At 59.2% G+C, this 110,600-nt stretch carries 105 protein-coding genes and 1 riboswitch; of the genes, 46 read left to right on the forward strand and 59 right to left on the reverse strand.

The window, feature by feature from the left end:
* Positions 1-194: 194 nt before the first annotated feature.
* Positions 195-740 carry an oligoribonuclease gene (gene orn, locus LG31_RS0112845; RefSeq protein WP_033114869.1) on the reverse strand — a complete coding sequence of 182 codons (546 nt, stop codon included), beginning with the start codon at positions 738-740 and terminating at the stop codon, positions 195-197.
* 91 nt (positions 741-831) lie between these two features.
* Between orn and rsgA the strand changes: the two genes are divergently transcribed.
* From rsgA to LG31_RS0112870, 5 genes are read left to right on the forward strand one after another with little or no spacing between them, the layout of a single operon-like run.
* Positions 832-1,866: a small ribosomal subunit biogenesis GTPase RsgA gene (gene rsgA / locus LG31_RS0112850; RefSeq protein ID WP_033114954.1), complete on the forward strand. Its 1,035-nt coding sequence runs from the start codon at positions 832-834 to the stop codon at positions 1,864-1,866.
* Positions 1,867-1,894: 28 nt separating this feature from the next.
* The gene (gene asd / locus LG31_RS0112855; protein ID WP_026034874.1) at positions 1,895-2,767 is read left to right on the forward strand and encodes an archaetidylserine decarboxylase; all 873 of its coding nucleotides are present in this window, start codon (positions 1,895-1,897) and stop codon (positions 2,765-2,767) included.
* Positions 2,764-3,015, forward strand: a complete 252-nt coding sequence (locus LG31_RS0112860; protein WP_005341005.1) for a VF530 family protein — start codon at positions 2,764-2,766, stop codon at positions 3,013-3,015. Before asd ends, LG31_RS0112860 begins: the two co-directional genes overlap by 4 nt.
* A 4-nt stretch (positions 3,016-3,019) precedes the next feature.
* On the forward strand, positions 3,020-3,283 hold the full coding sequence (locus LG31_RS0112865; RefSeq protein ID WP_033114870.1) for a DUF2960 domain-containing protein: 264 nt from the start codon (positions 3,020-3,022) through the stop codon (positions 3,281-3,283).
* A gap of 2 nt (positions 3,284-3,285) precedes the next feature.
* Entirely contained in the window at positions 3,286-3,675 is a 390-nt protein-coding gene (locus LG31_RS0112870; protein WP_033114871.1) for a hypothetical protein, read from the forward strand.
* Between the two features lie 85 nt (positions 3,676-3,760).
* Here LG31_RS0112870 and LG31_RS0112875 read toward each other — a convergent pair whose 3' ends face one another.
* From LG31_RS0112875 to gpt, 5 genes are all read right to left on the reverse strand, one after another.
* Positions 3,761-5,014: a glutamate-5-semialdehyde dehydrogenase gene (locus tag LG31_RS0112875; protein ID WP_033114872.1), complete on the reverse strand. Its 1,254-nt coding sequence runs from the start codon at positions 5,012-5,014 to the stop codon at positions 3,761-3,763.
* Between the two features lie 34 nt (positions 5,015-5,048).
* A complete protein-coding gene (gene proB / locus LG31_RS0112880) occupies positions 5,049-6,152 on the reverse strand; it encodes a glutamate 5-kinase (RefSeq protein ID WP_033114873.1) in 1,104 nt (367 codons plus the stop codon).
* 169 nt (positions 6,153-6,321) lie between these two features.
* Positions 6,322-6,714, reverse strand: coding sequence for a sigma factor-binding protein Crl (gene crl / locus LG31_RS0112885; RefSeq protein WP_033114874.1), 393 nt, complete (start codon positions 6,712-6,714; stop codon positions 6,322-6,324).
* 62 nt (positions 6,715-6,776) lie between these two features.
* On the reverse strand, positions 6,777-8,045 hold the full coding sequence (gene frsA, locus LG31_RS0112890; protein ID WP_033114955.1) for an esterase FrsA: 1,269 nt from the start codon (positions 8,043-8,045) through the stop codon (positions 6,777-6,779).
* Positions 8,046-8,165: 120 nt separating this feature from the next.
* Positions 8,166-8,633, reverse strand: coding sequence for a xanthine phosphoribosyltransferase (gpt, locus tag LG31_RS0112895; RefSeq protein ID WP_033114875.1), 468 nt, complete (start codon positions 8,631-8,633; stop codon positions 8,166-8,168).
* A gap of 966 nt (positions 8,634-9,599) precedes the next feature.
* On the opposite strand from gpt, the gene LG31_RS0112900 reads away from it, so the two are divergent.
* Positions 9,600-11,051: an aminoacyl-histidine dipeptidase gene (locus LG31_RS0112900; RefSeq protein WP_033114876.1), complete on the forward strand. Its 1,452-nt coding sequence runs from the start codon at positions 9,600-9,602 to the stop codon at positions 11,049-11,051.
* 81 nt (positions 11,052-11,132) lie between these two features.
* Here LG31_RS0112900 and djlA read toward each other — a convergent pair whose 3' ends face one another.
* From djlA to LG31_RS0112915, 3 genes are read right to left on the reverse strand one after another with little or no spacing between them, the layout of a single operon-like run.
* Positions 11,133-11,966: a co-chaperone DjlA gene (djlA, locus tag LG31_RS0112905; protein ID WP_033114877.1), complete on the reverse strand. Its 834-nt coding sequence runs from the start codon at positions 11,964-11,966 to the stop codon at positions 11,133-11,135.
* Positions 11,967-11,985: 19 nt separating this feature from the next.
* Complete coding sequence (murU, locus tag LG31_RS0112910) at positions 11,986-12,654, reverse strand: N-acetylmuramate alpha-1-phosphate uridylyltransferase MurU (RefSeq protein ID WP_033114878.1); 669 nt, start codon at positions 12,652-12,654, stop codon at positions 11,986-11,988.
* Positions 12,651-13,661 carry an aminoglycoside phosphotransferase family protein gene (locus LG31_RS0112915; protein WP_033114879.1) on the reverse strand — a complete coding sequence of 337 codons (1,011 nt, stop codon included), beginning with the start codon at positions 13,659-13,661 and terminating at the stop codon, positions 12,651-12,653. Before LG31_RS0112915 ends, murU begins: the two co-directional genes overlap by 4 nt.
* A gap of 174 nt (positions 13,662-13,835) precedes the next feature.
* On the opposite strand from LG31_RS0112915, the gene lptD reads away from it, so the two are divergent.
* From lptD to LG31_RS0112945, 6 genes are read left to right on the forward strand one after another with little or no spacing between them, the layout of a single operon-like run.
* Positions 13,836-16,292: an LPS assembly protein LptD gene (lptD, locus tag LG31_RS0112920; protein WP_033114880.1), complete on the forward strand. Its 2,457-nt coding sequence runs from the start codon at positions 13,836-13,838 to the stop codon at positions 16,290-16,292.
* Between the two features lie 26 nt (positions 16,293-16,318).
* Positions 16,319-17,617 (forward strand): peptidylprolyl isomerase SurA, encoded by a 1,299-nt coding sequence (gene surA, locus LG31_RS0112925; RefSeq protein WP_033114956.1) that lies wholly within the window; start codon positions 16,319-16,321, stop codon positions 17,615-17,617.
* Positions 17,617-18,612, forward strand: coding sequence for a 4-hydroxythreonine-4-phosphate dehydrogenase PdxA (gene pdxA, locus LG31_RS0112930; protein WP_033114881.1), 996 nt, complete (start codon positions 17,617-17,619; stop codon positions 18,610-18,612). The genes surA and pdxA overlap by 1 nt, the downstream gene beginning before the upstream one ends.
* A complete protein-coding gene (gene rsmA / locus LG31_RS0112935) occupies positions 18,602-19,414 on the forward strand; it encodes a 16S rRNA (adenine(1518)-N(6)/adenine(1519)-N(6))-dimethyltransferase RsmA (protein WP_033114882.1) in 813 nt (270 codons plus the stop codon). Before pdxA ends, rsmA begins: the two co-directional genes overlap by 11 nt.
* Before the next feature lie 4 nt (positions 19,415-19,418).
* Complete coding sequence (gene apaG, locus LG31_RS0112940) at positions 19,419-19,781, forward strand: Co2+/Mg2+ efflux protein ApaG (RefSeq protein WP_033114883.1); 363 nt, start codon at positions 19,419-19,421, stop codon at positions 19,779-19,781.
* Positions 19,782-19,787: 6 nt separating this feature from the next.
* Positions 19,788-20,609 (forward strand): symmetrical bis(5'-nucleosyl)-tetraphosphatase, encoded by an 822-nt coding sequence (locus LG31_RS0112945; RefSeq protein WP_033114884.1) that lies wholly within the window; start codon positions 19,788-19,790, stop codon positions 20,607-20,609.
* Positions 20,610-20,686: 77 nt separating this feature from the next.
* Here LG31_RS0112945 and LG31_RS0112950 read toward each other — a convergent pair whose 3' ends face one another.
* The 6 genes from LG31_RS0112950 to rplU form a co-directional block, all read right to left on the reverse strand.
* A complete protein-coding gene (locus LG31_RS0112950; protein WP_033114885.1) occupies positions 20,687-21,187 on the reverse strand; it encodes a 2TM domain-containing protein in 501 nt (166 codons plus the stop codon).
* Positions 21,188-21,414: 227 nt separating this feature from the next.
* Positions 21,415-22,404: a luciferase-like monooxygenase gene (locus LG31_RS0112955; RefSeq protein WP_033114886.1), complete on the reverse strand. Its 990-nt coding sequence runs from the start codon at positions 22,402-22,404 to the stop codon at positions 21,415-21,417.
* Positions 22,405-22,548: 144 nt separating this feature from the next.
* Positions 22,549-23,919, reverse strand: a complete 1,371-nt coding sequence (locus LG31_RS0112960) for a YjiH family protein (RefSeq protein ID WP_033114887.1) — start codon at positions 23,917-23,919, stop codon at positions 22,549-22,551.
* 299 nt (positions 23,920-24,218) lie between these two features.
* Positions 24,219-25,421, reverse strand: a complete 1,203-nt coding sequence (gene cgtA / locus LG31_RS0112965; protein WP_033114888.1) for an Obg family GTPase CgtA — start codon at positions 25,419-25,421, stop codon at positions 24,219-24,221.
* A 190-nt stretch (positions 25,422-25,611) separates the two neighbouring features.
* Positions 25,612-25,869, reverse strand: a complete 258-nt coding sequence (rpmA, locus tag LG31_RS0112970) for a 50S ribosomal protein L27 (protein WP_005304202.1) — start codon at positions 25,867-25,869, stop codon at positions 25,612-25,614.
* 17 nt (positions 25,870-25,886) lie between these two features.
* Positions 25,887-26,198, reverse strand: coding sequence for a 50S ribosomal protein L21 (gene rplU / locus LG31_RS0112975; protein WP_005304210.1), 312 nt, complete (start codon positions 26,196-26,198; stop codon positions 25,887-25,889).
* Between the two features lie 242 nt (positions 26,199-26,440).
* Here rplU and ispB point away from each other — a divergent pair, with 242 nt between their 5' ends.
* Positions 26,441-27,412 (forward strand): octaprenyl diphosphate synthase, encoded by a 972-nt coding sequence (gene ispB / locus LG31_RS0112980; RefSeq protein ID WP_033114889.1) that lies wholly within the window; start codon positions 26,441-26,443, stop codon positions 27,410-27,412.
* Between the two features lie 62 nt (positions 27,413-27,474).
* Here the strand turns inward: ispB and LG31_RS0112985 are convergent, their stop codons facing one another.
* From LG31_RS0112985 to LG31_RS0113035, 11 genes are all read right to left on the reverse strand, one after another.
* Entirely contained in the window at positions 27,475-27,666 is a 192-nt protein-coding gene (locus LG31_RS0112985) for a DUF2065 domain-containing protein (protein WP_033114890.1), read from the reverse strand.
* A gap of 97 nt (positions 27,667-27,763) precedes the next feature.
* Complete coding sequence (hflC, locus tag LG31_RS0112990) at positions 27,764-28,648, reverse strand: protease modulator HflC (RefSeq protein WP_033114891.1); 885 nt, start codon at positions 28,646-28,648, stop codon at positions 27,764-27,766.
* A 3-nt stretch (positions 28,649-28,651) separates the two neighbouring features.
* Positions 28,652-29,800 carry an FtsH protease activity modulator HflK gene (gene hflK, locus LG31_RS0112995; protein WP_033114892.1) on the reverse strand — a complete coding sequence of 383 codons (1,149 nt, stop codon included), beginning with the start codon at positions 29,798-29,800 and terminating at the stop codon, positions 28,652-28,654.
* A gap of 92 nt (positions 29,801-29,892) precedes the next feature.
* A complete protein-coding gene (hflX, locus tag LG31_RS0113000; RefSeq protein WP_033114893.1) occupies positions 29,893-31,179 on the reverse strand; it encodes a ribosome rescue GTPase HflX in 1,287 nt (428 codons plus the stop codon).
* A gap of 63 nt (positions 31,180-31,242) precedes the next feature.
* Complete coding sequence (gene hfq, locus LG31_RS0113005) at positions 31,243-31,506, reverse strand: RNA chaperone Hfq (RefSeq protein ID WP_033114894.1); 264 nt, start codon at positions 31,504-31,506, stop codon at positions 31,243-31,245.
* Positions 31,507-31,579: 73 nt separating this feature from the next.
* Positions 31,580-32,509: a tRNA (adenosine(37)-N6)-dimethylallyltransferase MiaA gene (gene miaA / locus LG31_RS0113010; RefSeq protein ID WP_033114895.1), complete on the reverse strand. Its 930-nt coding sequence runs from the start codon at positions 32,507-32,509 to the stop codon at positions 31,580-31,582.
* Complete coding sequence (gene mutL / locus LG31_RS0113015; protein WP_033114957.1) at positions 32,499-34,370, reverse strand: DNA mismatch repair endonuclease MutL; 1,872 nt, start codon at positions 34,368-34,370, stop codon at positions 32,499-32,501. Before mutL ends, miaA begins: the two co-directional genes overlap by 11 nt.
* Positions 34,371-34,373: 3 nt before the next feature.
* Entirely contained in the window at positions 34,374-34,553 is a 180-nt protein-coding gene (locus LG31_RS0113020) for a hypothetical protein (RefSeq protein ID WP_033114896.1), read from the reverse strand.
* Positions 34,554-34,569: 16 nt separating this feature from the next.
* Positions 34,570-36,294 (reverse strand): N-acetylmuramoyl-L-alanine amidase, encoded by a 1,725-nt coding sequence (locus tag LG31_RS0113025; RefSeq protein WP_084059626.1) that lies wholly within the window; start codon positions 36,292-36,294, stop codon positions 34,570-34,572.
* Positions 36,285-36,758 carry a tRNA (adenosine(37)-N6)-threonylcarbamoyltransferase complex ATPase subunit type 1 TsaE gene (gene tsaE, locus LG31_RS0113030; protein ID WP_005339056.1) on the reverse strand — a complete coding sequence of 158 codons (474 nt, stop codon included), beginning with the start codon at positions 36,756-36,758 and terminating at the stop codon, positions 36,285-36,287. The genes LG31_RS0113025 and tsaE overlap by 10 nt, the downstream gene beginning before the upstream one ends.
* Before the next feature lie 10 nt (positions 36,759-36,768).
* Positions 36,769-38,280 carry a bifunctional ADP-dependent NAD(P)H-hydrate dehydratase/NAD(P)H-hydrate epimerase gene (locus tag LG31_RS0113035; protein ID WP_033114898.1) on the reverse strand — a complete coding sequence of 504 codons (1,512 nt, stop codon included), beginning with the start codon at positions 38,278-38,280 and terminating at the stop codon, positions 36,769-36,771.
* A gap of 60 nt (positions 38,281-38,340) precedes the next feature.
* On the opposite strand from LG31_RS0113035, the gene queG reads away from it, so the two are divergent.
* Both queG and ppgK read left to right on the forward strand, forming a co-directional pair.
* Entirely contained in the window at positions 38,341-39,495 is a 1,155-nt protein-coding gene (gene queG / locus LG31_RS0113040; RefSeq protein WP_033114899.1) for a tRNA epoxyqueuosine(34) reductase QueG, read from the forward strand.
* A 111-nt stretch (positions 39,496-39,606) separates the two neighbouring features.
* The gene (ppgK, locus tag LG31_RS0113045; RefSeq protein WP_033114900.1) at positions 39,607-40,347 is read left to right on the forward strand and encodes a polyphosphate--glucose phosphotransferase; all 741 of its coding nucleotides are present in this window, start codon (positions 39,607-39,609) and stop codon (positions 40,345-40,347) included.
* A 104-nt stretch (positions 40,348-40,451) separates the two neighbouring features.
* Here ppgK and LG31_RS0113050 read toward each other — a convergent pair whose 3' ends face one another.
* Positions 40,452-40,907: a hypothetical protein gene (locus LG31_RS0113050; RefSeq protein WP_033114958.1), complete on the reverse strand. Its 456-nt coding sequence runs from the start codon at positions 40,905-40,907 to the stop codon at positions 40,452-40,454.
* A 504-nt stretch (positions 40,908-41,411) separates the two neighbouring features.
* Between LG31_RS0113050 and metN the strand changes: the two genes are divergently transcribed.
* The 4 genes from metN to rfaH all read left to right on the forward strand — a co-directional run bounded on the left by metN (position 41,412) and on the right by rfaH (position 44,511).
* A complete protein-coding gene (gene metN / locus LG31_RS0113055) occupies positions 41,412-42,455 on the forward strand; it encodes a methionine ABC transporter ATP-binding protein MetN (protein ID WP_033114901.1) in 1,044 nt (347 codons plus the stop codon).
* The gene (locus LG31_RS0113060) at positions 42,436-43,089 is read left to right on the forward strand and encodes a methionine ABC transporter permease (protein WP_005339070.1); all 654 of its coding nucleotides are present in this window, start codon (positions 42,436-42,438) and stop codon (positions 43,087-43,089) included. Before metN ends, LG31_RS0113060 begins: the two co-directional genes overlap by 20 nt.
* 25 nt (positions 43,090-43,114) lie before the next feature.
* Entirely contained in the window at positions 43,115-43,915 is an 801-nt protein-coding gene (metQ, locus tag LG31_RS0113065) for a methionine ABC transporter substrate-binding lipoprotein MetQ (RefSeq protein WP_033114902.1), read from the forward strand.
* Between the two features lie 95 nt (positions 43,916-44,010).
* Positions 44,011-44,511: a transcription/translation regulatory transformer protein RfaH gene (gene rfaH, locus LG31_RS0113070; RefSeq protein WP_033114903.1), complete on the forward strand. Its 501-nt coding sequence runs from the start codon at positions 44,011-44,013 to the stop codon at positions 44,509-44,511.
* A 28-nt stretch (positions 44,512-44,539) separates the two neighbouring features.
* Here rfaH and LG31_RS0113075 read toward each other — a convergent pair whose 3' ends face one another.
* From LG31_RS0113075 to arcB, 6 genes are all read right to left on the reverse strand, one after another.
* Positions 44,540-46,513 (reverse strand): methyl-accepting chemotaxis protein, encoded by a 1,974-nt coding sequence (locus LG31_RS0113075; RefSeq protein WP_033114904.1) that lies wholly within the window; start codon positions 46,511-46,513, stop codon positions 44,540-44,542.
* A 39-nt stretch (positions 46,514-46,552) separates the two neighbouring features.
* Entirely contained in the window at positions 46,553-47,734 is a 1,182-nt protein-coding gene (locus LG31_RS0113080) for an EAL domain-containing response regulator (RefSeq protein ID WP_420796194.1), read from the reverse strand.
* A 31-nt stretch (positions 47,735-47,765) separates the two neighbouring features.
* The gene (locus LG31_RS0113085; protein ID WP_033114906.1) at positions 47,766-52,004 is read right to left on the reverse strand and encodes an ATP-binding protein; all 4,239 of its coding nucleotides are present in this window, start codon (positions 52,002-52,004) and stop codon (positions 47,766-47,768) included.
* 236 nt (positions 52,005-52,240) lie between these two features.
* On the reverse strand, positions 52,241-52,444 hold the full coding sequence (locus LG31_RS0113090) for a hypothetical protein (RefSeq protein WP_033114907.1): 204 nt from the start codon (positions 52,442-52,444) through the stop codon (positions 52,241-52,243).
* Positions 52,445-52,758: 314 nt separating this feature from the next.
* Entirely contained in the window at positions 52,759-54,123 is a 1,365-nt protein-coding gene (dgt, locus tag LG31_RS0113095; protein ID WP_033114908.1) for a dGTPase, read from the reverse strand.
* 33 nt (positions 54,124-54,156) lie between these two features.
* The gene (gene arcB / locus LG31_RS0113100; protein WP_033114909.1) at positions 54,157-56,469 is read right to left on the reverse strand and encodes an aerobic respiration two-component sensor histidine kinase ArcB; all 2,313 of its coding nucleotides are present in this window, start codon (positions 56,467-56,469) and stop codon (positions 54,157-54,159) included.
* 197 nt (positions 56,470-56,666) lie between these two features.
* Between arcB and LG31_RS0113105 the strand changes: the two genes are divergently transcribed.
* On the forward strand, positions 56,667-57,665 hold the full coding sequence (locus LG31_RS0113105; RefSeq protein WP_033114910.1) for a DUF2860 family protein: 999 nt from the start codon (positions 56,667-56,669) through the stop codon (positions 57,663-57,665).
* 68 nt (positions 57,666-57,733) lie between these two features.
* On the opposite strand, the gene LG31_RS0113110 is transcribed toward LG31_RS0113105, so the two are convergent.
* From LG31_RS0113110 to LG31_RS0113125, 4 genes are all read right to left on the reverse strand, one after another.
* Positions 57,734-58,435 carry a DUF3334 family protein gene (locus tag LG31_RS0113110; protein WP_033114911.1) on the reverse strand — a complete coding sequence of 234 codons (702 nt, stop codon included), beginning with the start codon at positions 58,433-58,435 and terminating at the stop codon, positions 57,734-57,736.
* Between the two features lie 89 nt (positions 58,436-58,524).
* Positions 58,525-58,971 carry an HIT domain-containing protein gene (locus tag LG31_RS0113115; RefSeq protein ID WP_033114912.1) on the reverse strand — a complete coding sequence of 149 codons (447 nt, stop codon included), beginning with the start codon at positions 58,969-58,971 and terminating at the stop codon, positions 58,525-58,527.
* A gap of 71 nt (positions 58,972-59,042) precedes the next feature.
* Complete coding sequence (locus tag LG31_RS0113120; RefSeq protein WP_033114913.1) at positions 59,043-59,675, reverse strand: DUF2057 domain-containing protein; 633 nt, start codon at positions 59,673-59,675, stop codon at positions 59,043-59,045.
* A gap of 106 nt (positions 59,676-59,781) precedes the next feature.
* Positions 59,782-60,681, reverse strand: coding sequence for a LysR family transcriptional regulator (locus LG31_RS0113125; protein WP_033114914.1), 900 nt, complete (start codon positions 60,679-60,681; stop codon positions 59,782-59,784).
* Between the two features lie 97 nt (positions 60,682-60,778).
* On the opposite strand from LG31_RS0113125, the gene LG31_RS0113130 reads away from it, so the two are divergent.
* Positions 60,779-61,381, forward strand: coding sequence for a short chain dehydrogenase (locus tag LG31_RS0113130; RefSeq protein WP_033114915.1), 603 nt, complete (start codon positions 60,779-60,781; stop codon positions 61,379-61,381).
* A 119-nt stretch (positions 61,382-61,500) separates the two neighbouring features.
* On the opposite strand, the gene LG31_RS0113135 is transcribed toward LG31_RS0113130, so the two are convergent.
* From LG31_RS0113135 to dapA, 3 genes are all read right to left on the reverse strand, one after another.
* Positions 61,501-62,604: a phosphoribosylaminoimidazolesuccinocarboxamide synthase gene (locus LG31_RS0113135; RefSeq protein WP_033114916.1), complete on the reverse strand. Its 1,104-nt coding sequence runs from the start codon at positions 62,602-62,604 to the stop codon at positions 61,501-61,503.
* 159 nt (positions 62,605-62,763) lie between these two features.
* Positions 62,764-63,888, reverse strand: coding sequence for an outer membrane protein assembly factor BamC (gene bamC / locus LG31_RS0113140; protein WP_033114917.1), 1,125 nt, complete (start codon positions 63,886-63,888; stop codon positions 62,764-62,766).
* Positions 63,881-64,768 carry a 4-hydroxy-tetrahydrodipicolinate synthase gene (dapA, locus tag LG31_RS0113145; protein ID WP_033114918.1) on the reverse strand — a complete coding sequence of 296 codons (888 nt, stop codon included), beginning with the start codon at positions 64,766-64,768 and terminating at the stop codon, positions 63,881-63,883. Before dapA ends, bamC begins: the two co-directional genes overlap by 8 nt.
* Positions 64,769-64,972: 204 nt before the next feature.
* Here dapA and LG31_RS0113150 point away from each other — a divergent pair, with 204 nt between their 5' ends.
* From LG31_RS0113150 to LG31_RS0113160, 3 genes are all read left to right on the forward strand, one after another.
* Positions 64,973-65,506, forward strand: a complete 534-nt coding sequence (locus tag LG31_RS0113150; RefSeq protein ID WP_033114919.1) for a glycine cleavage system transcriptional repressor — start codon at positions 64,973-64,975, stop codon at positions 65,504-65,506.
* Positions 65,507-65,527: 21 nt separating this feature from the next.
* Positions 65,528-65,992 carry a thioredoxin-dependent thiol peroxidase gene (gene bcp, locus LG31_RS0113155; protein ID WP_033114920.1) on the forward strand — a complete coding sequence of 155 codons (465 nt, stop codon included), beginning with the start codon at positions 65,528-65,530 and terminating at the stop codon, positions 65,990-65,992.
* 163 nt (positions 65,993-66,155) lie between these two features.
* On the forward strand, positions 66,156-66,656 hold the full coding sequence (locus LG31_RS0113160) for a YfbU family protein (protein ID WP_033114921.1): 501 nt from the start codon (positions 66,156-66,158) through the stop codon (positions 66,654-66,656).
* 60 nt (positions 66,657-66,716) lie between these two features.
* On the opposite strand, the gene yfbV is transcribed toward LG31_RS0113160, so the two are convergent.
* A complete protein-coding gene (gene yfbV / locus LG31_RS0113165) occupies positions 66,717-67,157 on the reverse strand; it encodes a terminus macrodomain insulation protein YfbV (RefSeq protein WP_005339116.1) in 441 nt (146 codons plus the stop codon).
* Positions 67,158-67,461: 304 nt separating this feature from the next.
* On the opposite strand from yfbV, the gene LG31_RS0113170 reads away from it, so the two are divergent.
* From LG31_RS0113170 to LG31_RS0113190, 5 genes are all read left to right on the forward strand, one after another.
* Positions 67,462-68,664, forward strand: coding sequence for an acetate kinase (locus LG31_RS0113170; RefSeq protein WP_033114922.1), 1,203 nt, complete (start codon positions 67,462-67,464; stop codon positions 68,662-68,664).
* Between the two features lie 55 nt (positions 68,665-68,719).
* A complete protein-coding gene (pta, locus tag LG31_RS0113175) occupies positions 68,720-70,900 on the forward strand; it encodes a phosphate acetyltransferase (RefSeq protein WP_005339119.1) in 2,181 nt (726 codons plus the stop codon).
* 336 nt (positions 70,901-71,236) lie between these two features.
* A complete protein-coding gene (locus LG31_RS0113180; protein WP_033114923.1) occupies positions 71,237-71,557 on the forward strand; it encodes a ComEA family DNA-binding protein in 321 nt (106 codons plus the stop codon).
* A 95-nt stretch (positions 71,558-71,652) separates the two neighbouring features.
* A complete protein-coding gene (gene galU / locus LG31_RS0113185) occupies positions 71,653-72,564 on the forward strand; it encodes a UTP--glucose-1-phosphate uridylyltransferase GalU (protein WP_033114924.1) in 912 nt (303 codons plus the stop codon).
* A 213-nt stretch (positions 72,565-72,777) separates the two neighbouring features.
* Positions 72,778-74,175: a peptide MFS transporter gene (locus LG31_RS0113190; protein WP_033114925.1), complete on the forward strand. Its 1,398-nt coding sequence runs from the start codon at positions 72,778-72,780 to the stop codon at positions 74,173-74,175.
* Between the two features lie 88 nt (positions 74,176-74,263).
* On the opposite strand, the gene LG31_RS0113195 is transcribed toward LG31_RS0113190, so the two are convergent.
* Positions 74,264-75,235, reverse strand: a complete 972-nt coding sequence (locus LG31_RS0113195) for a response regulator (protein WP_033114926.1) — start codon at positions 75,233-75,235, stop codon at positions 74,264-74,266.
* 239 nt (positions 75,236-75,474) lie between these two features.
* Between LG31_RS0113195 and LG31_RS0113200 the strand changes: the two genes are divergently transcribed.
* The 3 genes from LG31_RS0113200 (at position 75,475) to LG31_RS0113210 (ending at position 77,858) form a co-directional block, all read left to right on the forward strand.
* The gene (locus LG31_RS0113200) at positions 75,475-76,164 is read left to right on the forward strand and encodes a DnaT-like ssDNA-binding domain-containing protein (RefSeq protein ID WP_033114927.1); all 690 of its coding nucleotides are present in this window, start codon (positions 75,475-75,477) and stop codon (positions 76,162-76,164) included.
* Positions 76,165-76,232: 68 nt separating this feature from the next.
* Positions 76,233-77,087: a DnaA ATPase domain-containing protein gene (locus LG31_RS0113205; protein ID WP_033114928.1), complete on the forward strand. Its 855-nt coding sequence runs from the start codon at positions 76,233-76,235 to the stop codon at positions 77,085-77,087.
* Positions 77,088-77,222: 135 nt separating this feature from the next.
* Entirely contained in the window at positions 77,223-77,858 is a 636-nt protein-coding gene (locus LG31_RS0113210; RefSeq protein WP_033114929.1) for an SDR family oxidoreductase, read from the forward strand.
* A gap of 67 nt (positions 77,859-77,925) precedes the next feature.
* On the opposite strand, the gene LG31_RS0113215 is transcribed toward LG31_RS0113210, so the two are convergent.
* The 4 genes from LG31_RS0113215 to LG31_RS0113230 all read right to left on the reverse strand — a co-directional run bounded on the left by LG31_RS0113215 (position 77,926) and on the right by LG31_RS0113230 (position 82,879).
* Positions 77,926-79,110: an ABC transporter permease gene (locus tag LG31_RS0113215; protein ID WP_033114930.1), complete on the reverse strand. Its 1,185-nt coding sequence runs from the start codon at positions 79,108-79,110 to the stop codon at positions 77,926-77,928.
* A 115-nt stretch (positions 79,111-79,225) separates the two neighbouring features.
* Entirely contained in the window at positions 79,226-80,380 is a 1,155-nt protein-coding gene (locus LG31_RS0113220) for an ABC transporter permease (RefSeq protein WP_033114931.1), read from the reverse strand.
* The gene (locus LG31_RS0113225; RefSeq protein WP_084059628.1) at positions 80,380-81,384 is read right to left on the reverse strand and encodes an HlyD family secretion protein; all 1,005 of its coding nucleotides are present in this window, start codon (positions 81,382-81,384) and stop codon (positions 80,380-80,382) included. The genes LG31_RS0113220 and LG31_RS0113225 overlap by 1 nt, the downstream gene beginning before the upstream one ends.
* Positions 81,385-81,457: 73 nt before the next feature.
* A complete protein-coding gene (locus LG31_RS0113230) occupies positions 81,458-82,879 on the reverse strand; it encodes a TolC family protein (protein WP_033114932.1) in 1,422 nt (473 codons plus the stop codon).
* Positions 82,880-83,169: 290 nt separating this feature from the next.
* Between LG31_RS0113230 and dusB the strand changes: the two genes are divergently transcribed.
* From dusB to LG31_RS0113260, 6 genes are all read left to right on the forward strand, one after another.
* Positions 83,170-84,135, forward strand: a complete 966-nt coding sequence (dusB, locus tag LG31_RS0113235; RefSeq protein ID WP_033114933.1) for a tRNA dihydrouridine synthase DusB — start codon at positions 83,170-83,172, stop codon at positions 84,133-84,135.
* A gap of 25 nt (positions 84,136-84,160) precedes the next feature.
* On the forward strand, positions 84,161-84,457 hold the full coding sequence (fis, locus tag LG31_RS0113240; protein WP_005309538.1) for a DNA-binding transcriptional regulator Fis: 297 nt from the start codon (positions 84,161-84,163) through the stop codon (positions 84,455-84,457).
* A 111-nt stretch (positions 84,458-84,568) separates the two neighbouring features.
* Positions 84,569-85,450: a DMT family transporter gene (locus tag LG31_RS0113245; RefSeq protein WP_033114934.1), complete on the forward strand. Its 882-nt coding sequence runs from the start codon at positions 84,569-84,571 to the stop codon at positions 85,448-85,450.
* 258 nt (positions 85,451-85,708) lie between these two features.
* Positions 85,709-86,527, forward strand: a complete 819-nt coding sequence (locus LG31_RS0113250) for a DUF3100 domain-containing protein (protein ID WP_005339140.1) — start codon at positions 85,709-85,711, stop codon at positions 86,525-86,527.
* Positions 86,524-86,973, forward strand: a complete 450-nt coding sequence (locus LG31_RS0113255; protein WP_033114935.1) for a hypothetical protein — start codon at positions 86,524-86,526, stop codon at positions 86,971-86,973. Before LG31_RS0113250 ends, LG31_RS0113255 begins: the two co-directional genes overlap by 4 nt.
* Positions 86,973-88,154, forward strand: a complete 1,182-nt coding sequence (locus LG31_RS0113260; protein ID WP_033114936.1) for a M20 metallopeptidase family protein — start codon at positions 86,973-86,975, stop codon at positions 88,152-88,154. Before LG31_RS0113255 ends, LG31_RS0113260 begins: the two co-directional genes overlap by 1 nt.
* 115 nt (positions 88,155-88,269) lie before the next feature.
* Here the strand turns inward: LG31_RS0113260 and LG31_RS0113265 are convergent, their stop codons facing one another.
* From LG31_RS0113265 to LG31_RS0113295, 8 genes are all read right to left on the reverse strand, one after another.
* A complete protein-coding gene (locus LG31_RS0113265; protein ID WP_033114960.1) occupies positions 88,270-89,229 on the reverse strand; it encodes a LysR substrate-binding domain-containing protein in 960 nt (319 codons plus the stop codon).
* A gap of 135 nt (positions 89,230-89,364) precedes the next feature.
* The gene (locus LG31_RS0113270; protein ID WP_033114937.1) at positions 89,365-89,991 is read right to left on the reverse strand and encodes a LysE family translocator; all 627 of its coding nucleotides are present in this window, start codon (positions 89,989-89,991) and stop codon (positions 89,365-89,367) included.
* Between the two features lie 104 nt (positions 89,992-90,095).
* Complete coding sequence (ilvN, locus tag LG31_RS0113275; RefSeq protein WP_005311605.1) at positions 90,096-90,590, reverse strand: acetolactate synthase small subunit; 495 nt, start codon at positions 90,588-90,590, stop codon at positions 90,096-90,098.
* On the reverse strand, positions 90,590-92,308 hold the full coding sequence (locus tag LG31_RS0113280; protein WP_033114938.1) for an acetolactate synthase 3 large subunit: 1,719 nt from the start codon (positions 92,306-92,308) through the stop codon (positions 90,590-90,592). The genes ilvN and LG31_RS0113280 overlap by 1 nt, the downstream gene beginning before the upstream one ends.
* A gap of 379 nt (positions 92,309-92,687) precedes the next feature.
* Entirely contained in the window at positions 92,688-92,840 is a 153-nt protein-coding gene (locus LG31_RS21445) for a hypothetical protein (protein WP_104015791.1), read from the reverse strand.
* Between the two features lie 37 nt (positions 92,841-92,877).
* The gene (locus tag LG31_RS0113285; RefSeq protein WP_033114939.1) at positions 92,878-93,987 is read right to left on the reverse strand and encodes an MJ1255/VC2487 family glycosyltransferase; all 1,110 of its coding nucleotides are present in this window, start codon (positions 93,985-93,987) and stop codon (positions 92,878-92,880) included.
* Positions 93,984-94,487, reverse strand: a complete 504-nt coding sequence (locus tag LG31_RS0113290; RefSeq protein WP_033114940.1) for a phosphatase PAP2 family protein — start codon at positions 94,485-94,487, stop codon at positions 93,984-93,986. Before LG31_RS0113290 ends, LG31_RS0113285 begins: the two co-directional genes overlap by 4 nt.
* 126 nt (positions 94,488-94,613) lie before the next feature.
* Positions 94,614-95,234 carry a TetR/AcrR family transcriptional regulator gene (locus LG31_RS0113295; RefSeq protein WP_033114941.1) on the reverse strand — a complete coding sequence of 207 codons (621 nt, stop codon included), beginning with the start codon at positions 95,232-95,234 and terminating at the stop codon, positions 94,614-94,616.
* Between the two features lie 408 nt (positions 95,235-95,642).
* On the opposite strand from LG31_RS0113295, the gene leuA reads away from it, so the two are divergent.
* The 5 genes from leuA (at position 95,643) to LG31_RS0113320 (ending at position 101,375) form a co-directional block, all read left to right on the forward strand.
* On the forward strand, positions 95,643-97,205 hold the full coding sequence (gene leuA, locus LG31_RS0113300; protein WP_033114942.1) for a 2-isopropylmalate synthase: 1,563 nt from the start codon (positions 95,643-95,645) through the stop codon (positions 97,203-97,205).
* Positions 97,202-98,287, forward strand: a complete 1,086-nt coding sequence (gene leuB / locus LG31_RS0113305) for a 3-isopropylmalate dehydrogenase (RefSeq protein WP_033114943.1) — start codon at positions 97,202-97,204, stop codon at positions 98,285-98,287. The genes leuA and leuB overlap by 4 nt, the downstream gene beginning before the upstream one ends.
* Positions 98,288-98,320: 33 nt before the next feature.
* Entirely contained in the window at positions 98,321-99,718 is a 1,398-nt protein-coding gene (leuC, locus tag LG31_RS0113310; protein WP_033114944.1) for a 3-isopropylmalate dehydratase large subunit, read from the forward strand.
* Positions 99,719-99,730: 12 nt separating this feature from the next.
* Positions 99,731-100,330 carry a 3-isopropylmalate dehydratase small subunit gene (gene leuD / locus LG31_RS0113315; protein WP_033114945.1) on the forward strand — a complete coding sequence of 200 codons (600 nt, stop codon included), beginning with the start codon at positions 99,731-99,733 and terminating at the stop codon, positions 100,328-100,330.
* A gap of 118 nt (positions 100,331-100,448) precedes the next feature.
* A complete protein-coding gene (locus LG31_RS0113320) occupies positions 100,449-101,375 on the forward strand; it encodes a hypothetical protein (protein ID WP_033114946.1) in 927 nt (308 codons plus the stop codon).
* On the opposite strand, the gene LG31_RS0113325 is transcribed toward LG31_RS0113320, so the two are convergent.
* Positions 101,360-101,650, reverse strand: coding sequence for a PilZ domain-containing protein (locus LG31_RS0113325; protein ID WP_033114947.1), 291 nt, complete (start codon positions 101,648-101,650; stop codon positions 101,360-101,362). The genes LG31_RS0113320 and LG31_RS0113325 overlap by 16 nt on opposite strands.
* An 89-nt stretch (positions 101,651-101,739) precedes the next feature.
* Positions 101,740-101,830, forward strand: a riboswitch (TPP riboswitch).
* 47 nt (positions 101,831-101,877) lie between these two features.
* Between LG31_RS0113325 and thiB the strand changes: the two genes are divergently transcribed.
* Genes thiB through thiQ form a run of 3 tightly spaced genes read left to right on the forward strand, consistent with a single transcriptional unit; the run spans position 101,878 to position 105,159 of the window.
* Positions 101,878-102,858, forward strand: a complete 981-nt coding sequence (gene thiB / locus LG31_RS0113330) for a thiamine ABC transporter substrate binding subunit (protein ID WP_033114948.1) — start codon at positions 101,878-101,880, stop codon at positions 102,856-102,858.
* Positions 102,834-104,477 (forward strand): thiamine/thiamine pyrophosphate ABC transporter permease, encoded by a 1,644-nt coding sequence (thiP, locus tag LG31_RS0113335; RefSeq protein ID WP_050513462.1) that lies wholly within the window; start codon positions 102,834-102,836, stop codon positions 104,475-104,477. Before thiB ends, thiP begins: the two co-directional genes overlap by 25 nt.
* Positions 104,464-105,159, forward strand: a complete 696-nt coding sequence (thiQ, locus tag LG31_RS0113340) for a thiamine ABC transporter ATP-binding protein (protein WP_033114949.1) — start codon at positions 104,464-104,466, stop codon at positions 105,157-105,159. The genes thiP and thiQ overlap by 14 nt, the downstream gene beginning before the upstream one ends.
* A gap of 80 nt (positions 105,160-105,239) precedes the next feature.
* Here thiQ and LG31_RS0113345 read toward each other — a convergent pair whose 3' ends face one another.
* The 4 genes from LG31_RS0113345 to LG31_RS0113360 all read right to left on the reverse strand — a co-directional run bounded on the left by LG31_RS0113345 (position 105,240) and on the right by LG31_RS0113360 (position 110,318).
* Entirely contained in the window at positions 105,240-106,610 is a 1,371-nt protein-coding gene (locus LG31_RS0113345) for a PhoH family protein (RefSeq protein WP_033114950.1), read from the reverse strand.
* 205 nt (positions 106,611-106,815) lie between these two features.
* On the reverse strand, positions 106,816-107,499 hold the full coding sequence (locus tag LG31_RS0113350) for a TSCPD domain-containing protein (protein ID WP_033114951.1): 684 nt from the start codon (positions 107,497-107,499) through the stop codon (positions 106,816-106,818).
* A gap of 10 nt (positions 107,500-107,509) precedes the next feature.
* On the reverse strand, positions 107,510-109,657 hold the full coding sequence (locus LG31_RS0113355; protein ID WP_033114952.1) for an adenosylcobalamin-dependent ribonucleoside-diphosphate reductase: 2,148 nt from the start codon (positions 109,655-109,657) through the stop codon (positions 107,510-107,512).
* Between the two features lie 211 nt (positions 109,658-109,868).
* Positions 109,869-110,318, reverse strand: a complete 450-nt coding sequence (locus tag LG31_RS0113360) for an early set domain-containing protein (RefSeq protein ID WP_033114953.1) — start codon at positions 110,316-110,318, stop codon at positions 109,869-109,871.
* Positions 110,319-110,600: the final 282 nt, after the last annotated feature.

The following is a 110,600-nucleotide window of genomic DNA, read 5'->3' on the forward strand; positions in this document are numbered from 1 at the left end:
ACTGAGCTATTCCCGCAACTACCTTAAAACAGGCCGTACAGCATTTGGTTGCTTGCGCTACTGTACGGGAGCCGAATTATAAGAGCAGTCATTCCAATTGCAAGGGCTTTTTTGTCTGGTTGCGCGCGTTCGCTCAAAAGCTGGCCGAACTGTCGATTTTAGCAGCCAGAGCATGACAAACCCTTGCCGGGGAATCAGATCTTGAAGACGTGGCCGCGATAGAACTGCAGCTCGGCGATGGATTCGCGGATGTCGTCCAGCGCTTGGTGGGTGCCACTCTTCTTGAACTGATCCAGCAGTTCCGGCTGCCAGCGACGTACCAGCTCCTTGATGGTGCTGACGTCGACGTTGCGATAGTGGAAGAAGGCTTCCAGCTCGGCCATGTGCTTGACCATGAAGCGGCGATCCTGACCGATGCTGTTGCCGCACAGCGGGCTGGTGCGCTCCGGCACCCACTGGCGAATGAACGCGAGGGTCTCGGCAACGGCTTTCGCCTCGTCATGCTGGCTCGCCTTGACCCGGGCCACCAGACCGCTCTTGGTGTGGGTGTTGACGTTCCACTCGTCCATCTTGGCCAGCTCTTCCTCGCTCTGGTGGATGGCGATCACCGGCCCTTCGGCCAGCACGTTCAGGTCCTTGTCGGTGACGATGGTGGCAATCTCCAGTACCACGTTCTCTTCAGGGTCGAGACCCGTCATCTCCATGTCGATCCATACCAGGTTCTGCGCGCTGACTGTCATGATTACTCTCTCTGTTGGGAGGAATGGCGGAATTTTGCCAATTTGCATGTATCATACTGGCTTTGGATCTGTTCATAAACTGGCGAATCGAGTGGCAAAGAAAGCAAAACTCAATCTGGGTCAACAAAGACGCGTCCAGGCCAACCGCGAGCGTCGGCTGCAAAAAGAGCACACCACAGAGGTGGATGACACCCTGTTTGGCCCGGCCATCGAAGGGGTGGTGATCAGCCGTTTCGGTCAGCACGCGGACGTGGAAGCGAGCGATGGCACCATCCACCGCAGCAACCTGCGGCGCAGCAGCATCAGCAGTCTGGTGTGCGGCGACAAGGTGGTGTGGCGTCCCGGTCTCAATGCCGCCATCGCCGGCGTCATCGAGGCGGTGCATCCGCGCCACTCGGTACTGACCCGGCCGGACTTCTACGACGGGGTCAAACCCATCGCTGCCAACATCGACCAGATCATCATCGTCTCGGCGGTGATGCCCGAGTTCTCCACCAACATCGTCGATCGCTATCTGGTGGCTGCCGAGGATGTGGAGATCCGCCCCCTCATCGTGCTGAACAAGGTCGATATGCTCGATGATGCCGCCAGAGCGCGCATCGAGAGCCAGCTCGAAACCTACCGCAAGCTCAATTACGAGGTGCTGCTGGTGAGTTGCGAGAGCGGTGAAGGGCTCGATGAGCTGAAAGCCAAGCTCACCGACAAGATCAGCATCTTCGTCGGCCAGTCCGGGGTGGGCAAATCCTCGCTCACCAACGCCCTGATGCCGGGGCTGGATGTGCTCACTGGCGAGATCTCCGAAAACTCGGGGCTCGGCCAGCACACCACCACCACGGCGCGGCTCTACCACTTCCCGAGCGGTGGCGATCTCATCGACTCCCCCGGGATCCGCGAGTTCGCCCTCTGGCATCTGGAAGCTGACCGCATCACCTGGTGCTTCGTCGAATTTCGCGACTATCTGGGTGGCTGCAAGTTCCGCGACTGTACCCACAAGGACGATCCCGGCTGTGCCCTGCGCGCCGCTGTCGAAGCGGGCGCCATCAGCGCCGATCGCTTCCACAACTATCACCGCATCCTGGAAACCATGCAGGAAGCCCGTCACGGTCGCCAACAGGCGCGCCTGTGACCCTGTTTAACCTACGTTGATGATGAACATGAGCATTACTGACAACCTGAAAATTGCCGGTCAATACTGTCTGCCCAAGCACGCCCTCTCCCGTCTGATCGGCAAGTTTGCCGCCGCCGAAGCGGGCAACATCACCACCAAAGTGATCGAGGCCTTTATCAAGCAGTACCAGGTCGACATGAGCGAGGCGCTGCACGAGAGTCCAGCCCACTACAAGAGCTTCAACGAGTTCTTCACCCGCGAGCTCAAGCCCGGTATCCGCCCCGTGGTAGAAGATGCCATGACTCTGGCCCTGCCGGTGGATGGCACCGTCAGCCAGCTCGGCCCCATCCAGCAGGGTCGCATCATTCAGGCCAAGGGCCACGACTACAGCGCCCGCGAGCTGCTGGGCGGCTATGAGGATCTGGTGGCGCCATTCAAGGATGGCGACTTTGCCACCATCTATCTGGCACCCAAGGATTACCACCGCATTCACATGCCGCTGGACGGCGTGCTGGAGAGCATGGTGTTCGTGCCGGGGGATCTCTTCTCCGTCAACCCGCTCACCGCCGAGAACGTGCCGAACCTGTTTGCCCGCAACGAGCGGGTGGTCGCCACCTTCCGCACTCCGCACGGCCCCATGGCGCTGGTGCTGGTCGGTGCGACCATCGTGGCCAGCATCGAGACCATCTGGGCCGGCAACATTGCGCCGACCAAAGAGAAGAAGGTGGTGCGCTGGGATTACACCGGCGACGAGGCCATTACCCTGCAAAAAGGTGCCGAGATGGGGCTGTTCAAACTGGGCAGTACTGTCGTCTGCCTGTTTGGCCCGGGCATGCTGGCCGGTTTCGAACCTCACTTGGCCAACGGGGTCACCACCCGCATGGGTCAGCCCTTTGCCAAGCTGGCGGAGCAGGCATGAGCGAGCAACCGAACGCCTCGCAGAAGAACAACCCGCTGCACGGGCTGACGCTGGAAGCCATCGTCACCGCGCTGGTCGAACACTACGGCTGGGAAGAGCTGGGGCAGCAGATCAATATCCGCTGCTTCACCCATGAGCCCAGCGTCAAATCCAGCCTGAAGTTCTTGCGCAAGACCCCATGGGCCCGGGAGAAGGTAGAGAGCCTCTACCTCTACGTTCAGCGCAAGCAAGCCAAATCAAAGGAATAACGCCATGGCGTTCAAGATTACCTACACCTACAAGAAGCAGGCCAAAACGATCGGCTATGCCAACGACAAGTTCAACAGCATCTATGATGCGGTTGCCGCTGCCGAAGGGATCGATCTCGCCAGCTTCCACGCCATGGAGGCTCAGCTGGCTCAGGTGTGCCGGCGCGACAAGAAGAGCGTGAAGGATTACCGGGAGAACTACTTCAAGGAGCTGGGGTTCTCCAACATCGTCATCGAACGGGACAACCTCGAAGAGGATCAGAAGTAACCATGCGAACCTTGACTCTGATGGCCGCCTCTCTGCTGCTGGCGGCATGCAGTACACCGGAACAACATCTGGTTGGCAGCGATCGCGACAGCCACGGCTGCATCGGCAGTGCGGGCTATCAGTGGTCAGCGCTGACCAGCAAATGCGTGCGTCTGTTCGAGCAGGGCATCCGGCTCAATCCGACCGATGCCAGCCAGACCAGCAGCGCGTTCGTGCTGTTCAACACCGATCAGAGCAAGGCCGAGCTGACCCTGCCCACCGGCGAGCAGCATCAGCTTGCCCGTCAGGGCATGGAAGGCAACTGGTCGTGGCAGGGCAGCGGTTACACCCTCTTCCCCTGGAAGGGCTATGTGCTCAAATCCGGTGACAAGGTGCTCTATCAGGGGGAGTAACCCGAGCGCCTGATATCTTCCCGATATCCGCCAAATAAAATGCCGACCCAAGGGTCGGCATTTTTGTATGTGAAACAGACTGTTATCAGGCGCGACTGAGGTAATCGGCCTGCCCCACCCACTTGTAGCTGGTAAGCTCGGTCAGCCCCATGGGGCCACGAGCATGCAGCATCTGGGTCGACACCGCCACCTCGGCCCCCAGCCCAAACTGGCCGCCATCGGTGAAGCGGGTCGAGGCGTTGACATAGACAGCCGCCGAACCGGCCCCGTTGACGAAACGCTCGGCGTTGGCCAGATCGTTGGTCAGGATGGCATCGGAGTGACCGGCGTTGTGCTCGCGCATATGGGCCAGTGCCTCGTTCACATCCGCTACCAGCTTGACCCCCAGAGTCAGCCCCAGCCACTCGGTATCGAAATCCTCCGGCCCCGCCTCGCACAGGTTGTCGGCGCCCGCCAGCAGCGTCATGGCGTTGGCCGCGGCCACCAGCGTCACCTTGCGCTCGTTCATCAGAGCGACCAGCTGCGGCAGGAAAGTCGAAGCGACTTTCTCGTGCACCAGCAGGGTATCGAGGGCGTTGCAGGCGGAGGGGCGCTGCACCTTGGCGTTGTCGATAACCGCCAGAGAGCGCACCAGATCAGCGCTCTCGTCGACGAAGATGTGGCTGATGCCGAAACCGCCGATGATGACCGGAATGGAGCTGTTCTCCTTGCACATCTTGTGCAGGCCGGCACCGCCACGGGGGATGATCATGTCCACATAGCGGTCGAGGCGCAGCAGCTCGGCCACCAGCGCCCGATCCGGGTTGTCAATGTACTGCACCGCTGCCTCGGGCAGGCCGGAGGCCGCCAAGGCATGCTGGATCACCCGCACCAGCTCCAGATTGGAGTGGAAGGTCTCGCGCCCGCCGCGCAGTATGCTGGCGTTGCCGGTCTTGAGGCAGAGGCTGGCGATATCGATGGTGACGTTGGGGCGCGCCTCGTAGATGACGCCGATAACCCCGATGGGCACCCGACGACGGGAGAGGCGCAGGCCATTCTCCAGCACCCGGCTATCCATTTCGGCGCCGACCGGATCATCCAGCGTGATTACCTTGCGCACATCCGCCACGATACCGGCCAGCCGGGCCGGATTTAGCAGCAAGCGATCCAGCATCGCCTCTGACAGGCCCGCCTCACGGCCGGCGGCGATATCTTTCGCATTGGCGGCGAGGATCTGCTCACTGCGCGCCTCCAGCTCGTCGGCGATGGCGGCCAGCGCCCGGTTCTTCTGCGCCGTGCTGACGGTAGCCAGCTGATAGGCGGCGTCACGGGCCGCCTGCCCCATTTTCTCCAGACTCATCTCATTTCCCTTTGTTCATGCCGTGCCGCCCTGATTAGAGCAGCACCATGTCGTCTCGATGGATAGCCACAGAGCCGTAGCCATAGCCCAATACCTGTTCAATCTGGTCCGAGTGGACGCCGCGCAGCTTATCCAGCTCCAGATGGTCGTAACGGCAGATGCCGCGAGCCAGCTCGGCGCCTTTGGGATCAAGAATGCGCACCACATCGCCCCGAATAAAGTCGCCCTTGACCGCGACGATCCCCTTGGGCAACAGGCTGGAGCCTTTCTCCTTCATGGCGGCGACAGCCCCCTGATCAACATGGACTTCGCCGTGAGGGGGTGGGCCTGCCAGGATCCAGCTCTTGCGCCCTTCCAGCGGGGAGGCCAGCGCCGGGAACAGGGTACCGATACGCTCACCCTTGGCGAGACGGCCGATCACCTCCGGCATCTGGCCGGTCGCAATCACCACGTTGACGCCGGCGCGACGTGCCACATCGGCCGCCTGCAGCTTGGTGGCCATGCCGCCGGTACCGAGGCCACTGACGCTGTCACCCGCCAGCGAGCGCAGGGTATCGTCGATGGTCTGCACCTCTTCGATGAGCTGGGCATCCGGATTGGTGCGCGGATCGGCAGTAAACAGCCCCTTCTGGTCGGTGAGCAGGATCAGCAGGTCGGCATCAGCCAGGATGGCGGCGCGGGCGGAGAGGTTGTCGTTGTCACCTACCTTGATCTCGGCGGTCGCCACCGCGTCGTTTTCGTTGATGACCGGAATGATGCGGTGATCAAGCAGGGTGCGCATGGTATCGCGGGCATTGAGATAGCGTTCGCGATCTTCCAGATCGGCGCGAGTCAGCAGCATCTGGCCGATATGCAAGCCATAGAGGTTGAACAGATCCTGCCACACCCGAATGAGTTGGGTCTGACCGACCGCCGCCAGCATCTGCTTGTTGGGCAAGGTTGGCGCCAGTGGCGGGTGGCCCAGATGCTCACGGCCGGCGGCGATAGCCCCCGAGGTGACGACCACGACCCGATGGCCGTGGCGGTGCAAGGCCGCACACTGTCTGACCAGCTCGACCATATGGGCACGATTGAGCTGGGAAGACCCCCCTGTGAGCACGCTGGTGCCCAACTTGACGACTATGGTTCTGTTTTCCATGGGAGCATAAAGGCTAAAAAAGTAAGGAATATCTTTATACCCACGGCCATGGAGCCCTGCAAGGCAATTCATGGTGCGGTGGAAGAGGAGAAAAAACGGGAGGAGAGAGAGGAGGAGAGAGAACTGAAGCCCTGCGAGTGACAGATGCAACTCGCAGGGCTTCAGGGGATCAGGCTGCCGTTACGGTCAGCTCGTTGGTGACCTGCTCGGCAGGAGACAAGTGACACTCAAGCGCGGCCAACTTGTCACTGATGAGCTTGTAGAAGCGGTTGAGGGTGCGTTCCACCTCCGCCTGATGCTTTTTGGGGATCGGCTTGTCGAGCCATTCGCCATCGGCATTGTAAAAACCGAACTGATAGTGATAGCGGAACTGGTGATCATCCTGCTCCAGCACCAGCCACCAACCCCAGAACTCCCGCTTGTCCGGCGCCGGTTTGGCGCTGACGCAGACAGACAAACAGTCGAAGCGGTAACGCCCCTCTTCACAGAGATCTTCGCGCAGATAGGGGCCAATGGCAGCAAACTGCCTCAGCAGCCGCTTGTAGGTCACTCTTTCAGACATGTTAACCTCCCTGTTAAACAAGCCGCGCCACCTGGTGATGGCGTCAGATTTTTAGCGCAATATCAGGCACACAGGTGCCGTTTCAACCACTCGACAATCTCATCCAGCGCCTGGTCATAGACCTCTAGCAAGGGCTGTTTGTCAAACACGATGGCCTTGCCATTGCGGCTGGCCGACGCCAACGCCCGGACATCCTGCTCGGGACAGATGAAATCTCTCTTGTGTCCGATACTTAATATCGGCACCGATGTGCGAGTCCCGAGCAATCCTTGCGTTTTCAGTGAAAATACCTGGCACTTGGTGCGCATGGTATCCCACTGGGCCGCATCGGCCCCCAACCGGTTGGCCAGACTGTCCCGCATCATGCGCGGGCATCGGGCAAACAGCTCCTGATTGGTAAACACCTGATTGACCCCGGCCCCGACACAGACCACGGTTTTGAGCTTGAACGGTTCGATAAAGGCCAGTCGCGCCGCCACATTGCCCGCCAGTCGAAAACCGACCATGGCGATACGCTGGTGATCGACCCAGGCCACCTCGGAGAGGTAGTGCAGCACCGCCTGATGGAGACGGCTGGTATCCTGCACCAGCGGCCAGTGCTCGGAATAGCCGATACCCGGCATATCCAGCGACAACATGCCGATGCCGTTGGGTTCGAGCCGTTTGAGGTAGAAGTTGAGAAAATCGAGCTGCAGGGAGTCGATCCCCCCGCTGATGATCGCCAGCGGCACCGGCTTGTCGGTAGCCGGCAGGTGGAGATAGCCCTGAATATTCTTGCCGCGAAATGGCACCTGGATCTCTTTGAGCGGCACCTTGAACAGCCGGCCCGCTTCGCGATAGGCCATGTTGCCGAGCAGTTGGGCCTGATCCGCCAGTTCGTCATCTTTCAGATGGGGATAGCTGGCGATGGAGTAGTAGCGCACCGCCTTGAGCAGTTGCTTGAGAGCCCCCTCCTTATCGCCCTGCTCGCAAAGTTCGCGGCCCTGCTTGAAATAGGTGCCAGCCACCTGGCTCCACTCGTAGATCCAGTTGCCGGGCACATAGCCCTTGATGGTATCGAGATAGCAGTCGTGGGTGCGCTCGCCGGTCGCCATGGCGATGCGGGCCAAGGTCTGCTCCACCTCGACCGGATCAGCCCCCTGCCAGGCCCAGGATGGGCGGCGCAGCAGGCGATACCAGCTCTTTGACATGGAGCCGTCAATAAACATCTCGTCTGACTCGGCCTCGGCCAGTTCGGCCGGGCTGGAGTTGGAGATCTCGGAAGTTTCCAATACCTTCTTGACCCGGGTGAACAGTTTTTCGGTCAGATTAAGGTCGTCGTTCAAGTCCAAGATAATGTCTCTTTCAATCAGGCAATGGTTCATCTTAACCACTTTTACTGCCCGTCAGCCACCCCGCAACAGATTGATACACAAAAAAACAGGGCTCCTTCAAGGAGCCCTGTGAAACCATTACTCTTCGTCGCAGATTGGCGTGACAAACTCCAGCGCCATATCCCACGGTTGCTCGATCCAGGTGTCCTGCGGGATAGCAACTTCGAAATCATCCAGCAGCGGCTCACCCATCGGTTTGGCAAAGATGGCGATGAACTTGGCTTTCGGGTAGAGATCGCGGATGGCCTTGGCGGTTGTGCCGGTGTCCACCAGATCTTCCACTACCAGCCAGCCTTCGCCGTCACCGGCAGTGGTCGCGCCCTTCACAACCACCAGCTCACGCTGGTTGTCATGGTCATAGCTGGAGATGCAGAGGGTCTCTACGTTGCGGATGCCGAGTTCACGGGCCATCAGGGCTGCGGGTACCAGACCACCGCGGCTGACCGCGATGATCCCTTTCCACTGGTTGGCAGGCAGTTGACGACGAGCCAGACGGCGAGCTTCACGTTGCAGGTTGTCCCACGACACATAAAACTTTTTCGGCATATTATCGATCTCGAATAGTTGTACAAAAACAATCACTTAAAATAATGGCATCCGAAAGTATCCTCTCGAATGCCAATAAATGGCGGCTCTTGTCCGGCTGAATTCAGATTGCACTTGTTCCGCCTGAGGGATGACCTCGGCAGCAAATCTGATAGCAGTGGAAGCAAGGTGGACATATCCGGCGCTTGGGTCGATAAGAGTGCCAAAACCGCGGACAGGCTGTTGGGCCGATATGATAGCACCCTTTGCAGAGAAAATGCCTGGCAAACGTATGCCAAATTCAGGAAAAATTGGCCTCTTCATCTCCAAATGACCCAACCAGAGAGCCGAACGGCAAATGTTGCCCCCCTCTCATCAGCAACGATTGGCACTCATTGGCAAACGACAGATAAAAAAATAGCAGGGGGAGGATTTACCTCGCGCACCTGCTGCTTTGTCGTCTGCACCCAATCGGGTGACTTGCCCCTCAGGACAAGCTCGCCTTAGCGACGGCTGACGAAGGGATTAGGGTAGCTGAAACCCTGGGTATAGAGAGATGGGGCGAACCAATAGGTAGAGTTGCTGCCTGGCATCTTGAATCTCCTGATTGCTTAACAAGTTACGTACCTTTATGCGGGCTCAAATCCTTGAACGAACACTCGGTTCCATGGAGGCGCACTTGCTTTGCTTCGGTTCCCTGGAGGCTTTCATCGTCATCCTGACGGGTGGCGAACCACGGGAGCTAATTTACCAGCTGGCACCGTAAACTCAATCTTTTTGTGAAGCTCGTCACATAAATTTCGTTTCTGCCAAACAGTGTCACCCGAGCCTGACAATTGCACTGCCCCGGTAGCCACCGGCAGCACAACCGCCCTGCGATTTGCGCTAACCGCTCACATTTTTCTGCGATTGACTGTATTATCGTTATCCACTTTCCAGGCCCACTGACGGGGCCTCTCTCATTCCGTGCTGGTAAGGAGTCCTGACGTGGCACAACTAAGTTCCTTGTCCCCCCAACTGATTTGGCATTTCTTCGAACAGATCTGCTCCATCCCCCACCCTTCCAAGCATGAAGCCAAGCTGAGTGCCTGGATCGTCCAATGGGCGCAAGGGGAAGGTCTGGCGGTCAAACAGGATAACGTCGGCAACATCATCATCAAAAAACCGGCAACCCCGGGGATGGAAAACCGCAAGGCCGTGGTGCTGCAGGCCCACATCGACATGGTGCCGCAGGCCAACGCCGACACCAAACACGACTTCGCCAACGACCCCATCGATGCCTACGTCGATGGCGAATGGGTCACTGCCCGTGGCACCACCCTGGGTGCCGACAACGGTATTGGCATGGCCGGTTGCCTGGCAGTGCTGGCTGACAAGACCATCAAGCACGGCCCGCTGGAAGTGCTGCTGACCACTGACGAAGAGACCGGCATGACCGGCGCCTTCGGTCTGGAAGCAGGCTGGCTGGAGGGCGAAATTCTGCTCAACACCGACTCCGAAGAGGATGGCGAGGTCTATATGGGCTGCGCCGGTGGTGTCGATGCCAATATCCGCTTCCCGCTCGAGCTGGTTGATGCTGCGGAAGGTGAAGCATTCGAACTGGCCGTCAAAGGGCTGCGTGGCGGTCACTCCGGTTGCGACATCCACCGCGGCCGTGGCAACGCCAACAAGCTGCTGGTGCGCCTGCTCAAAGCAGCCGAGCCGCTCGGTATCCGTCTGGCCGAGATCCACGGCGGCACCCTGCGCAACGCCATCCCGCGCGAAGCACGTGCCACCCTGCTGGTACCCGCTGCCAGCGTAAACGAGTTCAAGGCGCTGGTTGACCGCTATACCGGTATCTACCAGACCGAGCTGGCCGCCACCGAGCCGAACCTGACTCTGCTGGTCAACAGCGCCGCCAAACCGGCCAAGCTGATGAGCATCTCCCTGCAGCAGCGCCTGCTGGATGCCCTGATGGCCTGCCCGAACGGCGTGATGCGCATGAGCGATGCCATGCCCGGCGTGACCGAAACCTCAACCAACCTGGGGGTCATCAAGACTCAGGATGGCGAAGTGTACGTCCAGTGCCTGATCCGCTCCCTGATCGACTCCGGTCGCGAGAGCATTGAGCAGATGACCCGCTCCCTGTTCACGCTGGCGGGTGCCAGCTGCGAATTCACTGGTGCCTACCCAGGTTGGGCGCCGAATGTGGACTCCCCCGTCATGGCGCTGGTGCGCAACAGCTACCAGACTCTGTTCGGCACCATGCCCAACGTCATGGTGATCCACGCAGGTCTCGAGTGCGGTCTGTTCAAGAGCGCCTATCCGGAGTGGGACATGGTCTCCTTCGGCCCGACCATCCGTGGGGCCCACTCCCCTGACGAGAAAGTACACATCCCGGCAGTCGAGCGTTTCTGGCAACTGCTGGTTCACGTACTGGAAGCCATTCCGGCCAAGTAAGCCAGCCCGGATCAAACGGCAAAACAAAGCCCCGCACTGCTGCGGGGCTTTTTATTGTCTGTTCCAGCCTGACTTTGGCGCTTAACGGATACCGCGGGCCTCGCGGATCCACTCCCAGGCTTGCTGGATTTCCTGGGTTTTCTCCTTGGCCATCTCCATCATCTCCGGCGGCAATCCCTTGGCGGCCAGCTTGTCCGGGTGATGCTTGCTCATCTCCTTGCGATAGGCGCGCTTGATATCCTGATCGCTGTCGCTCTCGCTCACCCCCAGCAGCTGGTAGGCATTCTTGAGGCGATCCGCCGAGGGAGGAGCCTGCCGATACTGCTGGCCATCCGCACCGCTCCCCTGATACTGGCCATGGGCCTGATTGAAGAAGTTCATCTGCGCCTCGGCCATAGCCAGAATGCGGGCCAGCTCGATGCGGCTGAAGCCCAGTTCATCGGCAATGGTGTGCAGGATGGCGCGTTCACCATCCTCTACCCGACCATCGGCAAAGGCGGCCTGCAGCTGTACTTCCAGAAAGAAGCGCAGGATATCGCGCTGGCCCTGGCTGGCACGACGAAACTCGGCCAGGGTCTCGCGCAGCGGGAAACCGGCCTCCTTGCCATGCCGGAACGAATCCTGCGCGCGGCTGCGCAGCTCGCCGGAAAGACGCATCCGATCCATCAGATTGGAGGCGACCCGGATCTCCTGTTCGGTCACCTGGCCGCTCGACTTGGCGATATGGCCCATCACCGAGAAGGTGGCATGGAAGAAGACAGCCTGTTGCTCCTGAGTCGGAGTGCGGCGAAACGCCCCCTGCAGCCCCATGCCGCGATCGAAACGGTGGCCAATCCAGAGGCCAATCAGGGCACCGATGATGTTGCCGAGCAGAAAACCGAAGAAGGCGCCCAGCACCTTACCCCAAATACGCATGGTTCAAGACCTCTTGATGTTATTGAGCGCGGTGCTGAAGCTGTTCGTCCAGCTCGCGCAGACGGTCGACAGTGCCGATATCGCGCCACTCGCCAGCCAGCAGACTGCCACCTACCAGACCTTGTGCCATCCACTCCCGCAACAGGGGAGCCAGCTTGCGGGCACCCGCAGGCAGACCGGCAAAAGCTGTGGGCTGATAGAGGCCGACGCCGCTGAAAGTAAAGGCGGGGGTGTCTACGACCTTGCCAGCCTGCAGGGCAAAGTCCCCGGCCGGATGCTGGGGCGGATTGGGTGCCAACCAGAGGTGGGCCTGATTCTCACCCAAGGACTGGCCAACCAGAGAGCGATAGTCGAGATCGAGCCAGGTATCGCCGTTGATCACCAGAAATGGCTCATCCCCCAACAGTGGCAGCGCCTGGATGATACCGCCGGCCGTCTCCAGCGCGCTCTCCTCGGCTGACCAGTGAATGGTCACGCCAAGCGCACTGCCATCACCCAGGGTCTCGACCAGCTTGTGGCCAAGCCAGGCGTGGTTAATCACCAGCTCGGTGACTCCGGCTGCTTTGAGCTTTTCGATATGGTGGACGATGAGTGGCTTGCCCCCGACAGCCAACAACGGCTTGGGCAGCAGGTCAGTCAGCGGGCGCATCCGCTCGCCACGGCCAGCGGCCAGGATCATCGCCTTCATGGTTTTACCCCGGCGTTGGCAATCCCCGGCAACACCACCTGCTCGAGCCACTGGCCAAAACGGGCCAATACCGGATAAGCGCTACCGTGGTTGCGACAGACATCCACCACGTAGCCGAGGGTACGGGGAATATCCTTGAGATAGCCGGATTTGCCGTCGCGATGATAGAGGCGGGTGAAAAGCCCCGCCGCTTTCAGATGACGCTGCATACCGGTCAGGTCGGCATCGCGGCGGAAACTGGCGTAATCGCGCTCGCCAAGCAGTCCAGCCTGCTGCAGGGTAGCAAAGCCGTGCTGCATCCCCTGCTCGATCACCGCGTCCGGCCAGCGTACATAGCAATCTTTCAGCAGGGAAACGAGGTCATAGGTGAGCGGCCCGATGACCATATCCTGAAAATCGATGATGGCGAGTTCGCTGCTATCAGGAGTGTCTCCGCCGCACACCATCAGGTTGCGACTGTGGAAGTCACGGTGCATCACCCCTTGTGGCTGAGCCAGATTGCAGGCGGTGAGACAGGCAAAGGTCTCGTCCAGCAACACCTGCTCTTCATCGCTCAGGGTCAGCTTTAGATGGTGACCCAGCAACCATTCGGGGAAAATGCTGTTCTCCCTCGCCATAAAGGCGGTATCGAAGGGTTCAAGCGCCAGATCCACCGACCCCAGTGTCGGCAACAGATCGATCGCCTTGCCATACCAGGCCAGCACGTTGTGCTCGTTCAGGCAGCTGATCAGCTGGGTATCGCCCAGGTCACTGACCGCCAGCAAACCCTGTTCATAATCAACGGCCTTGACCTCTGGCGCCAGCAACTGACGCGCATGCAAGGCGGCGGCATTGCGAACAAATTCATGATTTTTTTCGGTTTTCGGATTGGCATCTACCCATATCAGCCCGGCGCCACGGTAGTAGCGGCGGAAACTGGCATCACCGGAAATAAGGGTCAACTGAAGGGTGGCATCGCCTGAAATCTGGCGTGCCCACTGCAATAGCAGGGAATCGCGATCGTGCATAAGTAGGGGACCAAGGTGGAAAGCAGCACTTGGCTGTTAGCCCTGGCCGCAATAATGCTTTATCATTGCCGGCTAACATAAAGCAATGACATGCAATGTCAACTCGATGAAACCTGTCGTAAAATGCATGCCTTGGATCAACCGTATCTATCACGGATTGCACGAGTCTTTCACATGACAAAATGGACACTGGGATACCGTTATCCCATCGCCCTGACTATCAGCCTGGCACCGGCCCTGACATCCATGATGGTTCAGGCTGCCCCTTTTGAGACGCCGCCAGCCACAGGGATCCTCGACAGCCTCTGTTACGACTATGTCCCCAAGGTCGAAAAGCCAGCCTCTGCCGAGGAGGCCAATGCACTACCGGTCGAGGTGGATGCTGACCGCCTCGAAGCCAAGCAAGGCGGCACCGCCGTCTATGAAGGGGATGTCAAGGTTCGTCAGGGGGTTCGCAAGTTCGACTCCGACTATGCCCAGCTCGACCAGAAGAGCCGGGATGTCATCGCCATCGGCAACATCTATTACAACGACGGTCAGGTGACCGTCACCAGCGACAAGACCCTCAAATCCAACCTGGATACCAAGAACTCGGAGCTGGAAGAGGGCAAGTATCAGGTTCATGGTTCACCGGTGCGCGGCTTTGCCAAGCGGGTCACCATGACCAACAACAACCAGAACATCACCATGGAGGGGGCCCAGTACACCACCTGCCCCCCGGGTCAGGAGGTGTGGACCCTCAAAGCGGGCAGCATCGATATCGACCAGAAAGAGGTGTTCGGCGAGGCGTGGAACGCCAGCCTCTGGCTCTACGACTACCCGGTGTTCTACTTCCCCTATATCAACTTCCCCATCAAGGATGAGCGGAAGACGGGCTTGCTCTACCCCGGTTATACGCAAAGTTCCAGCAACGGCATGGATATTACCCAGCCCTTTTACTGGAACATTGCCCCCAACTACGATGCCACCATCACCTCCCGCTTTATGGACAAACGCGGCCTGATGGAACAGGTGGAGTTCCGCTATATGCCGGATCCCGCCCACGCAGGCATCCTCTACTTTGAAAACCTGGCTGACGACAAGCAATACGATGCAGGCAACCCCAGCTTCATCAACACGTCGACCGGCACACCTTACCTGTCCGATGGCCACCGCTATCTGATGAACGTGCGTCACGGCAGCAGCCTGATGGATGGCTCCCTGCGCTTTGGTGTCGATTACACCCAGGTGCGCGACAAGGATTACAACTACTTCAACGACTTCAGCCCGCCGGTGGGCACCCAGGTCGACAGCCAGTTGCAGCAATCCTTTACTGCCGGTTATTACCAGCAGAACTGGAACCTCACCTCAGAAGTGCGCCGCTATCAGATCCTGAGCCCCTACGCGCTGCTGCCCCACGAGATGCTGCCGCGTATCGACTACAACTACTACCAGCAGGGCAAGTGGTTCGATCTGGCCTGGAACAGCGAACTGACCAAATTTGGTTATGACAGCGGCAGCGCCAGTGCCCAGCAGGCCGGTGAGCGTTACACCACCACCCGTCTGCACCTGGCTCCGACCCTGACCGTGCCTCTCATCGATGCCCCTGGCTACTACCTCACCAGCCAGTACAAGCTGATGTTTACCTCCTACAACCAGGAGGTACCCAAGGATCTGGTCTACACGGATCGCTCGCGTTTTACCGACTCCAGCACTGGCCAGCTCACCCTTAAGGATGGCACTGTCAACCGTACCCTCCCCTCCTTCCGCCTCAAGGGTGGGCTCAACTTCGATCGCCCGGTTGACTGGTATGATGGCAAGGGTACCCAGACGCTGGAGCCGGAGTTCCAGTATCTCTATGTCCCCTATCGGGATCAGGACGATATCGGGATCTACGACTCCACCACCACCCGTCAGGATTACTACAGCCTGTTCAGCGATCGTCGTTATGCCGGTCTCGACCGCATCAGCGACGCCAACCGCGTCACTGCCGGTCTCACCAGCCGGATCTATGACAACGTAGGTGACGAGCGGCTGCGTTTGGCTGTAGCCCAGGCGTTCGAGATGACGCCACCCAAGGTTCGCCTCTATCCTTCGGATCCCGAGAGTACCAACTCTCGCTCCCTGCTCTCTTTTGAGGGGGATGCCCGGGTCACGGAGCAGTGGTTTGCTCACGCAGGCACTCAATACGACACAGAAAAAAGTCAGTTCAGTGCGGCAAACGGAGCTGTTGAGTATCGTAACGAGAAGTTCATCAGCCAGGTCAACTACCGCTTTATCAAGGATGGCAATAAAAGTTACTACAACAGTGCTGTGGCAGAAGACTTGAGCCAGGCAGGTTTGGTGATGATGGCGCCGATCGCCGATCAGTGGCAGATGTATGGTGGCTACTACCGTGACATCCGGCAAAACGTCAATATTGATCGCAAAATAGGAGTCAAATATGACTCCTGCTGCTGGAGCATCAACTTGAGTCTGGAGTGGCACAACCAGCCAGACAACATCACTCTGAAGCCCATTTCCGAGAAATCGATCGGTCTTCAATTCGAGATGAAGGGACTTGGCAGTGTGGGTACCGGTGGCCGCAGCGTCACACTGGATACCGAGCTGTTGCCCTATGTTCGCCCGTTTAATCTGAAAGACCAGCAATGATGCTGGTCCAGCCTTGAGAGATGGATATGAAAAAGACCCTGATTGCCCTGCTGACCGCGGGTATGTTTGGCGCCATGAGCCAGGCCGCACTGGCGGCCCCCGAGCTGATGGACAAGGTGCTGGCCGTGGTCAACAAGGACGTGGTACTTGCCAGTCAACAGGACGCACTGGTCAACAAGGTAAAACTCTCCGCCCAGGAGAGCGGTCAGTCCCTGCCGGACGATGCCACCCTGCGCAAACAGGCACTGGATCGCCTGATCCAGGAGAGCTTGCAGCTGCAACTGGCCGATCGCCAGGGCCTCAAGATCAGCGATACCCAGCTGGAGCAAGCTATCCAGGGGATCGCCGCCGACAACAAGATGACCCTGGATCAGCTGCGTGCCCAGCTGGCCCGTGAAGGGATGAGCTATTCCCAGTATCGGGAAGAGGTGCGCCGCGAGATCCTGATGAACGAGGTGCGTCGCAACCAGGTACGCCGTCGCATCAACATCTCCGATCAGGAGGTGAAGCAGGTGGTCGAGATCCTGAAAAAGCAGGGTCAGCAGCAGAACGAATACCACGTCGGCCATATCCAGATCTCTCTGCCGGATAACCCCACCGCGGCCCAGCTGGATGCCGCAAAGAGCAAGATCGAGCGTATCCTGACTGCCCTCAAGCAGGGTGCCGACTTCCGCAAACTGGCCATTGCCGAAAGTAACGGCCCCAAGGCGCTGGAAGGTGGTGACTGGGGCTGGATGAGCCCGCAAGAGATGCCGACCCTGATGGCGGAAGCGGTACAGGGTGCCAAGAAAGGCGACATCGTCGGCCCGCTGCGCTCCGGCGCCGGTCTGCACATCATCAAGGTGTTCGATACCAAGGGCCAGCAGCAGGTGATGCTGACCGAGGTGAAGGCTCGCCATATCCTGATCAAGCCCTCCATCATCCTGAGTGAAGAGAAGGCCAAGGGGATGCTGGACGGCATCCTGCACGACATCAAGAGCGGCAAGGCCAGCTTCGCCAGCATGGCAGAGAAGTACTCCGAAGATCCGGGCTCTGCAGTACAGGGCGGCGAACTGGGCTGGTCTGATCCCAACGTCTATGTGCCCGAGTTCCGCGACATGGTCAACCGCCTGCAGCCGGGCCAAATCAGTGCCCCGTTCCGTACCAGCCATGGCTGGCACATCGTGCAGGTGGAAGATCGCCGTAGCCAGGACGCCACAGACAAGGCGCAGGAGCAGCGTGCCTACCAGCTCATTTACAACCGTCGCTTCGTGGAAGAGTCCCAGGCGTGGCTGGACGAGCTGCGTGACGAGGCCTACATCCGTATCGAAGGCGCCGGTAGCTGATGAACTGCCGTCGTCTTGCCGTCACCCCGGGCGAACCGGCCGGGATTGGGCCTGATCTAGTGCTGCAGATTGCCCAGCAGGATTGGCCGCACCAGTTGGTGGTGATCGCCGATCCGGTGCTGCTGCGCGAGCGGGCGGCCCTGTTGGGGCTGCCCATCAAGCTTGAGCCCTATGATGCCAGTCAACCTGCTCAACCGCAGCGAGCCGGCACCCTGACGGTATGCCCTGTCTCTCTCGGTACCTCTGTGGTACCGGGCGAGCTGAACGAAGGCAACGGCGCCTATGTGCTGGCGACCCTGCAGCGCGCCTGCGATGGCAACATGAGCGGCGAATTTGCCGCCGTGGTGACCGGGCCGGTACACAAGGGGATCATCAATCAGGCCGGTGTCTCGTTTAGCGGTCATACCGAGTTCTTCGCCCAGCAGTCGGGCACCGCCGATGTGGTGATGATGCTGGCAACCGAGGGACTGCGGGTTGCGCTGGCGACCACCCATATCCCCCTTGCCTATGTGGCGATGGCTATCACGGAAGATCGCCTCGGCAAGGTGATCCGGATCCTTAACGAGGATCTCGCCACCAAGTTTGGCATCGCCAAACCCCGCATTTACGTCTGCGGCCTCAATCCCCATGCCGGGGAAGGCGGCCATCTGGGACGTGAAGAGATTGACGTGATCGAACCCGCTCTGGCCACGCTGCGCCAGGAGGGGATCGATCTGGTCGGCCCGTTGCCGGCCGACACCCTGTTCCAGGAGAAATACCTCAAGGATGCGGATGCGGTACTCGCCATGTACCACGACCAGGGACTGCCCGTGCTCAAATACAAGGGCTTTGGCAGTTCGGTCAATATCACTCTGGGGCTTCCCTTCATCCGCACTTCGGTGGATCACGGCACCGCTCTGGATCTGGCAGGCAAGGGCCTGGCCGATTCGGGCAGCCTTGTCACCGCGATTAACCACGCCATCAAGATGGTAGAGAAAAAAAGATATGAGCAGTAAGGTGCACATGGGCCACACGGCCCGTAAGCGTTTCGGTCAGAACTTCTTGCACGATCGCTACGTGATCGACCAGATCGTGGCCGCCATCAATCCGCAACCGGGCCAAAACCTGGTGGAGATCGGCCCGGGCCTGGCCGCGCTGACCGAGCCGGTTGCCGCCCAGATGGACAAGATGACCGTGGTCGAGCTGGACCGGGATCTGGCGGCTCGCCTGCGCGAGCACCCGACCCTGAAGGACAAGCTCACCGTCATCGAAGCCGATGCCATGCGCTTCGACTTCAGCACCCTGATGGGTGAAGGCAAGGGGCCGCTGCGCATCTTCGGCAACCTGCCCTACAACATCTCCACCCCGCTCATCTTCCACCTGTGCGAGTTCGCCGATCGGGTCGAAGACATGCACTTCATGTTGCAAAAGGAAGTGGTTCTGCGTCTGGCCGCAGGCCCCGGCAGCAAAGCTTATGGCCGTCTGAGCGTGATGACCCAGTACTACTGCCAGGTGATCCCGGTACTGGAAGTGGGCCCGGGCGCCTTCAAGCCGGCGCCGAAGGTGGACTCTGCCGTAGTTCGTCTGGTTCCGCACAAGAACCCGACCATAGTCGCCAAGGATATCCGTTGCCTGAATCGCGTCTGCACCGAGGGCTTCGGCCAGCGTCGCAAGACCATTCGCAACAGCTTCTCCAACTTCATCACCGACGCCCAGCTGACCGAGCTTGGTATCGATGGCAATCTGCGCCCGGAGAACCTATCCCTCGAGCAGTTTGTCATGATCGCCAACTGGCTGGCGGATCAGCCAAAGGCCTGATCCGGTGGCACTCCCGCACATCGTTGTCCGCCCATACCCCTCGTATGTGGCGGATAGCAAAGACCCCTACCAGTTTCACTATCTGATCGAGATTGAGAATCTGGGGCCCGGCCCTGCGCAACTGTTGCACCGGCGCTGGCTCATCACCGATGCCAATGGCAAGATGCAGGAAGTCTCGGGCCCCGGCGTAGTCGGGGAGCAACCCCTTATTGCCGAGGGGGAGACCTACCGCTACCAGAGCGGCGTGCCGCTGGCGACACCGCTCGGAGTGATGGAGGGGAGTTACACCCTGCAAGATGGCTCTGGCCAGCAGTTTGAGGCGCCCATCGCCCCCTTCACGCTGGCCATCCCCAACATTATCAACTGAGGTTTCATGGCGAACTGTTTTGTCGGTGACATCCAGGGCTGTTACGACGACTTGCGCCGTCTGCTGGATCTTGCCAAGTTCGATCCCGAAAATGACGTGCTCTGGCTCTGCGGCGATCTGGTCGCCCGCGGCCCGGACTCGCTCAACACATTGCGCTTCGTCAAGGATCTGGGCAACCGAGCCGTCGCCGTGCTCGGCAACCACGACCTGCACCTGCTGGCGGTGGCCAATGGCGTCGCACCGCTCAAGAAGAAAGACAAGCTGCAGAGCCTGATGGATGCGCCGGATCGGGACGAACTGCTGGAGTGGCTGCGCCACCGCCCGCTGCTGGCCGAACACCCCGACCTGCCCATCATGATGGTGCATGCCGGTATCTCCCCGGCGTGGGATGCCCGCACCGCCCGCAACTGCGCCCGCGAGGTGGAGAGCCTGCTGCGCGGCGATCAGTACCTGTGGCTGCTGCACAACATGTATGGCGATCAGCCGGATGGCTGGAAAGATGATCTGGTCGGGATCGACCGCTACCGCTATATCATCAACACCTTCACCCGCATGCGCTTCTGCTACTTCGATGGCCGGCTCGACTTCAAATGCAAGAAGGGCCCCAAGGAGTCGACCCCTGGGCTGCGCCCCTGGTTCGAGCAGCGCGAGCATCACGTGGATGACCCCATTCTGGTGTTCGGCCACTGGGCGGCCCTGATGGGCAACACCGGCAAGAGCGACATCAAGGCGCTCGATACCGGCTGTGTCTGGGGCAACAGCCTCACCCTGTGGCGCTATGAGGATGATGCCCTCTTTGCAACCCCCTGCCCCACTCACGCCAGCTAGGACAGTGCTTGCGAAGACCCGTACCAATAAGAGAGCCCGGCAACTTGCCGGGCTCTCTTTTTTCAAAACAGCTCTGGTTACAACTTGCGCCCCAACCGTTTCTCGATCTGGCGTCGCTCCCACTCCGGGCCAAACAGTTTGAAAGGCTCGAATATCCGAATGGCATGGGACGCCAACCCCAATCCCCACCCCAGAGCCGGCCACCAGGCCCAGATATAACCCGGGTTGCTCAGGTAGTTGATGACAAACAACCCGCCGATCACCAGCAAATAGCTGGCGACATGGTGATAGAAGCCCTTGAGCCCCTCCACATACTTCATGGCGGCCCGCTCTTCGGCCGATACCTGCAATGCATCCTGTTCCATCGTGTCACTCCCTCTCATCTCATGCTCCTGTTGCCTTGTGCCGTCCAGTTGCGCCACATCGAGCTCAAAGACGGCGGCCAGGGCCTTGAGGGATTCCAGTCCGGGTTGCTGACCCTGCTCGATCCGCTGGATGGTGCGAACGCTCAGGCCGGTAAAGGCGGCCAACTGCTCCTGTGACCAGCCCCGCTGCAATCTCAACTTCCTGACGATCATCTCGAACTCCTTGTGGTTGCTTGACGGAGCCAGCATAGGGGCCGGAGGGTGGCAAGCGACACGACAGCAGCCTGACACCAACCTGACTTTCCTTTTAATTCAGTTCATTAGATAAAGGATCGGTATCTGAGAGCCAGTTCCCCGACAGCCCCTTTGCGAGAACCTGACTGCAGGGCGACACCAGACTCTCTCTGCAAGATAGCGCCTTTGTATATGGAGAGGCGAGCTTATAGATCCCGCATCAACCCGGCTGCGATCTCGAAAGAGCGCAAGCGAGCCTGATGATCGACGATGGGGCCGTTGAACATCAGCTCATCAGCCCGGGTTTCCGCCAGCAACGCCTTGAGACCATGACGGATCTGCTCCGGATCGCCAACCAGAGAGCGGGCAAGGGTCTGCTCCATCGCCATCAGCTCGCGTGGCGACCATTGCTCGCCCAACTCAGCAACCGGTGCTGGCAGCTTGCCCGCATCACCACGATGGAGACGCAGGAACTGCTGCTGCAATGTAGTGAACTGGAAGCGCGCCTCCCGCTCGCTGTCGGCGGCGATCATGTTGATGCAGACCACCGCATGGGGCTTGGGCCAGCGAGCAGAAGGGCGATACTGGCTGCGATAGATCTCAAGCGCTTGCAGCAACATGGCTGGCGCAAAATGGGAAGCAAAGCCAAACGGCAAGCCCATCGCCGCAGCCAGTTGGGCACTGTAGAGGCTGGAGCCCAGCAGCCAGACTGGCAGATGCAGTCCCTGCCCGGGTAATGCCTGCACCGCGCCAATCTCGTCGCCAAAATAGCTCATCAGCTCGCGGACATCGGCCGGGAAGTCATCCACCTCACCGCTGCGTTGGCGTCTGAGTGCCCGCATGGTGCGCTGATCGGTACCGGGGGCGCGACCAAGGCCTAGATCTATGCGGTCGGGATAGAGAGAAGCCAGGGTGCCAAACTGTTCGGCAATGACCAGTGGCGAGTGGTTCGGCAGCATGATGCCACCCGCCCCGATCCGCAGGGTGCTGGTTGCCCCGGCAAGATGGCCGATCAGCACCGATGTCGCTGCACTGGCAATACCCGGCATGTTGTGGTGTTCAGCCAGCCAGTAGCGGTGGTAACCCCAACGCTCGGCATGTTGCGCCAGATCGCGAGACTGACGGAACGATTCGGCAGGATGAGAACCCTCGGCAACCGGCACCAGATCGAGAAGGGAATAGGGGATGGCAGACATAAATACACTCCGTTGCATCACAATTTGCTAACAGAGGGGCACTCTACCATGAGATGTTCGAACGGAACACTTTCTGCCGTGGCAAACGTCAGATAGCAAAAGGCCACCCCATAGGGAGTGGCCTTAAGGCTATGGCGGTCTCTATCAGAACAGCAGATGGGCCATACCGGCAATCACCGGCAGCGTCACCAGGGTGCGCATCAGGAAGATAATAAAGAGCTCCCACAACTTGACCGGGATCTTGCTGCCCAGCAGCAGCGCGCCCACTTCAGACATATAGATAAGCTGGGTCACCGACATGGCCGCGATGACGAAGCGGGTCATCTCGCTCTCGATGCTGGACGCCAGCACCGCCGGGATAAACATGTCGGCAAACCCGACCATGATGGTCTTGGCGGCCGCTTCGGCCTCCGGCAGTTGCAGCAGTTCCAGCAAGGGAACGAATGGTGCACCCAGCCAGTTGAAGACGGGGGTATGCTCGGCCAGCATCAGGGCACAAGTACCGATCGCCATCACCACTGGCAGCACACCAAACACCATGTCCAGCGCGTTCTTCACCCCTTCCCGCACCACAGCGCCGAGATCGGTCATCTTCTCCACCTTGGTCAACGCACGCTCGAGACCATAGCTCAGCACGCTGTGTTGATGCGGTACCGACTCCTGCTTGCGGCACAAGGGAGTGCCATCGATATAGAGATCCCTCTTCCAGCAGAGCGGTGGCAGGCGTGGCACCACGATGGCCGCAACCACACCGGCCAGGCAGACGGTCAGATAGAAAGGAACAAACATGTGCTCCAGCTTCACCTGCGAGATCACCACCAGACAGAAGGTGATGGAGACGGCGGAGAAGGTGGTGCCAATGACGGCTGCTTCCCGCTGGGTATAAAACTTCCCTTCGTACTGCTTGCTGGTGAGCAGAATGCCGACGCTGCCATCCCCCAGCCAGGAGGCAAAGCAGTCCACTGCGGAGCGACCCGGCAACCGGAAGACCGGACGCATAATGCGGGTCATCATGGTGCCGACGAACTCCAGCAGCCCGAAGTCGAGCAGCAGTGGCAACAGCAGGCCTGCGAAGATAAAGACCGAGAAGAGCACTGGTAGCAGATCGTTAAGCACCAGCCCGCCGGTTGCGCCGGAGTGCAACACTTCAGGCCCGGTCTGGAAGAAGGTCAGCAGTACGAAGATCCCGCCCAGTACCCGCACACAGGCCCAGAAGGGGGAGACGTTGAAGAGGCTGTTGAGGAAAGGACGACGCACCAGGATCGCCGGTTTGAACAACCAGGCGATGACGGTCATCAGCATGGTAGTGGTGATCACCGCGCTGACCATGGCAACCAGATAGTCGGCAAACACCCGCTGAACCAGCTTGGCCAGCACGGCTACCGGAATGGTGACATTCCCGTCATAGAGTACCGGAGTCATGAACAACAGGATCCCGATCAGCGAGGGGATCAAGAACATCAACAGATTGCGGCGGGTATTGACCGCAGGCGCTTCCAGACTCTTTTCCAACATAATCTACTGCCCTGACATAGCTAAAACTTATGCCGGATAATGCGCATATTCATGCACACCCAGCCAAACGGGGCGCAAGAATATCCCAATGGAATGGATTAAAAAAGCATTTTCAGATTAATTAACGAATAAATACCCAAATAAAACCGGCGCGAACGGGTAAACAGGCAGTTAGCGGAATATTAATTCACTAAACACGCTGTCCCCCCCAAGCTAATCAGATACAGAAACCAGACACCGTCAGCCATAAAAAAACCGGAGCCTCTACAGGCTCCGGTTTTTGGCAAAGAACAACGAAATCAATCACGGACGTAGATCACTTCCACGCCATCATCATCTTCGTCATCCCAGTCATCATCATCGAGACTCTCGTCGAAGGCCATGGAGGCGGCCAGCGCTTCCGCTTCAGCTTTGGCCAGCTGGTTCTTGTGGTAGTCATCCCACTTGAACTCCACTTTCTCGATCGCCTCTTTGGCATCCTGCTCCAGTTGACGGGGCATGGTATCCAGCAGATCCAGAATGTCGTAGCAGACCTTCTTGGTGCCTTCCTTGCTGATGGCAGTGATGGCGTAGACCGGACCTTCGTGGTTCAGGGCCGCCTTGACGCGATCCATCACCTCCTGGGCTTCTTCTTCCAGGATCAGGTCCATCTTGTTGAACACCAGCCAGCGCGGCTTGCCAGCCAGCTCGGGGCTGTACTTCTCCAGCTCACGCACGATGGTCACGGCATTTTCGGCCGGATCGGAACCATCAACCGGGCAGATATCCACCAGATGCATCAATACGCGGCAGCGCTCGAGGTGTTTCAGGAAGCGGATCCCGAGGCCGGCGCCTTCGGCTGCGCCTTCGATCAGACCTGGGATATCGGCGATCACGAAGGAGCGGGAGTTCTCGCCACGTACTACGCCCAGGTTCGGCACCAGGGTAGTAAAGGGATAGTCAGCCACTTTCGGACGAGCGGCAGAGACGGCGCGGATAAAGGTGGACTTGCCGGCGTTCGGCAGACCCAGCATACCGACGTCGGCCAGCAGCAGCAGCTCCAGCTTCAGGGTACGCACTTCACCCGGAGTACCGTTGCTCTTCTGGCGCGGCGCCCGGTTGACCGAGCTCTTGAAGCGGGTGTTGCCAAGACCGTGGAAGCCGCCTTTGGCGACCAGCAGCTTCTGCTCATGGTGAGTCAGGTCACCCAGCAGTTCGCCGGTATCTTCGTCGGTCGCACGGGTACCGACCGGCACACGCAGGATCTTGTCCTTGCCGCGACGACCGGTACAGTTGGCGCTCTGACCATTCTCGCCACGTTCGGCGGCATGGAAGCGCTCAAAACGGTAGTCGATCAGGGTGTTGAGGTTCTCGTCGGCAACCAGATACACGTCGCCACCGTCACCACCATCACCGCCATCCGGACCACCGTTGGGAATATATTTTTCACGGCGAAAGCTTACACAACCGTTACCACCGTCACCGGCATCGACTCGAATCTGGACTTCATCAACAAACTTCATAGGTAACCGTCACCTTAATTCGAAAAACCGATACGCAATTATAGTGGTACAGACCCCTGCGGGCGATACGCATCTTGCCTCACCGAGCCATCTCTGCGCCCGGGTCATCTGCGTTCCGTTTTTTCGTCATCATTTCGGAAAAACAAAAGCCCCGCCTGTTGGCGGGGCTTCGGATCCTTGCGGTCCGTAATTACTCAGCAACGATGCTAACGTACTTACGATTCAGCGGACCTTTAACTTCGAACTGCACCTTGCCGTTCGCGGTAGCGAACAGGGTGTGGTCCTTGCCCAGACCAACGTTCTCACCAGCGTGGAACTTGGTGCCGCGCTGACGAACGATGATGCTGCCAGCCAGAACTGTTTCGCCGCCGAAGCGCTTCACGCCCAGGCGTTTGGCTTCAGAATCGCGACCGTTGCGGGATGAACCGCCAGCTTTTTTGTGTGCCATCTATCGGACTCCTCTAATTAAGCGCTGATGCCAGTGATTTTGACTTCAGTGAACCACTGACGGTGGCCCGCTTGCTTACGGTGGTGCTTACGACGACGGAACTTGACGATAGTCACTTTCTCGCCACGGCCGTGAGCCACAACTTCAGCTACAACCTTGCCACCTTCAACGAAAGGAGCACCTACTTTAAAAGTGTCGCCTGCAGCAACCATCAGAACTTCGTTGAAGTCGATGGTAGCGCCAGTCTCAACGTTCAGCTTTTCCAGACGAACGATTTGACCTTCGGCCACACGGTGTTGTTTTCCGCCGCTTTGGAATACCGCGTACATTTGATTAACTCCGTAAAGGCATGTCTTTTGCTCAAGGCAGACATGCACAAAAACCTATAACAATGGGCGGGCATTCTACGCAAATCGATCTGCTCAGGCAAGGCCATTTTCGCAAAAAGTTTATTTTGTGCGCATATCTGCCGCCGTGGATAAACGCTTAACTGTAACCCATTGTGAAATCGTGTAGAATCCCCAGCATTACTAAAAATCGCAGTTATTGCTGCTGTCACGTTACGAGACTTATGGACCAACAGACTATCCGTGCGCTCTGTGCCGCCGACATGACGGCGGTCAATGAACTGATCCTGGCCCGACTCCAGTCCGACGTTAGTCTGATCAATCAGCTGGGTTTCTATATTGTCAGTGCTGGCGGCAAGCGGATGCGCCCCATGCTGACTGTGATGGCCGCTCGCGCCTTGGGCTACGAAGGTGAGGATCACCTGAAACTGGCCGCCATTATCGAATTTATCCACACCTCCACCCTGCTGCATGATGACGTGGTCGATGAATCCGACCTGCGCCGCGGCCGCGAAACAGCCAACGCCCTGTTCGGCAATGCCGCAAGCGTTCTGGTGGGTGACTACCTTTACAGCCGCTCCTTCCAGATGATGGCCGAGCTCTCCAACCTGCGGGTGATGGAGATCCTCTCCGATGCCACCAACACCATAGCCGAAGGGGAAGTGCTGCAGTTGATGAACTGCAACGACCCGGATACCACCGAACAGAGCTACATGACGGTCATCTACTGCAAGACCGCCAAGCTGTTTGAAGCCGCAACCCGCCTCGCCGCCGTGCTGACCCATCAGCCCGAGCCCGTCGAGCAGGCGATGACCGACTACGGCAAGTATCTGGGGACCGCGTTCCAGATCATCGACGACGTGATGGACTACTGTTCCCAAAGCGAAGAGATGGGCAAGAACGTCGGCGACGATCTGGCCGAAGGCAAACCGACCCTGCCGCTGCTGCGTGCCATGGAAGTGGGCTCGCCCGAGGAACGTCAGCTGGTGCGCGATGCCATCGAGCACCGCAACGGCATGGAACACCTCGACCAGATCCTGGCCATTCTCGATCGTACCGGCGCGCTGGAGTACTCCCGCATGCGTGCTCGGGAAGAGGCTGACAAGGCGATTGCCGCCCTCGCCATTCTGCCGGACTCCCAGCACAAGCAGGCACTGGAAACACTGGCCCACATGGCCGTGCAGCGCAGCGCCTGATCCCGTCACTGCTTCCATAAACAACAAGAGGCCCATGGGCCTCTTGTTGTTTATGGCGTTTGCTACCAGCGGCTCACCATCCAGAGGATCACTACGCCCGCCACCACCAGCGAACCGCCGATACGGCGCAACTGTTCTGGTGGCAGATCGCTCAGCAGCCGCAACATCTGCTGCCACCCTTTTGGCATCAGCAATGGCCCGAGTCCTTCAAACAGCAGCAACAGGCCAATCCCTGTCAGTATGGATGTCATCATTCTGCCCTTCTCCCGTCAAAAACCACCTCATCCGGTGGTTCGGCAGACAAATAAAAGGGCCTGACAATGCAGGCCCTTGGCAAGACAACTCCGGCGATTACTGCTTGGTGCCGTGAGGAGACTTGAGATAGCGGAAGAACTCGCTGTCCGGCTTGATCACCATCAGCTCGTTGCCACCGGTGAAGCTCTTGCGATAGGCCTCCATACTGCGCACGAAGCTGAAAAACTCGGGGTCTTTCTTGTAGCTTTCGGCGTAGATCTTGGCCGCTTCTGCATCACCTTCACCGCGCAACTGACGCGCGTTACTCTCGGCATCCGCCAGCATGACGGTTACCTTGCGGTCGATATCGGCACGCAGGATTTCGGCCTTCTCGCGACCCTGTGAACGATGCTCACGGGCTACCGCAGTACGCTCAGCACGCATCCGCTGATAGATGGAGTTGGAGACCTCCACCGGCAGGTTGATCTGCTTGATCCGCACATCCACCACCTTGATGCCGAGCTCGGAGGAGCGCGCCATCTTCTTCAGGGCATCTTCCATCACGGTACTGCGCTCACCGGAGACGATGTCCTTGATGGTGCGGTTACCGATCTCGGAGCGCAGACCGTTGTTGATCTTGCGCTTGAGCAGATCTTCTGCCTGCAGCTTGTTGCCACCACCGGTTGCCAGGTAGTACTTGGAGAAGTCCTCGATCTTCCACTTCACATAGGAGTCGATGATCAGGTCTTTCTTCTCGGAGGTGACGAAACGGTCGGCCTGGCTGTCGATGGTCTGGATACGGGCATCCATCTTGCGAACCTGATCGATGAGCGGCACCTTGAAGTGCAGACCCGGCTCATAGAGACGGGGCTCACCGGAATCAACCCGCTTCACCTTGCCAAACTGCACCACGATCCCCTTCTGACCTTCATCAACGATAAAGACAGAGGAGAAGCAGACCATGGCAGCCACAGCGATTGCACCAATAGCTAGCTTTTTCATCTATCAGTTTCTCCCTGAGCTGAAGCGGTCACCGCTACGCAGCGGCATCGGAGTGGAGTTGGCACCCTCGTTGGAAACAGGCGCAGGCTCTGCTACCGGCACAGTCGCAGGACGAGTCTGCTGAGCAGCTGCCGGCTTGCCAGTCAGCTTGTCGAGCGGCAGATAGATCATGCTGTTGTTGCCAGCCGGCATATCAACAATGACCTTGTTGGCCTGCTGATAGAGCTCTTCCATGGTTTCCAGGTAGATACGGTTGCGAGTCAGCTCGGGCGCAGCCTGATACTGGGGCAGCAACTCGTTGAAACGGGCCACTTCACCCTGTGCTTTCAGCACGATCTGGGACTTGTACGCTTCGGCTTCCTGCTCCAGACGCTTCACCTGACCACGGGCCTTGGGCTCCACTTCACGGGCATAGGCTTCCGCTTCACGGATGAAACGCTGCTCATCTTCCTGAGCGGAGATGGCATCATCGAACGCATCCTTCACCTCTTCCGGCGGACGCGCCGGCAGGAAGTTGACGTCGACAATCTGCAGACCCATCTGGTAAGGCTCGATGATGCCATCAATCACCTGCCAGGTCTCCTGACGCACTTTTTCACGACCAGTGGTCAGCACGTCATCCATCTTGGTGTGGCCAACCACGTAACGCAGGGCGCTATCGGTGGCCTGACTCAGACTCTCGTCGGCATTGGTCACGCTGAACAGGTACTGCTCCGGATTGACGACACGATACTGCACGTCCATCTCGACCCGTACCACGTTCTCGTCCTGGGTCAGCATGAAGCCGGACGCAGGCAGGGAACGCACGGACTCAACGTCCACCGGGATCACCTGATCGATGAAAGTCGGCTTCCAGCGCAGGCCTGGCTCGACGATATGGGAAAACTTGCCAAAGCGCAGCACCGCGCCACGCTCGGCTTCACGAATGGTATAGAAGCCGCTCACGACCCATACCACCACGGCGACAACCAGCGCGATGGAGATACCAAAGCGGCCCACATCGCCGCCAGATTTGCCACTGCCAAACAGGCCGCCAAAGCGACGACTCATCTTGCGCAGCATCTCGTCCAGATCAGGGGGTCCCTGATTCTTGCCGTTATTCCCCCAAGGGTCACGGTCTTTGCCGTTGTTACCAGGCTCATTCCAAGCCATCAGCGTCTCCATTAATACATGCAGATGGATATCATCTCTATCGGGTCACTGCTCGTTGACGAAGCCGCTAGGCGGTTATCCTCATCAACGGATCAATGCCTGATAAAGCGTTGTAAATTCTCACCTTCCTGTTTCACGAGGCGGTTCCAGTCAGCCAGTTGCAGGCGGACTTCCAACACAAAATCCCCCTCCTCGCTAAAACCTTCCTGCTCGATCCCTTTCAACTGATAGAGCGCACTGCGCAATCTCGCAGCAGAAGGCGGCAGTTGCAGGGTGTGGTGCACCATGGAGCCGGCCAGCAATTCGGTCAGCGCCGCAAACAGATACTCACACCCCTCGCCGGTCTGAGCAGACAGCCAGACCCGCACCGGACGACCTTCATCATCCCGCTCCAGACCAGCCGGGCGATCGGCCAGCTTGTCGATCTTGTTGCAGATCATCAGCTGGGGACGGTCATCCGCCTCGATTTCAGCCAGCACCTGTTGCACGGAGTCGATATTCTCCTGCATCTGCTCATCGGCACAATCCACCACATGGAGCAACAGGTCCGCTTCGCGGGTCTCCTGCAGGGTCGCCTTGAAGGCCGCGACCAGATCATGGGGCAAGTGTCGAATAAATCCAACCGTGTCGGCCAAAATCACATCGCCCACATCCCGGATCACCAGTTTACGCAGCGTCGGATCAAGGGTTGCGAACAACTGGTCGGCAGCATACACGCTGGCAGCTGTAAGTTGGTTGAACAAAGTGGACTTTCCGGCGTTTGTGTAACCAACCAGAGAAACTGTCGGTACTTCATTGCGGTTGCGGGCACGTCGCCCCTGCTCCCGCTGTTTTGCCACCTTGTCGAGCCTGCGCAAAATCGCCTTGATGCGCTCGCGCAACAGGCGTCGGTCGGTTTCAAGCTGGGTTTCACCCGGGCCACGCAAGCCGATCCCGCCTTTTTGACGTTCAAGGTGGGTCCAGCCTCGCACCAGACGGGTAGAAAGATGGCGCAACTGGGCCAGTTCGACCTGCAGTTTACCTTCATGGGTACGGGCGCGCTGGGCGAAGATATCGAGGATCAGACCGGTGCGATCCACTACCCGGCACTGGAACAGACGCTCCAGGTTACGCTCCTGGGCAGGGGTCAGGGCATGGTTGAAGATGACGACGTCGGCATCCAGCATCTGGACTTGATACGCAATCTCTTCAGCCTTGCCACTGCCGACAAAATACTTGGCGCTGGGCGCATTGCGGCTGGTAGTGATGACTCCCAGTGCATTGACGCCAGCCGAGCTCACCAGCATTTTGAGCTCTTCCAGATCCTCCCGCTCACCCTCATCACTGAAGTTGACGTGCACCAGAACGGCCTGTTCGCCAGCTTCATAACGGTCAAACAAGCGCTTGCTCCTTAACAGGTTTCATGATGAATCTGAGTTGGCGAGTCGACTCGCCCCGGGATATCACGCCTCGGCATCACCCTGCTCATCACCGGCGCCACCGGCAGCCTGCTGATGATGGTTGACGGCACGGGCCGGAACCACAGTAGAGATGGCGTGCTTGTAAACCATCTGGCTCACGGTGTTCTTCAGCAGAATGACAAACTGGTCGAAGGACTCGATTTGACCTTGCAGTTTGATGCCGTTCACCAAATAGATAGAAACAGGAATCCGCTCACGGCGCAGCGCATTCAAAAACGGGTCTTGGAGAGATTGCCCCTTAGCCATTTTTCTTTTCCTTATAGTTTGTTGTTTTTAAACACCGGATATTCAATATAACAACCTGATTATACAGGGAGTGTCAAGCCGCACCAGAGCGAGCAAGCACGCGGGCGAGGTTGTCAGACTCACCGGATTCCAGCCAGGTCACATCGGCCCAACCGCGCAACCAGGTCATCTGCCGTTTTGCCAACTGGCGAGTGGCAACAATGCCACGATAACGCATCTCATCATACTCTATCTCGCCGTTCAGGTAGTCCCACATTTGGCGATAACCTACACAGCGAATGGAGGGGAGATCCGGGGTCAGATCGCCACGAGCCATCAAAGCCCGCACCTCCTGCTCGAAATCCCCCTGCAGCATCTTGTCGAAACGCTGTTCGATCCGCTGATGCAGCACGGCGCGATCGCTCGGGGCGATGGCAAACTGCTGCACCCGATAGGGCAGCCCTTCCCCCTGCACCTGGGTCAGCTCGGTGAGGGTCTTGCCGCTGATGCGGTAAACCTCGAGCGCCCGGCTTAGCCGCTGCGGGTCATTGGGATGAATACGCGCCCCGGCTACCGGATCGATACGCACCAGCTCATCGTGCAGCGCCTGCCAGCCAAGACGGGCAGCCTCCTCTTCTATTCCAGCCCGAATAACAGGGTCGGCAGAAGGGAGTGGAGAGAGTCCTTCCAGCAGCGCCTTGAAATAGAGCATGGTACCGCCCACCAGCAGCGGAATGCGGCCGCGGTCGGCGATCTCTTTCATCTCCCGCAGGGCATCCTTGCAAAAATCGGCTGCCGAATAGCTCATGGCGGGATCGAGGATATCGATCAGCCGGTGCGGGGCCCGTGCCAGTTCATCGGCGGTCGGCTTGGCCGTACCGATATCCATACCGCGATAGATCAGCGCCGAATCGACGCTGATGATGTCGCAAGGTAATGCCTGGCACAGTTCAATGGCGAGATCCGTCTTGCCGGAGGCCGTCGGCCCCATCAAAAAAATTGCGGTCGGCAAGTCACTCGCCATGTTCAAACTCCTCAAGCACAGCCGCCAGCGAGAGCGGGCGGACCATGCGAATATCTGCCAGTTGGTCACTGAAATCGGCCACAAGTTCCGTCAGCAGACGACTGGCAGTTGAAAAATCGTATATTTTTTCGCGGCTTATCCCCTGCTCCACCAGCCATTGGCATAATACTTCAGCCAGCTGGCCAGCATCACTGTCAGATCCGCCCTCGATAATTTGCAGCAATTCGGGTAACAGGCGCACCAAATCGGTCTGACGCAGCAGAGCAGGTACCCGCGTCAGGATCATGGTGTCACGCCCCCCGCTTTTCAACTCCAGTCCCATCCGTTTCAGCAGCCTCTCCTGCTCTTCTACCAGCGAACTCAAGTTCTTCGGCAGCTTGAAGGAGACAGGCAACAGCAGCGGCTGAGCCGCCAGCCCCTGGCCCCAGGTCTCCAGCAGCCAGTGGCGCAGCAGCAGACGCTCGGCCCGTACCAGCGAGAGCAGCGCCAGCTGACCATCCCGCTCGAACAGCAGATAGGCCTGTTCCACCAGAGTGAGTGCCCGGCACCCTCCCTGTTTGGGGGCAGCCTGGATGGCAACCCCCGGCTCGGAGGCTGAAGCGGTTGTGGCAACGGGCAGTGTGGTAAGCAATGCCCCCATGCCACGCATCGCCTCCCGGCTCGGCGGCTCGGGTGGTTGATAATTACTGGCCCGGCCTGCACTACCGCCGCCCCCTTCCCGCACCTGCGCAGGCGCCCGGTAGCTGTGCTCGGCACCGTACCACTCCGGGCGTGGCGCCTGACCGGGATATTCAATCTGAGGGCTGACCGGCAGCTCGACCTGGGTTTCAGCCAGCGGCGCTTCCTGATGAGCGGCACCGACCCCTTCACGGCGCAGCGCAGTAAACAGCGCCTGAAAGATAAAGTCGTGGATCAGCCGTGCCTGATGGAAGCGCACCTCATGCTTGGCCGGGTGGACGTTGACATCCACCTGACGGGGATCCAGCTCGATATAGAGCACATAGGCGGCGAAGCGATCGGGAGGCAGCAGCTCGTCATAGGCTTGACGGATGGCGTGATTGATGAGCTTGTCGCGCATCATCCGGCCGTTGACATAGGTGTATTGCAGATCGTTTTGCGGTCTTGCCCCCTCCGGGGTCGCCAGCCAGCCCCACAGCCGCACGTCGCTGTGTTCGCTCTCCACCGCCAGCGCATGGTGCATGAAGGGGGTGCCGCAAACGGCGGCGAGGCGACGCTCCTGCTCCGGCACCGTGTTGGCGGCCTTGTACTGGCGCACTACCTTGCCGTTGTGGCGCAGGATCAGGGTGGCATCGAAGCGGGAGAGCGCGATGCGGCGCACCAGCTCGTCAATATGGGCAAACTCGGTCTTTTCGCTGCGCATGAACTTGCGCCGCGCCGGGGTATTGAAGAAGAGATCCACCACCTCCACCGTGGTGCCCACCGGATGGGCCGCCGGCTTGATGGTGACGCTCATCTCGCGCCCTTCCGCCTGGGCTTGCCAGGCTTCGGACTGCTCTGCGGTACGGGAGGTGAAGGTGAGACGGGAGACCGAACTGATGGAAGCGAGCGCCTCGCCACGAAAACCGAGGCTGTTGATCCCTTCCAGATCGTCCAGCGTGGCAACCTTGGAGGTCGCGTGACGCGACAGCGCCAGCACCAGCTCCTCTTTGGCGACACCACTGCCGTTGTCACGGATGCGGATCAGCTTGGCGCCCCCCTTGTCGATGTCGATCTCGACCCGGTCGGCCCCCGCATCCAGGCTGTTCTCCACCAGCTCTTTCACCACAGAAGAGGGCCGCTCCACCACCTCTCCGGCAGCAATCTGGTTGGCCAGAATGGGTGGCAAAATACGGATCGGCATCATTTACTCCTGAATTTCTATCTTGCGGATGGTCAGTCCCTTAACAATCCAGGAGGACCGCTCCACCACATCACCTCCGGCTGCAATCTGGTTGGCCAGAATCGGGGGTAATATACGGATCGGCATCACTTGCTCCTGAATTTCAATCTTGCAGATGGTATTCGCTAACAGCGGGAGCGGCATCGCCAGATCCCGCACATTAGTTCTGGGGAATGTAGAGCACCTGCCCTACCTGAATATCCCGCGACTTGAGCTTGTTGATCTCCACCAGTCGAGCCTGACTCACCCCATGCTTCTCGGCCAGGCGGGAGAGGCTCTCGCCCCGCTTGACCACATAACGGATCATCTGCGACTTGTCGTCACTGCGAACGGGGGCTGCACTGCGGCTCTGCCCCTGCTGGGGGATATAGATTGTCTGACCAATCTGAATATCCCGGCTGCGCAGCTGGTTGATCTCGACCAGGGTGGACTGACTCACCCCATGCTTCTCGGCAAGGCGGGAGAGGCTCTCGCCCCGCTGGACCACATGGCGGATCATCCGCGATTTGTCATAGTCGCCCACACTGCTGACCGGCGCACCGGACTCCTGCGCGGCCGCCGAGTAAGGCTTGATCACCCCGGCGCCGGAGCCGGTCGCCGCACCGCCGTCGCGGGTAGTGGCGGGCATCTTGTTGGTCACCACCGGTTGTGACTGCGCCTGCCTGGGTTGGCTCACCGGCTGCTGGACCACTGGCGCTGGGCGAGTGGTAGCAGCAGGTCGGCTCGCCTGCCCCTTGCCAGTCAGCATGGCCCCCTTGGTCGGGTGGGCTCGGTAGTAGTTGCGGATCCCCTCGAAGATAGCGCGAGCCAGCTGGTCCTGATAGCTGGCGGTGGCCAGCAGCTTCTCTTCCGCATGGTTGGAGATAAAGCCGGTCTCCACCAGCACCGAGGGAATATCCGGCGCTTTCAGCACGGCCAGACTGGCATGCTCCGGCGCCTTCTTGTGCAGTCGGGCGACCTTGCCCATGGAGCGCAGGATCTGACGGCTGACGTCATACCCTTCGGCACGGGACTTGTCCATGGAGAGGTCGAGGAAGGTCTGCGCCAGATAGGGGTTGGGATCGGATTCCGCCAATACCTTGCCGACACCGCCCAGCAGCTCACCCTGCTTCTCCTGCTTCTCCAGCCAGCTGCCCATCTCGCGGTTGGCACGGTTGGTCGACAAGACCCAAACCGAAGCACCACGGGGCGTGGAGTTGTGGAAGCTATCCGCATGCACTGACACCAGCAGATCCGCCTTGGCCTTGCGGGCAATCTCGGAGCGCTTGTTGAGATCGACGAAGTAATCGCCGCGACGGGTCAACACGGCACGCATGCCCGGTTCGCGATCGATCAACGCCGCCAGCTTCTGGGAGACGGCCATGGTCACCCGCTTTTCATAGGTACGGCGCGGGCCGATAGAACCCGGGTCTTCCCCGCCGTGGCCCGGGTCGATGGCAATCACCACCCCGCGCCCCTTGCCACCTACCGGCGTTGATTGCACCGCAGCCGCCGATCGCTTCTCTTCATAAGGCAAGTCGATGACCAGACGGTGGCCATATGGCCCGGCTGGCGCCAGCGGAAAGACCACCGGTTTGATGGCGGAGCTGAGATCCATCACCAGTCGCAGACCGCCCTTCTCCAGCGGTGTGCTCTGGCGGATCTTGCGCACCAGTTCGCTGTTGTTCTCGATCCGGGCCAGGTTGGCGGCGTTGCTCGCCCCTTTCAGATCGATCACCAGCCGATCCGGGCCGCTCAGGGTGAAATAGTTAAAGTTGGGGGCGCTGCTCATATCGAGCACCACCCGGGTGTTATCCGGTGATGGCCAGATTCGTACGCTCTTGAGCTGATTTGCCCAAGAGGGTAACGCCATCAAAGAGAGAGCAATAACAAGGATCAAGCGCACGTAGATGACAACCGTTCCAGAATGGCTTCGCCAATAGCAGTGCGGGCCTCTATCAGAACCTCGCGCTGCTCGCCTACATAAGTGAGGGTGATTTCAAGGTCGGGAGCCGGTAACCAGCCCTCGCCCTTCTCGGACCACTCCACCAGACAGAGAGTATTGGCGGCAAAGTAGTCCCGAATGCCCATGAATTCCAGCTCTTCCGGATCAGCCAGGCGATAGAGATCGAAATGGTAGACCTGCCAGCCATCGAGCTCGTAGGGCTCGACCAGGGTGTAAGTCGGGCTTTTTACCTTGCCCTGATGGCCAAGGCCCTGCACCCAGCCACGGGTCAGGGTGGTTTTACCGGCGCCAAGCGTGCCATGCAAAAACACTGTGGTCGCCTGCTGGCAAGCCTGTGCCAGACGGCCACCCAGTGCCACGGTTGCTGCCTCGTCCGGCAGTGTCATCATCAACTGTTTTGCCATGTTCTTCTTTTTAACTTGTTATGGTGTCGGGATTAACCAGTCTGCGGATCAGCGGCAGTAGATCTGACGCCAGCATGCCCCGCTCGCCGTCGGCGACGGCCTGATCTGCGGCCTCGCCGTGGATCACGGCGCCCAGCCAGCTTGCCATGGTGGCAGACCAGCCCTGGGCCAAAAGGGCGGCGATTATACCAGATAACAGATCGCCCATGCCGCCACTTGCCATGCCGGGATTGCCTTCACAACAGAGAGCGACCCGCTCGCCGTCATAAATAAGTGTTCCCGCCCCTTTTAATAGCACCACACCGCCATAGCGCCGCTGCAGCGCCTGCACGGCGGCAAACCGGTCGATTTCAATGTCGGCAATGGTGCATCCCAGCAGTCGCGCCGCTTCGCCGGGATGGGGCGTGAGCACCCAATTATCCTGATGGCGGGGAGATTGTGCCAGCCAATTCAATCCATCGGCATCCAAAACCAATGGCAGCCGATCGGTGAGATAACGGGCGATTTGCCCCCTTCCCCACTCATCCTGACCGAGGCCGGGGCCAATGACCCGCACCGACGCCCACCCCTCGTCCTCTGCGACTGTGAGGCTCATCAGCTCGGGTTGATAGAGGCTGACCGGCGGATGCTCCGGATGCTGACACACCCGCACCAGCCCGGCCCCCGCTCGCAGGCAGGCGCGGGCAGCCAGCACGATGGCCCCCTGCATGCCGCGATTGCCCCCTACCAGCAGCACCTTGCCATAAGAGCCCTTATGGGAAGCGCGCTGGCGCGGGGTCAGCTGTTCGCTTAGCAGCGGATAATCGATGCGCCATGCGGCGGGCGAGATCGCGCCATCCGGCGTGACGCCAAGGGGATCACAGTCGAGCAGGCCGACGCAATCCACTCCGTCGCCGGTGAGCATCCCCTGCTTGATACCGATAAAGGTGAGGGTGCGAGTGGCCTGCACCACGGCCCCCATGGCGCGGCCGGTATCGCCGTTGAGGCCGGAGGGGAGATCCACCGCCAGCACAGGCGCAGCCAAGCCATTGATTGTTGCGACGATCTTTGTCAGTAGTGGCGAGAGGGGCGTGTTGACGCCGGTGCCAAGCAGGGCATCGACCACCAGATCCGGGGCGGAGTGTTGGTCCTTATCAAACCGCTCGGCCAGCCAGACCCGGCCACCGGCCGCCAGCCACTCATCGGCGGCCCGTCTGGCATCCCCCTTCAGCTGGTCGGGTGCTCTGGCGGCAATCACCACCACCTCGATGCCAATCTGGCGGGCAAGACGGGCCAACACATAGCCATCACCGCCGTTATTGCCGGGGCCGACGAAGATCCACCAGCCGCGGCTCTCGGGCCAATGCAGGGTGGCATAAGTACGCAGCGCGGCACCGGCTCGCTCCATCAGGGCATAGAGCGGTTGCCCATCACGCGCGGCCCAGTTGCGCTCCAGTGCGCGGATCTGTTCAGTCTGCCACAGCCCCTGTGGTAAACTGCCCCCCTCTTTTGTGCCCAACGCGCCCCTGATGATCTCTACCATGACGGCTCCCGCCTCTTATCAACCGACCCATGCCAGCAAACACCGGCCAGGCCAAGTCGCATGAGCGCACCTGACTTCCACCAGCTGGCCCACGATATCAAGCTCTGGGCACGGGAGCTAGGATTTGACCAGGCGGGCATCACCGACACCGATCTGCGTATCGAAGAGCCGAGATTGCAGGCCTGGCTGGATGCAGGCTATCACGGCAGCATGGATTACATGGCGCGCCACGGCATGATGCGCGCGCGCGCCCACGAGCTGCTGCCGGGCACGGTGCGGGTGTTGTCGGTGCGGATGAACTACCTGCCATTCGAGGCAGGCTTCGCCGCCACCCTGCGCGACCCGACCCTCGGCTATATCAGCCGCTATGCCCTCGGCCGCGACTACCACAAGGTGTTGCGCAACCGGCTCAAACAGCTGGGTGATCGCATCGACGCGCGCTGCGCCGAGCTGTTTCAAGGCACCGCTGACACCCTGGGTGAGTGGCGCCCCTTCGTCGACTCCGCCCCCATCCTCGAGCGGCCGCTGGCGGCCAAGGCCGGGCTTGGCTGGGTTGGCAAACACTCACTGCTGCTCAACGAATCGGCCGGCTCCTTCTTCTTTCTCGGTGAGCTGTTGCTCAACCTGCCGCTGCCGCTCGACCAGCCAGTAGAGAAGGAGCAGTGCGGCAAGTGCGTCGCCTGCATCAACATCTGCCCGACCGGCGCCATTGTCGCCCCCTATGTGGTGGATGGCCGCCGCTGCATCTCCTATCTCACCATCGAGAACGACGGCCCCATCCCCGAAGAGTACAGGCCCTTGATGGGCAACCGCATCTACGGCTGCGACGACTGCCAGCTTATCTGCCCGTGGAATCGCTATGCCGATGCCAGCCCGGAGCCCGATTTCAGCCCGCGCCCCAGCCTGCACCGCCCGCCCCTGCTGGCGCTGTGGCACTGGAGCGAGAGCGATTTTCTCAAGCAGACCGAGGGGAGCCCGATCCGCCGCATCGGCTATCAACGCTGGCGCCGCAATCTGGCGGTCGCCCTTGGCAATGGCCCGGCAACCCCCGAGGTCATCGCCGCCCTGCAACAGGGGTTGGCCACGGCCGAGCCCATGGTGGCCGAACATATCGAATGGGCGCTGGCCACCCTTGCCCGGCGTCAGGATGAAGAGAACAAGAAGACCCGTTTGCTGATCCGCTGCATCGAAAAAGGTCTGTCGGATCACGCATAAGTGATCTGCCCCTTGCCGGATTGCAGCACTTTTTTCATGCTCTGCCGACCCGCAGTGACCAGAACACCGTAGTCAGTACCAACTGGTCGGCACACAACAAGGACAACACAAATGCATATGTTGGGAGTGGATATTGGAGGCTCAGGGATCAAGGGCTGTCTGGTCGATACCAAAACCGGCGAATTGATTGGCGAGCGCCATCGCATTGCCACACCGCAACCGGCCACCCCGGCCGCCATCGCCCATACCCTCAAGGCGCTGGTAGAACACTTCGACTGGAAAGGGCCGGTGGGCTGCGGCTTTCCTGCCACCATCCACAACGGGGTTGCCAAGAGTGCCGCCAATATCGACAAGAGCTGGATTGAAACCGATGCAGCCCACCTGTTTGCCGATGTCACCGGCAAGCCCTGCTATGTGCTGAACGATGCCGACGCCGCCGGTTTGGCAGAGATGCGCTTTGGTGCCGGCAAGGATCGCAAGGGGGTCATCATCCTCATAACGGTTGGCACCGGCATCGGCACAGCTGTCTTCGTCAACGGTCACCTGCTGCCCAACACCGAGCTGGGCCACCTGATGCTGGAAGGGATGGTGGCAGAGCACTACTGCTCCGACGCGGTGCGCAAGCGGGAAGATCTCTCCTGGGGCCGCTGGGGCAAGCGCTTCAACAAGTATCTGGCGCGCCTCGAGTTTCTCTTCTCCCCCGACCTCTTCATTCTGGGGGGCGGCAGCGCATCCAAGCTGGAGAAGTTTGTCGATCGCATCGAGACCCGGGCGCCGCTCATTCCGGCGGCCAGCCTCAATCAGGCAGGCATTATCGGAGCCGCCCTCTACGCGGCCGAGCAGCAGGGCTGACCACGCTCACTGCAAATCAGCAGAGATCAAATGGAAAGGGCCCGGCACTGCTGCCGGGCCCTTTTGTTTGGCCGCTATCTTGTCTGTTTGACCGCCACCACCCGTTACATGTCGTCGAGTCGATGTACCCCGTGCACCAGTCGGGTCAGGCGGGTCTGCTCCAGCTTGGCCAGATTGTCGAGCAGCGTGGTAGTTGCCGGTGTCGGACACTCCCGGGCCAGATGGCCCAGCTCGCCCACCAACTGCTCTTCCCAGCGGCACACCTGAGTGACGATATCCTGGGTCTGGGCCGAGGCCAGCATCTCGAAGCGGGTGATGGCAGGCAGCATATCCTCGCTGAAGCTCTGGTTCAGCCAGGTCTCCCTGACCGCCCCTCCCAGTTGAGCAGCATATTCGTGCAGATGGGCACTGGCCGCATCCTCACGCCCTTGCAGATAGACCAGCAACATCCGGCTGCGTTCGCTGTCCACCTGACGGATCAGCCGTCCGTAACAGAGCCCTAGCTGGTGATGAACCTGCTCAAGATAGTGCAGCAACTCTTTGATCTGTTGGAATCTCATCGCACTGCCCTCCATGCTTGTCGGCATCATCAGTATAAAAAACTGGCGCAACCACCCAATCCCTATCCGAGCGCCCCTTGAGCTGCATCAAGGTTGACGTCGACAAAGGGGCGGGCAAGTCATCCGGTAGCGAATAGGGAACGATTTGTGCAGCGATTTGTGCAACTATGGCGGCGCGTCAGGCTCGACATCTGACGTGAGCGGGATCGGGCTGGCACACTAATAAAACCAGCATTTGCCCGCCATAAACCATCTTTAATTCGGTCATATGCCACACAAGCGAAACAGGATCTGGATACACGACATATCTCCCCTGATCGTTATCAACCAGACAGAAATCCTTATCACTTTTTTAGACGTCTAGACGTAGAAACATGCGTTGACACGGCCATCCAGACATCTTAGCATCATCCTCCATGATGGCAGAGTAACCCAGTGGAACCTCTGCCCAATTTCCCCGCCTGTAGCGCCCTGTGCTTTAAGGCTGTTAGCACGGAAGAATCCATGATTAAGTTGATCGGTCTCAACAAAGTCTACGGTACAGGCAGTGACGCCGTGCACGCCCTGCGTGATGTGAGTCTGCATGTACCCCAAGGCAAAATTTTCGGGGTGATCGGTGCCTCCGGTGCCGGCAAGAGTACCCTCATTCGTTGTGTCAACCTGCTGGAGCGCCCGACAGAGGGTCAGGTGATCGTCGATGGCCAGGATCTGGTCGCCCTGAGCGAACGGGATCTGACCCAGGCCCGCCGCCAGATCGGGATGATTTTCCAGCACTTCAACCTGCTCGCTTCCCGCACCGTGTTTGCCAACATCGCCTTCCCGCTGGAGCTGGCAGGCTGGAGCAAAGAGAAGATCCAGCAACGGGTTGCAGAGCTGCTGGCGCTGGTCGGGCTGGAAGCCCGTGCCCATGCCTATCCGTCCGAGCTCTCCGGCGGCCAGAAACAGCGTGTTGCCATTGCCCGTGCACTGGCCCCAGCCCCCAAGGTGCTGCTCTGTGACGAGGCCACCTCGGCCCTCGACCCGCAGACCACCCGCTCGATCCTGACCCTGCTCAAGGAGATCAACGTCAAGCTGGGGCTCACCATCCTGCTCATTACCCACGAAATGGACGTGGTGAAAGGGATCTGTGACGAAGTGGCCATCATCAGCGACGGTCGCCTGATCGAACAGGGCGAAGTGGCCTGGTTCTTCAGCAATGCCAAGACCCAGCTGGCCCGTGACTTCATCCACTCCACCATCCATCTGGAGGTCCCGCAGGAGTATCAGGATCGGATGAGCCGCGAGCGGGTGCCTGGCAGCTATCCACTGCTGAAGCTCGGCTTTACCGGCAGCACGGTCGATACGCCGCTGATTTCCGAGGCGAGCCGTCGTTTCAATATCGACATCAGCATTCTGAGCGCAGACATCGAGTACGCCGGTGGCGTCAAATTCGGTTTCCTGCTGGCCGAGCTGTTCGGGGATGAAGCCCAGTGTGAGGCGACCCAGCAGTTCCTAACTGACAACCATATTCAGCTGGAGGTAATGGGTTATGTCCGAAGCCATGATTAATCTGCTCATCACGGCCCTGGGCGACACCCTGATCATGGTGTTTGCCTCCGCCCTGTTCGGCTGCCTGCTGGGCCTGCCGCTCGGCGTGGCGCTGCATGTGACCAAGGCGGGCCAGATCCTGGCCAACCCCTTGCTCAACCGCACCCTGGGCATGGTGGTCAACGTGGGTCGCTCGGTGCCCTTTATCATCCTGCTGGTCGCCATCATTCCGCTGACCCGGCTGATTGTCGGCACCAGTATCGGCACCATCGCCGCCATCGTGCCGCTGACTGTCGGCTGCATCCCCTTCATCGCCCGTCTGGTGGAAGGGGCCCTAATGGAGGTGCCGGACGGCCTGCTGGAAGCGGCCAAGGCGATGGGCGCCAAGCCGTTGCAAATTATCACCAAGGTGCTGCTGCCTGAGGCCCTGCCCGGCATCCTCAACAGCGTCACCATTACCCTCGTCACTCTGGTGAACTACTCGGCCATGGCCGGGGCCATCGGTGGCGGCGGTCTGGGGGATGTGGGTATTCGTTATGGTTATCAGCGTTTTGACCCAACCGTCATGCTGGTGACCGTGGTTATCCTGGTAGTACTGGTTCAACTTATCCAGAGCGCAGGTGAGCGCCTGGTCAACAAATGTGATCATCGTTAATCGTCGATTTCTGACAGGAGGTTTTATGAAATTTGGCATCAAATCCGTTGCGGCAGCCCTGCTGGCTGGTCTGGTACTGGCCGGTTGCGGTCAAAAGGAAGAGAACAAGACCCTGAAAGTAGGCGCCATTGCCGGCCCTGAGACCGAGCTGGTCGAAGTAGCCGCCAAGGTGGCAAAAGAGAAATATGGTCTGAACGTCGAGATCGTCAACTTCTCTGACTATGTCACCCCGAACGTGGCGCTGAACGATGGCAGCATCGACGTCAACGCCTTCCAGCACAAACCTTATCTGGATGCACAGGTACGTGATCGCGGCTTCAAGCTGGTACCGGTCGGCAACACCTTCGTCTACCCGATCGCCGGTTACTCCAAGAAGCTGAAGTCGCTGAGCGAGCTGAAAGATGGCGCCCAGATCGCGGTACCGAACGATCCGACCAACCTGGGCCGCTCGCTGATCCTGCTGGCCAAGCAGGGCCTGATCACCCTGAAAGATGGTGCTGGTCTGGAGGCGACCGTACTTGATATCGCCAGCAACCCGCGCAACTTCAAGATCGTTGAACTGGAAGCGGCCCAGCTGCCTCGCTCGCTGGAAGACGTGGATCTCGCCATCATCAACAACACCTTCGCCGGCCAGATTGGTCTGACCCCGACCGAAAATGGCCTGTTTGTTGAAGACAAAGAGTCCCCCTACGTCAACCTGATCGTCGCCCGCGACAACAACAAGGATGACGAGAAGGTCAAACAGTTCGTACAGGCTTTCCAGACCGATGATGTCTACAAGAAAGGGCTGGAGCTGTTCAAAGGCGGCCTGGTAAAAGGTTGGTAATTGCTCACTCGACAAAAAAGGCCACGCAATGCGTGGCCTTTTTTATTGCCGCCGCTATCATATCGGCGAGCACGGCAACACGAATATAACATCACATGAAAAAATGGTATCTGGCCTACTGCAAGCCAAAGGAAGAGGCCCGCGCCCGCGCCCACCTCGATGCACAGGGCATCGAATCCTACTACCCCATGGTGGAAATCGAGAAACTGCGTCGGGGCAAGCGAGTCCCGGTAAAGGAACCCATGTTTCCCAACTACCTCTTCATCTACGTAGATCTGGAAGAGGTAACGCCGGTCACCCTGAAATCGACCCGTGGCATCAGCCGGATCATCCACTTCGGCAGTGAATGGACGCCCATCAGCAACAAGCTGGTCTATCAGCTGATGAGCCGCGATGACAGCGACGAGGCGCGCGCCAGTTACGCCAAACTGCCAAATGCGGGCGATAAGGTATTGATTGAAGAGGGGCCATTGGCAGGCTTTGAAGCCATCTATATGGAGCCTGATGGGGAAAAACGGGCCATTCTGCTGGTCAGTCTGCTCAATAAAGAGACCACCAGTAGCTTCGAAAACCACGTATTCAGACGTATCGACTAAGAGGTGGGCAGGATCCCCTGCCCACCCGTCACTCCAGCTCGAAACGGGCGATCACTGCCGTCAGCTTGCCGGTATCACCCGCCAGACGGGCGACTATGCCCTCACCCTGCTGGCTCTGCTGACAGGATTGGCGGCTCAGATCGGCAATATCCTCTACCGTTCCAGCCACTTCGGCGGCGACCTTGGATTGTTGCTCGGTCGCCGTTGCGATGGCCTCCAGCTGGCCGGATAGCTCCTGCACCAGTTGGTTCATCGCATTCAACGTCTCGGTTACCAACCCGACTGCATCACGCCCCTGCTCGACCAGCTGGGTGCCACCGCTCACCGTGGTGACGGTCTGGCGGGTTTGCTGGGAAATAGCGCTAATTGTCTGGCTGATTTCGGCGGTTGACTGGTGAGTGCGGGTTGCCAGCTGACGCACCTCATCGGCGACCACGGCAAAACCGCGCCCCTGATCACCAGCCCGCGCCGCTTCTATTGCCGCATTGAGGGCCAGCAAGTTGGTCTGCTCGGCAATGGTGGCAATTACTTCGGTGATCTGCCCGACCTGCTCGCTCTGCTTCTCAAGCAATCCCATTGCGTGATTGGCTTGCCCAATCATGGCGGCGATCTGCTGCATGGCATCTGTCATCCGTGCCAATGCATTCTGTCCCTGCCGGGTTTGTTGCTGCACCTGATGGGCACTATCGGCTGCATTGGCAATATTGCCCGCAACCTCTTTCGTACTGACCGACATCTGCTCGATCGCGCTGGCGACCGCTTTTACCCGAATATCCTGCGCGGTCAAATCAGTCACTATCGCCTGAGTTGTGCTGCCTACATCCTGACAGGCGACGTCTACCTGTCCCACCGCCCCCTGCAGCTCGCTCACCAAACTGCGTAGCTGGGCCGACATCCGGTTGATGGAGCCGGTCAAACCGCCCAGCTCATCCTGACTCAAGATGGGTAAGGGGTTGGCAGCCAGCTTGCCGTCGGCGACCTCGCCTGCCCGCACAACCAGACTGGAGATGTCACGAGTCAAACGACGACTGAAGAGCCATGCCACCAGCATGCCAAGCACGATGGAACTCCCCGTTGCCAGCAACAGAGTGCGACTGATGGAGTGGCCAGCTTGGGTCATCTCTCCTGAGATTGCAGTCACTTTGCTGCGGGTCTCCCCTACCTGTTTGGCCAGCCGCTCGTAGAGGATCTCCTGCATCGGCTCAATCTCTTTTGCCATCAGATAGTTGGCCTGATCCCAATCCGGTGCTTGCCGCTTGCTGATGACTTGGCCCACCAGCTCCGAAAAGGGGGTTCCCATCTCCTCAAACAACTGCCAGAGGCTGCGCTCGGTTTCGGAAAAAAGACTGGACTGCTGCTTGAGCTCCGCCACCCGTTGCTGATGGAACTTGTAATAATCCTCATATTTGCTGCGATATTCTGGATCACCGGAAATAAGAAAATCTCGCAGGGCGGAGAGCGCATTGGACAAGCTGTTGTAAGCATCACCCACCTGCTTGAGCAGCATGCGGCGATCTCCCGATAGCTGATCCTGAGGGGTCGCCACCTCTTCATTGGCGAAAGATTGCAGCTGATCGAGCGCAGCTTCGGCAAGCGGCCCGGCCTCCTGCAACATCAAGGTATGTGCTGGCAGATTCTCCTCTGTGTGGGCAATGGCCCACACCTTTTCCTGACTGCTCTTGAAACTCTTGAGTGACTGCACCAACGCCACATCAAACTGCTGGCTTGTAATAACCTGCCAGGCCCCCTCCCACTCCAGCTTCAATCTCGCTGCTTGGGCGGGATCCTTGCCGAGGATGAGATAACCACGCAATGCCGAGACAGTCGCCACCAGTGCTTTCTGGCTAGCCTCATCCCGCTGCAGAGCCGGCAGCGCCTGCGCCAGCAGCGTCTGCTGGGATTGATTGATCTGGTTTAGCCGGTAGTAGACCAGCGCAGAGGAGAGGGCGATCAGAAGATTGATAAATCCGAAGCTGATCAGAAGCTTGTGTGAGATTTTCATGAACATCCTTGTTCAGATGAGGCCCGCAGGCCAAAAGAATCAGATCGATATAAGTGTAGGCAATCTCTCCTGCCAGGAGCGGTGCCACTTCTGCAATTCACTGCGCGGCATCGGTCTGGCAGAGAAAAAGCCCTGACACACGTCACATCCAAGTTTTGCCAACTGTTGCCAGGTCAACTCATCCTCGACCCCTTCCGCCACCGATTTAAGCCCCAGCTTGCGGGCAAGCTCAATACTGGACTCGATAATGGCCAAGCGGGATGGATCTGCATAGCAGCGATCGACGAAGGATCGATCCAGCTTCAACTCGGTAAAAGGCAGCAGAGCCAACTGCTGCATCGACGAGTAGCCGGTGCCGAAATCATCGATAGAGAGACCGAATCCATGCATCCGCAGTCTGGTCAACACCTCCAGCGACTTGCCCACATCCTGCACGAAGGAGCTCTCGGTCACTTCCAGGGTGATCAATTCGGGATTGATGCTCCAGCGCTGACATTGCGCAATCAGGGAGTTGCAGAGATCCCCCTCAATCAGCGAAGTAGTCGAAAGATTCATCGACAGATTGAGGGAGAGACCGGTCTCCTCCCAGAGATGACCATCGCGCAGCGACTTGTTAATGATGATCTCGGTCAGTTGATCGATGAGCCCGTTGTTTTCTGCCAGCGGAATGAAGCGGCCCGGAGAGATCAGACCATATTCCGGGTGCTGCCAGCGAGCCAGAGCCTCCATCCCCACCCATTCGCCGGTGGCAAAGCTGACCTTCGGTTGATACCAGGGGACAATTTGATCTTCATCCAGCGCGCGTCGCAGTTCATCCAGCCCAAGCCGATGCCCATCCTCTTTTTGGGCCAGCTCCTGACGAGGAGACCACGACTCAATCAACACCTTTAGCTGTTGCTTGGTCGATGGTTTTTCGATACGTCCCAGCACCTGCAAACCATAAGCAGTACTCATCCGCAAAACCGCTTCCACGACGTCATCCTCCAATGCACTGGAGAGAATGATGCCTCCGCTGAATCCTCCCAGGGAGAGGCGGCGCAACAGAGCCATTCCATCCATGCCGGGCATGCGCAGGTCACAAAAAAGGATATCAACCGAGTGACGCTGGCACAGCTCAAGTGCCTCCTGCCCATCACGAGCTTCCAGCAACTGGTGATAACCCAGGTCACGGATCTGGTGCATCAGGGCCTTGCGTTGAAACGCATGGTCCTCGACAACCATGATGACCAATTCATCGTGTACGTTTTGTACGTTATTCATCGAGCCATAATCCAATTTCGTGGGAGATTGCGTTCATCAATACCTGTACCCCGCAAACCAACTCTTCCAGCTCCTCCGTCTGCTTCAATCGTGCGGCCGATTCGAGTCTGGCGGCCAGGGCGGCCAGCTCTTGCAGCCCCACCATACGTGCGGCCCCCTTGATACGGTGGGCAGTTTCTACCAGCGCCTGAGTATCGTGGCAAGTCAGTGCCACCATCATATCCTTGCCATCCTGACGGTTAGAATCGAGATATTCTTTTGCCATCGCCCGAGCAGCCTCCTCATCACCAAAGAGCCCTTGCCAGCGTTCCGCCTGCTCGGCGATTTGCTGCTGTTCTGCGGGTTCTTCTGTTGAGACTGTAGCCACGTCAGTCAGCCAGTGTGCCAATAGTTGACGCAGGGTCTCGAGGGGATATGGCTTGAACAACATGTCACTCATGCCTGCCTCGGTCATGCGGGCACTCGCCTCTTCCGAAGTATCAGCCGTTACCCCGATTATGGGCGCGGTCACACCTTGGGATCGCAGCGTTCTGGCCAGACTATAGCCATCCATCATCGGCATATGACAATCGGTCAGCAGCAGAGAGAAATCCTGCCCCTGCCATGCCCGCAACGCCTTCTCGCCATCCTCAACCACCTGTGCCTCTATCCCGAGAATGGCGAGCTGTCTGGCCAGCAGAGCCCGGTTGACCGGATGATCGTCGGCCACCAGCACCCTCCCTCCCAGCTTCTCCCCGAGAGCCGTGAGCATGGGGGTAACCTGCTCATTGAGCAATTCGTTGCAACTCTCCAGCAGCAGATCCGGATAGAGAGGGGAGAGTCCCAACCGCCACCAGTGAGCAGCACCGAGACGCCCGCGGAGCGCCTCGCGGGGAGACACAATGATCCCTTTGAGAGCCCTTTGTTGAAGCCAGCTTTGCCACTCGGGCCCCAGCGTCTGCTCCAGCCAAAGTTCGTCTGCCAGCAGCAATCCCTGCAAATCATCGCTGAAGCTCGATGCATCAAGGGGTTTGAGCTTGGCGCCAAGACGTCCCATGGCAATCTCCAGCACCGGATCGTTGCTGAAATACCACCACTCGCTCCCTGCCAAAGCTGGCAGATCCCATTGTGGCTTCTGCTGCGGTACGGTGAAGGTAAAACTCGCCCCCTCACCCGGCTTGCTGGCCAAATGCAGGTTGCCCCCCATTTTTCGCACCAGCTGATCGCAGATGGCCAGCCCCAGCCCTGTCCCCCCGAAGCGGCGATTGATGTCTGATTCCACCTGCTCAAAAGGAGTGAAAAGTAGAGCCTGCTTCTCTTCGGCAATCCCGATACCGGTATCGGCGACCATAATGCTCAACAACCCGTCGAGGTAGTTAACAGCAAGAGTGATGCTCCCCTGCTCGGTAAACTTGACTGCATTGTTGAGCAGGTTGGAGATAACCTGCCCGACTCTGACACCATCCATCTCGGCCTGATCGGGCACGGTTTGACCCCACTCCAGCACCACCTGCAACCCCTTGCTATGCGCGAGCGTCGCATGGCCACGGATCGCGTCACAAATAACTGATTGCAAGCGACAGACCTGATAATGCAATCGCAACTGGCCGGCCTCTATCTTGGAAAAGTCGAGGATGTCATTAACCAGATAGAGCAGGTTGTTGGTTGAAGTAACGACATTGCGCACCATGTAGCGCTGATCGTCATTCAGCTCGCTCATCTGCAATAGCTCCAGCATGCCGTGCATACCGGAGATGGGGGTCCTCAACTCATGGCTCATGGTAGCGAGGAAACGGCTACGCGCCTGCATGGCCTGCTCGGCATAGGCTTGCGCCTCGCGCAACTGATACTCCTGCAGCTTGAGTGCCGTAATGTCCTGGATCACCCCGTTGAGGATTAGCTCCTGTTGTTCCTGACGCACGAAGCTGCCGCGTACCTGCAGATAGCGATCCCCCTCCGGCCGCTCGACCTTGACCTCCAGATCAAGCGGGGCCAGAGTCTCGGCATGATTGGCCACCTTGCTGACAAAGTCCTGCAACGCCTCCTCGGTAAACCCGAAGATCTCTCCTCCCGAGTCGGCAGCAAAAAGCTCCTGATGGCTGACCCCGAGGATCTCGCGAGCCCCCTGGGAGGCATAGAGAAAACGTCCCTTGCCCGGCCCCTGCCACAGATACTGATAGACAATGCCCGGCATACTGTCGGTAATCTGGGTCAGGCGGGTTTCAGCCTTGCGCGCCCGCTCCTCCGCATCCTTGATCTGGCTAACATCGGTGAGCACGGTCAATACACCAAGCATCTTGCCTGCCGAGTCACGATAGGGGAGTTTGGCGTACATAACATGAAACGGTGAACCATCGGACCGCACACTGTTACCCGCCCCCTCCAGCTTGCGACCGCTCTGCCAGACGGCTCGCTCTTCCTGCACCATCTGGCGACGAACCGGCTCGGGCATATGCGCGAGATCGTCTCGCTGTAGCCCATCATGCTCGATGAAAAAGGTCTCGCGGTAGGCTTGATTGCAAAGGGTGATACGCTGCTCGTTGTCACGGAGTGCCACCATGGTCGGCAAGGAGTTGAGCAGTGTCTGCACAAAAGAGAGCTGCTCATTCAGCTTGCTTTCCGCAACCTTGCGCTGGGCAATCTGACGGCGCAGGCTGCGCGCCCACAGCAACACCAGCAGACCCGAGGTGCCAAGAGCCGCTACGGCAAATGCAAGCCATTTGTACAGAGGGCTATTGTCCACCGCCATATTGACCGAGATGTTGAGCCAGCGGCGATCGAACAGCTGCCACTCTTCATCGGTAATGGTCTGCAGCAACTTGTCCATAATCCTGGTCAGTTCGGGCTGTGCGATATCGACCGCCATACTGATCGGCACCGAAAATTCGGGGCTCCCCAGCACAACCTGGTACTTCTCGTTGAATCCTTTCATCGCCTGCTGGCCAAGGTTGGTCATGGTCAGCAGTACATAATCGACCTTGCCCGAGTCGAGCAACTTCAGAAGATCTTCATCGCGTCCAACCTCAACAATCTTCCCGCCAAAGTTGCGAATCAACGATGCCTCGTAGGAACCGGTTACCCCCCCGATCTGACGCCCCTTTAAATCGGCCAGAGATTTCAAGCTGCGAGCACCGATCCTGGCAACAATGTAGCTGTCAAACTTGAGGTAAGAGGAAGTAAAGGAGGCGAACTCCCGCCGCTCCTTCAGGGGAGTCATCAAAGGGATCAAATCTACCTTGTGAGATTGCAATAGCTCGATGGACTCTTGCCAGGTACGGGTCGGTACCAGCTCAAACCGAACACCGGAGCGCAGGCTGATAAGCTTCATCAGGTCAGCAGCATACCCGTGCAACCTCCCCTCTTCGTCGATCTCGCTGATACCGGAAAAGGAGGGAGCTACGGCAAACCGGATCACTTTTTTCTGTTTTAGCCATGCCATCTCGGCAGGCTCCAGCAGCAGATCGACCTTGAACCGGCGATCCCCCTCGGCCAGGCGCAGACGGGAATCGGTCACCGGGATCCTCTGATATGCCTGCCAGATCCGCTCAGTCAGCTCACTATTATTTGCGCTTGTCGCAATCGTCAGGGCGCTGCTGCTCAACCAGCGAGGAGTCGCAATCCCCATGGTGTCAGGGAGGCGCTGCAGCTCGCGCACCAGAATAGGTCCCAGCGCCAGATAACCATCAGCCAGACCCAGCTTGACCATATAGGTTGCCTCATCACGGCTCTCGACCTGGGTCACGTTGGGCATTCCCAGCGATGCCAGCTCACGGCAACTGCCAAACCCGCGGATACAAACCCAGCGCATTTTTTTTGCTTGCTCGATCGTTAACCGCTGGTTGGGATGTTGCATCAGGATAGCGCGGCCATAAGAGCCGAGGTGACCGATATGGTTCACCCCCTCCACCGGTAAAGCATCAAGCTCTACCCCGACCAGCGCATCAACCTCCCCCTTCTTCAGCGCTTCCTGAGCTTCGATATAAGAGTTAAAGGATACGCAACGCAGCGATAATCCCATCTCGGCGGCAATCCGCAGGGCCAGCTCCTTGAGCGGACCAGCGTACTGTTTCGATGGCACCTCGTAGATAAAGGGGGGATAGCCACCACGGGGGACACCCACCACCAGCTCCTGAGAGAAGCCCTGCTCATCAATCGCTCTTTGTTCCTCTTCGGGCGATGACTCCGCAGTAACGTGCCAACTCAACAGAAGCAGTGAGCAAAAAATCAGTAGGAGATGACAAGCGCGAGACATGAGCTATTTGTCCTGATGAGTGAGGCCAATACGATTCATCCTCGACCCTCTAGATAATGGCTCTAGCCGGTGAGAAAACAAACAGGCCCGCTATAAACGGGGCCAAGAGGATAGAGGTATATTGGCTGAATGTGAATAAACAATCCTCTTTAATGCAAAAAACGTGACAGATTTTGGTCTGTCACGTCATTTTTTTGCAACGTTAAAGAGATTGGGGGGAACAACGCCCCACCACATCAGGTTATTCGATTTCCAAGCCGGAAGCCTGTTTGATACTCGCGCTCACGGATATGGGAGATCTGCCCCTCATACCCTTCCAGGCCGATATCTTTCAGCAGGGCAGGCGAGAGATTGATCACGGCGAGACGACGCTCAACCTTGGCGATCCGCTTTTGTACCAAAGACTCGACGCTACGCAGTAAAACCAGTTCGATAGACATGACATTCTCCAGTTGAACATGCGGTTCTCCCGGAGAAAGTGGATATCACCCTGCGGGACGAACCGCGGGTGATAAAAAGACAGGGGTTACCTGTTTACGCCACGCGGTAAAAGAGCACGAGATTTCACGCCGCACGCAGTGCCGCGAGAGAATGCAAGATTTAGCATCTGATGGTGCATTTTCGTCTCCTTACCGGGTAAAAGTTGAACAGGTTGCAGCAGTCTAAAAAAACTCCGAATTTAACACAAGCCTCTTGCGGCTCCTTTTAAACGTTTTTACGGCATTTTATGCTGCCCGAAAGAGAGTCTGGGTCATCAGATCCCCGAGAGCAGCCGGTACTCTTCCAACACATAGGTATCCGTCATGCCGCTGACATAGTCGAGCAGCAGGCGCACCCGGTAGTACCACTCCTGCTCCTGCTCGCAGACAAAACGATCGTCCCGCACGGCCACCGCCAGCCGATAGGCCTTGATATGGCGCGCCGACAGGCGGTGATAGAGCCGCCGGGCGAAGAAGAGTTCACTCCCCCCCTCACCCGCCAGCAGACGGGAAAATTGCCCGGACGGCATTGCCAGCAGGCAAGAGTAGGTAGCGAGCACACCACGCAGGGCGGCGTAGCCTTCCAGTTCAAGCGCCTCCACCTCAGGGCGCATGAAAACCTGCGCCCGCGCAACCTGCTTGAGGATATCGAGCACCCGCGCCGCGGGAGCCTGACCGTGAAGCAGGGCCTGCGGATAGCTCCCCTGCAGGATCGCCTCATGCTCGCTGATATAGGTGCTGGCCGCCAGCGCCACCAGATCTCTGGTCAACTGGTGACGAAAATAGGGAAAGAAACCCCAGCTGGAGCGTTGTGCATCGCCAAGCAGGGTCGTCATGTAATCGCTGCCATCAGCGCTGCAGAGGGCAGCCAGCAGCTCGTTCAGGGTGAGAATGCGCCGATCTACCGCATCCTCCAGATCAGCGATGCAGTAGGAGATGTCATCTGCCGCCTCCATGATGTAGACCAGCGGATGGCGGCAGCCGGGAGCCAGCTCCAGACTCTGGCCGAGGGCGCGATAGAGAGGCTGTTCACTGAAGAAGATGCCGCGCTTGCTGCTCCAGCCATGATGCTGGCCGTAACTCACGCCGGGTTGCGGCTGCTGCGGGTATTTGCACAGCGCCCCCAGCTGGCCGAGCGTCAGGTTGAGCTCGTGCAGGCTGTGTACCAACCGCAAGCTCTGGGCATTGCCGTCAAACAGCAGCAGATCCTGACGCAGCTCCGCCCACTGGGCCGAGGGGGGCTGTGCCAGTGACTGCTGATAGAGGGAATCGAGCATCTCGCCGAGACACTGGCTCATCACCTGCTCGCCGAAGTGGCCGAACGGCGGGTTGCCCACGTCGTGCAAGAGGCAGGACATCTCCACTAGGTTGATAAAGGCCCCCTCGCACACCACACCGGCTGGCAATTCAGCCAGAATGCGGCGACTGATCTGGCGGCCGGTTTCCTGCACCTCCAGCGAATGAGTAAGGCGGCTGCGTACCGAGGCCTTCACATCGAGCGGGAATACCTGGGTCTTCTGCTGCAACCGGCGCACCGGTGCCGCCTGCACTATGCGGGCGCGATCCAGCTCGGTCGCCTCCAGCAGATCCTCATTCCCCCAGGGGTGAATACGCTCCGGGGTGATCAAACGGCTATACATCCTGTGGCTCCTTGCCCGCGGCTCCCATTAGATTCAAGACAACAACCAGCGGCGCAGACGGGCGATATCGCCCGGATATTCCCGGCGCAGCGTCTCAATCCAGTCTTCCACATTCTCCCACCAGGCGGGATGATCTGGGCTCTGGATCAGTTGCGCCGTCTGCTGCAGGCGACGCAGGCCGATGGAGCCTGCCGCCCCCTTGATCTTGTGCGCCTCCTCCACCACGCCAGCCTGATCCCGCGCGATCATGTTGGAGTCGAGCACCGCCATGTAGTCGGGCATCATCTTCTCGAACAGCTCGACGCTGGAGAGCAGTACCGGCTTGCCCACGGTATCGGCATAGTCGGTAAGGAAAGGCAGATCCAGCAACGCATCCTGAGCCACCGCATCAGCCTGCTCGTCCGCCTCGTCGTCGGCCAAATCGGCAAACAGGTGACCAATCACCTCGCGCACCGCCTTCGAGCCGAGCGGCTTGTTGATCACATCGCGCATGCCGCGATCCAGATAGTACTGGCGATCACCGGTTACATTGGCCGTCAGGGCAACCATGGGCGGCAAACTTTCGCCGTAGCGCTCGAGCAGGGTTGCCGCCACATCGAACCCGGTCATGTCCGGCAGCTGGATATCGAGCAGGATAAGGTCGAAATCATCCGGGTTGGCCATCGCCAACGCCTGGGCGCCATCGCGCGCCACCTTGACATGATGGCCGAGCTTGTTCAGCAGGGCACAGGCAACCGTCACATTGAGCTCGACATCCTCTACCAGCAGGATGTCGAGGGAAGGCATCTCCTCCTCCGTCTCCGGCAACACCTGCTCGACACAGGCGACCTCCAGCTCGGCGGTAAAGCAGGAACCCTCACCCGGCTCGCTATCCACGTAGAGCTGACCGCCCATGGCCTGTACCAGCTGGCGCGACACAGCGAGGCCGATACCGGTACCGGTAGCGTGCTTCTTGCCCTGCACCTGATAGTACATGGCGAAAATTTTCTCCTGCTGGGCGCGGGGAATGCCGACGCCGGTATCTTCCACCTCAAAGTGGAGCGCCAGCTTGCCCGGCTCGTCGGCAGGATGGGAGAGGCAGCGCACGGTAACGCCGCCCTCATCGGTAAACTTGACCGCATTGCCCACCAGATTCCACAGCACCTGACGCAGTCGGGTACCATCCGCCATCACGAATTGCGGCATGTCGCCATCGCGATCAAAGTGCAGATAGAGCCCCTTCTGCTCCGCCTGAATACGCGACAGCGTCTCCAGCTCGTCGAGGAACGCGGGCAGGTCGATCCGGGTTGGCGCGATCTCAAGCCGGCGCCGATCGAGTTTGTCCAGGTCGATGATGTCGTTGAAGATGTTGCCGAGGGTGACCGCACTCAAGTGAATGGTCTTGAGCTGCTGGCGCTGGCTCGGGTCGAGGGGGGTATCCATCAGCATGCGGCTCAATCCCACGATGCCATTGAGCGGGGTACGCAGCTCGTGGCTAATGGTGGAGATGAAGGTGGTCTTGTCGCGGCTCGCCTTCTCCAGCTTGTCCTGATACTGCTTGCGCTCGGTGATGTCACGGCCAAAACCGAGCAAGCCGAGCCGCTTGCCGAAGCGGTCGAAGAAGGGCACCTTGCGCAGCTCGAAGTAGGCCTTGCGACCATCGGGGTACTCCAGCCACTGCTCGTAGGTGAGCGGCTCGTTGCTGGCAAAGACCTGGCGGTCGGTCTCCACCACCTTGTTGGCGATCTCCTGCTTGTAGACGTCAAACGGGGTGAGGCCAATCAGCTCGTTCTCCGCCTTGCCGGTCAGCTCCTCCATGGCGCGGTTGCAACCGGAGAACTGCTCATCCTCATTGCGGTAGTAAACCAGATCGGGGGAGCAGTCGATAAAGGAGCGCAGCAGAGCGGTGCGCTCTCCCAGATGAAGCTGGGCTTTCTCCCGCTGGAACACCTCGTTCTCCAGATCCTCGATGGCCTGCAGACGCAGGCTCTCGGCCCGGTTGGTCTCGGCGATCTGGCTGTTGAGGCGGCTGATGTTCTCCTGCAGCTGGTTGTTGAGCTCGAGATCCCGCTCGCGCATATCCTGCAGCTTGCGCACCATCCGGCTCAGCCGCTGGCGGGAATCCTCCAGCTGATCCACCACGATGGAGAGAAAATAGACCGCCCAGGGCGTGACCAGCAGACCAAAAAACACCGAGCGCACGAAATCGATGACATCGATGCTGCCCCGCAAAAACAGGGTGACCCCCATCTGGATGGCGACCGCCAGCACTATGATGCCGGTGGCCAGAAACATGCTGAAACGCACCAGACCCAGCTTGGTCATCAGATCGACGTAATATTGCGCCCAGGATTTAATCTGCTTCATCTTGTTGTTTTCTCCCCGATATTCGCCGGACAGAATACCAGCACAACGCGCTTAACTCTTGTGTGATAAGCCAATAATTGGAGATTCCTGTATCATATGTGACCATTGCACTCGCCCGGGCAATACCAAGGTGACATCAGCAGCACGAACATCCCGGGCTTTACACCTCAACAGTTTGATATATCAGGAGTCTTTTGATGCGCAATCTCACCTTGCTGGGTCTCGGCCTGCTTGCGAGCCACGCTGCATACGCCGATCTGGGCGAAATTCCGCGCCAGTCCGGTTGGTCCGGCTTCCTGTTGGGCGGCGTCAGCGCCACCAGCTACAAGTCCAACTTCTATGCCGGCGACGACAACCACAGTCGCATCAATGATCTGGGCTCACCGGATAGCGAGAACAAGCTGACTCCGCTGATCAACGCCGATATCCGCTATACCTTTGCCGATACCCGCACCCAGATCTTCCTCGGTAACCTCATTCAGGATGCCATCCGCTTCGACTTTACTCAGCAGTTCGGTCTGCGTCAGGAGATGGGCGACAAGGGGATCGTCGCTACCTCGCTGGTATTCAACGCCATGCCGGTCAAGCTGTGGAGCGATCCTTTTGCCACCGGCGTGGATCGCAGCTCCACCGACCTGAAATCCAAAGGGGCGCGTTTCGCCTGGGACAAGATCTGGGGCAGCAACTTCAACGGCAGCATCACCGCCCGCAGCATCGATATGGATGATGAGCAGAGCGGCCAGCAGTATGACCGGATCCATGGCACTCACTACGCCTCCATGCTGGATCGCAATGGCAAGATGTATGACATGCAGCTCTCCTACAAGTGGACCTTCGCCGACGGTCAGGCTCTGGAACCTGCGCTGATCTACAAGCAAGCCAACCTCGATGGCAGTGCCGAGAGCTTCGAAAACACCGGCCTGCAACTGACCTATGCCAAGCGTGGCCCCCAGTGGTCCATCGTCAGCAACGTCTATGCCGGCAAGCGCAAGTATGACGAAGCCAACCCCATCTTCGGCCAGCGCGCCGATGCGGACGAGTTCGCCATCAACGGCACCTTCTTCTGGCATAGCCTGTTCGGGGTGAAACCACTCAGCGCGACCTTTACCCTCTCCTACGCCAACGCCAGCTCCGATATCGGCTTCTACGATACCGAAGCGAGCCGCGTCAGCACCGGCCTGCTCTACAACTTCTAACAGCAGCAAAGCCGTGATAAAAAAGGCCACCCCATGGGTGGCCTTCTCATTGCTGCCGTAGACCTGCTTCAGATACCGAGCGAGTCAAGCAGATCGTCGTGGTCGTTGCTGGCGGCCGGAGCTGCTGCTGGCGCCGGTTTGGCCGCATCCTGCTTGGCCTGGGCGATCAGGGCATCAGGATCCAGCTCCTCGTGCTCCATCCCTTCATTGTGAATACGGATGAACTCGGTCTTGTCCATCGCCAGCTCCAGATAGAAGATGTTGTTGCGAGCAGTGAAGAAGGTGACGCGGCGGGATTCCGGGCTGTCGAGATTGGTATCGACGCTCAGCATCACCTGCTTGTTGAGGGCCAGCATCTTCGGCTGGTTCTGGGTGATGTGAGTCTGCAGATCGCGGCCCACCTTGACGGTGAAGCTGCCGACGATCTGGTTCATCAGCTCACCCATCACGTTGCTCACCTCGTCGGAGGTGTGAGAGATGGCGAGATCCTCCTTGGAGAGCCCCATGCTCAGCATGTAGCTCTCGTAGAGTTCCATGGCGGCAGCGGCGGAGAAGTTGATCACCACCAGACCGGAGAAGCCGCCATCGAACAGCACGAAGCAGCCGATATCGGGCTTGAGGCAGGTCTTGCTGATCCGCTGCACCATACCGGAAAAACGTACCTGACTCATGGTCGCGGCACTCAATACGTCGGTTACCGAGTTGCAAAGGCTGAGCAGTACATCCTCAGTCGTCAACACGACGTCATCATCGGATCTTGTAACTATCATGTGTCCTTCCTGAACATCGAGAATGGGCTTATCTATACCATAACTCTAACAGATGGCGCGGCCAGAAGACTGAAATAGCGACATGCCTCTCAGTTGACTCTGTTATCAGTGGCAGCCGGGGTAAATCCGCCCAGATTGCCGAGTCGCGCAAGCCAGCGATCGACCTCCTGCTGCAGAGTTTCTGGCTGGTATGGAACGGCAGGATGGGCTCCCCAGATGGGGCCAGGCCAGGAAGCATCTGTGGCAAAGCGGGCGACATGATGAATGTGCAGCTGCGGCACCAGATTGCCGAGCGCGCCGATGTTGATCTTGTCCGGACTGAGGGCCTGCTCCATCAGCGCCGAGACGGCGCAAGACTCCTGCATCAGCTGTTGCTGCTGTTCCGGTGCCAGATGGTGGATCTCGCGCAGGTTGGCCACTCGCGGCACCAGAATCAGCCAGGGGTATTGACTGTCTTTGGCCAGCAGGACGCGGCAGAGCGGCAGATCGCCAAGCCAGCAGGTATCTGCCTGCAGGCGGGAATGCAATTCAAACATGAACACCTCGTTGAGTACGATAAAGAGGGCATCCGACAGGGATGCCCACGTTACTGCAACGGGCGGCAAACTTAAAGCTGCGGCACGGCCCAACTGATAAAGCGCTTGCGAAGGGCCGGGTCTGCCTTGAGGAACAGCTGCTGCAACTGCCCTTCCAGCTCGCTGACTGCCACAACAGGTTGAGACCCGCTAGAAACAGCATTGATTGATGGTGCAGCAACCACTCCCGCCGCCAGCGCCGCCTTGCCACCACTGCGGTTGTATTCAGCCAGTTTCCCGTTCCAATCCACCCCAAGCAGCATGCCGCTGGTCACCAGTGCATCCTGCTGGATGGCAAGTCCCCGGCCACTCTCCTGCAACGCCACTGCGGGCGATTTGGCATAGGCCTGCATCCCCTGCTCATCGGCCGGTACGCTCGCCACCAGTTGCAACCGCTGGTTGCTCGCCTGATAGCGCACCACCTGCGGCTCGGAGCGAACCTGCCGGTCATTCTCGCTGCTGCTGCGGCTGGGGATGACCCCCTCGAAACGCACCAGCAACTGCTGTTCGCCATCGGTCAGGGTGGCGTGCTGCTCATCCTGCAGCGTGCCACTGCTCACCGCGAGGATGCGGAAATTCTCCGGCACACTCACCTCGACCGCCGCCTGCACGCAGGCGGTGCCGCACAGCAGCGCCAACCCCGCCCATCTCCAATGCTTGTTCATCGCTTCTCGCTTCCAGATGCCGACAATGGGCGCAGGGTAGCAGCCGAAGATGACAGAAAAATAACGAAGCCGGGCACCATCAGCGCAGCCGGAGCGATACGCCCTCTTACAGCAGATAACGGGGATGATCGGCAAACCACTGGGCCAGCACCTGCTTGAACAAGCGGATTTTGCGTGGCACCCGCCGCTGCTGGGCATGCAGCACATGAAGCTGGTGCAGACCGCTCTGCCACTCGTCGAGCACGGTCACCAGCTCTCCCGCCGCCAGCAGGGCATCCACCGCCACCAGCGGGCATTTGGCATAGCCCATGCCTGCCCGGGCCAGCTCAATGACGGTGCTGTATTGATTGGCCCTCACCCTGCCCTGGACCAGAATGTGGGCCTCTTCGCCCTTGCGGCTGAAGTGCCACTGCTCCCAGGCCGGATTGCTCCCCATGGGCAGGCAGGATAGCCCCCCCAACTCATAGGGCGTTGCCGGTTTCCCCTCCCTTGCCACCAGAGCTGGGCTAGCCACCACCACATCCTTAAGCCGGCCAAGGGGGAGCGCGACCAGATTGTCCGGCACCTCATTGATGGCGCGCAGGGCGATGTCATTCTCGCCCTGGCTCATGTCGACTACCTGATTGGTGAAGTTTAGTTCGACCGCAACCCCGGGACAGAGCGTGGCAAAGCGAGCGATCAGCTCGCTCACCATGCGATCGCCGGTGCTGATTGGGCAGGTGAAGCGCAGTCGTCCGCTATCCTCTTCGGTCAGCGCCTGAATATCCTGCTCCGCCTGCCGTGCCAGCGCGAAGATCTCGCCCGCCTGCAGATAGAGGGTCGATCCCGCCTCGGTCAGACTGAGCCGGCGGGTGGTACGTTGCAGCAACTGGGCGTTGAGGGAGGACTCCAGTGCGCTGACATGGCGACTCAGCATCCCCTTGCTCACCCCCAGCGCATCGGCGGCGGCAGAGAAACTGCCCCGCAAAACCACCTCGTAAAAACTGGCCAGATGGGCGATATCCATCATTAGCTCCAATATGGAAACAATGGATTTATTTTACGCGCTTTTTCTCTTTTTTTGTTGCACTAGAATCAACACATCCCAACCAGAAGTGACAGAGATGAAGATTGTGATTGTGGGTGCGTCCGGCACCATAGGTTCTGCCGTCAGCGAATTGCTTGCCAGGGATCATCAGGTGATCCGGGTCGGCCACAGCCAGGGGGATGCCACGGTCGACATGCGCGATCCCGTCTCCATCAAGGCGCTGTTCGCCAAGCTGGGTCAGTTCGATGCGCTGGTAGTGGCCAGCGGCAGCGCCGCCTTCAATGCCCTGACCGAGATGACCGATGAAGAGTGGCAGGTGGGGCTTCAGAGCAAGCTGATGGGCCAGATCAATCTGACCCGTGCCGCCATCCCCCACCTGAGCGACAATGGCTCCATCACCCTGATCAGCGGTATTCTGAGCGAGGAACCCATCAACTGGGGCGCCAGTGTCACCACTATCAATGGCGCGATCGAGCACTTCGTCAAAGCGGCCGCCTGCGAGCTGCCCAGGGGCCTTCGCATCAACGTGGTAAGCCCGACCGTGCTGGCGGAGTCGATGGACAAATACGCCGATTTCTTCCCGGGCTTCGTGCCGGTGCCCGCCGCCAAAGTGGCGCAGGCCTACAAGAAGTCGGTGCTGGGCATCCAGACCGGTCAGGTGTTCAAGGTCAACGGCTGATCGTCGGGCGCCGGATAGAAAATAAAACGGGCCCCGCTATGGGGCCCGTCTGTTTCTCTGTGTCTCTCCTTCGTCATCGGCAAACGTTTGTTTTTCGATGACAAAAAAGAGCGCAACTCTTAGTCGATCAGACCGTACTGCGCGCGCAGGATATCGATGATCTCCTGCTTCGGGTTGGCCGACAGCTCCAGCTTGTGGCCGATGATCTTCTCGGCGATCCCGACGTAGGTGCTGGAGATATTCATCATCACTTCGGTCGGCAGCTTGTTGTCGCGGGCCAGGGCGAAGCGTTCCGGCATGCGGTTCTTGTTGAGCAGGATGTCCGGATCCGGGAAGTGGTTGAGCAGCCACTGACGGAAACCCTCTTTCGACTTCTCGACAATCTGGCCGTCGCGCAGGGCGGCGCCATCCCAGATGCGGGAGCTGTCGGGGGTACCCACTTCATCCATGTAGATCAGCTTTTCGTTGCCAGCGGCATCGTGGACGTAGCCAAACTCGAACTTGGTATCGACAAAGATCTGATCCAGCTCGGCCAGTGCGTCGCTGATGACGTTGAAGCCCTCTTTGAGCAGCACTTCGTAGCGGTCGATATCGGCTGGCTTGCTGAAGTTGAAGCCCTTGTAGTGGCGCTCGATATCGGCACGGGATACGTTGACGTCATCGGCTTCCGGCACGCCATCCAGCCCTTTCAGCACGCCCTTGGTGGAGGGGGTGATGAGGATCTCCGGCAGCTTCTGATCCTTCTTGAGCCCTTCCGGCAGGGTGATGCCGCAGAACTCGCGCTCGCCATCCTTGTAGGCTCGCCACATGGAACCTGTGATGTACTGGCGGGCGATCGCCTCGATCATCACCGGACGGGCTTTTTGCACGATCCAGACAAAGGGGTGCGGGATGTCGAGAATGTGGCTGTCGGCCAGCCCCTTCTCCTTGAACAGCTTGAACCAGTGGCTGGAGATGGCGTTGAGCGCCGCCCCTTTGCCCGGTACGCCGTTCAGCCCGTTCACACCTTGCCAGATGCAGTCGAAGGCAGAGATCCTGTCGCTGATCACCATGATGGCGAGCGGCGCATCCGCTGGCACGTCATAACCCTTCTCGCGAATGAGACGGGCGCTGTCTGCGGCGGTCAGCCAGTAGACGCTACGCACTTTACCGGAATGGACAGGCTTATCGGTACGGATCGGCAAATCGTCATTCACCGCCAATACTTGGTCTGCAAGACTCATGGCTAATAACACTTCCTGTTTGTGGGGGGTAATCAGAGAGGAGCATCAAGCCCCGCTCTCGTTGGGGGTAATCAATCCATGCCCTGCACGCCGGCATCCACATTGACTGGCTCGCCAGCCGTGCAGAGATAAAAAAACAGGGGCACAAGGCCCCTGTATTTATTCTGATTTTGCTGCCTGTGCAGCCAGTCCTTTGGCAAACGCCTCGGACATGCTGATGTACATCTGGGAGATAACCCCAGACGACACCGGCTTCTTGTCCTTGTCGAACAGGGTGATGGAGGTCTTGCCTCCCGCCATTTCACCCAGCTGGAAGCGGTACTTCTCCTCTTCCAGTTTGAACGGCTCGCTCCCTTTCGCCTTCCAGAACTCGGCAGACGGGGCTTCATACTCGACGTCGATCCAGCCCAGCGACTGCTGGGTATCCTTGATGACGAAGCCGTAGCCCGGCAGCACCTGGTTGAGACGGCGCCACACCTGCTCGAAGGAGCCATCGGCAATCCAGGCGCTCAGCTCGTTGTTGTCCAGACCCAGTTCCAGCCCCATGCCATCGTTGGACTTGTGCTGTTCGCGGGACTTGAGCTGGCTGTCGTAATAGAGAGAGAACTGGTTGAGCACCCGCACGGCATAACGCTGCGCTTCAGCCGGGCTCAGCTGGGTAGTGGTCTCGCCATCGAAGCTCTCTTCGTGATCCAGTACCCGTACCGACATGTTGACGGCGTGGCGCGCAGCATCGTTGCGCACGGTGAACTGATAACGCTGACGGATTTTGAAATCGTCGTCATCTTCACCCCAGCCATCAAGGGCGACCGTGTTGTCAAACCAGCCGGTCTGCAGCACGCCGGCCTGCTGGTCCAGCTTCTCGGTGGTGACCTTGTACTTGGCCAGGAAGTTCATCAGGAACGACCAGGTGTCGCGCTCCACGCTCTGGCTGGTGCTCAGGGCATAGTAGGCGATGGTAGGTTCACTGGCATTCTGGACGACCTGGCTACCCGGCACCACGGTCAGCAGCTGGGCGGGCGGACGCACGTCGATCTTGGCGCCGAGAGCACCGTCACGGCTGCTCTCGGGCAACGGCGGAATATCGAACTGGCTGTTGAAGGCGGGGGCGCTCAATCCTGACGGGATCAGGAATGCACGGCCCTCGAGGCGGGCATCTTCATAACCGAAGTCGCGGTTGGCCATTTTGCGATCCTGGGGCGTGCTGCACGCGGCCAGCACGGCGGCGGTCGCAACAGTCAGCACCAGACGGGCACTATTTCCCTTTCCATTTGATTTAAACACTCGCCATCAACTCCGCAGTGGTCAGTGCTCGCGCCATCAGCTGTTCACCCTCGGGAGAGAGTTCAACCAGCGGCAGACGCAAGGTTGCTGTTGCAATCAATCCCAGCTGGGCACAGGCCCATTTCACCGGGGTGGGGCTCGGTTCGCAGAACAGAGTCTTGTGCAACGGCATCAAGAGATTGTTGATGTCGTGGGCCAGACCGGCATCACCGGCCAGCGCAGCACGACACATGTCGGCCATCTGGGCCGCTGCAATATTGGTGGTGACCGAAATGACACCATCACCACCTTGCAGCATAAAATCACAGCCAGTGGCATCATCGCCACTGTAGAGGGCAAAATCCGGCCCGCACAGCTCGCGCAGCAGCGGGGTGCGACTCAAATCGCCGGTTGCCTCTTTCAGGCCGATAATACCGGGCACCTTGGCCAGACGGGCCACGGTCTCCGGTTTCAGGTCGCAGCAGGTGCGACCGGGCACATTATAAAGAATTTGGGGCAGACCACTAGCCTCGGCGATCGCACAATAGTGGCGATAGAGACCTTCCTGAGTGGGTTTGTTGTAGTAAGGGGTCACCGAGAGACCAGCAACCACGCCGGTTTTGGCCAGGCGTTTGCTCAGTTCGATGGCGTGGGCAGTATTGTTGGAGCCACTGCCGGCAATGACAGGAATGCGACCGGCAGCATATTCAACGGTCTTTTCAACGACGGCAATGTGCTCTTGCTCGCTCAGGGTCACCGACTCCCCTGTAGTTCCCACAGCAACAATGGCGCTGGTTCCGGCGCTGACATGATACTCGACCAGCTTGGCCAGACTGGCCCAATCGACTTCACCTGAAGCCAGCATAGGGGTAACGAGGGCAACAATACTACCGCGCAACATGGATATTTCTCCCGATTTTCAGGGCCGTAATGGTAAAGCTGCCCCCTTTGAAAAACAAGGGAGAGAGGGGACAAGCCGTGATACCATCGGCCACAAAAAGCAATAAATGAGAGTCGGGGGAGCACCGCGCTGCGGGCCATCAACAGCCCGAAAATCGGCAATCCTGTGCGGCTTTCAAGATACATAACGGACGAGAGAAGATTTATGACTCACTATCTGGTCGTAACGGCCATCGGCACGGACAGGCCTGGCATCGTCAATGAAGTGACCCGTCACGTCAGTAGCTGTGGTTGCAACATTGTGGACAGCCGTCTTGGCATCTTCGGCAATGAATTCACCTTTATCATGCTGCTCTCTGGCGACTGGAACAGCATGATGCAACTCGAGATCAGCCTCCCCCTGCGCAGCCAGGAGTGGGATCTCATCACCATGATGAAGCGCACCGAGCGCCACCAGTCGCTCCAGTATGACGTGAGCGCCAGCGTCGGGATCCTGATCCGTGACGAACCGGGCATCGTAAGCCAATGCACCCAGTTCTTCAGCGAACATGGCTGGAACATTCAGGCGATGCAGTCCATGACCCTGGAACAGCAGCCATTCAACCTGCTCAAGATGAGCTTCCAACTCAATCTGGCCAAAGAGGGAGAGGTTGAACGGTCGCAGACCGCCTTCGCCGAATTCTGTCGTGAACTGGGCGCAGAATCGTTCGAGTTTATCGTCAATCGCAAACACGCCTGAGCACTCACTCAAGGAGAACCCATGCAACCATTACAAGCTGGCAGCCCCGCCCCCGACTTCACTTTGCCCGACCAGAATGGCAATCAGGTCAGTCTCGCTAGCCTGCGCGGCAAGAAAGTGCTGGTCTATTTCTATCCCAAGGCGATGACCCCCGGCTGTACCACCCAAGCCTGCAGCCTGCGCGATGTGAACGCCGAACTGGCCGCCCTCAATGTGGTGGTGCTTGGCATCAGCCCGGATCCGGCCAAACGGCTGAAGAAGTTCGAAGAGCGGGACCAGCTCAACTTCACCCTGCTGGCCGATGAAGACCACGCCGTCGCCGATGCCTTTGGCGTCTGGGGTCCGAAGAAGTTCATGGGCAAGGAGTATGATGGTATTCACCGCCAGAGCTTCCTGATCGACGAAGAGGGCAAGATTGCCCACCACTTCGACAAGTTCAAGACCAGCGATCACCATCAGGTGGTACTGGATTTCCTCAAGGGATAACCCTCCCCTGCGTCATTGAAAGGCCTGCCACGCAGGCCTTTTTTGTCTGGCCAGCCGCCGCTCGCCTGCAGATTTTTCTCACCAACTCCCCCGCCCAGATCAAAAAATTCATTTTATATATGGGTTAACGTGACCCCAGAATCATCTTCCAGCGAGATATCCCATGAACATGAGCAACACAGAGCGTTTGATCCTGAGCAACCAGTACGAAATTCTGGCGAAACTCAATCCGGAGAAAGCAGACTTCTACCAGCGCGCCAGCACCATCATCGAACGCGGCTACTGCCTGCAGATCCTCGAGCTGGAGAAGAGCTTCGGCCATCTGGATCTGGCGACCTGCCAGGAGGTGATCGATACCCTCGAGCTGCACCACGCACTGGCCATCTCATGGGGCAATCTGGATGGGGCCGATCAGGGCGAGATCAACGCCAGTCGGCTGGAGTTCAACGGCTACAGCCGCAGTCAGGAGCGTGAGCTGGCCGACTACGTCTGCTTCCTGCTGGAGGTGGACAAGCGCTTCCCCGAGCTCAAGTGCCCGTGCGACGAGCTCTCCAGCGACATCGCCATGCGCGACAAATACCAGCGGATGTTGCAGGTGTGGCGCCAGTGCCCCCGTCAGTACAAACTCTCCATTCAGGAGATCCGCAAGGTACTGGCGGCCTGATCCGCACACCGACTGCAACAAAAAAGGCGCCACTGGCGCCTTTTTTACGTTTGAATCGGGTTATTCGTAGAGAAACGATTTGTCCAGCTGCTGAAACGCAGCCTTGAGGGTATCGGCCAGCTCTTCATAGCGCGGCTGGGAAACCAGCTGACGGCGACCGCCCTGCTCGTTCATCTTGCCGTTGATCTCCCGATACCAGCTCGCCAACGAAGGGGGCAAACGGGTGTCGGCACGCTGACCGAGCCAGTAGTAGCCCTGCAGCGGCAAACTGAGCAGAAACAGCACCGAGGTGATGACGGAGGGCCAGTAGTGCAACTCGCCAAACTGGAACTGCAGCATCACGCTCAGCACCGCCAGCGCCGGAATCACCTTGAGGGCGAACTCGGTCGCCTTGATCACCCGATTTTCAGGAAACATCGAATTGAGCTCGGGACGGCGCGGCCAAAGCGTCATATAATGGCGGCCTTGCTGTAACTTAGTTCCAAAAATGTTCATGCTCATACTACCTCCGAGCGCTTTTTGAACGTACCAACGGCAAAACCTCGACAAAATTTGATGCAAAGTAACAAAGGTTGAGGATGACTTTGTTATTTTTCAACAATCGGGTTATCCTTTGTACGCCCATTTTTGCGTCAAAAGCGTCTTGCTATTGACCTGTCAGGGACGTCTGGATTTCGGGTCTTGTATCACTATACAAGGGGCAAGCAACAGATTGCCAACCCTCATAAGGATAAGTTGAAAGTTTTTGGCCGCACCGCGTCCAACGCATCCGCCTACACAACCCAATCTGCGATAGGATTTATTCATGAGTAAGCTGGTTCTTGTTCTTAACTGTGGCAGCTCTTCCCTGAAGTTTGCTGTCATTGACGCAACCACCGGTGATGACCTGCTGTCCGGCCTGGCCGAGTGCTTCAACCTCGACGACGCCCGCATCAAGTGGAAACTGAATGGCGAGAAAGGCAGTGCCGATCTGGGCGCGGGTGCCGCTCACCAGGAAGCGCTGGACTTCATCGTCAACAAGATCCTGCCGCTCAATCCTGAACTGGCCAAGAACCTGATCGCCATCGGTCACCGCGTTGTTCATGGCGGCGAGCGTTTCACCTCTTCCGTCGTCATCTGCGAAGACGTGATTGCCGGCATCGAAGCCGCTGTTCCGTACGCGCCGCTGCACAACCCGGCTCACCTGATCGGTATCCGTGAAGCTCGCCGCGTATTCCCGGCGCTGGCTGACAAGAACGTGGCCGTATTCGATACCGCGTTCCACCAGTCCATGCCGGAAGAAGCCTTCCTGTACGCCCTGCCGTACAAGCTCTACAAAGAGAACGGCATCCGTCGCTACGGCGCCCACGGCACCAGCCACTACTACATCAGCCTGGAAGCTGCCAAGCAGCTGAACAAGCCGGTTGAAGAGCTGAACATCATCAACTGCCACTTGGGCAACGGCGGTTCCGTCTGCGCCATCAAGAACGGCAAGTCTGTTGATACCTCCATGGGTCTGACCCCGCTGGAAGGCCTGGTAATGGGTACCCGCTCCGGCGATCTGGACCCGGCCATCATCTTCTTCCTGCACGACAAACTGGGCATGAGCGTTGCCGATATCAACACCATGCTGACCAAAGAGTCCGGCCTGCAGGGTCTGACCGAAGTCACCTCCGACTGCCGTTTCGTTGAAGACAACTACGACAGCAAAGAAGAAGCCAAGCGTGCCATGGACGTTTACTGCTATCGCCTGGCCAAGTACATCGGCGCCTACGCTGCCGCCATGGACGGTCGTCTGGACGCCGTTGTTTTCACCGGTGGTATCGGTGAAAACTCCGCCCCGATCCGTGAAATCACCCTGAACAAGCTGGGTCTGCTGGGCTTTGACGTCGATCACGACGCCAACCTGAAGGCTCGTTTCGGCAAGGGTGGCGAGATCACCAAGGCCGGTTCTACCAAGGCCCTGGTTATCCCGACCAACGAAGAGTGGGTTATCGCCCACGACGCGCTGGAACTGGTCGGCGCTTAATTGACGCAGTAACTCGAGGCCGCCCACCAGGGCGGCCTTTTCCTGATCCCAAAAAATGAACAAGGGGTATAAAGTGGCACGCACTATTATGCTTATCCCGGTCGGCACTGGTGTCGGCGTAACTTCCGTAAGCCTTGGCGTTGTTCGCGCCATGGAGCGTCACGGTGTCAATGTCAGCTTCTTCAAACCGGTTGCCCAGCCGCGTCCGGGTGAAACCGGCGCCGAGCGCTCAACCGCCGTTATCCGCGCAGCTGCCAACATCAATCCGCCCGAGCCCTTCACCCTCTCCTACGCCGAGAACATGATCAGCTCCAGCAACACCGACATCCTGCTGGAAGAGATCGTTGCCCGCTTCGAAGAGCACGTGAAGTCCAGCGGTGCCGAAGTGCTGGTTGTCGAAGGTATGGTGCCGACCGACAAGCAGCCCTTTGCCAACAAGCTGAACTACGACGTTGCCAAGGCGCTGGACGCTGACATGGTATTCGTGACCCACCCGGGCCATGACTCCAGCCAGAAGCTGAAAGAGCGCATCGAACTGGCCTGCTCCAACTTCGGTGGTGTCAACAACCCCCGTATCGTTGGTTGCGTGATCAACAAGGTTGGCGCGCCGGTTGACGAGCATGGCGTAACCCGCCCTGACCTGACCGAGATGTTTGAAGCCCATCACCACGCTTCTGACGCTGCCCACAACCTGGAAGTGCTGCAAGTGTTCGGCAAGAGCCCGCTGCGCATCCTGGGTTGCATCCCCTGGAACACCCAGCTGATCGCCCCGCGCGCCAAGGATCTCGCCAAGCATCTGGCCGCCAAGATCCTGCACAAGGGTGAGCTGGATAGCCGTCGCCTGCAGACCGTGACCTTCTGTGCCCGCTCCATCCACAACATGGTTGAGCACTTCCGTCCGGGCAGCCTGCTGGTCACCTCTGGCGACCGTTCCGACGTCATCGTGTCTGCCTGCCTCTCCGCCATGAACGGCGTCAAGCTGGGCGCCCTGCTGCTGACCGGTAACTATCATCCTGAGCCGCAGGTAATGGCCCTGTGCCAACAGGCCATGGCCACCGGCTTGCCGATCATGATGACCGGCACCAACACCTGGCAGACCGCCGTCAGCCTGCAGAACTTCAACGTCGATATTCCGGAAGATGACCGCGAGCGTATCGAGCTGGTGCAGGACTATGTGGCTGGCCACATCGACAAGCACTGGATCGAGTCGCTGACTGTCAGCTCTACCCGTTCCCGTCGTCTGAGCCCGCCGGCATTCCGTTATCAGCTGACCGAGCTGGCCCGTCAGGCCAACAAGCGTGTCGTGCTGCCGGAAGGCGACGAGCCGCGCACCATCAAGGCTGCCGCCATCTGTGCCGAGCGTGGCATCGCCCGTCCGGTGCTGCTGGGTAACCCGGAAGAGATCCGTCGCGTTGCCGAGCAGCAGGGTGTGGTACTGACCGATCGCGTCGAGATCATCGATCCGGCCGTAGTACGCGAGCGCTATGTGCCGCGTCTGGTCGAGCTGCGCAAGAACAAGGGCATGACCGAAGTGGTTGCCCGCGAACAGCTGGAAGACAACGTGGTACTGGGTACCATGATGCTGGAGCGCAATGAAGTTGACGGCCTGGTATCCGGCGCAGTGCACACCACTGCCAACACCATCCGTCCGCCGATGCAGATCATCAAGACCGCTCCGGGCTCTTCCCTGATCTCCTCCATCTTCTTCATGCTGCTGCCTGACCAGGTGCTGGTCTACGGTGACTGCGCGATCAACCCGGATCCGACTGCCGAGCAGCTGGCCGAGATCGCCATCCAGTCCGCCGACTCCGCTGCCGCTTTCGGCATCGAGCCGCGTGTTGCCATGATCTCCTACTCTACCGGTACCTCTGGCGCCGGTGCCGATGTAGAGAAAGTGCGTGAAGCGACCGAGCTGGCCAAGGCCAAGCGCCCCGACCTCATCATCGACGGCCCGCTGCAGTACGACGCGGCCATCATGGAGAACGTGGCCAAGTCCAAGGCGCCGAACTCACCGGTTGCCGGTAAAGCTACCGTGTTCGTGTTCCCTGACCTGAACACCGGTAACACCACTTACAAAGCGGTACAGCGTTCCGCTGACCTGGTCTCCATCGGCCCGATGCTGCAAGGCATGCGCAAGCCGGTCAACGACCTTTCCCGCGGCGCCCTGGTTGACGACATCGTCTACACCATCGCTCTGACCGGTATCCAGGCTGCTCAGGCTGACGAACAAGCCTAATCAGCTCTGGTCTGAAAAAACCGATCACAAAGGCTGTTCACCCCAGGTGAGCAGCCTTTTTTGTGGGGAATGTTTCTGAAGGCAGCATAAGCAGCCGAAGATTCAGAATCAGATAGATAAAAGTATGAGTGCGTTATGAGGGTGCGCGCCCTGCCATACAATAATTTCCATTTTGTATGTTCCGATAAAAGTCTTTATATATCTTATCGTTAGTCGAAAACAGCAATCTCTTATAGCAAAGCAACCCGCACCAATACCTGTAAAAAATGACAGCCGTCACATCTTCCAAATCTGGTTAATCATCCATACGAATACCCCACCACAAGGAAGTGTGAAATGCGTAAAAACAGCTTGTCCATCATCATGTTGCTGTCCGCCCTCCCCTTGTTCACCCAGCCCTCACTGGCCGCAGACAAGGTCGCACCCAAGCAGGCCACCACGGTTGCCGCCAAGCAGGAGAGCGGCAAAGTGGATATCAATACGGCAACCCTTGCCGAGCTCACCAACCTCAAGGGAATTGGTGACAAAAAGGCACAAGCCATCGTCGACTATCGCGAAAAACAGGGGAAATTTACCTCAGTTGATCAACTGGTTGATGTAAACGGCATCGGCCCGGCCACGCTGGAAGCCAACCGTGACATGATCATCGTCAAATAACGTCCGAGCACTGCATATGCAAATGGGGCAGCCTGTGGCTGCCCCATTTTTCTTCGGGTATCATGGGCCCACTTTGTATCTCTGGATATCTCTCCATGAAAAAGACACCTCTCGTTGTTCGCAAGGCCGTGCTCCCGGTAGCCGGTCTGGGTACCCGCATGCTTCCCGCCACCAAGGCCATTCCGAAAGAGATGCTGCCGGTGGTCGACAAACCCCTGATCCAGTACGTTGTGCGCGAAGCCATCGCCGCCGGTATCAAAGAAATCATTTTGGTCACCCACTCCAGTAAGAACTCCATCGAAAACCACTTCGACAAAAGCTTCGAACTGGAAGCGACCCTCGAGAAGCGGGTCAAGCGTCAGCTGCTGGAAGAGGTGCAACAGATCTGCCCGAAAGACGTCACCATCATGCACGTCCGTCAGGGTGAGGCCAAAGGTCTAGGCCACGCTGTGCTCTGCGCCCGCCCGCTGATCGGTGACAACCCATTTGCCGTGCTGCTGCCGGATGTACTGATCGATGAAGTGGCCAGCGACCCGAAAAAAGACAACCTGGCCGAAATGGTGCACATGTTTGAAGAAGACCAGATCAGCCAGATCATGGTGGAAGCTGTGCCCGAGAGTGAAGTGGACAAATATGGCATCGCCGACATCAAGGGTGAAGCGCTGACCGAAGGGATGTCCCTGCCGATGCAGGCTATCGTCGAGAAACCGCCGCGCGATGAAGCGCCCTCCAATCTGGCGGTAGTTGGCCGTTATGTGCTCTCTTCCAATATCTGGCCGCTGCTGGAAAAAACCCCTGCCGGCGCCGGTGACGAGATCCAGCTGACCGATGCCATCGCCATGTTGATGGAGCAGGAGCAGGTCAACGCCTACTTCATGAAGGGCAAGAGCCACGACTGCGGCAGCAAGATCGGTTATATGAAAGCGAATGTGGAGTATGCCGTACGTCACCGCGAGCTGAACGGCGAATTCATCGGCTGGCTGAAGCAGTTCGTCAAGCAGTTGTAATAGCTGAAAATTCCGTTTTTCATAGTGGTATTCAAGGAGCATCAAATGATGCTCCTTTTTCATTTTCGCAACAAAAAATCAATCAAGAATAAATAAATCCTCAGCAAATCATAATGTTGTAATTTATTCACACATGCTCTATAAGGATTGAGGCGTGTTTCTCGCCCTTGCATAAAAAACTCAAAAAAATATAAGACACAGGTGGAAGTTCCAATGAATAACCCGTCAAAAGGGACCTTTTTAGGTCACCCTAAAGGGCTTTTTTTGCTCTTTAGTACCGAACTCTGGGAGAGATTCTCCTATTACGGCATGCGTGCCGTACTGGTGCTCTATCTGACCGACCTGACTGCCAATGGCGGTCTGGGCTGGAGTCAGGCAGATGCCCTCAAACTCTACGGTATCTATACCGGTCTGGTTTACATCACTCCACTGATCGGTGGCTGGCTGGCTGACACCTTCCTGGGTCAACGCCGCGCCATCCTGTTCGGGGCCGTGCTGATGGCCGCGGGCCAATTCACTCTGGCTCTGCCCCACGCCATGTTCCCGGATATGGTCAACAGCGTCTTCTACACCGGTCTGGCTCTGCTGATCGTGGGTAACGGTCTGTTCAAGCCGAACATCTCCACCATGGTGGGCGACCTCTATGCAGAGGGTGACCACCGTCGTGACGGTGCCTTCACCATCTTCTACATGGGTATCAACTTGGGCTCCCTGCTGGCAGGCGTGATCTGTGGTGCTGCCGCGACCGCCTACGGCTGGCAAGCTGCCTTCGTCGGTGCCGGTATCGGTATGCTGCTCTCTCTGGTGATCCAGGCGACTCTGGCCCAGCGTTTCCTTGGTGACATCGGCCGTGTGACTGCCGCCCAGCGTGCAGCTGCTCTGCGTACTACCGAGCAGAAAGCGCCGCTGACCAAGCAGGAAGTGGATCGCATCAAGGTCATTCTGGTGCTGGGTCTGTTCACCATCATCTTCTGGGCTGGTTTCGAACAGGCTGGTGGTCTGATGAACCTCTATACCCAGGAGTACACTGACCGCATGATCGGCTCTTTTGAAGTGCCGACTGCCTGGTTCCAGTCCCTGAACCCCTTCTTCATCATCACTCTGGCGCCGGTCGTTGCGGCCATCTGGATCAAGCTCGGCAAGAAAGAGCCGAACTCTCCGGTGAAATTCGCCATGGGTCTGCTGTTCCTGGCCGTGGGTTTCCTGTTCATGGTCGGTGCCGTGCTGCAGCAAGGTGGTGACAACACCGTCAAGACCTCCATGTTCTGGCTGGTTGGCGCTTACCTGTTCCACACCCTGGGCGAGCTCTGCCTCTCCCCGATCGGCCTCTCCATGGTGACCAAACTGGCTCCGCTGCGTCTGGCCTCCCTGATGATGGGTGCCTGGTTCGGTTTCGTGGCTCTGGCCAACTACGCAGCGGGCTTTATCGGCTCTTTCGTGGGTGAAGCCGGCCCGATCGCCATCTTCGGCGGTATCGCTCTGGCTGCCGTGATCAGTGCCGTGATCCTGCTGACCATGGCCAACCGTCTGGTCTACTGGATGCATGGTGCCGAAGGCCCTGCCAAATCCACTGACCATCAGGATGAAAAACTGCAGTCCGCTACCGCATAAGCGAGTTGGACAAGCAGACATAAGAGAGGGCGCCGATGGGCGCCCTCTCTTTTTATCTAACCGATGTTCAACTGTAGCACCATGCCCGTCAGTGGTAACGCACCTGAACATGAAGAGCACTGCCGCTGTCGCTACAAAACTGCAGGTCAAAGGGCTCGTGCCAGCTGCGTTTATGCAGGGCATAGTGGCTGCTGCGCATCAAGCCAAGGGGCAAGCCGCCCGAGCGCATCAGCCAGTGAGGAGAGGTGAGCCCAGCATTGGCAAACACCAGCCCATCCTCCTGATCAAAGAGCAATGCCGCCATGGCAAAAGCGCTGCGCAGCCCCGACTCCATCAACTGATGATTGAGGTAGTCGAGCAGCCGGTGTGGCTGACTCAACAACTGGCTCTCTTTACGCTGGAACTGACGATAAGGGACATTCATCAGCGAACGCACCAGCGCCCCGCAGAAGGCGGCATCCGTCCCCATGATGGGCAACTCCATCACCAATACCAGTAACTTGTCACCCACCTTGAAGGTGTCGGGAATAAAGAGCTGGCCCAGCCCCTTGAACGTAATCTGCCAGGGACCCCACTCCTGCAAGCCCGGCGGTTTCAGCCCGGCCAACAAACGGCTGGCGGCCCGATCGTGGGCACTGAAGTAGTCCATATGATCCATCAGCTCCAGCTGCTGACTGCGTGCCCCCTGACTCTTGAGGCACTGCTCTATGCTGCGCTCTACCAGCGCATAATCTTCCAGCGGCTTGAGCAGATAATCGCGCGCACCGGCGCGCAGGGCACCAGCCACTGCCTCCATGGTGCTCTGGGCCGAGATGACAATAACCGGGATATCGGGGTAGCGAGCAGAGAGGCAGGCGATCACTTCATGACCATCCATATTGGGCATATTGAGATCGCAGAGCACCACATCAGGATGGTAGAGAGCAGCAGCCGACAGACCCTCAATCCCGTCTTCGGCCTGAAATACCGTTGCCCCGTCCCGTGCGAGGTAACTCACTAACGAGTGGCGAAAAACGGCTTCGTCCTCCACCACCAGGATCCGCAACCCGGCTCTTAACATCTTGATAAAGCTCTTATTAGTCAATTGGTTATTTAGGTATTAAGACTAGTTCAAAAGTGCGGTATCCGCGGAAACGATGCGTCAAAAATAGACCTTGGTCAGGTTCTGAACGACAGATTGCTCTATTAACAATCACATAGCGGCACAACCTCTCCCCACAATGTCGCTACCTCCATGCGAATTGTGCAAGCCCCTGCCATAGGGGATAATGGCCGCCACACAAGCGCATAAAGAAGACCATGACTCCAGCCGAATACAGTGCCCTCGCCCACCCCAGATTGTCCCATCCGGCCCGCAGTCTCTATACCCTGCAGCTGCGCCGACTGGTGCTGGAAAATCAGCTGGCCCGGCTCAACTATCCCGAGCTGGGTCGCGCACTGGCGGTGGTCGACCCTGGCGATCCCTGCGGCTTCTCGTTTCAGGTCAATGCCCGCCAGCTCACCGAGCTGTTCGATGAACTGATGGAGGCGGGCCTGCTGCAGGTCGAGGCCCAGCCCGAGAGTGAGCACTACCATCAGTGCCCTTTTCAGTTGCCGCTGCTGACCCAGAAATTGCGCAGCCCGCTGCCGGAGCGCCCCTTCCAGATGCATCTGCAGTGGCGCCCGGACGAAGAGTTGCCCGCCCTCGCCCGCCTGTGCGGAGTGATCGATGCCAGCTATAGCGAAGAGGATCTGGGGGAATTTATCGCCTACTGGCTGGGGCGCCCCGAGGTGTTCGACTCCCAGCATCAATGGATGCTCAAGTTTATTCGCGCCCTCAAGACCCGCCGTTATACCCGTCGCAAACCGATGGAGGTGCAGGGCTATCAGCAGGTGACTCCGGTCCCGGCAGAGTCGGGCCCCAGCAAACGGGCCCAACAGATGATTGAAGAGGCAAAGCGGCTGGCAGAGAGCCAGCAGATGCCTGCACAGACACCGGATAATGATTGATACCATCTGCCTGCTGCAGGCAGAATCAGACCCCTGTCCCATCCCTGATCAAGCAGAAGGAGCATTCCATGACTGACCCGCAAGATCCCCTGCGCCAGGAGCTGGAAGAGATCGAAGCCAAGCGCCAGAAGATCGCCAAGGCCAAGCAGGATCACCGCATTCACGACCCGGAATTGAGCCGCCATGTAGGTGGCCTGCTGGAGCGCATTCGTCGCCTGCAGCAAGAGACCGGTGGCGGCCAGTATGACTACGAGACCCTGCGCAAAGAGTATGATGCCAAGGCCAACGCCGAGGTGCGCGAGCTGCAGAAGGCGGCCCGTCAGGAGCGGATCCAGAAGCTGATCGCTCAGGCCGACCTCAACCCCGACTGGGTGTTCGCCAAGATGGATGCCACAGATCCGGCGCTGCAATATCCCATCGAAACCGCCCGTTACTTTATCAGCGGCTTCGAACACTGGGAGAAGAGCGGTGGCGGCTGCATGCTCATCTACGGCGACTACGGCACCGGCAAATCGACCCTGGCAGGCGCAGTAGCACACGAGCTGATCGCCCTTCACCAGAAATCGGTGATCTTCCAGCAGTGGGCCTCCATCGTCGATCGGCTGTTCTTCAACGTGATCCCCGATCAGGACGAGCGCAACCAGTACCGCCGCGCGCTGGAAGAGGTGGATCTGCTGATCATCGACGAGGTATCGGCCAACCGCGCCAAGATGGCGGAGAGCCAGTCCAGCTTCCTCGGCCACCTGCTGCGCCGTCGTCGCAACCTGTCAAAAAGCGTCATCATCATCACCAACCACACGCCCCAGACCCTGCATCAGGCGATCGGTGATTTCAGCTATGAGGCGATCAAGGCATTTAATCCGGTTGATATTCACCTGAGCGGCCCCAGCCGTCGCCCCAGCATCGGCAACTACAACGGCTGATGCCCTTGTCATCAGGTGCGAGTCGCTGGCGGCTCGTACCCTCTCCTCCCTGCAGGCTCACAAATAGAAACAACTCTCATTTACATCGGACGAACAAGCCACTAGGCTAGCCCCTTTTGCCAAGGGAGCTCAGCTATGCCAACCACACTGATTTTCGGAGCCAGCCGCGGGCTGGGCCGCGCCTTTACTCATCACGCCCTGAGCGAGGGTCACCGAGTGGTTGCGCTGGTGCGCAGCCCCGAGATGGCCACCGAACTGCGCGCGCTGGCAGTCGAAGTAATCGAAGGGGATGCGCTGGATCCGGCTGCGGTGCAGCAGGCATGTGCCCGAGCGGGGCAAGATGCACAGGTCGTCTCTACCCTCGGCAGCTTCCGTCAGGCCGCGCCGGTGGACTATCAGGGTAACCGTCATGTGATTGATGCCATGGAGCAAGCAGATCTGAAACGACTGCTGCTGGTCACCTCCCTCGGCTGTGGCGACAGCTGGCAATATTTGCCGCAGCGGGCCCGCGCCGCCTTCGGCCACGAGGTACGCCTCAAAAGTCTGGCGGAGAGCTGGCTGCAGACCAGCTCCCTCGCGTGGACCATTCTACGCCCGGCAGGCCTGCAGGATGGCGATGCCACCGGCCGCGCCGAACTGAGTCAGGACAAGGAGGTGCACGGACTGGTGCGCCGCGCCGATGTGGCCGCCCAAGGGCTGCGCCTGCTGGCGGATGAGACAGCGGTGGGGCAGATCTACGCCATTAGCGATCCCGCGTTGGCTCGCCCCTGAGCCAGCCGCCATCGACCTATAGAAAAACGGTCAGCCTCAGGGCTGACCGTTTTACATTTGTATCCGTTTAACTGGCAGGCGTTTCCACCTCATCAACTGCCGGTTGCGGCGATTGACGCCAGCGCAACAACAGGCAGGCCAGTACGCCGTAGAGCAGCGCCAGACCCCATAGCTGCCACCAGTAGCGGGCAACCTGGGCGAAGTCGGCCCCCATCTGGTTGAGGCGCAGAAAACCCTCGATGGCCGGGATAGTGGGCACCCACTGAGCGAGCCAGTTGAGGGGTGCCGGGATCAGCTCCAGCGGCCAGATAAAGCCCGCCAGAAAGACCAACGGCAGGGAGGAGATAAGCACCACCTGAGTGGGCAGATCCCGCCGGGTAAAGATGGCGCCCAGCACAATACCGAACCAGCAGGTCGCCAGCAGGAACGGCAGGGCGAACAACCACAGCTCCAGCGGATCGGCATGACGGGCGATGTTGTAGTGATCGAAACAGAAGCCGAGGAAGTAGCTCACCGGCAGCAGGAACAACCCCGCCAGCACCAGAGTTCTGGCCAGCAGCAGCGGCAACACTGGCGCACTTTGCCAGTAACCATGCTCGCCGCGGCAGCTGCGCTGGTTCTGGGTCGCCCCCAGGATCCCCGCCCCCATCAGCAGCACCTGATGGAGAATCAACACGAACACCGCAGGCACCACGTAGTTGACGTAGCCCATGGTGGGGTTGAACACCGGCACCACGTTGAGGGCCACCGCATTCCAGCCCATGACCGCTTGCGGCAGCGCCTCGCCCTGGCTCAGCAGCCTCGCCACCTTCACCTGCGCGGCGAGAGTCCCACCGGCCTGTGCCAACCCCTCGGCAATGGTACCGTAGACCAGAAAGTAGGAGGCATCACCGGCATAGCTCAGGGTGACGCTCTTGCCCAGCATCAAATCCCGATAGAAGTGGTTGGGGATGTGCAGGATCCCGCTCGCCTTCCCGGCCATCATCAGCTGCCGCGCTTCATCCAGCGAATTGGCCCGCGCTACCAGCTTCACCTGTGGCGTGGCATCGGCCATAAACTCCAGCTGGCGCGACAGCTGACTGCCATCTTCGTTGACCACCACCACCGCCTCTTCCCGCGGCAGTTGATGCAGATAGGGTTGGGGGTAGAGGAAGGAGTAGAAGAACACCCCACCAAACAGGGTGAGCATGATAGCGCGATCCGCCAGCAGGGTGCGCAACTCGAGGCGCAACAGATCGACAAATCCCAGCATCACTCGGGCTCCTTCTCGGCGACGGCCACAACGGCTGATTGACGGGCAAGCTCAGCCTGTGGCTTGTAACGGCGCACTGCCAGCAGGGGGGGCAACAGCTCGGCACATTCCAGCATCACTCATGCTCCTTTTTGGCGACTGCCACTGCGGCTGATTGACGGGCCAGCTCTGCCTGCTGCTTGTAACGACGCACCACCAGCAACAGGGGGAGCAGGAACAGCAACAGCGCCCCCAGTTGCGGCAACGACGATGCGAGGGGCAGACCGTAGTTGCTCTGGCCAATTTGCAGCTCCACATAGTGGGAGACCGGCAACAGGCTGCGCCAGAAGCGGGCGAAATCTCCCATGGCACTCACCGGAAAGGTAACCCCCATAAAGGCGAAACCGGGCGCCGTGTAAGCCCCCGCCAGCGACAGAGCGCGGGCCGGATCCCGGATGATGCCGTAAAAGAAGGCCCCCATGGTGACGCAGGCGGCCGAGGCGAGCCCCAGTCCCACCAGCAATACCAACCAGCTGCCGTGCATGGGATAAGAAAAACCCTTGAACAGCAGCAGTGTCCAGACAACCCCCCAGCCCCAGCCAATCAGCACATGGGGCAGCAGGGTACGCCACAGGCCGAACCAGACACCGCGGGTAGTCCAGTCCAGTCCCAGCCGATCGGTACGGGCCAGCGCATTGAGGCCGAACAGCACCACCAGGATCTGCCACACCGCGGGCAGAATGGCACTTAGCAGAAACTGGGCATAACTGGAATTGAGGTTGTAGAGCGCGGTCACCTGACTGCTGATGGGCACCGACTGCCCCAGTGCGCCGGGCAATGCCTTGCCGTCAGCCATCGCCTCCAGCACGCCCACCTGACCATTGAGAGTGCCTACCACCTGCGCCAGCGCCGAGTTGACCAGCTTGGCGATCAGGATGAACTGGCCATTGTTGAACACCGTCACCTGCGGCTGGGTACCCTGACGGGCATCCCGCTCCAGATGGTTGGGGATCACCACCAGCGCATAGATGTCGCCGCCGCGCAGAGCGTGGGCACCGGCATCGATGGAGTCAAACTGTTGCGCGACCTTGAGCCCGGCCGAACCATCCAGCGAGAAGGCGAGCTGGCGCGAGAGCATGCTGTGGTCGAGATCCACCAGCCCCACCTTGAGGTCACGGGCCAGCCCTGCCGAGAAGATCCAGCAGAGGATCCCCATCAGCAGCAGCGGTACCCAGCTCATCAGGGCACGACTGAACGGATCCTGCCACAACAGCCGAAATTCACGTCCCATCAGAGTTCAACCAGCACACTCATGCCAACCCGCAGCCCCTCAACCGGTTGCAGCGGGCGAGCCTCCACCTGGAAGCTCTTCATGTCGAAGCCCTGACGGGTATCGGTGGCACGCCAGGTGGCGAAATCCCCCATCACGGCCACATGGGTCACCTTGAAGCGCACCATCTGATCGCCAAGGCCCGGGATGCGGGCATCGAACTCGGTACCGACCGGGAAGCGGGGCAGCAGATCTTCGCGGATGTGGAACTGGGCCCAGGCATCGCTCATATCGAGCAGGGTCACCACTGGGAAGCCTTGTGGCGCCAGCTCACCACTGCGCAGCAGCACCTGGCTTACCTCGCCGGAGTGGGGGCTGACGATGCGGGTATCGGCCAGATAAGCCTCCACCTCGGCAACGGAACCAGCCGCCATCTTGGCCTTCTCGCGGGCGGCGATCTTGGTCTCTTCCCGCGCCCCTTCCAGCGCCATCTGGTACTGCTGCCACGCCATCCCTTCGCTGTAGCGAGCGGCTTGCCAGGCAGTCCAGGCCTCATCGCGTTTTTGCAGCGGCATCACGCCGTCGCGGTGCAGGCTGGCAACCCGCTCATAGGTCTTGCCGCGCAGGGCTGCGGCCGCTTTAGCCTTCTGCCATTGATCCTTGGCCGCGGCGATCTGCTGGGCTCTTGCTCCTTTCTCGGCCTCCTGCGCCATGGCGCCTGCAGCCGCTTCACCCGCCTTGGCCTGGCTCAGCTTGGCTTCGATCTCGGGGCTCGCCAGAGTAAAGACCAGCTGATCCTTGGTCAGCTGATCGCCCTTTTTCACCAGCACCTCGTCGATGCGCCCCGGCACCTTGGAGGAGACCGAGTACTGCTGCGCTTCAATTTGCCCTTGCAGATGCACCGGCTCCGGCTGATAGGCGAGCCAGAAGCGCCAGCCCAGCCAGACCACCAGGATCACCAGAACCAGCGGCAACAACAGCGGTTTACCTTGGCTCATCTTCTTTTTGATGGGGGGATGGCTCATCACTTCACCTCGACAAACGGGCGACCCTTGGCGGTCGAAACAGAGATAGAAAAAGGCACGGACTGGAGTGCGATCATGAGTTCACCTCGATCGCCTGCCCGTGCTGATATTGATTGAAACTGTTCATCTGGCCAGAGAGCGCCAGCAGGCGGGCCAGCGACACCACATACTGGTAGGCCGCCGCCGCGCGCTGGGTCTTGACCCCCGCCAGCTGGTTCTGGGCATCCACCACATCGAGTGACGTAGAGAGCCCCTGCCCGAAGGCCTTGTCCCGCAGCAGCACGTTCTCCTCGGCCAGCGCCTGGGTGGAAGAGAGGGATTGATACTCCTCCAGCCCCTGCGCCGCTTCACGCCAGGTCTTTTCCACCAGCAGCTTCAGATCCTCGCGGGTCTTGGCCTGCAGCAGATTGACCTGCAGCTCGGCGCTCTTGGCGGCCTGCACCGTCTCGGAACGGCCATCGCGGCTCACCAGCGGCATGCTGACACCCACCCCCACCAGCCAGTCCGGCGCTGTCTTGGAAGCTATCGAATCATCTTCATAGAGGTTGTAGTTGCCGAACAGGAACACCTCGGGGGCATATTTGCCCTGCTCGACCCGGATCATCCCCTTGGCCTGCTCTTTCTTGGCGCTGAGCAACTTGAGGCCGGGGTGTACTTCCAGGGTCTGCTGTACCAGACCATCGAGGCGCGGCAGATCCTTGTTGACGAACAGGCCGCTGCCCGGCTGGGCATCTGGCAATTTCAGCATGCGGCCAAGGGCCAGTTCAGCGATTTCTAGGCTGCGGCGGGCTTTCTGGGTATCGATGCGGGCGCGGTCATAGGCCGACTGTGCGGAAAGGCGCTCCACCCTGGCAATCTGCCCCTGCGCTTCGAGCTTCCTGGCGTGATCCAGATGGCGGGCCAGCCCGTCCTCAATATCCTGCTTGGTTTGCACCACCTGACCTGCCAGCACCACACCGAAATAGGCCTGGGAGAGGCTCTCGAAAGTGGACTGCTCCTTGAGCACCAGCAGTTGCTGCGCCTCGCTCACCTGCGCCTGGCGTATATCCTGCGCCGCATCGATGCGACCGCCAGCAAAGAGCGGCCAGAGCATCTTGACCGAGCTGGTCACGACATTCTGCTTGGTCAGCGGGGTAACAAAGTCGTCATGTGAGAGTTGGGGAAGTGGTACCGGAAATTGGCCCAGTATGCCCTGCAGCGCCTTGATCATCTCCGGATGGTTGGCGATGGGGTTGAGATCCATCATGTCGAGTTCCATCGGCTGATCGAGGTGGGTATAGCTGGCACCCACATCGACCTTGGGCAGATACATGGATTTGGCAGCCTCGCGCAGCTGCTTGGCGCGATCCACCCCTGCCTGTTCGGCGGCCAGCCCCTCATCCTGCTGGATGACCCGGGTCCAGGCCTCGCTGAAACTGATGGTCTGTGCCTGCGCCGACCCCAGCACGGCACCCAGCAGACACGGCCAGAGTGATTTAATGAACCTTGACGTCATAGATCCCCAATCCGCATTGTTGCAAAAATGTTTGGAGCTTTTGCTCGCATAAGCCCGCCATCATAACGCAAACGAGGCCGACAAGTGGACAGACAATTATGCAAGGGGGTAGCCCGAATGGTACAGCACTCCCTGACGGTCAATCTGGCCGTTTTTCAATAACTCCAGAATTTGCAAGCCTTGGCGAGACGTTTTTTTCAGAAAAAAATGGCTGACGCTCAAATACTAACCTTTTCTCCTGCCTAAAAAATGCGTAATATACGCCGCCCTAAGCCGATGGTAACCGTGGAATGCAGATAGGTCCCCACACGCTTGAAACTCCCTTGATCGTGGCTCCCATGGCCGGTGTAACTGACCGACCATTTCGTGAACTTTGTTTGCGACTGGGGGCCGGCATGGCCGTTTCCGAGATGCTGCTGGCCAACCCGGATGTCTGGGATACCCAGAAAACCCGGATGAGGATGGATCACTCTGCAGAAGGCGGTTTGCGATCGGTCCAGATTGCCGGAGCCGACCCCGAGATGATGGCGTTTGCTGCCCGCTACAACGTGGAGCAGGGCGCACAGATCGTCGACATCAACATGGGATGTCCGGCAAAAAAAGTGAATAAGAAGCTGGCAGGTTCAGCCCTGCTGCGATACCCCGATCAGGTCAAAGCAATTTGCCGGGCCGTGGTGGATGCAGTGGAGGTGCCTGTCACCTTGAAGATCCGCACAGGATGGGATCCGGATAACCGCAATGGCGTGGAGATCGCCCGAATCGCCGAAGATTGCGGTATCGCGGCCCTCGCCGTGCATGGTCGTACCCGTGCCTGCCTCTACAAGGGCGAAGCGGAGTACGACACTATCAGGGCGATTAAGCAGGCCGTATCGATTCCTGTTGTCGCCAATGGCGACATCAACAGCCCGGAAAAGGCCCGGTATGTCCTCGACTATACCGGCGTCGACGCCGTGATGATCGGCCGCGCTGCGCAAGGACGACCCTGGATTTTCCGGGAAATCCGTCATTTTCTTGAGACGGGCACCAAGCTGCCGCCTCCCGAAAGGGAAGAGGTTCGCACCCTGATGAACGAGCATGTAACCAACCTGCACCAGTTTTATGGTGCATATCTGGGAGCGCGCATAGCCCGTAAACACGTGGGCTGGTATCTGGATGAAGAAGAGACGGGCCGAGAATTCCGTAAGCACTTCAATGCCCTGGATTGTGCAGATGCACAACTTGAGGCACTCGAAGCGTATTTCGATGGATTAGGTTAACGCATAACTAAAGAGCCGACCGAATATGTTCGAACAAACCCTGACTTCTGATGCATTGGTAACAACTACTCACAATCACGCTGCCGAGCCGACCCAGCGCCCCCTGCGTGACTCTGTGCAACAGGCCCTGCGTAACTACCTGGCCCAGTTGAACGGTCAGGAAGTGATTGATCTGTACGATATGGTTCTTTCCGAAGTCGAAGCGCCGATGCTGGACGTGATCATGCAGTACACCCGCGGTAACCAGACTCGCGCCGCCGTGATGATGGGCATCAACCGTGGTACCCTGCGCAAGAAGCTCAAGCGTTACGGCATGAACTGATTGCTGGCCTGATGCCGCGCAAGCGGAACAGGGCAAAGATGAAAGGCGCCGGGTAGCAATACCCGGCGCCTTTCTTTATGCTCCCCTTCCCACTTCCCCACTACAAGCGCTATGAACCGCACGCCCCTGCTGCTGATGGTACTGGTCACCCTGCTGGCCGCCGCTGGCTGGCTCTTCTCGAAAGAGGCGATCCGCGAACTGCCGCCCGCCGCCTTTATCGGCAGCCGCTTTCTGCTGGCCGCCCTGCTTTTGCTTCCTTTGGCCTGGTTGCGCGAGCCACCGCCGACTCGCACCCAACTGCTGCGCGCCACTGGTTGCGGCACATTGCTCGGCGCCAGCTTGCTGCTGTGGGTCACCGCCATCAGCCAGAGCGATGCGCTGGGCAGCGGCGCCTTTATCATGAGCGTCGCCACCCTGATGGCCCCGCTGGCCGCCTGGGTAGCCTTTCGGGCCAAACCCGGCAGCCACTACTGGCTCACCCTGCCCATCGCCATCGCGGGCCTGTTGCTGCTCTCCAGCAGTACCCACTGGGGCGTGTCGCTCTCGCTGTTCTGGTTTCTGGCGGCGGCTACCACCCTCGGCATCCAGCTGGCCGTCCATCGCCACTTCGCCCAATCGATTGCCCCCACCTGGCTCACCTGCATCCAGCTGGCGATGACCGGCCTGCTCGGTACCCTGCTCTCCCTGCTGACCGAACAGTGGCCCGAGGCCGGGGTCAGCCACGGCATCTGGGGCTGGTTTGCAGCGAGCGTCTTGATCGCCACCACCCTGCGCTACTGGCTGCTCACTCATGCATTGAGCAAGATGACCACCGCCCACGCCGCCCTGATGATGCTGCTGGAACCGGTCTGGACCCTGATCCTGAGCACCCTCTTCTATAGCGAACCCCTCGGTGGCGCCAAACTGGCCGGTGCCGGACTGGTACTGGGTGCGCTGGTGCTTTACCAACTGCCCCTGCTGCTGCGCAGCGCACGGCTCAAAACGCCCGTCTGATACGCGTCACCGTCCTGCGGGGCGGTGTCACCATTTCCCTCTTGTTTGCTTATCTTGTCCTGCCAATGCTGACGTTCTGTTAACGGCATTTAACCCTTGGTATCCATAGGGTTAAAGGGCATACCCCATGAAAAAATGCCATATGGCCAGCTTGATGAAGGTCACATTCCTTCCCCTCTTCGCTCCATATCATGCCCCCATCATCGGTCTGGACAATCCTGACGATGGCCACACATGGGAATAACAAGAGAAAAGACTATGCAGCAAACCAGCCCCCTCAAGACGGTCACGGTCAGCATATTGGCAACCGCCATGCTGATCTTTGTGGCCCAGTACCTGATAGGTAAACAGGAGATCAAGATCGGCATCGCCATCATCCCGATCCTGCCGATGCTCTTTGCCGTCATCATCGGCATGATTGTCTCCGCCAAACCGGTCAAGGATCGCATCCCCGGCTGGAAGCAGCTCTTCACCGAAAAAGAAGAGGGCTTCTGCGGCAAGATGGTGGGCTTCAGCCTGCTGATCCTGGGTACCCAGTATGCGGGGATGATCATCCCCAACCTGAAGATGATCCTGAGCGTCGGCGTGCCGCTGTTCCTGCAGGAGATTGGCAACCTGCTGCCGATCCTGATCGCCATCCCGCTGGCGGTGAAGTTCGGCTTTGGCCGTCGCGCCATCGGGGCCTGCTCCTCCATCAGCCGTGAGCCGTCCGTTGCGGTCATTCAGGGCAAGTTCGGCACCGGTTCCCAGGAGTACATCGGTGTGCTCGCCATCTACCTGTGCGGCTCCGTCATCGGCACCCTCTGGTTCAGCGTGCTGGGCAGTATCGCCCCGCTCACCGGTCTGCACCCGCTGGCGCTGGCTGCCGGCTCCGGCGTGGGCTCAGGCTCCATGCTGAGTGCCGCCTCCGGTGCCCTGATCAACGGTCTCGACGAAGCGCTGGCCCAGCAGGTGCTGAGTATCGCGGCGGCCTCGAATCTGCTCTCGTCTGCCCTCGGCGCGCTTTCCCTCACCTATCTGGGTCTGCCACTCGCTGAAAAAATCTATGCCCTGACCGCTAAAGGAGAGAAAGCATGAAAAGCATCGTAATGGATATGCGGTTCGTCTTTCTGGCGATCCTGCTGGCCATGTTTACCCAGACCCTGACCACCGGCACCCCGCTCTGGCTGATGGGTGACAGCTTCATCGCCATGTCACTGGTGGTGTTCGCTTCGCTGATTGCCAAACGCTATCTGCCCTCCTCCCTGCCGGCGTTTGCCTATGCCACCATCATCGGCATTCTCATCTGCCTGCCGGAGACCCCGGTGCGCGGTCTCTTCATTGACGCCGTTGCCAAGATCTCCTTCCTCTCCTGCTGCGTACCGCTGCTGGCCTTTGCCGGTCTCTCGGTGGGCGGTCAGCTGGAAGAGCTGAAGAAGATGTCCTGGAAAGTGATCCTGATCTTCATGATCGTCTCCACCTGCTGCTTCTTCGGCGCCTCGCTGGTTGCCCAGCTCGGCTTCTCCATTCAAGGGATCATCTGATGAACAACATCCACATTGAACCGGCACTGCTGGCCCTGCGCGACTTCAGCCACGAAGTACGCCACCACCTGCACACCATTCCGGAAGCTTCCGGCGTCGAGTTCAAGACCTCGGCCTATTGCCGAGATTTGATGAAGGGCTTCGGCTATCGCCTCACCGACTATCCGGGCTTCACCGGTTTTCACGGGGATCTGGTGGTCGACCCGGTACTGCCGACCATCGCCTTCCGTGCCGACATGGATGGCCTCGAGATGCACGACATGAGCGAGGTTGCGTTCAAGTCGAGCCATGAGGGGATGGCCCACAACTGTGGTCACGACTCCCATATGGCGATTGCCCTGACCGCAGCCAAGTTTCTGGCCGCCAACAGAGCGCGCCTGCAGTACAACGTCCGCTTTATCTTCCAGATGGCAGAAGAGGACATGCGGGTACCGGGCGCCGAGAAGATGGTCGAACTGGGCTGCATGAAGGGGGTGGACGAGGTCTATGCCCTCCATAACGATGGCGCCATGGAGACCGGCACCATCAAGTTCAACAACGGTGTGATGTCTTCCTGGGGCTCCGCCTGGACGCTGGATGTGTACGGCATCTCCGCCCACGGCTCCACCCCCCACAAGGGGCTGGATGCCATCCGCGAAGCGGTGCGGATCATCGAGGATATGGACTACATCGTCGCCAAGCGCACCAGCCCATTCAGCCCGGCGGTATTTGGCTGCGGCATGATCAACGGCGGCACCATCCCCAACGCCATCGCCGACCATGTGCAGGCGCGCGGCACCATCCGTGCCATGGATGCCGAGACCGACCAGATCCTGAAGCACAGCTTCAAGGAGATCGTGGCCCAGAGCGAACTGCGCGGCTTCAAGACCAAGATGGTCTATGCCGGGTATCCGGCGGTCGAGAACCACGCCGATGCCTGTGCCCGCCTGTTGCAAGCTGCCGCCGACGTATTGCCCTCTGAGGGGATCAACGCTCAGGGTCAGCCGATGACCGGCAGCGAAGATTTCAGCTACATGGTCAACGCCTGCCGTGGCCGCAAGGGGGCCATGTTCTTTCTCGGCAGCGGCTGTCAGGCCAAGGGGATCTGCAACTACCTGCATGCAAACCCCTACTATCTGGATGACGACTGCCTGCTGGTTGGAGCCCAGATCTTTATCAATCTGGCGACCCGCAGCGCTTAATCCCGCATACCGATAAAACCAGAAGAGAGGCCAAGGCCTCTCTTTTTTTGTCTCTGCGTTTTTTATCCCCGCGCTTTATCTCTATCTCTATCTCCGCGCGGCAAGCAACCGACTCCTACAACCACGGCAGCTCCGCCATATTGGCGGTGGGCGGCTGGTTGATAAGGTGCAGCTGCACCGTCTCCCGGCTGATATGGGGGGCGTAGAGGTGGATAAAGTCATACATGTAGTCGCGCAGATGGGCATGTTTGCGCAGGCAGATGTGGGTGGCGCTCGAGGCGATCAGGTGGTCGATATTGAGGCTCACCAGATCCTCCCTGTCCCCCTCGTCGAAGGCCACGCTGGCAATCACCCCGACCCCCATCCCGAGCCGGACGTAGTGCTTGATCACATCGGTATCGGTGGCGGTCAGCACGGTTTTCGGCGAGAGGCCATGGCGGCTGAAGGCCTTGTCCATCTTGGAGCGACCGGTAAAACCGAACACATAGGTGATGAGGGGATAGCGGGCCAGATCCGCCATCGACAGCGGCTGACAGTCGATCAGCGGATGACCGTGGGGTACCACCACGCTGCGCCCCCAGCGATAACAGGGGACGGCGGCCAGCTCGTCGAACAGATACATGGATTCGGTGGCGATCGCCATATCCACATCGCCGCTTTGCACCATCTGGGCCAGTTGGGCAGGCGCCCCCTGATGGAGCTGGATCGCCACATCGGGATAACGACGGCTGAACTCGGTGATCACCGCTGGCAGCTTGTAGCGGGCCTGGGTGTGGGTGGTGGCGATGCGCAGCACTCCGCTGGTGGCCAGCTGCTCCCCCAGCGACAGCTGGTTGATCTGCTCCACCTGCGCCACCACCCCCTTGGCCAGCTCCATCACCTGCTCGCCGGCACTGGTCAAGCCGACCAGATTCTTCCCCTTGCGGGTAAAGAGGGCAAACCCCAGCTCATCTTCCAGCATCTTCATCTGCTTGCTGAGGGTGGGCTGGGAGGTGTAGAGCTTCTCCGCCGTCGCCGAGATGTTGAAGTTGTTCTTCACGATCTCGGTAAAGTTCTTGAGCCGGGCGATGTTCATCTGGGCAAGGGATCTCGCTGCTGCGGCCAGTGAGGCTGGCCTGAAAAAGAGAGCGCGGGGCTGACCCCGCAGCTGACCGCCGACCATACCACAGCGCCGCGCACGATAACCTGCCCCAGGTCAGAAAGCGGCGCGCTAGTCGCTGGCGAGCTTGATCCCGAGTCCGACAAACAGGGTGCCGATGCCCCGGTTGAGCCAGCGGCCGAGACGCTGTGACAACCGTACCTTGTGGCTGGCGTAGACGGTGGTAAAGACCAGCAGGTGACACCAGATGATGCCGCCCAGATTGAAGATGCAGCCGAGCAGGATAAAGGCGAGCGCCTTGTCGGGGGCATCAGGCGCGATGAACTGGGGCACGAAGGCGAGGAAAAAGAGCGCCACCTTGGGGTTGAGCACATTGGTAAGCACCCCCTGCCGGTAAATCTGGCCATAGGAGAGGGCGGGTAACGTGGCCCCCCTCTCCATGGCACCCGTTGCTTGCTGGCGCAGCAGAGAGAATCCCAGATAGATGAGGTAGATGGCACCAGCCAGCTTGATGAGGGCAAACAACTCGGCCGACGCACTGAGCAGGGCCGACAGACCGAGCGCCGCCGCCAGCACATGCACCATGACGCCAGTGCCGATGCCAAGGGCCGCAACCGAGCCGGCACGCCATCCCTGTGAACCGCTGCGCAGCATGACCAGCAGGGAGTCCGGCCCCGGCATGATATTGAGCAGCAGCCCCGAGACCATAAACAGCGCCAGATCATGAATACCGAACATCACTCCTCCACTCGTAAAGAAAAACCAAACAAAAAGGGCTCCGCAGAGCCCTCTTTCCTTTCACTCTGCGGCAGCTGACGCATCATCAACCGCCCCGCCAGCCATCAGGGCCGCAGCGCCTTGTCCGCCCGCGAGATACCGCAGACGCCGGAGCGCACTACTTCGATGATCTCGTTGGTCTGGGCGGCAGTCTTGATGAAGGCATCCAGCTTCTCGCTGGTGCCCACCAACTGTACCGTGTACTGCTCCGGAGTGACATCGACAATCTGGCCACGGAAGATATCCGCCAGCCGTTTCAGCTCGTCACGGGCACCACCGGCGGCGCGCGCCTTGACCAGCGCGATCTCCCGCTCGATATGCTCCCCTTCGCTCAAATCGCACACCTTGAGCACATCCACCAGCTTGTGCAGCTGCTTCTGGATCTGCTCCAGCACTCGCTCGTCACCCATGGTGACGATGGTCATGCGCGACAGGGTGGGATCTTCGGTCGGCGCCACCGTCAGGGTCTCGATGTTGTAGCCGCGCTGGGAGAAGAGACCCACCACGCGGCTCAGGGCGCCGGATTCGTTCTCCAGCAGAACGGAAATTATATGTCTCATCAGGTTCGCTCCGTCTTGCTCAGCCACATCTCGTCCATGGCACCAAACTTGATCTGCATCGGATAGACGTGCTCATCCGGGTCGACCGAGATATCCATGAACACCAGCCGATCCTTCATGGCGAAGGCCTTCTCCATGGCGCTCTCCAGCTCGGCCGGATCGCTCACCGCGATGCCGACGTGGCCGTAGGCTTCCGCCAGTTTGACGAAGTCCGGCAGAGACTCCATGTAGGAGTGGCTGTGACGGCCGCCGTAGAACATCTTCTGCCACTGCTTGACCATGCCCAGCGCACGGTTGTTGATGGAGATGATCTTGATGGGCACCCCGTACTGCATACAGGTAGAGAGCTCCTGAATGTTCATCTGCACCGAGCCGTCGCCGGTGACGCAGCAAACCACCGCATCCGGGTTGGCAAACTGGGCCCCCATGGCGGCCGGAATACCGAAGCCCATGGTGCCGAGGCCACCAGAGTTGATCCACTGGCGCGGTTTGGCAAACGGGTAGTAGAGCGCGGCAAACATCTGGTGCTGGCCCACGTCGGAGGCAACGAACGCCTGCCCCTGAGTCACCTTGTAGAGGGTCTCGATGACCTGTTGCGGCTTGATCTGGGTGGCCGACTTTTCGTAGGCAAGGCAGTGACGGGAGCGCCACTGATTGATCTGGCTCCACCAGTCCGCCAACGCCTCCTTGTCGTTATCGAAACCGCACTCGCGGATCACTTCCAGCATCTGCTCCAGCACGGTTTCCACCGAGCCGACGATGGGCACATGGGCCTGCACCGTCTTGGAGATGGAGGTGGGGTCGATATCGATATGGACCACGGTGGCATTGGGGCAGAACTTGGCCACGTTGTTGGTGACGCGGTCATCGAAGCGAGCCCCCACGGCGAAGATAAGATCCGCGTTGTGCATGGTCTTGTTGGCTTCGAAGGTGCCGTGCATCCCCAGCATGCCGATGGATTGCGGATGGGTGCCCGGGAAGGCGCCCAGCCCCATCAGGGTGGTGGTGACCGGCAAATTCAGCAGCTCCGCCAGCTTGATCACCAGATGATCCGCATTGGCGTTGATGGCGCCGCCGCCCACGTACATCACCGGGCGCTGGGCATCCACCAGCAGCTTGGCGGCACGCTTGATCTGGCCCTTGTGGCCCGACTTGGTCGGGTTGTAGGAGCGCAGGGAGACCGTCTCGGGGTATTCGTAGGGGAATTTCTCTTTCGGGTTCTGCACATCTTTGGGCAGATCCACCACCACCGGCCCCGGGCGGCCGCTGGCGGCAATGTAGTAGGCCTTCTTGATGGCGGCCGGAATGTCGCTGGCTTTCTTGCACAGGAAGCTGTGCTTCACCACCGGGCGGGAGATACCGATCATGTCGGTCTCCTGAAACGCATCCTCACCGATCATGCTGGTCGGCACCTGACCGGAGAGGATCACCAGCGGAATGGAATCCATATAGGCGGTGGCAATACCGGTAATGCAGTTGGTCGCTCCCGGACCGGAAGTGACCAGCACAGTCCCCACCTTGCCGGTGGAACGGGCGTAACCGTCAGCCATGTGAACCGCGGCTTGCTCGTGCCGCACCAAGACATGCTCCATCTTGCCGTTTTCGAAGAGAGCGTCATAGATGTCGAGCACTGAGCCACCAGGGTAGCCGAAGACGTGCTCAACTCCCTGATCTTCCAGCGCTCTAACCACCATCTGGGCGCCTGATAACATCTCCATGATAAAGCCCTCCAGGCTTTGCTCCGTTTAGCGAATCCCGCCGACGATGCCGTGCTTCCCGGCACAGCCCGATCCGTTTCTTGTTGTTATCTGAAGGCAGATCGGCCCAATTCAGCCCCGTCGACAGTAGAAAAAAAGGATTTTTCCGTCATTGACCCGAAAATCGGGTGAAAAACCAACTTAACCCGCCAATGAACGCTTGTCCACGGCTTTGTCAGCGGGTTCCAGTCAGACATTTCAGACTGTGCCCAGCCATGAGAGCGGCGGTAACAGAAACGGGAATATGTTGTGCTGATAGGCAGAGAATTGTGCTGGCAGGTGAAAAAACGGCAATAAAAAAGCCCGCCGACAGGGGCGGGCTTTGTGGCAGCAGAGCGATCTAGTGGTCATCTTCCGGCTCGGCCAACCAGATCTGCTGATCCGGATCGGTCTCTTCACTGACCGAGATGCTGACACCCATATCGAGCAGCTCGTGCAGGGTGAGATTGTCAGCCAGGTTCATGACTTCGCCGTTTTCATTGGTAAAGCGCATTTGCTCCATCCTCTCCTTGGTGGGATCGCCTTTCAGTCTAGTCAACCGCGCTCACTTGCGATAACCAGCAGCCAGACAAACCTTCACCACCCTCCAGCTCGCTCAGGCGATCGCTCACCTCTTCGGGAAAAAGCGTCCTCCCCCAGAGCCGACGTGACAAAGAGGAGATGCTCTCCTCGGCCCCTGCTGCCAGCCAGCTGGCCAGCTCCCGCGCCACATCGGGGTAGCAGACAGTCCCCGGCGAGGCGCTGTCGAGCCAGCGGCGCACCAGATTGGCATCGAGGTAATCCATCAGGGTCGCCAGCCCCATCATCTCCAGAGTTTTGCCATTGGTCAGCTGCTCGAACTGGCCGCCAAGGGGCTTGACCAGCAGCTTCTTACCGAGACTGAGCGCCTCGGAGGCGAGCTCGAAGCCGGCATTGGAGATGACGCCGCGACAACCGGCCAGCACCGTCAGAAAAGCAGGGCGCGAGGGGGGCTCAAAGCGCAGGTTGCGCCACTGGCTCGGGCTGCGAATGGCTGGGTGAAAGCAGACAAAGCGCTGCTGGCCAAAGCGCGACAACAGGGCGGCGATCGCCTCGGTCTGCTCGAACGGCAGATAAACCAGGATCTCGCCGTTATCAGGCATCACCCGAACAGGATCGATCACCGGTGGCAAAATCGGCTGACCGAAGTGAAACCAGTGCAGCCCGAGCGGCTGATTGACCGGCGCAAAGTAGCGCATCAGCTGGCGACTCAAGCCATCTTCACCCCAGCGGGGGATCGGCCAGTTAAAGCTGGCCTGATGACTGACGGTAAGGCTCGGGATACCGCAGCGGCGGGCGGCATGGGCGGTCAGCGGCTCAAAATCGCTCACCACCAAATCGTACCCGTGGCAGTCGAGCCTTTGCAGATCCCGCCAGAAGACGATCGGCGACGCCGCCTGCAGGGTACGCCACGGCGAAACCCGCCCCTCGCGGCTGACGAAAGTGAGCCCGGCAAAGGTGCGGTACTCCCCGAACTCCTCCATATCAAAATAGCGGTCGGCGGGTCGCCCGCTGAAGAGATAATCCACCTCGACCCCGGCCGCTCGCAGCGCCCTGGCCAAAGTGCGGCTGCGGCTGATATGGCCGTTGCCGGTGCCTTGCACGCCAAACAGTATCTTCATCCCTGACTCCAGCAGAGGGCCATCAGGGCGCAGCCGCCACCCAGCAGGGCGCCAGCTACCAGATCGCTCAGGTAGTGAACCCCGAGCAGCAGCCGGGATGCCCCCACCAGCGCCGCCCAGCCAAACAGCATGGGCGCCCAGAGCGGAAAGCCGGTCGCCAGTATGGTGGCCATCAAGAAGGCGGCTGCGGTATGGCCGGAGGGAAGGCTGTAACGATCGGACGGGGTGATAAAGACCGGCAAACCGACTGGCCGCTGCCGTTTCAGGCTGTTTTTCAGCAGCAGATAGAGCGGCAGTTCGATGGCAAAGGCGAGCAATGCCAGCTTCACCAGCTCGCGTTCACTCTCCCCCTGCCACCAGAGCAGGGCGGCCAACACGGCGTAAAGCGGGCCGTCACCGGTACAGGAGACAAGGCGACTCACCCTGGCTTGCTGCCGGCTGTAGGTGTGCAGCAGACAGACCCGGCATACCTGCAGGTCCCATTGCTGGATCTTGTTCATAATCCCTCCTTCCCCGAGATCTCGTTGCAGAGTAGGGAGGCGGGATGACAGGGTGTTGAACGGGGGATAACAGATTTATGAAAAAAGGGCCAAACGGCCCTTTTTAATCGATGGGTTGTGCGGTTATCAGTGATTGCCGCGCAAACCGGTCTCCATCAGGCGGCAGTTGTGATCCGCCAGACGAGCCATGAACTGTTCGTCCACTTTCAGGCCAAATACCTGTTCGTAGAGATCTTTCATCACGAACGGCTGCCACATCATGCTGAGGAAGGAGATCTTCAGCATCTCGGGATCTAGATTGTCACCCAGCTCGCCGTTGGTTTTCATGGTTTCCAGCAGGGCGTCGAACTGCGGCAGCTGACGTTCCAGCAGGCGGCTCAGCACAAAATCCCGCCCCGGGCTCTTCTCGGTCGACAATGCGCTGGAGATAGCGGAGGTCAGCTCGCTGTTGGGCGCCATCACCTGATAGTAGGTGTTGAGCAGCTCGTTGAGGCTGTGGTTGCTGTGCTCATCTTGCCAGGCATGGTCGAGGGGCTCGGCCACATCACCCAGCACCGCCTTGTACAGACCCTCTTTACTGCCGAAGTAGTAGTGGATCATCGCCAAGTTGGAGCCAGCCAGCTCCGCGATTTCGCGTGTAGTTACCTTGCTATAGGGAGTATTGAGAAAACGCTCACGGGCGGCAGCAAGCAACTTGTCACGAATGTCAGAACGTCCGACCGGACGACCTGGTCTACGTTTTTCCATTTAACACCTCAGAAAATTCAGCCAATGCTGATAAGTCGATCTGGTTGTGCAGAGATAGAGAGCACAGCAGGAATGACCAGATAATCCGTCATGAGCCGAATATGGGACAAGGAAATTTGCAATCCTTTACAATCCGATTAAATATCTCAGCAGATTTCCCCTGACTGCGCGTGTTGACACAGCATAAAAATCTCGATATTGGTAAAGGCGTTATCGACTGCAAGGACAACAACGTCATGCGTATTGCCGCCCCGCTACTACTAATCTCCCTAATCGCGTTAACTCGCGCGGGATCCTTGTAGCCGGGCTAAGGCATAGCCGGAATTTACAAAAACCCGTGCACCCTGCACGGGTTTTTTTATGCCGCCGCAGGATGCACGTCACTGAACTTAGGAAGAGGGAAGTCACATGTCAGATCGGGTCATCATATTCGATACTACCTTGCGTGATGGTGAGCAGGCCCTGGCGGCCAGTTTGACAGTCAAGGAGAAGCTGCAGATTGCCCAGGCGCTGGAGCGGCTCGGTGTCGACGTCATGGAGGTAGGCTTCCCGGTCTCCTCTCCCGGCGATTTTCACTCGGTGCAGACCATCGCCCGCCATATCAAGAACAGCCGGGTCTGCGCCCTGGCCCGCGCCCTGCCCAAGGATATCGATGCCGCCGGTGAGGCCTTGCGGGTTGCCGACGCCTTTCGCATCCACACCTTCATCTCCACCTCCTCCATCCATGTGGAGAGCAAGCTGAAAAAGAGCTTCGAGGATGTGCTGGAGATGGGCACCAGTGCCATCAAGCATGCGCTGCGCTACACCGATGATGTGGAGTTCTCCTGCGAGGATGCGGGCCGCACCCCCATCGATAACCTCTGCCGCATGGTGGAGGCCGCCATCAAGGCGGGCGCCCGCACCATCAATATTCCGGATACCGTCGGCTACACGGTGCCGACCGAGTTCTCCGGCATCATCCACACCCTGTTCAACCGGGTACCCAACATCGACAAGGCCATCATCTCGGTCCACTGCCACGACGATCTGGGGCTCTCGGTGGCCAACTCCATCGGCGCCGTGCAGATGGGGGCTCGCCAGATCGAGTGCACCATCAACGGCATCGGCGAGCGGGCGGGCAACTGCTCGCTGGAAGAGGTGGCGATGATCCTGAAAACCCGCGCCGATCTGCTCGGGGTGCACACCAACATCCGTCACAGCGAAATTCATCGCACCAGCACGCTGGTCAGCCAGCTCTGCAACATGCCGGTACAGCCCAACAAGGCGATCGTCGGTGCCAACGCCTTCTCCCACAGCTCCGGCATCCATCAGGATGGCGTGCTCAAGGCGAAAAACACCTATGAAATCATCACCCCCGAGAGCATTGGCCTGACCCAGAACAACCTCAACATGACCTCCCGCTCCGGTCGCCACGTCATCAAACACCGGATGGAGTCCATGGGCTACGCCGAGAGCAGCTACGACCTCGACCATCTCTACGCCAAGTTCCTCACCCTGGCCGACAAGAAGGGTCAGGTGTTTGACTACGACCTCGAAGCTCTCGCCTTCTTCAGCCAGATCCACGAGGAGCCTGAGCACTTCAAGCTGGAGTACCTCGGGGTGCAGAGTGGCAGCTCGGTGATGGCGACCGCCTCGGTCAAGCTCAAGGTGGGTGGCGAGCTGGTCAGTGAGGCCGCCACCGGCAACGGCCCGGTGGATGCGGTCTACCAATGCATCAATCGCATCACCGGCTACGAGATCCGCATCGACAAATATGCCCTCAAGAGCAAGGGCGAAGGGGAAGATGCCCTCGGTCAGGTCGATATCGTCGCCGAATACAAAGGCCGCAAATTCCACGGCATGGGGCTGGCCACCGACATCATCGAATCCTCAGCCCATGCCCTGCTGCATGTCATCAACAGCATCTGGCGCGCCGATCAGGTCGCCGAGCAGATGGAACGCAATAACACAATCAAGACGGAGACAGTATGAGCAGTTATCGGATCGCAGTATTGCCGGGTGACGGCATTGGCCCGGAAGTGATGGCCGAGGCCGTCAAGGTGCTGGCAAAAGTACAGGCCAAATTCGGCTTCTCCCTCGACTATCAGCACTTTGATGTGGGCGGCATTGCCATCGACAACCATGGCACCCCGCTGCCGCAGAGCACCATCGCTGGTTGCGAAGCATCCGATGCCGTGCTGTTCGGTTCGGTCGGCGGCCCGAAATGGGAACATCTGCCACCCAACGATCAGCCGGAGCGTGGTGCCCTGCTGCCCCTGCGCGCTCACTTCAAACTGTTCTGCAACCTGCGCCCAGCCCGCATCTACACCGGTCTGGAGCAGTTCTCGCCCCTGCGCGCCGATATCTCCGATCGCGGTTTTGACATCGCCTGTGTGCGCGAGCTGACCGGTGGCATCTACTTCGGCCAGCCCAAAGGGCGTGAAGGAGAAGGCCCCACAGAAAAGGCGTTCGATACCGAGGTGTACCATCGCTTCGAAATCGAGCGCATCGCCAAGATCGCCTTCGAGTCGGCTCGTGTGCGCCGTGGCAAGGTCACCTCCATCGACAAGGCCAACGTACTCGCCTCCTCCATTCTGTGGCGCGAGGTGGTGACGCAAGTCGCCAAGGATTATCCCGACGTCGAACTGAACCATATGTACATCGACAACGCGACCATGCAGCTCATCAAGGATCCGTCCCAGTTCGACGTGCTGCTCTGCTCCAACCTGTTTGGTGACATCCTCTCCGACGAGTGCGCCATGATCACCGGCTCCATGGGGCTGCTCCCCTCTGCCAGCCTCAACGAATCAGGTTTCGGCTTGTTCGAACCGGCCGGCGGCTCAGCACCGGATATCGCCGGCAAAGGGATAGCCAACCCCATCGCCCAGATCCTCTCTGCCGCCCTGATGCTGCGTTACAGCCTGGGCCAGGAAGCTGCCGCCCAGGCCATCGAGCAGGCCGTGGCACAGACTCTGGCCGAGGGTTACTTCACCGCCGATCTGCATCAGGCCAGCGCCCGCCATCCGGTGCAGAGCACAGCCACCATGGGCGACCAGATCGCCGCCCGGATCTGAGCTGAAGAACAGATAACAAGGAAGAGAGAAGCAATGGCCAAGACCCTCTATCAGAAAGTATTCGACGCCCACGTGGTACGGGAAGTGGAAGGGGAAACGCCCCTCATCTACATCGACCGCCATCTGGTACATGAAGTGACCAGCCCGCAGGCATTCGATGGCCTGCGCGCCATGAACCGCCAGCTGCGCCGCCCGGACCTGACCTGGGCCACCATGGATCACAACGTCTCCACCACCACCAAGGACATCTCCGCCTCCGGCGAGATGGCCCGCATCCAGATGGAGACGCTGGCCGCCAACTGCAAGGAGTTCGGGGTTCGCCTCTACGATCTCAACCACAAATATCAGGGGATCGTCCATGTGATGGGCCCCGAGCTCGGCATTACCCTGCCCGGCACCACTATCGTCTGCGGTGACTCCCACACCGCCACTCACGGCGCCTTCGGTTCGCTGGCGTTCGGTATCGGCACCTCCGAGGTGGAGCATGTGATGGCGACCCAGACCCTGAAACAGGGTCGCGCCAAGACCATGCGGATTTCGGTCAACGGAAAACTGGCCGAGGGCATTAGCGCCAAGGACGTGGTGCTGGCCATCATAGGCAAGGTCGGCCACGCCGGTGGTACTGGCTACGTGGTGGAGTTCGCTGGCGAAGCCATCGAAGGGCTCACCATGGAAGGGCGGATGACGGTGTGCAACATGGCCATCGAGCTCGGCGCCAAGGCGGGGATGATTGCCCCCGACCAGACCACCATCGACTACATCCGTGGCAAGGAGTTTGCCCCCAAGGGCGAGGCGCTGGAGCAGGCTATCGCCTACTGGCAGAGCCTCAAGAGCGATGAAGGTGCCCGTTTCGATGCAGAGGTAGTGCTGGACGCCGCCGGCATCGCCCCGCAGGTCACCTGGGGTACCAACCCGGGGCAGGTGATTGCCGTCAATGACCCCATTCCGGCACCGGAATCCTTCAGCGATCTGATGGAGCAGCAGTCCGCCCGCAAGGCGCTCGCCTACATGGACCTGCAGCCGGGCCAGAAACTCTCCGATGTCGCCATCGACAAGGTGTTCATCGGCTCGTGCACCAACAGCCGCATCGAGGATCTGCGTGCCGCAGCCGCCATCGCTCGCGGTCGCAAGGTGGCAGCCGGTGTACAGGCGCTGGTGGTGCCGGGCTCCGAGCAGGTGAAGGCACAGGCCGAAGCTGAGGGTCTCGACAAGATCTTCATCGAAGCGGGCTTTGAGTGGCGCCTGCCCGGCTGCTCCATGTGTCTGGCTATGAACAACGACCGGCTGCAACCGGGGGAGCGCTGCGCCTCCACCAGCAACCGCAACTTCGAAGGGCGTCAGGGCCGCGCCGGCCGCACTCATCTGGTGAGCCCGGCCATGGCCGCGGCTGCCGCCGTCACCGGCCGCTTCGCCGACATTCGCGCACTGTAAGAGGAAAGAGTGATGACAGGATTCAAACAACATAAAGGGATCGTCGTCCCCCTCGACAGCGCCAACGTCGACACCGACGCCATCATTCCCAAGCAGTTTTTGCAGAAGGTCAACCGCATCGGTTTTGGCAAGCACCTGTTCCACGACTGGCGCTTTCTGGACGATGCCGGCCAGCAGCCCAACCCCGAGTTTGTGCTCAACCAGCCGCAATTCGGCGGTGCCAGCATCCTGCTGGCCCGCGAGAACTTCGGCTGTGGCTCGAGCCGCGAGCACGCCCCCTGGGCGCTGGCGGACTACGGCTTCAAGACCATCATTGCCCCGAGCTTTGCCGACATCTTCTACGGCAACGCCATCAACAACGGCATGGTACCGGTGCGCCTGAAGGAGGATGAGGTCGAGGCCCTGTTCCAGCTGGTGGCCGCCAAGCCGGGCATCCAGATTGAAGTGGATCTGGAAGCGAATCAGGTGCGCGCCGGTGAGCTCAGCTTCGGTTTCGAGATCGACGAGTTCCGTCGTTACTGCCTGCTGAACGGGCTGGATGCCATCGGTCTGACACTCCAGCACGAGGCCGCCATCAGCGCCTTTGAGACGAAGCAGCCGAGCTGGATTTAACGCGCCAGTTGCAAAAAAACGAGTAGAATCAACAGGGAGCTTCGGCTCCCTCTTTTGTTTCCGACAATGCACTTCACCAGACAGGCCAGGGATGCGGCCTCAAGACAGGATAAGGACGATGAAGAGAACGACGGCGATACTTTTGCTCTGCACTTTGCTGGCGCTGCCGGTTGCAGCCGCCCAGACCTACTTCACCAACAGCCTCGGCCAGATCAACGTCGGCTGGCAAGATAGCGCAGGCAAACCCCGCCAGCTCACCTATCGGCTGGAGCCGGGCAAACTGCCGCCCCTTATCGCCTATCGTCCGGCTCGGATGGAGGAGGAGGTACTGCAGACCCTGCTGCGCGGGGTACGCGAGAACTACCCCGAGGTGCAGTTTACCCTCTCCCGCCCCTCCCTTGAACTGCATCTGAAAAGTCACAATCAGGATAAAGCCAAAGAGGCCATGGCCTGGCTGGAAGCGCAACGGGGCAAAGAGGAGCAGGCGTGGCTGACCAAACACTACTTCCAGTACTTCACGCCACCGGATGGCCAGCTGGCGGTGAAGCAGGACCATGTTCGCATTGCGTTGGAGAGCCGCAGCACTTTGGCGCCGCTGGCTGAGCAGTTGAAACAGCAGGGGAGCAGTGAACCCGAGGCGCGCCAGAAAACCGTGGCCGAGATGCTCGCCTTTATCCAGAGCATCCCCTACCAGCAGCTGGACAGTCTGAACGGACGGCAGGGCAAGGGGTTTCTCACTCCCCGTCAGGTGCTGGAACAGAACCGCGGCGATTGCGACAGCAAGGTGACCCTGATGGCCGCCCTGCTGGCCCAACTCTTTCCCGAATTGAAACAGGCCATGGTCTTTATCCCAGGCCACGCTATGCTGGCGGTCGACCTGCCCGCCAAACCGGGTGATGCCACCATCAGCTGGCAGGGACAATCTTATCTGCTGCTCGAACCTACCGGCCCTGCCGCATTACCGGCTGGCCAAATAGCATCGACCAGCAAAACGCTGGTCGATGGCAAGCAGTTGAGTGTGCAACCGGTTCAGCCCAAAGGCTGAAACTCCACCGCCAGCAGCAATCCTGTCTCCTCCTCCAACACCCGAATGATCCGGGCATGGGCTTCGAAAGGGGGAAGCAGGTTGTTGTTGGTTGCGAGGCTGATCCGGATCGGCTGGGTTGTATCAAGCTGGTGTTCCACCACCGAGATCCCCATGCCGTTGGCACTGAGATCCCGACAGATGCCCTCCAGTACCTGATGCTGCTGATAGACGGTAACCGGAGCATTGATGACCATACGTGCAAAAGCACGCCTTTCCTTGGTACTGGTAAGCACGCGAAGATCCTCTGTTGAGTGGGAATCATCTCATGGGCAACGCACAATTGTGCTGGTCTACCCAAAAGAACGTTAATACAATGCGGTGCGTTTCTCAAACGGGGTGCGGTTTACCGCTGAGATTATACCCGTGAACCTGATCCAGATAATGCTGGCGGAGGAATTTGAGGCACGGCGCTCATTTTTTGCGCCCTCATCCGCTGGCACCTCATAATGGAGTGCCCTTGATGAAAACCCTGCTACTGGTCGCCACCAGCCTGCTCTCGGCTCAGGCTTTCGCTGCCGACACCCTCACCGTCTACACCTACAGCTCCTTCACCGCCGACTGGGGACCCGGTCCCAAGATCAAACAGGCCTTCGAGAAAGAGTGCGGCTGTACCCTCAATCTGGTTCCCCTCGAAGATGGCGTCGCCATCCTCAACCGGTTGCGACTGGAGGGCAAGCACAGCAAGGCCGACCTGGTGCTGGGGCTGGACGATGCACTTATCAGTGAAGCCAAGCAGAGCGGCCTGTTCGCCCCCCATCCCGCCAAGCTGGATGGCATCAAGGTGCCGGGTGGCTGGCAGGATGACACCTTTGTCCCCTACGACTACGGCTACTTCGCCTTCGTCTACGACAAGAGCAAGCTCAAGACCCCGCCCAAGAGCCTGAAAGAGCTGGTGGAACGCCCCGATCTCAAGGTGATCTATCAGGATCCCCGTACCTCTACCCCGGGGCAGGGGCTGATGCTGTGGATGAAGTCTGTCTATGGTGAAAAGGCTCCTGAAGCCTGGGCCAAGCTGGCCAAGAAGACGGTCACCGTCACCAAGGGGTGGTCCGAGGCCTATGGCATGTTCCTCGATGGCGAAGCGGACATGGTGCTCTCCTACACCACCTCACCCGCCTATCACTTGATTGCCGAGAACAAGCCCCAGTATCAGGCTGCGGCGTTTGAAGAGGGGCACTACCGTCAAGTGGAAGTGGCCGCCAAGCTGAAGAGCGCCAAACAGGAGAAGCTGGCTGACCAGTTCCTGCAGTTCATGGTGAGCCCCGCCTTCCAGAACGAGATCCCGACCGGCAACTGGATGTATCCGGTCATCGACACGCCGCTACCCAAGGGCTTCGAGCAGATGATCACCGTCAGCAAGCCGCTCGCCTTCAATGCCGATGAGGTGGCCGCCAATCGCAAAGGGTGGATCCGCGAATGGCTGCAAGCCGTCGCCCAGTGAGTCAGCTCGCTCTGAAGCAACAGGATCGTCCCCTCTGGTGGCTGCCGGGAAGTGCAGCCACCCTGCTGATCCTGCTGTTGTCCCTCGGGCCACTGGCGGCCCTGCTGTGGCAGGCCGGTTCGCTGGCGCCGCGCACTCTGCTGGCAGACCCCTATCTGCGCCATGTGCTGGGCTTCAGCCTCTGGCAGGCGTTGCTCTCCACCCTGCTGAGCCTGGGGCTCGCCATTCCGGTGGCCCGCGCGTTGGCGCGGCGCCGCTTCGTTGGCCGCACTCTGCTGATCAAGTTGTTTGGCCTCTCGCTGGTACTGCCGGTCATCATCGCCATCTTCGGCATCGTGGCGGTACATGGCAAACAGGGGTGGCTGCCGCAACTGCTGCGCAGCTTGGGGCTGGATCCCGGCAACTATCTCTACGGCCTGTTCGGCATTCTGCTGGCCCATATCTTCTTCAACATGCCGCTGGCGGCACGTCTCATCCTGCAGAGCATCGAGAGCATCCCCGAATCGAGCTGGCGCCTTGCCAGCCAGCTCGGCATGCGCTCATCCCATATCTTCCGGCTACTGGAGTGGCCGCTCATTCGCGGCATATTGCCAGGGCTTGCCAGCCTCATCTTCATGCTCTGCTTCACCAGCTTCACTACCGTGCTGGCGTTGGGCGGCGGGCCGAAATCCACCACGCTGGAGGTGGCCGTCTATCAGGCGCTGCGCTTTGACTTCGATCTCGCCACCGCAGGTGGGCTGGCGCTGGTACAGCTGATCCTGACCGCCACCCTGCTGCTCCTGCAGCACAAGCTGCAGACTACTCCAGCCAGTCGGGTGACTCCCCGTCGTCCCTGCCTGCGGCCGGATCGCCATCAGCCGGGCACGGCCGTGGTAGACCTCTTCTCGCTCTGTATCGGCCTCGCCATCTTTCTGCCACCGCTGCTGGCCATCGTCGTCGCCGGCCTCCACCCCGGCCTGCTGACGGCGCTCACTTCCGCCAAGCTGTGGCAGGCAAGCGGTCAGTCGCTGCTGATTGCATTGGCGGCTGGTGCCTTGGCCACCCTGCTCGGCGGCGCGCTGCTGCTCACCAGCCGTCATCTGCGGGTGCGGGCTCGCAAGCGACGAGCTGCCACCCTGTGGGAGGCCAGCGGTTCGGTGATCCTGATGATCCCGGCCGTGGTGCTCTCTACCGGTCTCTTCATCCTGTTTATGCCCTTTGCCGACGTGTTCGCCCTCGGGCCCTGGCTGGTGGTGCTGGTCAACGCCCTGATGGCGCTACCCTATGTGCTGCGCACCCTCTCCGCCCCCATGCAGCTGGTAGTGCGCCAGTATGACCGGCTGGCGGACAGCCTGGGGGTACGTGGTCTGCACCGCCTGCGACTGGTGGAGTGGCCGCTGTTGCGCCGTCCGTTGGCGCTGGCGATGGCACTGTCGATGATCCTCTCATTGGGGGATCTCGGTGCCATCGCCATGTTTGGCAGCCAGGAGCTCACCACCCTGCCCTGGCTGCTCTACCAGCAGCTCGGCAGCTATCGATTGACCGAGGCAGCCGCCACCGCCCTGCTGCTGCTGACACTCTGTTTCTCTCTGTTCTGGCTGGTTGAACGGGGGCTTGGAGGAAAACATGCTGAACATTGATACGCTGGTGACCAGCTACCCCGACTGGCACGTCAGCTTCAGCGCGAAGCTGCCCAAGGGGGAGATCACCGCACTGATTGGCCCAAGCGGCGCAGGCAAGTCGACCCTGCTCGGGATGATCGCCGGTTTCGTGCCGGTGGAGTCGGGCGGCCTCAGCTTCGATGGCGAAGATCTGTTGCCGCTGGGCCCGGCCGAGCGGCCAGTCACCACCCTGTTTCAGGATCACAACCTGTTCCTGCACCTGTCGGTGTTCGACAATATCGCCATCGGCTTGCACCCGGGTCTGCGCCTGAGTGCAACCCAGCGAGCACAAGTGATCGATGCAGCCGCACGGGTTGGTCTCGGCGAGATGCTAAACCGCCTGCCTGAACAGCTCTCCGGCGGCCAGCAGCAGCGGGTCGGGCTGGCCCGTGCACTGGTGCGGGGCAAACCGCTGCTGCTGCTGGATGAACCCTTCTCGGCCCTCGATCCCGCCCTGCGCCGAGAGATGCTGGCGGAAGTGGCCCGCCTCGCCTGCGAGCAGGGCATTACCGTACTGATGGTCTCCCACAATCCGGAAGATGCCCTGCTGATTGCCGATCAGGTGCTCTTTGTAGACGAGGGCCGCATCGCCCTGCAGGGAAAGCCGGATATTCTGCAACACTGCAACCACCCGGGGCTGCTGCGCTATCTGGGTCAATAGCCCTTGGCCCAAGACTGCGCCGGGATCAAAAAGGGGAGGCCGATTGGCCTCCCCTTTTAATGCAAACATATCGGGTGAAATCAGAGGTTCTCCTCGGCGAACGAAGCCAGTCGGCTGCGTACCACCCCGTTGAGGAAGATGTTGGCACTGCCGTCAAAATCCTTGAAACGCTCGACTATGTAGGTCAGACCCGAGGTCACCGGGCTCAGGTAGTTGGAGTCGATTTGGGCCAGGTTGCCAGAGCAGACGATCTTGGTGCCCTCGCCGCAACGGGTAATGATGGTCTTGATCTGGGAAGCCGTCAGGTTCTGGCACTCATCCAGCAGCACGAAGGTGTTCTGGATGCTGCGCCCGCGCATAAAGTTGACCGATTTGAACTGGATGTTGGCCTTCTCCATGATGTAGCTGAGCGAGCCGCTCATGTTCTCGTCCTGCTTGTGCAGCACCTCCAGGGTGTCGGTTACCGCCGCCAGCCAGGGCATCATCTTCTCCTCCTCGGTACCGGGCAGGAAGCCGATGCTTTCAGCAATTTCCGGGGTATTCCGAGTGACGATCACCTTCTCGTAGATCCCCTTCTCGATCACCAGCTCCAGCGCAGCAGCCATCGCCAGCAAGGTTTTGCCGCAACCGGCCGGGCCGGTCAGGATCACCAGATCGATGTGCGGATCCAGCAGTGCATCCAGCGCCATCCCCTGATAGACGTTCTTGGGATGTACACCCCACGCCTTGCGGGACATCAGTCGCTCACGGCCCAGATCCTTGATGCGGATCTTCTGGCCATCGTGGCTGAGCACCCGGGCGGCGAAGAAGTTCTCCTCGTCGATCAGGTACTGATTGACGTGAACACCTTCCAGCAAATTGGCATCGATCACATGGATGGTGTCGCGGCCGTGGGTCTCGCTCTCGCACTCGCCGACGCGCTCCCAGAAGCTGCCGGGCACCACCTGAAAGCCCTTGGCCAGCAGGCGGATATCGTCGATCAGCTGGTCGCTGCGATAATCCTCGACGTGGGCAAGACCGGCACCTTTGGCCTTGAGGCGCATGTTGATGTCTTTGGTGACCAGCACCACCTGACGCTTCAACTCATGCTTCTGCAGATAGAGGGCCGCGTTGATGATGCGGTTGTCGGCCTCCTTGTCGGTGAACACCTCGGCATCCTGCGGCAGATGGTGATCGCTGAAAATGCAGATATGACCGCTCGCCTCACCGGCCAGCGGTACTCCTTGCGCAATCTGCTCCGGAGTCGCATCGCGGAACACATCTTCCAGCGCACGGATAGCTACCCGCGCATCGCGGCTGACATCCTTGTGGCGATCCTTGATGTTATCGAGCTCTTCCAGCACCGTCATGGGGATGAGCACGTCGTGCTCTTTGAAGGAGTAGATAGCGAGGGGTTCGTGAAGCAGAACGTTGGTATCCAGGATAAACAGCTTTCGGTCCGTATTGTCCATAAGCATCCTCCTTGGCACTGAAGGGCCACGTGTGTGAATCTCGGATGTCATTGAAACCACACGGCCGTGACAGTTTTATTACCTTCAACGCTACGCTCGATTTTACTATCACGCAACAAATCACTTGCATCGCCAGAATCGTTCGAACAGAAAAGCAGCAATAAAAAACCGGCCATCGGGCCGGTCTTTTTATTTATCTAGCGGATTAACCACATTTGGAGTCGCCGCAATTGAGGCAAGTCATGCAGCCATCCTTAAGCACCAGCGCCTTGGTGTGGCACTTGTAGCAGAGCGCCGCATTGGCCGGGAAACCGCTGCCAGCCTGTTGCTCTTCGGCCTCCTGGGCGGCTTTCAACTCGGCCTGTTTCTCGGCCAGAAACGCCTGCTGATGCTCGTCCAGCCCGGTTGCCTTGAGCATGCCGATCTCGGTGAGATGGCTCTCGATCACGTTGCCAATTTCGGCGATCAGCGATGGAACGTACTTGCCCTTGTTCCAGTAACCGCCCTTGGGATCAAACACGGAACGCAGCTCCTCCACCAGGAAGGTCACATCCCCTCCTTTGCGGAATACGGCGGAGATGATGCGGGTCAGCGCCACGATCCACTGGTAGTGTTCCAGGCTCTTGGAGTTGATGAAGATCTCGAATGGACGGCGAGTCTCGTGAACCGTGCCCTCGTTGAGAATGATGTCGTTGATGGTGATGAACAACGAGTGCTCGGAGACATGCTCCGGCGTTTTCAGCTTGTAGGTGGTGCCCATCAGTCGCTCCGGACGCAGCACGGTTTCATGCATGTGCACCACGTCATCCTGCGGGGCCAGCTCTTCTTGCGGCTCATCCTTGGTACGCACCTTGTAGGCGACGATTTTCTTGTCGATCTTCTTGACCATAATGTCGTTCTCAGAATTTACCGTAATAGCCTTCTTTCAAGGCGTCGTAGAGGTTGGCGGCAGTGTGCAGCTCGCCATCGTATTCGATCTCTTCGTTCCCCTTGACGGAGATGACGGAGCCATCCTCCAGGGTGAAATCGTACAGGGTGTTCTCCAGATCCTTCTCCTTCACCAGCACGCCCTGGAAGGCCTCCGGATTGAAGCGGAAGGTGGTGCAGCCCTTGAGGCCGGAGTCCGAGGCATACATGTAGATGTCCTTGAACTGCTCGAACGGGAAATCGGTCGGCACGTTGGCGGTCTTGGAGATGGAGGAGTCGATCCAGCGCTGGGCCGCCGCCTGAATGTCCACATGCTGCGCCGGGGTGATGTCATCAGCAGTAATGAAGTAGTCCGGCAGACGGCTCGCCTCATCATCGGCATACGGCATGGCGGACGGGTTCACCAGCTCGCGATAGGCCAGCAGCTCGAAGGAGTAGACATCCACGCTCTCCTTGCTCTTCTTGCCCGGCTTGATGACGTTGCGGCTGTAGTGGTGGGCAAAACTCGGCTCGATGCCATTGCTGGCGTTGTTGGCCAGTGACAGCGAAATCGTGCCGGTCGGTGCAATACTGCAGTGGTGGGTGAAACGCCCGCCCACTTCGGCCAGCTCGGCGACCAGCGCAGGATCCACTTCGGCAACCTGCTGCATATAGCGGCTGTAGCGCGCATGCAGCACCTTGCCCTTCACCTTGTCACCCACCTTGATGCCATCTGCAGCCATTTCGGGACGCAGACGCAGCATCTTGCCAGTCACTTCAAACTCCTGCTCCATGATGGGGGCAGAGCCTTTCTCCTTGGCCAGACGCAGGGACTCCTGCCAGCCGGTCATCGCCAGCTCTTGGGATACCTGCTCGGTAAAGGCGACGGACGCGGCAGAACCGTACTTGATCTGCAGCATGGTAAGGGTCGAGCCAAGCCCCAGGAAGCCCATGCCGTGGCGGCGCTTGTTGATGATCTCCTCGCGTTGCTTGGCCAATGGCAGCTGGTTGATCTCCACCACGTTGTCGAGCATGCGGGTAAAGATGGCCACCACCTTGCGAAATGCAGTCCAGTCGAAAGCAGCCTTGTCGGTGAAGGGATCGCGAACGAAGCGGGTCAGGTTGACCGAACCCAGCAGGCAGGCGCCATAAGGCGGCAAAGGCTGTTCGCCACAGGGGTTGGTCGCGCGGATCTCCTCACAGAACCAGTTGTTATTCATCTGGTTGACCTTGTCGATCAGGATGAAACCGGGCTCTGCATAGTCATAGGTGGAGGTCATGATAACGTTCCAGAGCTTGCGTGCCGGCAGGGTCTTGTAAACCTTGCAGGCGACCTGCCCCAGCTCGTTAAAGACAACACCCTCCTTGTTGGGCCAGTCAGCCCAAAACACCTGAGCAGGATCGTCCAGTGCAATGCCATCCTGCTCCACCTCTTTGGCGGTGTAGGGGAAGATCAGCGACCAGGGCGCATCCTCTTTCACCGCCTTGACGAAATCTTCGGTGATCAGCAGGGAGAGGTTGAACTGGCGCAGACGGCCATCTTCGCGCTTGGCCTGAATAAACTCGATCACATCAGGATGACGGATATCCATGGTGCCCATCTGGGCGCCACGACGGCCACCGGCTGACGAGACGGTGAAACACATCTTGTCGTAGATATCCATGAAGGAGAGCGGGCCTGAGGTGTAGGCACCGGCACCGGAGACAAAAGCACCGCGTGGACGCAGAGTCGAAAAATCATAACCGATGCCGCAGCCAGCCTTCAGGGTCAGCCCCGCCTCGTGCACCTTGCCGAGGATATCGTCCATCGAATCTTCGATAGTGCCGGAGACGGTACAGTTGATGGTTGAAGTGGCAGGCTTGTGCTCAAAAGCCCCGGCGTTGGAGGTGATCCGGCCAGCCGGAATGGCACCATTGCGCAGTGCCCACAGGAAAGGCTCATACCAGGACTCCGGCTCCCGCTCCTGCTCGGCCAGCGCACGAGCAACGCGCTGGTAGGTCTCGTCGATAGTGCCATCGACAGGATGCCCATCCTTGCTCTTGAGGCGATATTTGCTATCCCAGATCTCGAGGGAAGTTTCCTGGAGGGGGATGAGGCGGGAGCCAGCTTCGCTCTCCAGCACCGGGTTGGATTTAGCCATTTTCAATCAACCTTATATGAATGCATCAACGTCATGACAGTAGTAGAAAACACAACCAATAGCACCATTAAAAAAAAACAGCACAATATATAGTGATGGTGCAGCCATGAGGGCGCAGATTCTATCCTAAAAAAATGCCCTGGCCAGCAGGTTTCTGCGCCAGGGCACTTAACTGATTAATTTACTGAGAGATTTAACACTCAAGCATGGATCAGGGCTTCTTGACGTAAACGCTCGGGGTATCACCCGCCATATTCAGATAGAACTCATAAACCCCGTCGGCATCCGGCGAGAACTTCATATCCTCATATTTGGAACAGGGATTGACCGGCACAGCCTCACCACCGAGTACGGCAACACCATCACTCGGGCTCTTGTAACCGAAGTTGGTACCACAGCTCCAACCAGAGTCAGCAAACTTGAACTTGTAGGGAGCCCACTCTTTCTTGAGGGTGCCTTTCGCCATGTAGAGCTTGTCGGCTACCTTGACCACCTTGCTCGCATCGGTCGCCATCCAGTCGTTCATCTCACCGCGCAGATAGATGGACTTGCCACCAAAATCGCTATTGTCAGCAGCCTGCTCTGCTCCACTGTGGGATGCACAACCACCTAATACCAGGGTTCCCGCCGCCAGTATCATCGTTACTGTTCTTTTGAACATGTCTCTATTCCTTAATTTATTGTGATTCCTTGGTCCATCCATGTGGACGAAGGCATTAAAGCAGAGCCGGAATCACAAGAAAGGTAGAATCATCACATTCTGTACTTTTTATGCCCAACCCCGGACGGGCAAGTCAAAAGGCGAGAGCAAGATCACTCCGGTTTTGGTGAGACAAAATTGAATAGAGAAGGATTAAAAAGCGAAGTGATTGAATGGGTTAGCGGAAATAGAGGATTTTTGGGAAGGAGGCGTAATTTTCAGATAATAAAAAACCCCGCTCGA

Source organism: Aeromonas lacus, from assembly GCF_000764665.1.
Taxonomy (GTDB): domain Bacteria; phylum Pseudomonadota; class Gammaproteobacteria; order Enterobacterales; family Aeromonadaceae; genus Aeromonas; species Aeromonas lacus.

Bases quoted from the DNA above. Each gene is read 5' to 3' on its own strand.
- orn (WP_033114869.1), bottom strand. From the start codon at position 740: ATGACAGTCAGCGCGCAGAACCTGGTATGGATCGACATGGAGATGACG.
- asd (WP_026034874.1), top strand. From the start codon at position 1,895: ATGAGCATTACTGACAACCTGAAAATTGCCGGTCAATACTGTCTGCCC.
- LG31_RS0112860 (WP_005341005.1), top strand. From the start codon at position 2,764: ATGAGCGAGCAACCGAACGCCTCGCAGAAGAACAACCCGCTGCACGGG.
- LG31_RS0112865 (WP_033114870.1), top strand. From the start codon at position 3,020: ATGGCGTTCAAGATTACCTACACCTACAAGAAGCAGGCCAAAACGATC.
- LG31_RS0112870 (WP_033114871.1), top strand. From the start codon at position 3,286: ATGCGAACCTTGACTCTGATGGCCGCCTCTCTGCTGCTGGCGGCATGC.
- LG31_RS0112875 (WP_033114872.1), bottom strand. From the start codon at position 5,014: ATGAGTCTGGAGAAAATGGGGCAGGCGGCCCGTGACGCCGCCTATCAG.
- proB (WP_033114873.1), bottom strand. From the start codon at position 6,152: ATGGAAAACAGAACCATAGTCGTCAAGTTGGGCACCAGCGTGCTCACA.
- crl (WP_033114874.1), bottom strand. From the start codon at position 6,714: ATGTCTGAAAGAGTGACCTACAAGCGGCTGCTGAGGCAGTTTGCTGCC.
- gpt (WP_033114875.1), bottom strand. From the start codon at position 8,633: ATGCCGAAAAAGTTTTATGTGTCGTGGGACAACCTGCAACGTGAAGCT.
- djlA (WP_033114877.1), bottom strand. From the start codon at position 11,966: ATGCGTATTTGGGGTAAGGTGCTGGGCGCCTTCTTCGGTTTTCTGCTC.
- murU (WP_033114878.1), bottom strand. From the start codon at position 12,654: ATGAAGGCGATGATCCTGGCCGCTGGCCGTGGCGAGCGGATGCGCCCG.
- LG31_RS0112915 (WP_033114879.1), bottom strand. From the start codon at position 13,661: ATGCACGATCGCGATTCCCTGCTATTGCAGTGGGCACGCCAGATTTCA.
- lptD (WP_033114880.1), top strand. From the start codon at position 13,836: ATGACAAAATGGACACTGGGATACCGTTATCCCATCGCCCTGACTATC.
- surA (WP_033114956.1), top strand. From the start codon at position 16,319: ATGAAAAAGACCCTGATTGCCCTGCTGACCGCGGGTATGTTTGGCGCC.
- pdxA (WP_033114881.1), top strand. From the start codon at position 17,617: ATGAACTGCCGTCGTCTTGCCGTCACCCCGGGCGAACCGGCCGGGATT.
- rsmA (WP_033114882.1), top strand. From the start codon at position 18,602: ATGAGCAGTAAGGTGCACATGGGCCACACGGCCCGTAAGCGTTTCGGT.
- LG31_RS0112945 (WP_033114884.1), top strand. From the start codon at position 19,788: ATGGCGAACTGTTTTGTCGGTGACATCCAGGGCTGTTACGACGACTTG.
- LG31_RS0112950 (WP_033114885.1), bottom strand. From the start codon at position 21,187: ATGATCGTCAGGAAGTTGAGATTGCAGCGGGGCTGGTCACAGGAGCAG.
- LG31_RS0112955 (WP_033114886.1), bottom strand. From the start codon at position 22,404: ATGTCTGCCATCCCCTATTCCCTTCTCGATCTGGTGCCGGTTGCCGAG.
- LG31_RS0112960 (WP_033114887.1), bottom strand. From the start codon at position 23,919: ATGTTGGAAAAGAGTCTGGAAGCGCCTGCGGTCAATACCCGCCGCAAT.
- cgtA (WP_033114888.1), bottom strand. From the start codon at position 25,421: ATGAAGTTTGTTGATGAAGTCCAGATTCGAGTCGATGCCGGTGACGGT.
- rpmA (WP_005304202.1), bottom strand. From the start codon at position 25,869: ATGGCACACAAAAAAGCTGGCGGTTCATCCCGCAACGGTCGCGATTCT.
- rplU (WP_005304210.1), bottom strand. From the start codon at position 26,198: ATGTACGCGGTATTCCAAAGCGGCGGAAAACAACACCGTGTGGCCGAA.
- ispB (WP_033114889.1), top strand. From the start codon at position 26,441: ATGGACCAACAGACTATCCGTGCGCTCTGTGCCGCCGACATGACGGCG.
- LG31_RS0112985 (WP_033114890.1), bottom strand. From the start codon at position 27,666: ATGATGACATCCATACTGACAGGGATTGGCCTGTTGCTGCTGTTTGAA.
- hflC (WP_033114891.1), bottom strand. From the start codon at position 28,648: ATGAAAAAGCTAGCTATTGGTGCAATCGCTGTGGCTGCCATGGTCTGC.
- hflK (WP_033114892.1), bottom strand. From the start codon at position 29,800: ATGGCTTGGAATGAGCCTGGTAACAACGGCAAAGACCGTGACCCTTGG.
- hfq (WP_033114894.1), bottom strand. From the start codon at position 31,506: ATGGCTAAGGGGCAATCTCTCCAAGACCCGTTTTTGAATGCGCTGCGC.
- miaA (WP_033114895.1), bottom strand. From the start codon at position 32,509: ATGGCGAGTGACTTGCCGACCGCAATTTTTTTGATGGGGCCGACGGCC.
- mutL (WP_033114957.1), bottom strand. From the start codon at position 34,370: ATGCCGATCCGTATTTTGCCACCCATTCTGGCCAACCAGATTGCTGCC.
- LG31_RS0113020 (WP_033114896.1), bottom strand. From the start codon at position 34,553: ATGCCGCTCCCGCTGTTAGCGAATACCATCTGCAAGATTGAAATTCAG.
- tsaE (WP_005339056.1), bottom strand. From the start codon at position 36,758: ATGGCAAAACAGTTGATGATGACACTGCCGGACGAGGCAGCAACCGTG.
- LG31_RS0113035 (WP_033114898.1), bottom strand. From the start codon at position 38,280: ATGGTAGAGATCATCAGGGGCGCGTTGGGCACAAAAGAGGGGGGCAGT.
- queG (WP_033114899.1), top strand. From the start codon at position 38,341: ATGAGCGCACCTGACTTCCACCAGCTGGCCCACGATATCAAGCTCTGG.
- ppgK (WP_033114900.1), top strand. From the start codon at position 39,607: ATGCATATGTTGGGAGTGGATATTGGAGGCTCAGGGATCAAGGGCTGT.
- LG31_RS0113050 (WP_033114958.1), bottom strand. From the start codon at position 40,907: ATGAGATTCCAACAGATCAAAGAGTTGCTGCACTATCTTGAGCAGGTT.
- metN (WP_033114901.1), top strand. From the start codon at position 41,412: ATGATTAAGTTGATCGGTCTCAACAAAGTCTACGGTACAGGCAGTGAC.
- LG31_RS0113060 (WP_005339070.1), top strand. From the start codon at position 42,436: ATGTCCGAAGCCATGATTAATCTGCTCATCACGGCCCTGGGCGACACC.
- metQ (WP_033114902.1), top strand. From the start codon at position 43,115: ATGAAATTTGGCATCAAATCCGTTGCGGCAGCCCTGCTGGCTGGTCTG.
- rfaH (WP_033114903.1), top strand. From the start codon at position 44,011: ATGAAAAAATGGTATCTGGCCTACTGCAAGCCAAAGGAAGAGGCCCGC.
- LG31_RS0113075 (WP_033114904.1), bottom strand. From the start codon at position 46,513: ATGAAAATCTCACACAAGCTTCTGATCAGCTTCGGATTTATCAATCTT.
- LG31_RS0113080 (WP_420796194.1), bottom strand. From the start codon at position 47,734: ATGGTTGTCGAGGACCATGCGTTTCAACGCAAGGCCCTGATGCACCAG.
- LG31_RS0113085 (WP_033114906.1), bottom strand. From the start codon at position 52,004: ATGTCTCGCGCTTGTCATCTCCTACTGATTTTTTGCTCACTGCTTCTG.
- LG31_RS0113090 (WP_033114907.1), bottom strand. From the start codon at position 52,444: ATGTCTATCGAACTGGTTTTACTGCGTAGCGTCGAGTCTTTGGTACAA.
- dgt (WP_033114908.1), bottom strand. From the start codon at position 54,123: ATGTATAGCCGTTTGATCACCCCGGAGCGTATTCACCCCTGGGGGAAT.
- arcB (WP_033114909.1), bottom strand. From the start codon at position 56,469: ATGAAGCAGATTAAATCCTGGGCGCAATATTACGTCGATCTGATGACC.
- LG31_RS0113105 (WP_033114910.1), top strand. From the start codon at position 56,667: ATGCGCAATCTCACCTTGCTGGGTCTCGGCCTGCTTGCGAGCCACGCT.
- LG31_RS0113110 (WP_033114911.1), bottom strand. From the start codon at position 58,435: ATGATAGTTACAAGATCCGATGATGACGTCGTGTTGACGACTGAGGAT.
- LG31_RS0113115 (WP_033114912.1), bottom strand. From the start codon at position 58,971: ATGTTTGAATTGCATTCCCGCCTGCAGGCAGATACCTGCTGGCTTGGC.
- LG31_RS0113120 (WP_033114913.1), bottom strand. From the start codon at position 59,675: ATGAACAAGCATTGGAGATGGGCGGGGTTGGCGCTGCTGTGCGGCACC.
- LG31_RS0113125 (WP_033114914.1), bottom strand. From the start codon at position 60,681: ATGGATATCGCCCATCTGGCCAGTTTTTACGAGGTGGTTTTGCGGGGC.
- LG31_RS0113130 (WP_033114915.1), top strand. From the start codon at position 60,779: ATGAAGATTGTGATTGTGGGTGCGTCCGGCACCATAGGTTCTGCCGTC.
- LG31_RS0113135 (WP_033114916.1), bottom strand. From the start codon at position 62,604: ATGAGTCTTGCAGACCAAGTATTGGCGGTGAATGACGATTTGCCGATC.
- dapA (WP_033114918.1), bottom strand. From the start codon at position 64,768: ATGTTGCGCGGTAGTATTGTTGCCCTCGTTACCCCTATGCTGGCTTCA.
- LG31_RS0113150 (WP_033114919.1), top strand. From the start codon at position 64,973: ATGACTCACTATCTGGTCGTAACGGCCATCGGCACGGACAGGCCTGGC.
- bcp (WP_033114920.1), top strand. From the start codon at position 65,528: ATGCAACCATTACAAGCTGGCAGCCCCGCCCCCGACTTCACTTTGCCC.
- LG31_RS0113160 (WP_033114921.1), top strand. From the start codon at position 66,156: ATGAACATGAGCAACACAGAGCGTTTGATCCTGAGCAACCAGTACGAA.
- yfbV (WP_005339116.1), bottom strand. From the start codon at position 67,157: ATGAGCATGAACATTTTTGGAACTAAGTTACAGCAAGGCCGCCATTAT.
- LG31_RS0113170 (WP_033114922.1), top strand. From the start codon at position 67,462: ATGAGTAAGCTGGTTCTTGTTCTTAACTGTGGCAGCTCTTCCCTGAAG.
- pta (WP_005339119.1), top strand. From the start codon at position 68,720: ATGAACAAGGGGTATAAAGTGGCACGCACTATTATGCTTATCCCGGTC.
- LG31_RS0113180 (WP_033114923.1), top strand. From the start codon at position 71,237: ATGCGTAAAAACAGCTTGTCCATCATCATGTTGCTGTCCGCCCTCCCC.
- galU (WP_033114924.1), top strand. From the start codon at position 71,653: ATGAAAAAGACACCTCTCGTTGTTCGCAAGGCCGTGCTCCCGGTAGCC.
- LG31_RS0113190 (WP_033114925.1), top strand. From the start codon at position 72,778: ATGAATAACCCGTCAAAAGGGACCTTTTTAGGTCACCCTAAAGGGCTT.
- LG31_RS0113195 (WP_033114926.1), bottom strand. From the start codon at position 75,235: ATGTTAAGAGCCGGGTTGCGGATCCTGGTGGTGGAGGACGAAGCCGTT.
- LG31_RS0113200 (WP_033114927.1), top strand. From the start codon at position 75,475: ATGACTCCAGCCGAATACAGTGCCCTCGCCCACCCCAGATTGTCCCAT.
- LG31_RS0113205 (WP_033114928.1), top strand. From the start codon at position 76,233: ATGACTGACCCGCAAGATCCCCTGCGCCAGGAGCTGGAAGAGATCGAA.
- LG31_RS0113210 (WP_033114929.1), top strand. From the start codon at position 77,223: ATGCCAACCACACTGATTTTCGGAGCCAGCCGCGGGCTGGGCCGCGCC.
- LG31_RS0113215 (WP_033114930.1), bottom strand. From the start codon at position 79,110: ATGCTGGGATTTGTCGATCTGTTGCGCCTCGAGTTGCGCACCCTGCTG.
- LG31_RS0113220 (WP_033114931.1), bottom strand. From the start codon at position 80,380: ATGGGACGTGAATTTCGGCTGTTGTGGCAGGATCCGTTCAGTCGTGCC.
- LG31_RS0113225 (WP_084059628.1), bottom strand. From the start codon at position 81,384: ATGAGCCATCCCCCCATCAAAAAGAAGATGAGCCAAGGTAAACCGCTG.
- LG31_RS0113230 (WP_033114932.1), bottom strand. From the start codon at position 82,879: ATGACGTCAAGGTTCATTAAATCACTCTGGCCGTGTCTGCTGGGTGCC.
- dusB (WP_033114933.1), top strand. From the start codon at position 83,170: ATGCAGATAGGTCCCCACACGCTTGAAACTCCCTTGATCGTGGCTCCC.
- fis (WP_005309538.1), top strand. From the start codon at position 84,161: ATGTTCGAACAAACCCTGACTTCTGATGCATTGGTAACAACTACTCAC.
- LG31_RS0113245 (WP_033114934.1), top strand. From the start codon at position 84,569: ATGAACCGCACGCCCCTGCTGCTGATGGTACTGGTCACCCTGCTGGCC.
- LG31_RS0113250 (WP_005339140.1), top strand. From the start codon at position 85,709: ATGCAGCAAACCAGCCCCCTCAAGACGGTCACGGTCAGCATATTGGCA.
- LG31_RS0113255 (WP_033114935.1), top strand. From the start codon at position 86,524: ATGAAAAGCATCGTAATGGATATGCGGTTCGTCTTTCTGGCGATCCTG.
- LG31_RS0113260 (WP_033114936.1), top strand. From the start codon at position 86,973: ATGAACAACATCCACATTGAACCGGCACTGCTGGCCCTGCGCGACTTC.
- LG31_RS0113265 (WP_033114960.1), bottom strand. From the start codon at position 89,229: ATGAACATCGCCCGGCTCAAGAACTTTACCGAGATCGTGAAGAACAAC.
- LG31_RS0113270 (WP_033114937.1), bottom strand. From the start codon at position 89,991: ATGTTCGGTATTCATGATCTGGCGCTGTTTATGGTCTCGGGGCTGCTG.
- ilvN (WP_005311605.1), bottom strand. From the start codon at position 90,590: ATGAGACATATAATTTCCGTTCTGCTGGAGAACGAATCCGGCGCCCTG.
- LG31_RS0113280 (WP_033114938.1), bottom strand. From the start codon at position 92,308: ATGGAGATGTTATCAGGCGCCCAGATGGTGGTTAGAGCGCTGGAAGAT.
- LG31_RS21445 (WP_104015791.1), bottom strand. From the start codon at position 92,840: ATGCGCTTTACCAATGAAAACGGCGAAGTCATGAACCTGGCTGACAAT.
- LG31_RS0113285 (WP_033114939.1), bottom strand. From the start codon at position 93,987: ATGAAGATACTGTTTGGCGTGCAAGGCACCGGCAACGGCCATATCAGC.
- LG31_RS0113290 (WP_033114940.1), bottom strand. From the start codon at position 94,487: ATGAACAAGATCCAGCAATGGGACCTGCAGGTATGCCGGGTCTGTCTG.
- LG31_RS0113295 (WP_033114941.1), bottom strand. From the start codon at position 95,234: ATGGAAAAACGTAGACCAGGTCGTCCGGTCGGACGTTCTGACATTCGT.
- leuA (WP_033114942.1), top strand. From the start codon at position 95,643: ATGTCAGATCGGGTCATCATATTCGATACTACCTTGCGTGATGGTGAG.
- leuB (WP_033114943.1), top strand. From the start codon at position 97,202: ATGAGCAGTTATCGGATCGCAGTATTGCCGGGTGACGGCATTGGCCCG.
- leuC (WP_033114944.1), top strand. From the start codon at position 98,321: ATGGCCAAGACCCTCTATCAGAAAGTATTCGACGCCCACGTGGTACGG.
- leuD (WP_033114945.1), top strand. From the start codon at position 99,731: ATGACAGGATTCAAACAACATAAAGGGATCGTCGTCCCCCTCGACAGC.
- LG31_RS0113320 (WP_033114946.1), top strand. From the start codon at position 100,449: ATGAAGAGAACGACGGCGATACTTTTGCTCTGCACTTTGCTGGCGCTG.
- thiB (WP_033114948.1), top strand. From the start codon at position 101,878: ATGAAAACCCTGCTACTGGTCGCCACCAGCCTGCTCTCGGCTCAGGCT.
- thiP (WP_050513462.1), top strand. From the start codon at position 102,834: ATGGCTGCAAGCCGTCGCCCAGTGAGTCAGCTCGCTCTGAAGCAACAG.
- thiQ (WP_033114949.1), top strand. From the start codon at position 104,464: ATGCTGAACATTGATACGCTGGTGACCAGCTACCCCGACTGGCACGTC.
- LG31_RS0113345 (WP_033114950.1), bottom strand. From the start codon at position 106,610: ATGGACAATACGGACCGAAAGCTGTTTATCCTGGATACCAACGTTCTG.
- LG31_RS0113350 (WP_033114951.1), bottom strand. From the start codon at position 107,499: ATGGTCAAGAAGATCGACAAGAAAATCGTCGCCTACAAGGTGCGTACC.
- LG31_RS0113355 (WP_033114952.1), bottom strand. From the start codon at position 109,657: ATGGCTAAATCCAACCCGGTGCTGGAGAGCGAAGCTGGCTCCCGCCTC.
- LG31_RS0113360 (WP_033114953.1), bottom strand. From the start codon at position 110,318: ATGTTCAAAAGAACAGTAACGATGATACTGGCGGCGGGAACCCTGGTA.